Here is a 115,343-nt window from a genome sequence, read left to right on the forward strand (position 1 = left end):
CCCGATCGCGACCACGGCCTGACGCCGGCCTTTCTTCACATGGTGACCTTTGCGCACCGCGAAATAACCGATCCCGGCGGCGACAATCGCCAGTAAACCGAGGGTGCGCACCAACCCCAGCAACGGGATCAGCAAGAAGCCGCAAAGCATCACGCCGACAATCCCGCCGAGGGTGTTGAACGCCACCACCGCGCCGACATCCTGGCCCACCCGCTCACGGCCCACGCTCAGGCGCAAGGCCAACGGAAACGCCGCGCCCAGCAGCAGCGTCGGCACAAACACGATGCTCAACGCCGCCACCGCAAATCGCGTGCTCATGCCCACCAGTTCACTGGCGCCCAACGACAATACCCAAGCTTCGGCGACGCTTTGCGCGACGATCAACCAGCGCCCGAGCAGAGCGATTTCCAGCAGGGCGATCAACCCCGCACCGGCAATCAACAACCCGAATACGCCCCAGGGATCGCGAATGCGTTCGACCCGCCGGGCCAGCAGCGCACTGCCGAGAAACAGCCCGGTGAGGTACGTCGCCAGCACCACGGCAAAGGCGTAGGTGCGGGTGCTCATGAACTGCACGATGGATTGCGACCACACCACCTCATAACCCAGGGCCACGCCGCCGGCGATGGAATACAGCCACAGGGCGAGGCGATCCGGTGCTTTGACCGCCTGTTGTTTCACAGGCGCGTCAGCCGCCAAGGGACGGTGGCGTTGGAACCACAGCGCACCGGCAGCGGCCAGCAGATTGAGCATCGCAGCGGCCAAGGCACTGCCACGTACGCCAAGGGTAGCGATCAGCACGAACGCCGCGAGCAGGGTGCCGGCGATGGCCCCGGCGGTGTTGGCCGCATACAACTGGCCGCCAGCCTTGCCCAGTTGTTGCGGATCGGTGGCCAGGGAACGCACCAACACCGGCAGCGTGCCACCCATCAGCAACGCCGGAATTCCCACCAGTGCAAACGGCAACACCCAGGCCAACAGGCCGACGTGCTGTTCCAGCCAGGCGAAGGGACTGGCGGCCATACTCATGGCGAACGTCGCGCCGACGCCGATCACGGCGACTAAAACCTCCAGCCCGAGATACAGCAAAACCGGCTGCTGCAAACGGTCCGCCCAGCGACCGAACAGCAAACCACCCAACGCCAGCCCAGCAAAAAATGCACTGATGCCGGTGGTGATCGCATACACCTCGACGCCCACCACCAGTGACAGTTGCTTGATCCACAACACTTGATACACCAGCGCTGCGGCGCCGGAGACGAACAGCAGCAGGGCGGGGATCAACAGCGCCGGGGAGGCGACGTGGGGGGCGGGTATGGCCGACGACTTGCTGGCGACACGTGAGGACATTGCGAGGGTGCCTTGTACAAAATTCGGATTCAATACAAACCGGCGTAGGAGCTGCCGAAGGCTGCGATCTTTTGATCTTTGGGGGCGGCATGATCGCTAAGATCAAAAGATCGCAGCCTTCGGCAGCTCCTACGCAAAGCGGGTTCGCCTTTCAAAAAATAAGTCCGCCCGCCAATGAAGGCGGGCAGCGGTCAAACGGTCTTACTGCGCAGCCGGTGCCGTTTTCATTTTTTCGGCGATTTTCGCATCCACCGCCGCACGGATCTGGTCAACACTGAAGCTGGCCGGTTTCTGGCTTGGCGGGTATTCGATGAACGTTTGCAGGAACTGCGCAGACTTGGTCACGGCTTGTGCGACCAGGTAGACGTTTTTGGTGGTCCAATCGTAATACTGATCGGAAACCACGTCGGCGCGTTCATACGGGTCCATCCGCAGGTTGAAGATTTTCGGCACACGCAGGCACACGAACGGTTCGCTCCATACCTTGAAACCGCCCGGTGCACGTTGTTCGCAGAACACCGCTTTCCAGTTGTCGAAACGCATCGATACCAGCACGCCGTCATCGTTGAAGTAGTAGAACTCCTTGCGCTCGCCTTTAGGCTGTTGGCCGGTCAGATACGGCAGTTGGTTGTAGCCGTCCAGGTGCACCTTGAAGTTGGCGCCCCCGGAAACCGGCGCCCAGCCTTTGAGCAGCTTGTCTTTCACACCGGTATCACCGGCCGCGGCCAGCAGGGTCGGGAACCAGTCCATGCCCGAGAACATTTCGTTGGAAACTTCCCCCGGCTTGACCTTGCCTGGCCAGCGAATCATCGCCGGCACGCGATAGGCGCCTTCCCAGTTCGAGTTCTTCTCGTTACGGAACGGCGTGGTCGCCGCGTCCGGCCAGGAGAACTGGTTCGGCCCATTGTCGGTGGTGTAGACGACGATGGTGTTGTCGGTGATTTTCAGGTCGTCGAGGGTTTTCAGCAGTTTGCCGACATCGCCGTCGTGCTCAAGCATGCCATCGGCATAGTCGTTGCCAGGCATGCCACTCTGGCCTTTCATGGACTCGCGCACATGAGTGAACAAGTGCATGCGCGTGGTGTTCATCCAGACGAAGAACGGTTTGTCCGCCTTGGCCTGTTTCTCGATGAACGCTTGCGCGGCGGCGGTGGTTTCGTCGTCGATGGTTTCCATGCGCTTGGTGGTCAGCGCGCCGGTGTCTTCGATCTTGCCGTCGGCGAAGCTGTGGATCACCCCGCGCGGGGAGTTGGCCTTGACGAACTCAGGGTCATCCTTGGGCCAGTATGGGCGCTCGGGTTCTTCTTCGGCATTGAGGTGATACAAGTTGCCGAAGAACTCGTCGAAACCGTGGTTGGTCGGCAGGTACTCGTCCTTGTCGCCCAAGTGGTTCTTGCCGAACTGGCCGGTGGCGTAGCCCTGGGACTTGAGTGCCTGGGCAATGGTGATGTCGCGTTTTTGCAGCCCCACGGTGGCGCCGGGAGCGCCGACCTTCGACAAACCAGTACGCAGCGGCGTCTGGCCGGTAATGAAGGATGACCGTCCTGCGGTGCAACTGTTCTCCGCGTAGTAGTCGGTGAACATCATGCCTTCCTTGGCAATCCGGTCGATGTTCGGAGTCTTGTAACCGACCACGCCCATGGAATAGGCACTGATGTTGGTCTGGCCGATGTCGTCGCCGAAAATCACGAGGATGTTGGGTTTTTCAGCGGCTCCGGCAGTTGCCGAAATCGCCATGACCGAGGCTGCCACCAGGGCGAGTTTCGGTAGCCATTTGCGTATGCGAGTCATCTGACTTGCTCCTTTTGCTCACTTGCGCCGCCTCATGGCGACAAACGTTTTTTGCAGTCCTGCGTCACGCTTTTGTTATTGCACTTGCTCGGGAGTGGCGGCCTCGAAGGGGTAGACTTTGCGCCATTCGGCGGCCATGTCCACGATAGTCCAGCCACGGGATTTTGCTTCGTCGAGGGCCTTGTCCAGCTTGCCGACCGGGGATTGGCGGTCATAGGCCCACTCGCGTTTGGCGTCGGTGTGATGCACCAGGCCCATGAAACGTTTGCCGCTGCCGGCGGCGGTCCACTGCAGCATTTGCAGGTCGCCGTCGGAATTGCCGAAAGCCAGGATCGGACGCCGGCCAATCACTGCGTCGATGGTTTCCGGTTTGCCCGGGCCGTCATCGTTATGGGCCAGTTTGGCGGTGCGCAGGATCGACGGCTGGCCGTCCTTGAGCTGATACGCGGTGACGAACGTGGTGCCGATCACTTGCTCCGGCGGGATGCCGTAGACCTTCTCGGCAAAGGCGCGCATGAACGCGGTGTCGCCACCGGAAACGATGTAGGTCTTGAATTGCTGGCTGCGCAGGTAATCGAGCATTTCCAGCATCGGCTGGAAGATCATCTCGGTGTAGGGCTTGCCGGTTTTCGGATGTTTGGCCTGGCTCAGCCAGGTCTTGGCGTAATCATCGAAGGCTTCGGTGGTCATGCCGGTGTGGGTGGCGCCGAAGATTTTCAGAATGCCTTCCATGCCCGCCGCCGCCAGTGCCTGGTGGTCGTTTTCCAGCACCGCTTTGAACGGTTGGGTGGTCTTCCATTCCGGGTGCTGTGGCGCGGTGCGCTTGACTTCGTCGAAGGCGAACAGCAACTCGAAATACGCCGGTTGTTCGCTCCACAGCGTGCCGTCGTTGTCGAACACGGCAATGCGTTCGGCGGGTTTGACGAAGTCCTTGCTGCTTTGATCGGTCACGGCCTGGACGAATTCGATGATGTTTTTCTTCGCCGGGCCGTCGTTCCACGAGGGCAGGGGTTCGTTGGCCTGGGCGAACAACGGCAGGGCCAAGGTCAGCAGTAGAGTCAGCCCGTAGCGGTGGCGGGGCGATAGCGGGTTCGTCATGGGAGGTCCTTCTCGTGAACGGGGTTGAGTGGCCGTAGCGCGGGAGGCGTTGGGGCCTGGTGGTGTTGGGCCTGACTATGCAGCGTAGCCAAGGATTGCTGGAGTTGGCGCAGCGCCTGATCTTCGGTCGGATGGCGCCCGTAACAGGCGCGCAGCAGGGTTTGCAGGCGAGGGCCGAGGTTGGTCAGTTTCAAGCCTTTGCGGCTGCGTCTGACCCACAGGTACAGCGCGCTGAATTGCGCCGGCCGTCCTTCGATTTGCCCCGGAATCTGCCGCCAGGCGCAGTCCGCCGATTGCAGCCATGCGGCGTGCCGGGCTTGGCGCCGGGCCTGCCAGCCGAGCCAGGCGCGATGGATAAACGGGCGGGCGAAGTAGCCGGCCAACGCCACGAGCAACAGCAGCGCAATGAGTCCCAGCCAATGCCCGGAGAGGTGCAGACGGCCTTGCTGGCCGAGCTTCTTCAGGTCTTCGTTGATGGAAAACACCGGGCGATAAGCGCTGTTGGCCGTCGCTTTAAAGGTAATGGCCGGCACTTGAGCGGTTCGGGTCTGCTGGGTGCCGCTGTCCCACCACTTCACCTCGATGGCGGGCAGGGTGTGGCTGCCCTCGGTGTCGATCCGGTAGGTCACGGTGTCGATCCGTTGCCCTGCGTTGAAGTTGCCGCGACCGTCGTCCAGGGAGCTGACCTGCGGGGCTTTTGGGTAGCGACTGAGGCCCTCGACTTCAGTCAATGTTGGCACTGGCAGCGACATCGCCAGGGCGCCGTCGGCTTGCAGGGTCAGTTGCCGGGTGAGGCTGTCGCCGACCTTCAACGGTGTGGCGGAGTTGACGGTTTTTTGCGTAAAGCGCAATCCGCTGGCCACCAGGACGGCCTCCCCGGCGTTGAACCCCGGCGGTTGCGCGGCGCTGAAGTGCAGCGGCTGGCTCTGCGCGCTCAACTCGGTGCTGGCCTGCGCAGGCTTGGCGCGCACGGTCAACGCCGGGATGTCGAAGCCCTGGGCCAGGTTCGGAGTGATCAGGTAGCTGTAGCGCATGCCGCTGAAGGATTTGCCGTCGAGGGTCTGGTTCAGGTGCTGCGCCTGGCCGTTGGGCGGCATCACCAAGGCACCGTTGAGCTTGAGATCGGGCAGGGTCGGGGCGTCGGTGAACCATGTGTCGGTGAGGACGTCGAGTTGCAGCTCGACGACGCTGCCGACCATGATTGAGGTGGTGGGTTGCAGGTGGGTCTGGACGCGGAGGTCGGGTTCGGCGGCGAGGGTATGGGTGCTGAACAGACAGACGAGTAAGGAGCAAAGTTTTTTTGTGACTAATCTGGCCTCATCGCGAGCAAGCTCGCTCCCACAGGGGATTTGTGGCATATGCAGGTCCAGTGTGGGAGCGAGCTTGCTCGCGAAGGCCGCGACGCGGTTTCGAAGGGTCATGGTTGATCCTGCAAACTGAACTTCTGCTTCAAAAATCTGGCCGGCGATGTCGTCAGGTTCTGCAACCACAACGCATCCGACGCCGCCTGCTCGGTCTGCACCGCTTTGCTCTGGCCCTTGCCCGGGGCCTTGTCCTTTTTGATCTCGTCGGGCTTGACCTCGGGGGTGTTCTGCTCGGCGCTGTCGGTGTCTTTCTGCAAGGCAATGGCTAGCGCCAGATTGGCCGTGGCTTCGGGGAATTGCGGCTGCAACTTCAACGCCTGGGTGTACGCGGCGATGGCCTGATCGAACTTGAAACGCTTCACGTAAATATTGCCCAGGTAGAAATACGCCTGGGGCGTTTCCTGCCGCGCAAAACTCGCCAGTGCCAAGTCGTAATCGGCGGCGTGGTAGGCGGCGATGCCTTTCCAGTACGGGTCGACAAACAGCGCCGCTGCCTGGGGTAAATGCCCATGTTCGAAGGCCCAACGACCTTGTTGATCCTGGGTGAAAAACGCGTCGGTCAGGGCATTGGCTTCGGCCGTGGTCGGTTGCAGGCCAATGCCCAGCGCCAGCAGCAAACCGGCCATCCAGTTCAGGCTCCAACCTTTGCGCACACTGAAAAACGCGATCAGCAGCAACGGCCAGCACAGCCAGTAACCGGCGTCTTTCCAGTGCAGTTCCCGCTGTTCATCACTGGCGCTTTGGAAATGTTGCCGGGCATGCAATTCGACCCAGTCCAGATCGTCGTTATTCAGGGTCAGGCTGCCCAGTGGTGCATCGAGTGCCGAGGCCAGTTGTTTGAGTGCAGCCTGATCGAAACTGCCCAGTACTGGACGGCCGTTGCTGTCGGTGCGCGGCTGGCCATTGGCGTCGTGGATGATGCCGCCGTCGTCACTGCCCACGGCGAGGATCAGCACTTGTAACTGGCTGTCATCGAGTTGTTTGTCGAGGCCGCTCAGTTGGGTTGTGTCCGCGCCATCAGTGATCAGCAACAACGTGCCCGGGGTTTTCTCGGCGGCCAGCAGGTGTTTGGCTTGCCCGATCACCGCTCCGACGTTTTTCCCCGACTTGGCGATCAGGTCGGTGCTTAGCGCCTGGATAAAGGTGTCGAGCAGCGCCGGGTCGTCGGTGGGCGGCAACACCAAGTGCGCGCTTCCGGCATAGGCGATCAAACCGCTGCGGGCCCCGGCGCGGCGCTGAATCAGGTCGTGGAGCTTGTGCTTCGCCGCTTCCAGGCGACTCGGCGGTACGTCGCTGGCGTCCATCGACGGTGACAGGTCAATGGCGATGATGAGCGGCGCGCGGTTCTCCAGGAAGTCCGGGCGATCCTGTTCCCAGGTCGGGCCCGCCGCGGCGAGGGCGCCAAGGAACAACACGGCGCACACCAGATGCGCCGGGCGCAGGCGCTGCTGATCCTGTGGCGTGATCAACAGGTGTGGCAGCAAGTGCTCGGCGATATTGCCACGCAAACGCCGCTGCAAGTCACGACTGCGGCGCCACAGCAGTGGCAGCAACCCGCCGAACAGCGCGAGCAACAGCCACAACGGACGCAGGAAATGGAAGTCGCTGAGGTTGATCTCCATCTCAGGCCTCCTGCCGCTGGCGGGCGAACGACAGCCGGGGACGGAGCAGGGCGCCCAGGTGATACAACGCCAGCAACGCAATCGCTGCACCCAACGGCCACCAGAACAGATCCCGTTTCGGCTGATGACTGAGGGTTTTCACCTGATGTGGAGTGAGTTTGTCGAGGGTGCTGTAGACCCGGTCCAGCGCCGTGCGGTCTTCAGCGCGGAAGAACTGACCGCCCGTGGCCTCGGCGATTTGCTGCAAGCCTTGCAGGTTGACCTTGGCTTCGCCCTCGGCGGTCGGATCGCCAATGCCGATGGTGTGAATCACCACGCCTTTGGCCGCCGCCATGGCCGCCGCGTGGTCCGGGGTGATCGCGCTGCTGGTGTCGTTGCCATCGGTGAGCAGGATCAGCACTTTCTCTTGTTCGTGGGCCTGATCCAGCAGCTTCAGGCTCAAACCGATGGCATCGCCGATGGCGGTGTTGGGGCCGGCCATGCCGATGCCGGTGTCATCCAGCAACAGCGACAGGCTGGTGTGATCGAGGGTCAGCGGCGCTTGCGGGAAGGCACCGCTGCCGAACACGATCAGGCCCAGGCGATCCTCTTTGCGCTTGTCGATAAAGCCGTGGACCACCTCTTTGACGGCGGCCAGACGATTGATCTTCTGGCCATTGGCGTCGGTGAAATCGGTGGTTTCCATGGACTGGGAAATGTCGATGGCGAGCATCAGGTCGCGCACCGGTTGCTGGCGTTCGATGGGTTTTTCGACAAAAACCGGCCGCGCCACCGCGACCAGCAACAAAACCCAGACCAGCAGATTCAACAACAACTGCCAGCGATTGTTACGGCTCCCGGCCTGGCTCGGCGCCTGGCCCACCGCCCGGCTCATGGCATTGAAAAACGGTACGCGCACCGCGCTGCGGGCCTCGCGATACGCGGGCAGGTAGCGGTAACCGAACCACGGCAACGGCAGCAGCACTAACAGCCAGGGGTAATCAAGCTGCCACATGATGGTGCTCCACCCAGAGTTTGCAGGTGTCGAACAACTGCTGGCGGTGTTCGGCCGGCAGGGCGCGCAGTGTGGCGTCCGGGGCGTAGGCCAGTTGGGCGAGTTGTTGGCTGAAATCGGCGGGTAAAGGCTTCGAACTATGCCGCTGCAGAAAGGCCTGCCACTCCTTCCCGCCTAATGCACCAATCCCCTGTGGGAGCGGACTTGCTCGCGAAGCGGCCCGTACATTCAAAATCAGTGTTGGCTGAACTGGCGCCTTCGCGAGCAAGCCCGGTCCCACAGGTTTTGCATTCCAGGTTGGGGAGGGGATTGAGAGGGCTACGCGTTTCAGCAGCTCCGGCAATTCACGCAGGGCGTTCAGGTCATCACTGCGCCTCTGCAGTTCAGCCAACCGCACCAACGCCTCCCGCCGATACCGATCCCGCCGCCACTGCCAAACCCTGCGCGCACTCACCAGCAGCACCGCCACCACCAGCAACCCGAGCAACACCCACCAACCCCACGTCTGCGGCGCATAACTGACCGGCGCGGGCAGGCCCAACTCCTTGAGTTGATCGATACTCGGGATATTCGGGTTCATCGGCGGCCGCCGCTGAATTTGCCCAGTTCAACCCGCAGCTGTTCGCGGGCCTCGGTGGCAGTGCTGAACATCATCAGCGGCACTTGGCTGCGGCGTAGCAGCGTGGCGACGTCCTTGAGCCGGCCGCTGAGAAAATCCACCAACGGCTCATGCACCCGGCGCTGTTCCACCGCCAGTTCCACTTGCAACTGGCCTTGGGTCACCAACAAGCGGCCGTTTTTCGGCAGGTTCAGGGCCAACGGGTCGTAGACCTGCATCGCGATGACATCGTTGTGCGCCGCCAGTTGCCGCATCAGTTTCAACGTGCGTTCGCCGGCCCCGGCAAAGTCGCTGACGATGCAGATCAAATGATCGTGCCCGGCCACGGCGAGGCAATGTTGCAGGACCTTATCGAGCTGATCCTCATCTTCGGCGTCCGGGTTGCCGGCGTTGAGTGCCTGATTCTGCTGGGCGATGCGGCTACACAGCGCTTCAAGCCGTTTGCGACTGCGCAGCGGGGCGATGCTGTCGATGCGCTGGTCGTTGAACACCAAACCGCCGACCCGGTCGCCGGCATTGAACACCATCCAGGCCGCCAACGCGCCAAGCTCAGCGGCGATGGCGGACTTGAAACTGCGCTGCGAGCCGAAGAACATCGACATGCGCTGGTCCACCAGAATCAACGCCGGGCGGTCGCGCTCTTCGGTGAAGGTGCGCACCACGGGTTTGCCGGTGCGCAGGGACGCGCGCCAATCCAGGTGCCGCAGGTCATCGCCGGGCTGATAGCGACGCAGCTCATCGAAATTCAAGCCACGGCCACGCAAGCGCGAAGCATGGTTGCCGGCGAGGATGCTGCCCTGAGGCTGGCGCGCGAGGAAGCTCAGGTCACGGGCCTTGAACTCCAGTGCCATCAACTGCGCCAGAGAGACATAGACCCGACCGTCCGCGTTCATGCGGGAATCGCCACTTTGTCGAGCAAACGGTCGAGCACTTGATCCGCCGTCACGCCATCGGCTACCGCGTCGTAGCTCAGTTGCAGACGATGGCGCAGCACCGGGTGCACCACGGCGCGCACGTTGTCCGGTGACACGAAATCCTGCCCTTGCAACCAGGCGTCGGCGCGGGCGCAACGGTCCAGGCCGATGCCGCCGCGAGGACTGGCGCCAATGGCGATCCAGCGCCCGAGGTCGGCGTCGTAATCCTCCGGGTGGCGCGTGGCGTTGATCAGGTCGATCAAATAGGTGTCGATGGCCGGCGACACATGAATGCCGCTGACCTCCCGGCGTGCGGCAAAAATCACGTCTTGTGACAGCGCAAAACCCGGCACCGGCGCCGTCTTGGCGCCCAGCGCAAACTCTTCTTCACGCAGCAGTCGCAGCACCTGGCTTTCGTTTTCGGCGCTGGGGTAATCCAACAGCACTTTCATCAGGAAACGGTCCATCTGCGCTTCTGGCAACGGATAAGTGCCTTCCTGCTCGATCGGGTTCTGGGTTGCGACCACGATAAACAGCTCCGGCAACACATGGCTGTTGCCGGCCACGGTGATCTGCCGTTCTTCCATGGCTTCGAGCAATGCCGCCTGAACCTTGGCCGGGGCGCGGTTGATTTCATCGGCCAGGATCAAGTTGCCGAACAGAGGTCCGGGCTGGAAGCGGATTTCATTTTTGCCTTCGACCTGGTGCAGCACCTCGGCACCCGTGATGTCCGACGGCAGCAAGTCCGGGGTGAACTGGATGCGACTCATCTTCGCATCCAGGTGTTTGGCCAGGGCCTTGACCGTGCGGGTCTTGGCCAGGCCGGGCAGGCTTTCCAGGAGTAAATGGCCGTTGGCCAACAAACCGAGCAGGATCTGCCGGATGACTTGATCCTGGCCGAGCACCGATTCCGCGATGCTGGCTTGCAGGGCGTTGAGATCGTTGAGTGCGGTCATGTTTACGGTCCCTCGTTCACAACATGAAGGTCGGAATGAATGACAAACGGAAATTCCAGCGGCTGCTGATCAGGTCGTCGCGGTGGTTGGTCAATCTGGAACCGTTGGCCATCTCTGGTCACTCCTCAGAAAAACGCCAAAGTCAGGTTGACGCTGAAACCGTTACCCTCAGGGCGGTTCTTGGTGTCGAACTCCGGCACCCAGCGCGCACTGAGGCTGGCCTGGGTGTCGGCGAATTTCCCGGCCCAGCCCACCACCGGTCCGGCGCCCACGGAACGCCCGCGAAAGCCGTTGAGCGAGTCGGCTGTCTGGCCCTTGTCGTCGGTCACCTGTTGGATGTAACCCGCTGCCAGGCCTGCGTTCCAGCCATTGCCGAAACCGTGGGTCCAGAGCGCATCGAGGGTGAAGAGGTTGCCGTTGCGATAATCGGTGGCGGTGTTTTCGGTGTAGAACTCCAGCCCGCCGGACAGGGTGAATTCGCCGCCCTTGCCGTCCAGGTGAGTGAAGGCGACGGTGGGCATGAACGTGTAATTGTTCTGGCCCGGGTTGGCCAGGCGATCGTCGTTGTAGGCGCCGGTCGGGATGTAGATCGGAAGGGAAAACGAGATGTGGTTGAGCGCATCGAAGTGATAGCCGGCCGCGATCGGGGTCACCAGCATGTCGGCGAACTGGGTGCCGGTGTCTTCGGTGCCCAGCGTCCGGCCACGAGGCCCGGTGATGCTGATGCTGACGTCGGTGTATTGCACCGGCACGCCAATCGCCGAAGCGTAGTTCCACGCGCCTTTGCCGGTGTCCCAGACATGGGTGAAGTTGGCCATGGTGTAGGAGACTTTCATGTCCAGCCCGACACCCACCGCGCCGGACAGTGGCACCGGTTTACTGCCCTTGAGGCTGCCGTCGTACCAGATGCTGGTCAGGGACGTGACCCAACCCGGTTCCGGCGGCACGATCCCCGCGCTGTTGAACACTTGCTGGCCGGTGATTGGCCGGCCGACGCCGCCTTCAGCCGCCATTACCATCGGGCTGCAACCCACCACCAGCACGGCCAGCAATGGCCGAAAATCGTAATCCCTACCCATGAGAACGGCTCCGGTCATGGTCGTTTCGTTGTGTGTTTGTCGCGCGTGTAGCTATTGGCTGATCGGCGTCAGCAACGGAATCTGCCACTGGCCGTTGACCATTTCCGGCTTCGGCAGGTAGACCCGCAGTACGGCATAAAACGGTCCGTGGGGGGCTGGCAGCCAGTTGCTTTTCTGGTCGCCGACCGGCTCGGAATGCTGCACGTACAGCGTCAGCCCGCCGTCAGCGTCACGCTTGAGCTTGGGCAACATCCGCGAATTGATCAGGTAGCGCTTCATGTGATTGGCCACCAGCAACTTGGTCTTGCCGTCGTACATCGTCAGCGACCAGAAGGCGTCGGCCGGCGGCAGTTCGTCCTTGTTGAAGTGCAAGGTGTAACTGTGGCGGGCGCCGTTGACCGGTTTGCCCTGGTTGTCGACGAAGTAACCGATGTAATTCGCCTCTTCGGCGGAGTTGCCGAAGATCCCCATGTTGGCGCCGGCATAGCGGTACAGGTAGTTGCCGTTGAGGTGATCGCGGGTTCCGAAAAAGTCGCCGCTAGTGACTTGATGGGTGTCGACCTTGTCCTTCTTGAACTGGGCGAATTCAGCCTTGGCATCGCTGATGCCGTCCTCCAGCGCCTTGCGTTGCTCAGCGGTGAGGGCGACGAGTTTGAACGGCTGGCCGCCGACGATGCCGATCTTGGCGAAGCGTGCGAGCAGGTCTTTTTCCACGTCCTGGGGCGGGGCGAAACCGAGCATGAAACTCAGGTAGCGGAACAGGTCAGGGGTGTCGCTCATGTCGGCGGTCGGCTTCGGCCAATCGACCTTCGGCGGGTTGGGCGGCGCCTTTTGCTTGAGGTACTGACTCAAGGTTTGAACCTTGTAGGCGTTCTGTATCAGCTTGACCTTGGCCAGGTCGGCATTGTCGAACAACTGCGTGCGATACAACGCGTAGGCGATGTTGCTTTCGCTGCGCACCAGCCGATCGATGTTTACCGGTTGCTGACCTTGCCAGTCCGGGCCGGCCACCATGAAAGTGCCGCCCTTGTTGCCGGTGCTGCGGGTGCCCAGATACGCAAAGTTCTGCGTGTAGAGGTCGATCAGCTGCACCGAGTAGTAACGGTTTTCCGCGATGGGCGGGAGGGTCAGCACCACCGGTTCGGCGCGCAGGTCCATCCAGACGAAGGAGTAGGGCGTGTCGGAATTGGGCGTGACAAACGCGGTGTCCGCCGGGGTGAAGACCTTGGCGGTGTTGCCGATCCTGTTGAACGGCGCCTTGAAATTCGCCCCGGCCTTGTCCACCGCTTGGGTGTAGAGGGTCTTGTACATCTCCACCACCGGGAAACCGTACAGGTAGGCTTCCTTGGCGATGCCCCGGGCTTCTTCCGGGGTGGCGCTGAAATCGGCCCAGGCGCTGCAACTCAGCAGGAGAGAGAGGCTGGCGAGTATCAGACGTGGGGCGTTCTTGACGCGCATAAGGTGTCCTTTGTATTGAATGATGCTCAACTCCTGTGGGAGCGGGCTTGCTCGCGAAGGCGTCGTGTCAGTCGATATCTGTGTTGGCTGATACACCGCTTTCGCGAGCAAGCCCGCTCCCACAGGGGACCGAGTGATGTCAGGCATGAGCTGTCACTCCACACCCGCAAGGTCATCAAGCTTCCAGCTCTTGTCGAAATAAGCCTCAGTCGGCGCATACAAGCGGAAGTAGCTGAACCAGTGTTTACCCGGCACCGTTTGCACCCAGTTGCTCTCGAACCCCTTGGGCGCGGTTGGGCCGAAGTACAGGTCCACCGAGCCGTCGGCATTCTTTTTCAGGTCCTGGCGGGATGACAGGTCGGCCTTGCGCTGCGGGTTGTCGATCAAGGTGCGGGTGCCGATGTCATACACCGTCATCGACCAGAACTGCTTGGCCGGCGGGTTGGCACCGACGTGCAGGCGATAGTTCTTGCCGCCGTCGAGCCAGTTACCCTTGGCGTCGGTGTAGGCGCCAAGGTAGGTCTGGCCCAGGCCCGGCGTCTTTGAAACCATGCCTTTGGTGTTGGTCACCGCTTCGTAGAACCAGGCGCTGCGCTCCCATAACTGGTCGTAGTAAGCGACGCGTTGCGACGGCTCGGCGATGTTCAGCACGGTGTCCCACTGCCGGTCCTTCCAGTACTGCGCATCCGGGAAGCGCTTGGCGAAGGTGTTGGCCTTGGCGATCAACTCGCCGACCTGGGCACCTTGCTCCAGCGCCTTGCGCTGATTGTCGTTGGGGTTGAACGGCTTGTCTTTTTCAATGCCCAGGCTGGCAAGCATCGCCATGTAGAAACGGTCGCGCTCGTTGACCGGTTCTTTCTGGATAATCTGGTGCAGACGCTCCCAGTACGCCAAACCTCCCGGCTGGGTGCCGGACCAGGCCTTGCCGCCCGGGGACAGCAATTTGGTTTTTCCCGGCGAGGCGCGTTGGGCGTAGGGGTACATCTTGAATTGTTCGACCAGCGCCTTGCCCTTGGCCGGGTCGGGATCGAGCACGCGAAAGCCCACCAGCACGTTCATGGTTTCCGACTTGGCCAGGTAATACTTGCCGGCATCGGCCGGCGGTTCGGCGCCCGGTGGCAGCACCAGGTATTTGCCACCCTTGCCTTTGTCGGGGCCGGTCTGGCCCATGTCGATGATTGCCCGTTGCCAGAAATCACCGATGCCGCCAGCGGTCGGGCCGGGTGGCAACTCGATCACCAATGGGCCGGTTTCATTCAGGTCGACGAAGCCGAGAATGTACGGCGTGGTGGCATTGGCGGTGATCACGCCGAGCTTGTCTTCGTAACTGTTGAGCATCATCAAGTCGCCGCTGTGGGCGCCGAGTTTGTCGCGAAATTCTTCCTGCCATTGCGCGTAGGACACCAGCGGCAAGGCCCATAAATAACTCTGGGTTGCTTGCTGGAAATCCAGTTCGGCGTAGAGCGTGGCGATGGCGTCACGGGCCGGCAGATCGCCTTCCATGGCCACTTTGCCAATGCGCGTGTCGAGGTCCTGGGCTTGCGCTTGCGCGCCCACGCCGCAACTGACGAACGTCGCCATGATGCTGAAACCGGCGGCACGCAGTGCTATGTGCATATGAAAGTCCTCATTTGCCGAAGGTGACGTTGATCCCGGCGAACAACGTGAACTGCGGCAAACCATCGCCTTTGCGTTCCACGGTCCATTGGGGTTCAACGAAAGCGTTGAAAATGTTGGTCCCGGATTTCCAGACCTTGCCGCCCCCGAAGCCGATGGGGATGTAATGGGTGTTGTTTTTCAGGTCGAGGGTCCAGGTGCCGGTCGAGCGCAGGTACCAGCCTTTGGGCAGGTTATGCATGATGAACGGCTGCATCGTTGCGGTTTCGACATGGGCGCGATCATGGTCGCCAGCGAATGAACTCTGGTACTGCACCAGCGCACCCAGCAGGCCACGGGGGGAGGCGTCGATGGCGACAGCGGCCAGTCCGGCCTGCCATTTTCCGGTGCCCAACTCATCTTGTTCGGCGGTGGGCGCGGTGATCTGCGGGCCGATGCCCAACTGCACGCCTTCGGTCTTGATCAGGAAAATGTCGAACAGGTTCAGGTCGCCGATGCCGGTGCTGTAACCGTTATGCGGGTCGGGGCGGGTGCTGATCGGCAGGGTGGCACGCAGTAACTGCGGTACGCCGATGAAATCGTTGGCGGCTACCGGCAGGGTGCCACGCAGCAACGCGTCATTGGTGTGGACGTTGGTGTCGAAGAGTCTGGGTGTGTAGTAATCCTGCAGGTTGGCGCCCGGTGCGAGGTTCAGCGGGTTGTTACTTTTGTTGGCTTCCTCGGCATTATCGGCCTGAGCACAAAAGGCAGACGTCGTTAGCGCCGCCAGCAAACAGGCGTGCGCTCCCTGGTTTTTCGACATGATTCCCCCGGTTCCTTGGTGGCTCAGTGGACGAACTTGGCCATATTTTTGGCCTTTACTGCGTAGTCTTTTTCCGGTCAAGCCTGTAGGACGCGTGAGTTGAAGCTAGCAGCTAACCGCCAGTTATCCAGTCGAACGGATTAATTCTTCGGTTTTGTGCATGGGTTGGCGTTTTTTTCTATGTACTGGAAAGTTAATAAGAAACAGTAGGTTGCAGACGGGAAGTGAGGAAGGTTGTGAGGTTTTCGGCGGTTTTATTGGGTGAGCCGGGCACAAATGCTGGGGCCGCTGAAGATCCCTTGTGGGAGCGGGCTTGCTCGCGAAGGCGTCGTGTCAGGCAACAACTTTATTGACTGGACGGCCGCCTTCGCGAGCAAGCCCGCTCCCACAGGGAGTTAGCTGTTCAGGTGCATCGAGGCGATCCAGTATTCGGTTATTTCTAGTACTTTTTTTCATGACTGTTATCGAAAAAAAGTATGAATGACTGTCAACTCTGACAGTCGTTGAGCTTTAACGATATGTGTAACCTCGGCTCTGGCAGCTTGATAGGTAATAGGTATTTGTCAAGTTTCAGGGTGTTGATAAGGAGGTCATAGTCATGACCGATACAATGATTCTGGAAAATGAACTCGAGCCAAAGTCAGGTGGTTACAAAGATTTTGTGGTTGAGCGTTCAGAGTTTGAACAATATCATTTTCGAGGTGGGGCTCGGGTGGAGTGGACTATTAATGGTGGAAGTATCACCCTCTCTACTACAAGGTATGGAATCAGCATTTACACTGGCCGAGGCGGAAACAATGCCAATGTCATTGTTACTGCGGGGGGCAGACAGTTGTGGGAGAAAACGGATTGTCGTCAGGATGGTGTATGGCATAGTTGGGTCAATTCTACGACCTTCGCTTACTCCGGCTCTCTGACGGTGAAAGTGGAGATTATATTTGACAGAAGCGGTGCCGGTGATCCGCGAGGTAGCGAGTCATTTACAATTCAAGGTTAATAAAATCAATGCAAGGATGTGACGGCAAAATTGATAAAAAATCACTTGCGCCGAATGATGAGGTTTAAAAGAAGTATTTTACCTGGAGGGTTTCGAAGCTCACCCATTCCATGAGAGCGGGTGAGCTTCGACTATTTGAGGTGAGGAAAACTGTTCTTATTTAGAGGGTTCGAGATTCACAGCCTTCGATAACTTTCTGGCCCCCATTTAGACAATCCTTTAGCGAGAGCTGATCGCGCGCTGTTTCGGCCGATTCAGAGCTTCTTCGCCTGCGCCCGAATGCGTTCTTCCTGCTCGCGCAACTCAGGCGTGAACTCGGCGCCGAAATCCTCGGCCGCGTACACCGGGCGAATCTCGATCTCGGCCTCTGTCCCGGGCATCGGATTCGGGCAACGCTTGACCCATTCGATGGCTTCTTCTTTCGACTTCACGTCCCACAACCAATAGCCGGCAATCAACTCCTTGGTTTCGGCGAACGGGCCGTCGATCACCGTGCGTTTGTCGCCGGAGAAGCGCACCCGGGCGCCTTTGCTGCTAGGTTGCAGACCGTCGCACGAAAGAAGGATGCCGGCCTTGGCCAGTTCCTCGTTATAGTTGCCCATCGCGGTCAGCAGCTCCTCAGTGGGCATCACGCCGGCCTCGGAGTCCGGGCTGGCTTTCACAATGATCATGAATTGCATGGTGTTATCTCCGCTGGAGGTGAGTGATTCACTGCCTAGTCGAATGGCCGTTTGCGGAATCGACAAATTCTTCGACATTATTTTCGTTATTTAGTATTCCTGCGCTACGACGCCACTCGTCAATGGAATGCCCATGCCCGTTCTGGAACTCACCACCCTGATCCCCGACCGCGCCCCCGCGCAGGTCCTCGATTTCTGTCTGGAAGGCGTCAACTTCCCGAAAATCTTCCCCGAACGCATCACGCCACTGGGCGATATCGACATCAACAACCTGCGCATCGAAGCCGGTCGCCAGTTCCGTTTCCGGCACTGGATGCTCAATGTCATTCCGTCGAACTGGACGGTGGTGATTCGTGAAGTCAGCGACACGCATTTCATCGACGAAATGCTCAAGGGCCCGATGGCAGCCTTTCGTCATGAACACCGGGTGGCGGCGGGAGAGGGCGGTACGCTATACACCGACCGCGTGACCTATGCGGCCACCGGCGGCGCAGCGGTGGAGTGGTTGCTGGTCAATGCCTACATGCGGCGGATTTTCGAGGCGCGGCACCGCAATATGTTGCGGTTGCTGAAATAGTTCGGTGTACACGCAACCCTTGTGGGAGCGGGCTTGCTCGCGAAAGCGTCGTGTCAGGCAACATCTCAGTCACTGAAATACTGCCTTCGCGAGCACGCCCGCTCCCACAGGGGCGATTTGTGTCAGTTGTGCGAGTTGTATCCAATTTCAGGGATGACACTTCACAATTTGTATCTGACCATAGGTCGTCGGGCCATTTCGTGGTTAACTTCGGCCTCTTCAGATTTCCAACAACACCATCAGAAGGACTCCGTTCATGGCTCAAGTCACTCTTAAAGGCAACCCGGTTCAAGTCAACGGCCAACTGCCACAAGCCGGTTCCAAGGCGCCAGCCTTTTCCCTGGTTGCCGGCAATCTGTCGGACGTGACCCTGGCGAGCTTCGCCGGCAAGCGCAAAGTGCTGAACATCTTCCCAAGCGTCGACACCCCGACCTGCGCGACCTCGGTTCGCAAGTTCAACGCCCAGGCCAATGACGTCGCCAACACTGTCGTACTGTGCATCTCCGCTGACCTGCCATTCGCCCAGGCCCGTTTCTGCGGCGCCGAAGGCCTGGAAAACGTCCAGAACCTGTCGACCCTGCGTGGCGCCGAATTCATCGAGAACTACGGCGTGGCCATTGCTGACGGCCCGCTCAAAGGCCTGACCGCCCGTGCCGTCGTCGTGCTGGATGAAAACGACAACGTGCTGCACAGCGAACTGGTTAAAGAGATTGCAGAAGAGCCTAACTACGAAGCGGCACTCGCTGTTCTGAAGTAAGGCTTTACAATTGTTAACGGCCTGGCTCTGTCCAGGCCGTTTTCATTTGTGCTTCAGTGTCTTAGATAAATCTCCTGTTACGTAAGCCGAAGGTAAATTGCCGGTAAAGGCGCTTTGCTTAATGCGCGCCAGTGCTTATCGTTCAGCCTCCCGTAGAAGAAGCCCACGCGCCCAATGGTTGATCATTCAATGCAATCCTCCTCCCGTAGTCCCCGTCGCTGGCTGTTCGGCCTGCTTGTCCTGTTGGTCGTCGCTGCCGTTTGCTGGAAATTCTGGCCCGCCGGCACCGAGCATAAAGCGGGCGAAAAGCCAAAAGCTGTGGCGGGGCATACGGGCAAGGCCGGGGGCATGCGTCCGGGTTTTGGCGGCGCGACCGGGCCGATCCCGGTGCGGGTGGCTCCGGCGGTCAAGGGTGACTTCCCGCTGTATTACAAGGCGCTGGGCACGGTCACGGCGCTGAACACCATCAATGTGCGCAGCCGCGTGGCCGGCGAGTTGATGAAGATTGCCTTTGAGGAAGGGCAGATGGTCAAGGCCGGCGACCTGTTGGCCGAGATCGACCCGCGCCCTTACCAGAACGCCTTGCTCCAGGCTGAAGGTACCTTGCTGCAAAACCAGGCACAGCTGAAAAACGCCCAGGTCGATGTCGAGCGCTATCGCGGTCTGTATAAAGAAGACAGCATCGCCAAGCAGACCCTCGACACCGCCGAAGCACTGGTCGGCCAATACCTGGGCACGGTCAAGACCAACCAGGCGGCGGTCAACGACGCCAAACTCAATCTCGAATTCACCAAGATCCGCGCGCCGATTACCGGGCGCGTCGGTTTGCGTCAGCTCGACGTCGGCAACCTCGTCGCCGCCAACGACACCACCGCGCTGGCGATCATCACACAGACCCAACCGATCAGCGTCGTCTTCACCTTGCCGGAAAACAGCCTCGACACCGTGCTGGCCCGCTACCACACCGGCGCCAAATTGCCCGTCGAAGCCTGGGACCGTGGCGACATGAAGATGCAGGCCAGCGGCGTGCTGCAGAGCCTGGACAACCAGATCGACGTCACCACCGGCACCCTGAAATTCAAGGCGCGCTACGATAACCGCGACCTGATGCTGTTCCCCAACCAGTTCGTCAATGTGCACCTGCTGGCCGATACCCTCAAAGGCGTGGTGCTCGCGCCATCGGCGGCGATCCAGTTCGGCACCAACGGCACCTTCGTCTATGCCATGGACGGGGACAACAAGGTCAAGATCCGCCAATTGAAAGTCGGCGCGAGCGACGGCGACAACACTGTCATCACCGAAGGCCTGGCCGTGGGTGATCGCGTGGTCCTGGAAGGCACCGACCGCCTGAAGGAAGGCAGCGAAGTGGAAGTGGTCAACGACAGCCAGGATGTGCCGACCACCCCGACCGAACACCTGCAAGGCAAATCCGCGGCGAAAACCACTGAAGCGACCGCCAACGACAAGGTGAAGAAGGGCGCATGAACATCTCGCGGCTGTTCATCCTTCGCCCCGTCGCCACGACCCTGAGCATGCTGGCCATTATCCTGGCCGGCATCATCGCCTACCGCTTGTTGCCGGTGTCGGCCTTGCCCCAGGTCGATTACCCGACCATCCGTGTCATGACGCTCTATCCCGGCGCCAGCCCGGATGTGATGACCAGTGCGGTGACCGCGCCCCTTGAGCGCCAGTTCGGGCAAATGCCGGGCCTGACGCAAATGGCGTCCACCAGTTCGGGTGGCGCCTCGGTGCTGACCCTGCGGTTCAGCCTCGATATCAACATGGATGTCGCCGAGCAGCAGGTGCAAGCCGCGATCAACGCCGCGACCAATTTGCTGCCCAAGGATTTGCCGGCGCCGCCGGTGTACAACAAAGTCAACCCGGCGGACACCCCGGTGCTGACCCTGGCCATCACCTCCAAGACCATGCTGTTGCCCAAACTCAATGATTTGGTCGATACGCGCATGGCGCAGAAAATCGCCCAGATCAGCGGCGTCGGTATGGTCAGCATTGCCGGCGGTCAGCGTCAGGCGGTGCGGATCAAGGTCAACCCCGAGGCCCTGGCGGCCAATGGTTTGAACCTGTCGGACGTGCGCACCTTGATCGGCGCGTCCAACGTCAACCAGCCCAAGGGCAACTTCGACGGCCCGACCCGGGTCTCGATGCTGGATGCAAACGATCAACTGACTTCGCCCAAGGACTACGCCAACCTGATCCTCGCTTATGCCAACGGCGCACCATTGCGGCTCAAGGACGTGGCCGAGATTGTCGACGGTGCCGAGAACGAGCGACTGGCGGCATGGGCCAATGAAAACCAGGCGGTTTTGCTGAATATCCAGCGCCAGCCTGGGGCCAACGTCATCGAGGTAGTGGACCGGATCAAGGCTTTGTTGCCAAGCATCACCGACAACCTGCCGGCCGGTCTTGACGTCACCGTCCTCACCGACCGCACCCAGACCATTCGGGCCTCGGTCACCGACGTGCAACATGAACTGCTGATCGCCATCGCACTGGTGGTGATGGTGACGTTCCTGTTCCTGCGCCGGGCCAGCGCGACGATCATTCCGTCGGTCGCGGTACCGTTGTCGCTGATCGGTACTTTCGGCGTGATGTACCTCGCGGGGTTCTCGGTCAACAACCTGACCCTGATGGCCCTGACCATTGCCACCGGTTTTGTGGTGGACGATGCGATCGTAATGCTGGAGAACATCTCCCGGTTTATCGAGGAGGGCGACAGTCCATTGCAAGCGGCGCTCAAGGGCGCCAAGCAGATCGGCTTCACCCTGATTTCCCTGACCTTGTCGCTGATCGCGGTACTGATTCCGTTGCTGTTCATGGCCGACGTAGTGGGGCGCCTGTTCCGCGAATTCGCCATCACCCTGGCGGTGGCGATCCTGATTTCCCTGGTGGTGTCCCTGACCCTGACGCCGATGATGTGCGCGCGGCTGCTCAAGCGTGAACCCAAGGAAGAAGAGCAGGGCCGTTTCTACCGGGCCAGCGGCGCGACCATCGACTGGATGATCGCCGCCTACGGGCGCAAGTTGCAGTGGGTGCTCAAGCATCAGCCGCTGACCTTGCTGGTGGCCATTGCCACCCTGGGGCTGACGGTATTCCTTTACATGGTGGTGCCCAAAGGCTTCTTTCCGGTGCAGGACACCGGGGTGATCCAGGGCATTTCCGAGGCGCCGCAGTCGATTTCCTTCGCGGCGATGAGCGAGCGTCAGCAGGAACTGGCGAAAGTGATCCTCGCCGACCCGGCGGTGGAAAGCCTGTCGTCCTACATTGGCGTGGACGGTGACAACTCGACGCTCAACAGCGGTCGCATGCTGATTAACCTCAAGCCCCACAGTGCGCGGGACCTCAGCGCGACCAAGATCATCGCGCGTCTGCAACCGGAAGTGGACAAACTGGTCGGCATCCGCCTGTTCATGCAGCCGGTGCAGGACCTGACCATCGAAGATCGGGTCAGCCGCACGCAGTACCAATTCAGCATGTCGTCGCCGGACTCTGAGTTGCTCAGCCTGTGGAGCGGGCGACTGGTGGAAGCCTTGGCCCAACGGCCAGAACTGACCGACGTCGCCAGCGATTTGCAGGACAAGGGCTTGCAGGTGTACCTGGTGATCGACCGCGATGCGGCGTCACGGGTCGGTGTGTCGGTATCGAACATCACCGATGCGCTGTACGACGCCTTTGGCCAGCGGCAGATTTCCACCATTTACACCCAGGCCAGCCAGTACCGCGTGGTCCTGCAATCGCAGTCCGGCGAGAAAATCGGTCCGGATGCGCTGAACCAGATTCACGTCAAGACCACCGATGGCGGCCAGGTACGCTTGTCCAGCCTCGCGCATGTCGAGCAGCGCCAGACGCAATTGGCGATCACCCACATCGGCCAGTTCCCGGCGGTGATGATGTCGTTCAACCTGGCGCCTGGCGTGGCGCTGGGGCATGCGGTTGAAATCATCGATCAGGTGCAGAAAGACATCGGCATGCCGATTGGCGTGCAGACTCAGTTCCAGGGCGCGGCCGAAGCGTTCCAGGCATCGTTGTCGAGCACCTTGCTGCTGATCCTGGCGGCGGTGGTGACCATGTACATCGTGCTCGGCGTGCTCTACGAAAGTTACATTCACCCGATCACCATCCTCTCGACCTTGCCCTCGGCGGCGGTCGGTGCCTTGCTGGCGCTGTTGCTGACCGGCAACGACCTGGGGATGATCGCGATCATCGGCATCATTTTGCTGATCGGTATCGTGAAGAAGAACGCGATCATGATGATCGACTTCGCCCTTGACGCTGAACGCAATCAGGGCATGGACCCGGAGAAGGCGATTTATCAAGCGGCGCTGCTGCGCTTCCGCCCGATCCTGATGACCACCCTGGCGGCACTGTTCGGCGCGGTGCCGTTGATGCTGGCCACGGGCTCCGGCGCGGAGTTGCGTCAACCCTTGGGTCTGGTAATGGTGGGCGGGTTGTTGGTGAGTCAGGTACTGACGTTGTTCACCACGCCAGTGATCTACCTGTACTTCGACCGTCTCGGGCGGCGCTGGGGCCGCAAGTCTGACGCCGTGGAAGCGGTAGAGCAGCCATGAACCTGTCCGGACCTTTCATCAAGCGCCCGGTTGCGACCATGTTGCTGAGCCTGGCAATCATGTTGCTGGGCGGCGTGAGCTTCGGCCTGTTGCCGGTGTCGCCGCTGCCGCAGATGGATTTCCCGGTAATCGTGGTCCAGGCCAGTTTGCCGGGTGCGAGCCCGGAAGTAATGGCCTCGACCGTGGCCACGCCCCTGGAACGTTCCTTCGGTGCCATCGCCGGGGTCAACACCATGAGCAGCCGCTCCAGTCAGGGCTCGACCCGGGTGATTTTGCAGTTCGACATGGACCGCGACATCAACGGCGCGGCGCGGGAAGTGCAAGCTGCGATCAACGCCTCGCGCAACCTGCTGCCGAGCGGGATGCGCAGCATGCCGACCTACAAGAAGGTCAATCCGTCGCAAGCGCCGATCATGGTGCTGTCGCTGACCTCGGACGTGCTGGAGAAAGGTCAGCTCTACGATTTGGCCTCGACGATCCTGTCCCAGAGCCTGTCCCAGGTGCAGGGCGTGGGTGAAGTGCAGATCGGCGGCAGCTCCTTGCCGGCGGTGCGCATCGAACTCGAACCCCAGGCGCTGAACCAGTACGGCGTGGCCCTGGACGATGTGCGCAACACCATCGCCAACGCCAACGTGCGCCGGCCCAAAGGCTCGGTCGAGGACGACCAGCGTTTGTGGCAGGTCCAGGCCAACGATCAACTGGAAAAGGCCAAGGACTACGAGTCGCTGATCATCCACTACAACAACGGTGCGGCCCTGCGCCTGAAGGATGTGGCGACGGTCAGCGACGGCGTCGAGGACCGCTACAACAGCGGTTTCTTCAACGACGACGCGGCGGTGTTGCTGGTGATCAACCGTCAGGCCGGCGCCAACATCATCGAGACCGTCAACGAGATCAAGGCGCAGTTACCGGCGTTGCAAGCGGTGTTGCCGGCCAGCGTCAAACTGAACCTGGCCATGGACCGTTCGCCAGTGATCAAGGCCACATTGCACGAAGCGGAAATGACCTTGCTGATCGCCGTGGCCCTGGTGATTCTGGTGGTGTTCCTGTTTCTTGGTAACTTCCGTGCCTCGCTGATTCCGACGCTGGCGGTGCCGGTGTCGCTGGTCGGCACGTTCGCGGTGATGTACCTCTATGGTTTTTCCCTGAACAACCTGTCGCTGATGGCGCTGATCCTCGCCACCGGACTGGTGGTGGACGATGCCATCGTGGTGCTGGAGAACATTTCCCGGCACATCGACGAAGGCGTGCCACCGATGAAGGCCGCGTACCTCGGGGCCCAGGAAGTCGGGTTCACCTTGCTGTCGATGAACGTCTCGCTGGTGGCGGTGTTCCTGTCGATCCTGTTTATGGGCGGAATCATTGAAAGCCTGTTCCGCGAGTTTTCCATCACCCTGGCAGCGTCCATCGTCGTCTCGTTGATCGTGTCGTTGACCCTGACGCCGATGCTCTGCGCCCGTTGGCTCAAGCCGCACACGCCGGGGCAGGAAAACCGCCTGCAACGCTGGAGCCAGCGCGCCAATGAATGGATGGTCGGCAAGTACGCCACCAGCCTTGACTGGGTGCTGCGCCACCGCCGACTGACCTTGCTCAGTTTGCTCGTGACCATTGGCGTCAACGTCGCGCTGTACGTAGTGGTGCCGAAAACCTTTATGCCGCAGCAGGACACCGGCCAGTTGATCGGTTTCGTGCGCGGCGATGACGGTCTTTCGTTCAGCGTGATGCAGCCGAAGATGGAAATCTTCCGCCGCGCGGTGCTCAAGGACGACGCGGTGCAAAGCGTGGCCGGGTTTATCGGCGGCACTAACGGCACCAACAACGCCTTCATGCTGGTGCGTTTGAAGCCGATCAAGGAGCGCAATATTTCCGCGCAAAAGGTCATCGAACGCCTGCGCAAGGAAATGCCCAAGGTCGCCGGCGCACAACTGATGTTGATGGCGGATCAGGACCTGCAATTTGGCGGCGGTCGTGAGCAGACCACCTCGCAGTATTCCTACATCCTGCAAAGCGCCGACCTGGGCTCGTTGCGCGAGTGGTATCCGAAAGTCGTCACGGCGCTGCGGGCCTTGCCGGAACTGACCGCGATTGACGCCCGTGAAGGGCGTGGCGCGCAACAGGTGACGCTGATTGTCGACCGCGACCAGGCCAAACGCCTGGGTGTCGACATGGACATGGTCACCGCCGTGTTGAACAACGCCTACAGCCAGCGGCAGATTTCGACGATCTACGACAGCCTCAACCAGTATCAGGTGGTGATGGAGGTCAATCCGAAATACGCCCAGGATCCGATCACCCTCAAGCAGGTACAGGTAATCACCTCCACTGGCGCACGGATTCCCCTGTCGACCATCGCGCACTACGAAAACAGCCTGGAAGACGACCGGGTCAGCCATGAAGGCCAGTTCGCCTCCGAGAGTATTTCCTTCGATATGGCCGAAGGGGTGACGGTGGAGCAGGGCACGGCGGCCATCGAGCGCGCGATTGCCAAACTCGGCATGCCGGAAGACGTGATCGTGAAAATGGCCGGCACCGCCGACGCCTTTGCCGCGACCCAGAAGAGCCAGCCGTTCATGATTCTTGGCGCGCTGGTGGCGGTGTATCTGGTGTTGGGTGTGCTGTATGAAAGTTACATTCACCCGTTGACCATTCTCTCGACCTTGCCGTCGGCCGGGGTCGGCGCGTTGCTGTCGATCTATGCCTTGGGCGGAGAGTTCAGCCTGATTTCGCTGTTGGGGCTGTTCCTGTTGATTGGCGTGGTGAAGAAAAACGCCATTTTGATGATCGACCTGGCGTTGCAGCTGGAACGGCATCAGGGCATGACGCCGCTGGATTCGATTCGCAGCGCCTGTCTGCAACGTCTGCGGCCGATTCTGATGACCACCCTGGCGGCGATCCTTGGCGCATTGCCGCTGCTGCTCAGCCGTGCCGAAGGCGCGGAAATGCGCCAGCCGCTGGGCCTGACCATTATCGGTGGGCTGATTTTCAGCCAGGTGCTGACCCTCTACACCACTCCGGTGGTTTACCTCCATCTCGACAAACTGCGCCATCGCTTCAACAAATGGCGTGGGGTACGTACCGATGCAGCTCTGGAAACTCCGCTATGACTGACCGTTCGCTTATCACTCTGGCTGCACCGATTGCCACGGCCCGGGGCTCGCGCCTGTTGAGCCTGGCGCTGTGTGTGGCGATGCTCAGCGCCTGCGCCGTCGGCCCGGACTATCAGCGCCCATCTGCCGCAGAGCCGGCGCAGTACAAGGAAGCCGAGGGTTGGCGTCAGGCCAGTCCGAGCGATTCCCTGGCCCGTGGTGCCTGGTGGGAGTTGTACGGCGACCGCCAGCTCAACGGCCTGATCGAGCAACTCAACAGCGCCAACCAGACCGTGGCCCAGGCCGACGCCCGCTATCGCCAGTCCCAGGCCTTGGTGAAAAGCGCCCGCGCGGCGTTTTACCCCACGGTCGACTTGAGCGCGGGTAAAACCCGCTCCAGCCAGGGCGCCGGCAGCAGCAGTTCCAGCCTGAGCAGCTCCGCCAGCGGCATTCGCAATACCTACAGCACCGAGTTGGGCGTCAGTTGGGAAGCGGATATCTGGGGCAAGCTGCGTCGCGGCCTGGAGGCTGATACCGCCAGCGCCCAGGCAAGCTTCGCCGATCTGGCGGCCATGCGCCTGAGCCAGCAATCGGAGTTGGTGCAGAACTACTTGCAGTTGCGGGTGATCGATCAGCAGAAGCGCTTGCTGGAATCGACGGTCGTGGCGTACGAGCGCTCGCTGCAAATGACCCAGAACCAGTACCGCGCCGGCGTGTCCGGCCGTGACGCGGTGGCCCAGGCCCAGGCGCAATTGAAAAGCACCCAGGCCGATCTGGTGGACCTGATCTGGCAACGTGCGCAGTTCGAAAACGCAATTGCCGTGCTGATCGGCAAGGCACCGGCGGAGTTCAATCTGGCGGAAACCCAGGACATTCCGAAACTGCCGCAGATTCCCCTGAGCCTGCCGTCGCAACTGCTTGAGCGCCGACCGGACATTGCTTCCGCCGAACGCTCGGTGATTGCCGCCAACGCCAACATCGGCGTGGCCAAAGCCGCGTACTACCCGGACTTGAGCCTGAGCCTGAGTGGCGGCTACAGCAGCAGTACCTCCAGCAACCTGATCAGCTTGCCGAACCGCTTCTGGTCGGTGGGGCCGAAACTGGACTTGCCGTTATTCGACGGCGGCGCGCGCTCGGCGGAAGTCGATCGCAACGAAGCGCTTTACGACGAAACCGTGGCCAAGTACCGCCAGACCGTACTCGATGGTTTCCGCGAGGTGGAAAACTACCTGGTGCAACTCAAGGTGTATGAGAACGAAGCGGCGGTGCGTCAGGAAGCGCTGGACGCGGCCCGGGATTCCTTGCGCCTGACCGAAAACCAGTACAAGGCCGGGTTGATTGCCTACCTGGATGTTGTAGTGGTTCAAGCCACGGCATTGAGCAATGAACAAAGCGTATTGAACGTGTTGCAGAGCCGGTTGATTGCCAGCGTGCAGTTGATTGCGGCGCTGGGCGGTGGGTGGGATGGGCAGTTGCAGGTGAGTGATAAGGAGTAGGGTGGCTGGCTTTTGTGACCGACCTTTCGATCCACCCCTCACCCCAACCCTCTCCCCAAGGGGGAGCGGGGGAAAGGGAGCCGATCTCCATCGCCTTCAAAGCCTGAGTTCGACTCGATTTCGCAGGTCGAAAATTTTCTTTCGAACGCACCGGTCAGTCCCCTCACCCCTCTGGGGAGAGGGTTAGGGAGAGGGGTGTCTTGAATCGGAGTACTCAAACAAGCGTTTCATCGGCTTGATGGCCAATTGATAATTTTGTCAGTGCGTTCTTCCGCGCAATCAGTACAATCGCCGACTTTGCCCCCCGAGAACGGACGCAGTACGGTGGGCGGTCACGAGAAAGATCATGCTCATCGGCACCTATTCCCCCACGTTGGTTTTCATCTCGCTGTGCGTGGCGATTCTCGCTTCCTATACCGCCCTGGACCTGACTGGCCGGATCGCCACCACCAAGGGCCGAGCCGTTCACCTGTGGACCGCCGGTGGCGCGGTCGCCATGGGCATTGGCGTGTGGTCGATGCATTTCATCGGCATGCTCGCGTTCAAACTGCCGATCGACCTGGGCTACGACCTCAGCCTCACCGTGCTGTCGCTGGCGATCGCGATCCTGTCCTGCGGTTTTGCCTTGTGGCTGGTCAGCCAACCGAAGCTGCCGCTCTGGCAACTGGCGTTTGGCGCGCTGGTCATGGGCAGCGGCATCAGTGCCATGCATTACACCGGCATGGCCGCCATGTTGATGGTGCCGGGTATCGATTACGACCCTACGCTGTTCGGCGCGTCGTTGCTGATTGCCGTCGGTGCGTCGGCGGCGGCGTTATGGATCGCGTTCCGCCTGCGCCAGCACACGCCTTACGTGGGCCTGTTCCGTGGCGGCGCCGCGGTGATCATGGGCTTCGCCATCGTCGGCATGCATTACACCGGCATGGCCGCGGCGCGTTTCCCGGACGGCAGCGTCTGTGGTGCCGCCCTCAGCGGCTTGAGCGGCAAAGGCCTGGACAACCTGGTGTTGATCACCACGTTGGCGGTATTGAGCATCGCCTTGCTGACCTCGATTCTCGACGCGCGCCTGGAAGCCCGCACCGCCGACCTGGCGCAATCGCTGACCGAAGCCAATCGCGAACTCACCCAACTGGCCCTGCACGACACCCTGACCGGTCTGCCGAACCGTATGTTGCTGGCCGACCGCATCGAGTTGGCCATGTCCAAGGTGCAAGAGCAGGGCGGTTGTTTTGCGCTGATGTTCATCGATCTGGACGGCTTCAAACCGGTCAACGATGCCTTCGGCCACCACATGGGCGACCAGTTGTTGCGTGAGGTCGGCTTGCGATTGCGCGAGGACCTGCGCAGCCAGGACACCCTGGCGCGGATCGGCGGTGACGAATTTGTGTTGCTGGTGCGCTTGAATGAGCCCAACGATGCGTTGAACCTGGCGGCGCGTCAGGTCAGCCTGATCGCGCGTTCGTTCCGCGTGGCCGAACATGACCTGCAGATTTCCGCCAGCGTCGGCATCGCGCTCTACCCGGGCAATGGCCAGACCGCGCAAGAATTGCTGATGAACGCCGACGCCGCGATGTACCACGCCAAGGGCGCCGGGAAAAACGGCCACAGCTTCTTCGACGCTTCGATGAACAGCAACGCCCGCAAACAACTGCAATTGCTGCAAGACCTGCGCGCAGCGCTGGAACATCAACAGTTCAGCCTGTATTACCAACCCAAATTCGACGCCAGCAATGGCCGTCCGGTCGGTGCCGAGGCGTTGCTGCGCTGGGAGCACCCGACCCAGGGCATGTTACTGCCGGACAAGTTCATCGACCTCGCGGAAAAGACCGGGCTGATCATTCCGATCGGCGAGTGGGTGCTCAATGAAGCCTGCCGCCAGATGCGCGAATGGTATGTGCTCGGCTACACCGACTGGCGCATTGCGGTGAACCTGTCGGCCTTGCAGTTCTGTCATGTCGGCCTGGTCCAGAGCGTGGCCAAGGCGTTGGCCACGCACCATTTGCCGGCCAACAGCCTGACCCTGGAAATCACCGAAACCACCGCCATGAGCGACGCCGATGCGAGCATGACGGTGCTGCAAGAGCTGTCGGACATGGGCGTCGATTTGTCCATCGATGACTTCGGCACCGGCTATTCGAGCTTGATGTACCTCAAGCGCCTGCCCGCCAACGAACTGAAGATTGACCGTGGTTTTGTTCGTGATCTGGAACATGACAGCGATGACGCCGCCATCGTCTCGGCCATCGTCGCCCTCGGCCAGGCGTTGGGTTTGCGGATTGTGGCAGAAGGTGTCGAAACCGGTGTGCAACAGGACTTTTTGACGAAGTTGGGCTGTGATTCGTTGCAAGGTTACCTGTTGGGCCATCCGCTGCCGGCGGAACGCTTCATGATCGATATTCACCGTGGCGAGCAACAGGCGACGGGCTGACCTTGTAGCAGCTGCCGAGCAGCGCGAGGCAGCGTTCGGCGACGAAGTCGTCGTAAATCCTGCGCCCGCGGTTTGCCTGATACACCGCGCAGCCTGATTTTTGCGACGGCTGCGCCGCCGAACGCTGCCTCGCGCTGCTCGGCAGTTGCTACAGGGGCCCAGTTATGACAATTGATGTAGGCCCATGCAAATCCCGCCAATGACGGTTATTCTTGCCCCCGACCGCTAAAGCTTGAAACGGGGGAACGTCAGCATGGAAAAAGTCATCGTCATCACCGGGGGCAGCCGTGGCATCGGCGCCGCCACGGCATTGTTGGCCGCCGAACAGGGCTATCGGATCTGTATCAACTACCTGGCTGACGAAGTCGCCGCCCAGCGCGTGCTGGACCAAGTCCGCGCCCTCGGTGCCCAGGCCATTGCGGTGCGGGCCGACGTCAGCATCGAAGACGAAGTAGTCGCCATGTTCCACCGCGTCGACACCGAACTGGGCCGGGTCACTGCCCTGGTGAACAACGCCGGCACCGTGGGGCACAAGTCCCGGGTCGACGAAATGTCCGAATTCCGCATCCTCAAAATCCTCAAGACCAACGTTCTGGCGCCGATCCTCTGCGCCAAGCACGCGATCCTGCGCATGTCGCCCAAGCATGGCGGGCAGGGTGGCAGCATCGTCAATGTGTCGTCGGTGGCTTCGCGTCTGGGTTCGCCCAACGAATATGTCGACTACGCCGCATCCAAGGGCGCGCTGGACAGCTTCACCATCGGCCTGTCCAAGGAAGTCGCCGGCGAAGGCATTCGTGTCAACGCCGTGCGCCCCGGTTTTATCTACACCGATTTCCATGCGCTGAGCGGCGACCCGGATCGGGTCAGCAAACTGGAATCCGCGATCCCGATGGCCCGTGGTGGCCGGCCGGATGAAGTGGCCGAGGCGATTGTCTGGTTGTTGTCGGACAAGGCGTCTTATGCCACCGGGACATTTGTTGATTTGGGTGGTGGTCGTTAATCAGAAAAGGGCACGCCCGTTGCAGCAGCTGATTGAACAGTTTCTGCTCCCACCTGTTATTTCTGACAGTAGATCTGTTCAAAGGTGAGCCGTAGAGTGGATTTGGGCGAAGGTCGTGAAACGGTGTTTGCAGATCACGACGTTCGTACAATCTTCCAGCGCGGAGCATGCCGATGGGTAACGTCAACGATGATGATTTCGAAACAATTGCTTCTCTGAACATCCCGCGGGCCTCTCACTCGGTCACTGCGTTACCCGATGCTCGCGTCATGGTCGCGGGGGGCATCAACGGGGGTGTTGGAGATAAGTCGGGCGACGCTGGTCTCGACGTGTCACCCGCGAATCCAAGACCTGAAACGCGTTGGGAGCAGTTTTCAACCGGTGCATTGGCATCGATTGCCGATGTTGAAATCTACAATGTCGTCGAAAATCGCTGGTCTATGACGTCCCCCTTGATCGAACCCCGCTCTGGTCACCGCGCGCTGTATTTGAACGACAGCCAAGTCATGATCATCGCTGGTGAGGGATTACAGGGCACGCTCGGCAGTGTCGAGTTGTACAACGCAAAAGATGATCGCTGGACAGCGACGGCGGCGCTCCTTACTCCGCGTTTTGCACATACTGCGACACTTTTGAGCAATGGCCACGTTATGGTCTGTGGGGGCAATAACTTGCAGCAAGGTGTTGGGCAAGTACTCGACAGCGTAGAAATCTATGATCCGGTACGTGCTATATGGAGCCTTGCACCGTGGATTCCGTTAGCACGGATGTCTCACAGCGCTACGCTGTTGGCCTCCGGAGAGGTACTGGTATTGGGGGGCTATTCGTCAAGACTGGACGCGGCCATTGATGATGCTTCGTTGTTTGATCCAGTCAAGCGGACGTGGCGCACGCTCGAACCCCTACCTGAAAGGCGAATGCAGCACACGGCAACACTGCTGGATGATGGCCGGGTATTGGTCGCGGGTGGCACCGATACGCCGTTCATCTCCGGCGGGACAAATTCATACCTTTATGACCCGGAATCGAATAGCTGGAGCGCTCCCATACCCATGGCTTGTGGCCGAAGAGGGCACAGCGCGACAAAGCTGCATTCCGGGCGTGTGCTGGTGGTTGGCGATAGTGCGGATGCATCAGCAGCGTTTGCCTCCGAGGTATTCAATCCAGTCTTCAATCATTGGATCGTGTCCGCTGAACTGGACACAGGTCGTTTCTTGCATGCCGCCAGCCTGCTGACTTCAGGACAGGTACTGGTAGTCGCCGGGGCACGGGTGACCAGCCATCCGGCTTATCTCGCAAGCGCAGAGTTGTACACGGAGCAATAGGGGAGTGATCAGAACGACCGCACAATCCGCCCCAACGTTTCCATCGCTTTCTCCGCCGCTTCATCCCACGGGCTGCCATAGTTCAAGCGAATGCAATTCCTGAAACGCTGGGTCGGTGAAAAGATCGGCCCCGGCGCGATGCTGATGCCTTGGGCCAGCGCCATCTGAAACAACTTCAACGAATCCATTTGCGGCGGCAGTTCCAGCCACAGGAAGTAGCCGCCGGCCGGTTGGCTAACGCGGGTTTGGGCCGGGAAGTAGCGGGCGATGGCGGCGAGCATGGCGCTTTGCTGTTCTTCCAGGGCGTAGCGCAGTTTGCGCAGGTGCCGGTCGTAGCCGCCATGTTGCAGGTAGTCGGCAATCGCCGCCTGGGCCGGCATCGAGGCGCAGAGCGAGGTCATGAGTTTGAGGCGTTCGATCTTCTGCGCATAACGCCCGGCGGCGACCCAGCCGATGCGATAGCCCGGAGCCAGGCTCTTGGCGAACGAACCGCAATGCATCACCAAACCTTCGGTGTCGAATGCCTTGGCCGGTTTCGGCGCTTGCTGGCCGTAATAGAGTTCGGCGTAGACGTCGTCCTCGATCAGCGGCACCTGATGACTGCGCAACAACTCCACCAACTCCTGTTTCTTCGCCTCGGGCATGGTCGCGCCCATCGGGTTCTGGAAACTGGTCATGCACCAACAGGCTTTGATCGGGTGGCGTTCCAGGGTTTGCGCGAGCACGCCGAGGTCGATGCCGTCCCGCGGGTGCACCGGGATTTCCACGGCTTTGAGCTTCAGGCGCTCCAGCACTTGCAGGCTGGCGTAGAACGCCGGGGCTTCGATGGCCACCAGGTCGCCGGGCTCGGTGACGGCTTGCAGGCACAGGTTCAGCGCTTCGAGGGCACCGTTGGTGATCAGCAGTTCTTCCATCGGCAGCATCAGCCCGCCGACCATGTAGCGCAAGGCGATTTGCCGACGCAGTTGCGGGTTGCCCGGCGACATGTCGGTGACGACCATGCGCGGGTCCATTTCCCGGGCGGCGCTGGCCAGGGAGCGGGACAGGCGTTGCAACGGGAACAGGGTCGGGCTGGGGAACGCCGAGCCGAACGGCACGGTGGTCGGATCCTTGATGGAATCGAGGACCGAGAACACCAGTTCGCTGACATCGACTTCGGTGGATTCGTTGACCTGGCTGCTGATCACTGGTTCTGAAAACGGGCTCGGGGCGTGGGTGTTGACGAAGTAGCCGGAGCGGGGCCGGGCGCGGATCAGGCCGCGACGTTCCAGCAGGTAATAGGCCTGGAACACCGTGGACGGGCTGACCCCGTAGGTCTGGCTGGCGTAGCGCACCGACGGCACGCGCTGGCCGGGGCCGAGGACCCCGGAGCGGATCAGTTCAGCGATGTCATCGGCGAATTTTTCGTAGCGTTTCATCGAGTGCCTTGGTGCCGGGTTGTTGTGTGGGGTGTCAGGGATATTGGCCCCTCACCCTAACCCTCTCCCCAAAGGGGCGAGGGGACTGACCGTGGTGTTCTTTCGAGTGACATCGACCTGAAAAGTCGAGCCGAACTCAGGTTTGAAAAGCATGAAGATCGGCTCCCTTTCCCCGTCTCCCCCTTGGGGAGAGGGCTGGGGTGAGGGGTGGATTGTAAGGGCTCAACGATTCATCGGCGCAACAAACCGGCTCTGGGCCACGCTGTAGATGTCCGGCTCATCGCTGTCGACAATCTTGAAGCTGAGGGTCTGCGAGCTGCTGCTTGGCCGTTCCGTGGTCATGGCCACCGACACCGGCACGTCGACAATCTCGCCCGGCGCCAGGCTCAACTCCGTCTTGCCCTGTAGCTGGAAGCCCTCGCCATCCTCCAGGCTCAAGCGGTAATCCTGACGCTGCTGGGTTTTGTTGATGACCTTGAGGCTGTAGATGTTCTCGATCAGACCTTCGCTGTTTTCACGGAACATGCCACGGTCCTTGGTCACGTCCAGGGACACCATCGGCCGTTCCACCAGCGCCAGGGCCAGCGCGCCAATCATCACCAGCAACACCGCCGTGTAACCGATCAACCGTGGCCGCAGCAGGTGAGTCTTGCCACCCTGCAACTCATGCTCGGAGGTGTAGCTGATCAGGCCGCGAGCGTAGCCCATTTTGTCCATGATCGAATCGCAGGCGTCGATGCACGCCGCGCAGCCGATGCATTCCATCTGCAAACCGTCGCGGATGTCGATGCCGGTGGGGCAGACCTGCACGCACACCTGGCAGTCGATGCAATCGCCGAGGCCCACATCGGCGGGTTTCACCTCGCGTTTGCGCGGGCCACGGTTTTCGCCACGGGCCACGTCGTAGGAGATGGTCAGGGTGTCCTTGTCGAACATCACGCTCTGGAACCGCGCATACGGGCACATGTGCATGCACACCGCTTCGCGCAGCCAACCGGCATTGATGTAGGTGGCGCCGGTGAAGAAGATCACCCAGAACAGACTGACACCGGCCATTTGCAGGGTCAGCAGTTCTTCGGCCAGTGGCCGGATTGGCGTGAAGTAGCCGACAAAGGTCAGGCCGGTCAGCAGGCTGATGCCCAGCCACAGTGTGTGCTTGGCCGAGCGCCGTGCCAGTTTGTTCAGGCTCCAGGGTGCGGCTTGCAATTTGATGCGCTGGTTGCGTTCGCCTTCGGTGATTTTCTCGCACCACATGAAGATCCAGGTCCAGGAGCTTTGCGGGCAGGTGTAGCCGCACCAGACGCGACCGGCGAAGACCGTGATGGCGAACAGGCCGAACGCCGCAATGATCAGCAGCGCCGACAGCAGGATGAAATCCTGCGGCCAGAAGGTTGCGCCAAAAATGTGGAATTTGCTTTCGGACAAGTCCCAGAGCACTGCCTGGCGGCCGCCCCAGTTCAGCCACACGGTGCCGAAGAAGGCGAGGAACAGAAAACCGGCGCCGCTCATGCGCAAGGTGCGGTACAGACCGGTGAAGCTGCGGGTGTGGATCAGGTTGTCGCTGGATTTGGCCTTCGTCTTTGGACGCGAAGGCTCGTAGCGCTGGACTGCCGGGGCGCTTTCTACGGTTCGGACGGGGATTCTCTCGCTCATGGTCGTTCGCTCATCAGCCTCCATCAGGCCGGTGCACTATGAGCGGCGATCTGTTTGCATAACAGACTCAGGTATTGCAATAAAAAGCGGATCAGATGGGCTCTGAACGAATGCCTGCGACAACTTGATGCACCCGCCAACGCAGGCTGCGGGCGCCTATCCCAGACGCCCGCAGCGCTTGTTGATCCGGGTCAGTCAAATCACCGAATCACTGTCGGTGGCCTTCAAATGCTTACGACCGTCGACCGCACCTGCTACGGTCAATGCGTCGGCTTCTGCTTCGGTGATGTACACGCGCTGGCCGTTGAGCTCTACGGCCGACATGGCTTTTTCCGAGTCGGTGATGATGGTGACGTCGGAGCACAGACGAATTTCTTCGCCGTTCTCGGTGATGAAAAAGCAGGTCTGGTTTTCGATGCGCACGGTCATGGGACTGTCCTTTTTTCAGCGGAGACTGAAACGTTAGGTCACTCGGGACGGCCATCGTTCTGTGCAACCGATTAATGGTCAGCGCGGTCCACCTTCTATCAACCATTACAAGGACTGCGTCATGGACGCTTGGTGGCATGAGGTTTGGGTGACGTTGCAAGCGGAGTTCGCCGATGTTGGCGACGCTTCACAACTGACGCGCATTACCGTGCGTTTGCTGATGGCCGCGGTGCTGGGCGGTATTCTCGGTTTCGAGCGCGAGCACAAGGGCAAGGCTGCCGGGGTGCGTACGCACATGCTGGTGGCCTTGGGCGCGGCGCTGTTTGTGCTGGTGCCGCAGATGTCGGGCTCCCAGGCCGATGCCATGAGCCGGGTGGTGCAAGGGGTGATTGCGGGCATCGGCTTCCTCGGCGCCGGGACGATTTTGAAGAACACCGAGGGTGACGAAGGTCACGTGAAAGGACTGACCACCGCCGCCGGGTTGTGGATGACCGCGGCCATTGGCGTTTCCGCCGGGTTGGGCCGCGAAGCGACGGCGGTGCTCAGTACGTTGCTGGCCTTGGCGATATTTAGCGTGATGCCAGCGGTGGTGCGCATGCTCGACAAGGACCGCAACCCGTAAAGGCTCGCCAAATCCCTGTAGGAGCTGCCGAAGGCTGCGATCTTTTGATCTTAAAAACCAAAATCAAAAGATCGCAGCCTTCGGCAGCTCCTACGCAGGATTGTGCAAATGCCGCTCACGTGGGTGCGCAGGCGTTATGGATTAACGATCACCGGCGGCATGGTGCTTGGCGGATCTTCCATCGGCGGCGGGGTAGTGCCGGGCGGCTCTTGCTCGGGCACCGGGTCCGGTTCGGTCGGCGGGATCGTCGGGTTGTCGATGTTCGGATCGGGCGTCTCAGCGGGGATCGGTATGCTCATCGTGAAGCCTCCTTGTGGCACATGGCGTAACTCGTGCTTAAGTTTGTTGACCACCGCGCACAGGATTTGATTCCCACCAACACTCAGGCAAATCCCCGTGAACTTTTACCGGCGCCTGTCGCTCGGAACCTAAGTGAGTTCATTCCGGGACGGAACGCCCCATGTGGATGAATATCAAGCACAAGAGCGTCCTTGGGGCGTAAAGGAGAGATGCTCGATGATCGCTGAAAAACCGACCGAACTCAGTTACAACCCGCATATGCCGCTGTCGCAGGCGTTATTGCTGCCGCGCATTGCGATTGAAAACGTTATGCCGACCCTCGATGGCGGGCTGTTTGCCGTCAAAGCCGTGGTCGGGCAGGACGTGCTGGTCACCGGCAAGGTGTTTGCCGATGGCCACGACAAACTGGCCGTGCGCATTCGCTGGCGCGGCGAGGGTGAAGAGTCCTGGCACAGTGAAACCATGGTCGACCTGGGCAACAATGGCTGGCAGGGCCGGTTTCGCGTCGAGCGCCAGGGCCGTCATGTGTTTTGCATCGAAGCCTGGATCGATCAGTTCGCCAGCTTCTGCTATGAGCTGGAAAAGAAACACACTGCCCGCGTACCGGTGAGCCTGGAATTGCAGGAAGGCCGGACGATGGTCCTGCAAGCCGCCGAACGCAGTGACGGGCCGCTGAGCGAGCAACTGGCCGGGCTGCACCATGAATTGTCCGGGTTGCTCGAAACCGAGCAGGTCGCGCTGTTCCTGCACCAGCGCAGCGCCGACCTCATGGGGCAGGCCGATCACCGCGCCTACCTGAGCCTGAGCCAGGAATTCCCGCTGGACGTGGAACGGGACATCGCTCAGTTCGCCAGTTGGTACGAGTTGTTTCCACGCTCGATCACCGACGATCCGGCGCGCCACGGCACTTTCAACGACGTGCACTCGCGGCTGCCGATGATCCAGGACATGGGTTTCGACGTGCTGTACTTCCCGCCGATCCACCCGATCGGCCGCAGCTACCGCAAAGGCCCGAACAACTCCCTGACCGCCGGCCCCGACGATCCGGGCAGTCCATATGCCATCGGCAGCGCCGAAGGCGGGCACGAGGCGATTCACTCCGAACTCGGCACCCGCGAAGACTTCCGCAGGCTGGTGGTGGCGGCGGCGGAGCATGGGCTGGAAATCGCCCTCGACTTCGCGATCCAGTGTTCCCAGGACCACCCGTGGCTGCAACAGCATCCGGGCTGGTTCAACTGGCGCCCCGACGGCACGATCAAATACGCCGAGAACCCGCCGAAGAAATACCAGGACATCGTCAACGTCGACTTCTATGCCGCCGACGCGATCCCCAGCCTCTGGGTGGAATTGCGCGACATCGTGGTCGGATGGGTCGAGGAGGGCGTGAAGATCTTTCGCGTCGACAACCCGCACACCAAACCGCTGCCGTTCTGGCAATGGCTGATTGCCGATGTGCGCGCACTGCACCCGGAAGTGATCTTCCTCGCAGAAGCCTTTACCACCCCGGCGATGATGGCGCGCCTCGGCAAGGTCGGCTATTCGCAGAGCTATACCTACTTCACTTGGCGCAACACCAAGCACGAGTTGTCGACCTATTTCAGTGAACTGAACGAGTCGCCGTGGCGCGAATGCTATCGCCCGAACTTCTTCGTCAACACCCCGGACATCAACCCGGCGTTCTTGCACGAATCCGGACGCGCCGGTTTCCTGATTCGCGCGGCGCTGGCGACCATGGGTTCGGGCCTGTGGGGCATGTATTCGGGCTTCGAACTCTGCGAAGCCGCGCCGATTCCGGGCAAGGAGGAATACCTCAACTCCGAGAAGTACGAGATTCGCCCACGAGACTTCAACGCGCCGGGCAACATCATTGCCGAAATCGCCCAGCTCAACCGCATCCGCCGCCAGAACCCGGCACTGCACACGCACCTGGGGCTGAAGATCTACAACGCCTGGAACGACAACATCCTGTATTTCGGCAAGCGCAGCGCCGACGGCAGCAACTTCATTCTGGTGGCCGTCAGCCTGGACCCGCATAACGTCCAGGAAGCCAATTTCGAATTGCCGCTGTGGGAAATGGGCCTGCCCGACGACGCTCACACCCAGGGCGAGGACTTGATGAGCGGCCATCGCTGGACGTGGTACGGCAAGTACCAATTCATGCGCATCGACCCGGCTCACCAGCCGTTCGGGATTTGGCGAATTACCGTCTAGCAAGCCCGCTCCCACAGGGGATCTCGTTGCGTTTCGGCTTAGCGGCGTTTTCGAATTCAACAGGAGTTTCAAATGGCGAAGAAACCCAAGGCCACACCCTTCACCAAGGACCCGCTCTGGTACAAGGATGCGGTGATCTACCAGGTTCACGTTAAGTCTTTTTTCGACTCCAACAATGACGGGATCGGCGACTTTCCCGGTCTTATCGCCAAACTCGATTACATTGCCGACCTGGGCGTCAACACCATCTGGCTGTTGCCGTTCTATCCTTCGCCACGCCGGGACGACGGCTACGACATCGCCGAATACCGTGGCGTGCATTCCGACTACGGCACCATGGCCGACGCCAAGCGCTTTATCGCCGAAGCGCACAAACGCGGCCTGCGGGTGATCACCGAGCTGGTCATCAACCACACCTCCGACCAGCACGCCTGGTTCCAGCGCGCGCGCAAGGCCAAGAAAGGCTCGGCGGCGCGGGACTTTTATGTCTGGTCCGATGACGATCAAAAGTACGACGGCACCCGCATCATTTTCCTCGACACCGAAAAGTCCAACTGGACCTGGGACCCGGTTGCCGGCCAATACTTCTGGCACCGCTTCTATTCCCACCAGCCGGACCTGAACTTCGATAACCCGCAAGTCATGAAAGCGGTGCTGTCGGTGATGCGTTACTGGCTGGACATGGGCATCGACGGCCTGCGTCTGGACGCGATCCCGTACCTGATCGAGCGCGACGGCACCAACAACGAAAACCTGCCCGAGACCCACGACGTCCTCAAGCAGATCCGTGCCGAAATCGATGCCAATTACCCGGACCGCATGCTGCTGGCCGAGGCCAACCAATGGCCGGAAGACACACAGCTGTATTTCGGTGACACCGACAAAAAAGGCCTGAACGGCGACGAATGCCACATGGCGTTCCACTTCCCGCTGATGCCGCGCATGTACATGGCGCTGGCCCAGGAAGACCGTTTCCCGATCACCGACATCCTGCGCCAGACCCCGGAAATCCCGGCGAACTGCCAGTGGGCAATTTTCCTGCGCAACCACGATGAGCTGACCCTGGAAATGGTCACCGACAAGGAGCGCGATTACCTGTGGAATTACTACGCCGCCGACCGGCGGGCGCGGATCAACCTGGGGATTCGCCGGCGACTCGCGCCGCTGATGGAGCGCGACCGTCGCCGCGTGGAACTGCTCAACAGCCTGCTGCTGTCGATGCCGGGCACGCCGACGATGTATTACGGCGATGAAATCGGCATGGGCGACAACATCTACCTCGGCGACCGCGACGGTGTGCGCACGCCGATGCAATGGTCCATCGACCGTAACGGCGGCTTCTCCCGCGCCGACCCGGCCAGCCTGGTGCTGCCGCCGATCATGGACCCGCAATACGGTTACCTGTCGGTCAACGTCGAAACCCAGGCCGGCGACCCGCATTCGCTGCTGAACTGGACCCGCCGCATGCTCGCCGTGCGCAAGCAGTCCAAGGCCTTCGGGCGTGGCACGCTGAACATGCTGTCGCCGAGCAACCGGCGGATTCTGGCCTACACCCGTGAATTCACCGGCGCCGATGGCAAGCACGAAATCATCCTGTGCGTGGCCAACGTGTCCCGCAGCGCGCAAGCGGCGGAACTCGACTTGTCGGCCTACGTCGGCATGGTCCCGGTGGAGATGCTTGGCGGTAACGCCTTCCCACCCATCGGCCAGTTGAATTTCCTCCTGACCCTGGCGCCGTACGGCTTCTATTGGTTCGTACTGGCAGCGGAGAATCAAATGCCGAGCTGGCACGTGGAACCGGCGCAAAGCCTGCCGGACTTCACCACCCTGGTGCTGAAGAAACGCATGGAAGAACTGCTCGAAGCGCCGTCTCGCGGCACGCTGGAGCAGGGCATCCTGCCGAACTGGCTGCAAAACCGGCGCTGGTTCGCCGGCAAGGACGCGGCCATCGAGAAGGTCAACCTGGCCTATGGCGTGCGCTTCGGCGACCCGCAGCATCCGGTCTTGTTGAGCGAAATCGAAGTCACCAGCGGCGGCCAGACCAGCCGTTATCAATTGCCGTTCGGGTTTATTGCCGAAGATCAGGTTGGCGCGCCGTTGCCGCAACAATTGGCGTTGTCCCGGGTTCGACGCGGGCCGCAGGTCGGTTTGATCACCGATGCGTTTGCTCTGGAGAACTTTATCCGTGCCGTAGTGGAAGGCATGCACAGCAACACCGTGTTGCCGTCCGATGGCGGCGAAATCCGTTTCGAACCGACCGCGCAACTGGCGAAGCTTGGCCTGTCGGCGGAATCGGAAGTGCGTTACCTGTCTGCCGAGCAGTCCAACAGTTCGGTGGTGGTCGGCAAAAGCATGGTGCTCAAGCTGATCCGCAAAGTCGCCTCGGGCGTGCACCCGGAACTGGAGATGAGCGCTTACCTGACCAACGCCGGGTTCGCCAATATTTCCCCGCTGCTGGGCTCGGTTATCCGCCGCGATGCCCAGGGCGAAGACAACCTGCTGATGATCGCCCAAGGTTACTTGAGCAATCAGGGCGACGCCTGGGAATGGACCCAGAACAACCTCGAGCGCGCGCTGCGCGATGAGCTGGCGGATGCCATGTCCGAGCAGGAGCAGCACTACAACGCCTTGGGTGAATTGAAAGATTTCGCCGGCATGCTCGGCCAGCGCCTGGGGGAAATGCATCAGGTGCTGGCGGCAACCACCGACAACCCGGATTTCGCTCCGCACGTAACCACACAGAAAGAAGCCCTGGCCTCGGCCAAGGACGTGGCGGCGCAACTGGAACACGCGTTGACGTTGCTCAAGCAGCATCAAAACGAATTGAACCCGGCGGACAAAGCGCTGGTCAGTCGCTTGCTGGACAACAAAAAAACCATCCTCGGGCATGTCCAGGAACTGGGCAAAAAAGCCACGGGTGGTTTGCGGATTCGGGTCCATGGTGATTTGCATTTGGGCCAGGTGCTGGTGATCAAGGGCGATGCTTACCTGATCGACTTCGAAGGCGAGCCGGCACGGCCGCTGAGCGAACGTCGCGGCAAGCACAGTCCGTATAAAGATGTCAGCGGCGTGTTGCGTTCCTTCGACTACGCCGCCGCGATGGCGATCAACGTGCACAACGTTGACAACACCGCCGATGCCCAAGCGGCGCGGCAACGGGTCGCTGATCGCTATTTAAATGAAGCGCAACAGGCATTTATCGACGCTTATCGGCTGGCGGCAGCTAGTCTTGCTCATGCATGGCAAGATCCCGAGGGCGAAAACGCCGCGCTGGCGTTGTTCGGTTTGGAGAAGGCGGCCTATGAAGTGGCTTATGAGGCGGAAAACCGCCCCACTTGGCTGCCGGTGCCGTTGCACGGTTTGTATGGGTTATTGAGTGGGCTCAAACCCTTTTCCGATCTTGGTGGAGAGTAGTCATGAGTTTCTCGAACAAGGAACAGGGGCATCACAAAGAAGCGCTGTTGCCCAAGGCGCGGGACATTGACGCGCTGGTACGCGCAGAACACCATGATCCGTTTTCCATCCTCGGCCCCCACGGCGATGACCAGGGCGGGCAATTCATCCGGGCCTATCTGCCGGACGCACTGAGCGTCCAGGTGTTGGCCAAGGATTCCGGCGATGAGCTGGGCAGCCTTGAAGCCACCCAGACTCCGGGGCTGTTTGTCGGCCACTTCGACCGGGCGCAGCCGTATTTGCTGCGCACCCGTTGGGCCGGCGGCGAGCAAGTCGCCGAAGATCCTTACAGTTTCGGGCCGCTGCTCGGCGAGATGGACTTGTACCTGTTCGCCGAAGGCAATCACCGCGACCTCAGCGCCTGCCTTGGCGCGCAGCTGAAAAACGTCGATGGCGTGGACGGCGTGCGCTTTGCCGTGTGGGCGCCGAATGCGAAACGGGTTTCGGTGGTCGGCGATTTCAACGTCTGGGACGGTCGCCGGCACCCGATGCGCTTGCGTCATCCGACCGGGGTCTGGGAGTTGTTCATCCCGCGCCTGCAAGCGGGGGAGGCGTACAAGTACGAAGTCCTCGGTGCCCAAGGGATTCTGCCGCTCAAGGCTGACCCGATGGCCCTGGCCACGCAAATGCCGCCGGACACCGCGTCGAAAGTCGCTGCGCCGCTGAGCATCGATTGGCAGGACCACGAGTGGATGCAGGCGCGTGCTGACAAGCACAAGCCCAGTGCACCGCTGTCGATCTACGAATTACATGCCGGTTCGTGGCAATGTGAGCTGGATGATCTGGGTGAAGTGGCGCGTCAGTACACCTGGCACGAGTTGGGCGATCGACTGATTCCGTACGTGAAGGAACTCGGTTTTACCCACATCGAACTGATGCCGATCATGGAACACCCGTTCGGCGGTTCCTGGGGTTATCAGTTGCTCTCGCAATTTGCCCCGAGCGCACGCTACGGCTCGCCGGATGATTTCGCCGCGTTCGTCAACGCCTGCCACCAGGCGGATATCGGTGTGATCCTCGATTGGGTGCCGGCGCATTTCCCCACCGATACCCACGGCCTGGCGCAGTTCGACGGCACGGCGTTGTATGAATACGCCAACCCGATGGAAGGTTTTCACCAGGACTGGGACACGCTGATCTACAACCTGGGCCGCACCGAGGTGCACGGCTACATGCTCGCTTCAGCGCTGCACTGGCTCAAACATTTCCACGTCGATGGCCTGCGGGTTGATGCCGTGGCGTCGATGCTGTATCGCGACTACTCGCGCAAGGCCGGCGAGTGGGTGCCGAACCGCCATGGCGGTCGCGAGAACCTGGAAGCCATCGACTTCCTGCGTCACCTCAACGACGTGGTCGATCTGGAAGCGCCCGGTGCGCTGGTGATCGCCGAAGAATCCACCGCTTGGCCGGGTGTCAGCCAGAACACGCAACAGGGTGGCCTCGGTTTCGACTACAAGTGGAACATGGGCTGGATGCACGATTCGCTGCATTACATCCAGCAGGATCCGGTGTACCGCGCCCATCATCACAACGAGCTGAGTTTTGGCTTGGTGTATGCGTGGTCCGAGCGTTTTATCCTGCCGATTTCCCACGATGAAGTGGTTCATGGCAAGCATTCGCTGATCGACAAGATGCCCGGCGACCGTTGGCAAAAATTCGCGAACCTGCGGGCGTACCTGAGTTTCATGTGGGCGCATCCGGGCAAAAAGCTGTTGTTCATGGGCTGCGAGTTCGGCCAGTGGCGCGAGTGGAATCACGATCAGCAACTCGATTGGTACTTGTTGCAGTACTCGGAACACAAAGGCGTGCAGAAACTGGTGGGCGACCTGAACCGGTTGTACCGCGAAGAACCGGCGCTGCACGATCAGGACGATGCGCCGCAGGGCTTCCAGTGGTTGATCGGCGACGATGCGGTCAACAGCGTCTATGCCTTTATGCGCTGGAGCAAGGACGGCCGGCCGGCGCTGGTGGTGGCCAACTTCACCCCGGTGCCGCGTCAGGCCTATCGCATCGGCGTGCCGTTTGCCGGGCGTTGGACCGAGCTGATCAACAGCGATGCCGACACCTATGCCGGTTCCAACTATGGCAACGGTGGCGGGGCGTTTACCGAGGAAGAGCCGAGCCATGGCCAGGCGCTGTCACTGGTTTTGAATTTGCCGCCGTTGGCGGTGTTGATCTTGCGGCCGGAGGGTTGATCTAAAACCGCGTCGCTCCCTTCGCGAGCAAGCCCGCTCCCACATTGGAATGTATTTCAAATTGTGGGAGCGGGCTTGCTCGCGAAGGTGTCAGCCCAGGCACCTCAGTACTAACCCTCACCACCGCATCCGAATCCCCAGACTCCCGATCAACCCATTCAAATCATTGTCATCCACATCACTGCTGTAATCGGCGCTGACGTACAGGCTCACTGTGGGCGAAACCCTGGCCACCAATCCCAGACCCAGATCCACCGTCGACGAATTGCGGCTGCTGCTGATCTTGTCCACTTGGTCGAGGGTTACGGTATTGCCGGTGTACACCGTGTGCCACAAGTTGGTCCGCACATAGGGTTCGACCGGCAGGCCATTGATGTCGTAGCTACCTTTCAACCGCGCACCGACCCGGCCGCTCCAAGAGGTCAGGTCACTGGACGAAGCGTTGTTGGCGCCGGCATACGGTGTGTCCAGGGTGATGCGTTGATTGATCAACTGCGCCTGGGGTTCCACCACCCAGTTCTCGCCCAGGCCGATGGGGAAGCCACCTTCCACCGACACGGTCATCGCGCTGCCCTCGGCGGTTTGCCGCATGCCCTGGGCGTCACGGCTGTAGCCATTGACCCGGCCGCCGCTGGCGGTCAAATCCACGTGCCAGCCTTGGGGCCCGGTCAGGCTCCAGTAGGCGCCGAGGCTCTGGCCTTGAAGATTGAGGGTGTCATTGCCGGGGTCGACCATCGCGCGACTGGTCAACAGGCCGTTGCTGTTGCCTTGGTACTGGCTGGTGCCACCGACCAGCCCGACCCGTTGCACGTGACCGCTGCCGCTTTGCAGGGTCAGGATGGCCGGGCCTTTGAAATCGTCTGCGCCGGGGATCGCAAAACCCTCGGACTGAACATCGGTTTGTGCCTGGCGCGATGCGTGGCCATAGAGTTGATCCCAGGCAGCAGGGGCGGCGTCTTCGGTGGTGAGGCGGGAACTTCGCAAGTCCGGGCTGAAGGTGTAGCGTCCCGGGTAAGTGGCGGCGACATTGGGCAAGGTCAGTGTAGGCACCTCCTGGCGATACCAGGGGGCGGCTTCATCCTCGGCAGGACCGGCCTGCACGTCCATGGATGAGCACAGCAGTAGCGTGCTCGATACTGTGCAAAACGTGATTTTGATCTCTTGTGGGGTGAATGAGGTTTTCATGGAGGTCTACCTTGCACACGCATGCCGTTCTCGCTCTGGCGTCTCTCCTACCCCGAATGAGGGGCGACCGAATGGATTGGGGCAAGCCTGGGGCCGCCCGTTTTAACGGGTGTCTGTAGGTTTGTCCCGGGTGTATTTCCGGGGGTAGTAACGTGTAGCTAAGAAGACCTGTGACCTTGCGTCAAGAAAATGGCCGATAAATGGTAGGGCTATTTTAGCGATGATAACTGTCTGTTTTATGGCGCGTACCTAAGTGATTGTTTGTACAAAAAATCATCAAAAAACCGCCGGGCCAGAGGCTTTTGATAGTTGGCTAAACACCTACCAACTCATCCGGACCCCGATGTTTCCAACGACGCCGCGCAGCTGATTGCTGTCAATATTGCGGGTGTAATCGGCACTGGCGTACACACTGACGGCGGAGGCGAGGCTGAGCACTACCCCGATCCCGAGGTCGGCGCTGGAGGATTTCTGCTGGCTCTCGATTCGGTCGACGTGGTCGAACGTCACCGTGTCAGTACCCGAAAAGGTGTGCCACAGATTGGCTCGCAGATACGGTTCCATCGGCCGGCCACCGACTTCGTAACGACCCTTGAGGCGAGCACCGAGGCGACCGGTCCACGCGCCGTCGGAATCGAAGGACACCCGGGAAATCCCGTCATCCTGACGGTCGAGGGCAATCTTCTGATGGATCACTTGCGCCTGGGGTTCCACCACCCAGTTACCGGCCAGCGGAATCGGGTAACCGGCCTCGGCCGAGAGCGTCAGGGCATGCCCACGGTTATCGAGTTTGAGCCCGCGTTCGGAACGGTTATCGCCGTCAAATCGGGTGCCCATGACCACCGTATCGACGTACCAGCCCTTCGGATCGGTCAGCGTCCAGTACACGCCGTAGCTGTCGCCTTCCAGTTCGACGCTGCCGGCGCGTTTGCCTTCAAAGCCTTGGTTGAAACCATCGACATCACCTTGCAAACGGGTGTGGCCGACGAAGAATCCGGTGCGCTGGGTTTGCCCACCCGAGGTTTGCGCGCTGTACAGATCGTTGCCCACTTGAAAGCCGTTGAGTGAACCGTTGAGCTGTGGCGTCACGGTGCCGGCCCAGGTCTGGTCGAAATTCTTGCCATAGACCCGGCCCCAACCGGCGCCGAATGCGCCGGTTTCCGTCAGCAGACGCTGATCGCCTTGCCGGTCGTGGAAGGTGCCGAGGGCGCTCAGGGTCAACTGCGCCGCCGCCGGAGGGATTATCGACCAGGTCGGGACTTCAGGGCGGTACAAGGGAATTGGCGCCGCGCCCGTTACTGCGGCGGGTAACCTGGGGAGCGGCGGGCTGCCGGCCGGCGCCGCAGCCACCACCGGTGTTGTGACCACTGGTAAAACCACAACGGCAGGAGGGGGCTGCGCTGGATCAGGAGGGGGGCCGCTTGTGACGGGTGTAGCGATCACCGCCGAGCGCAGGTACCAACTGTTTTCGGAACCCACGGTCACGCCACCCTTGAACAGGTAGTAGTTGTAGGCACCCACCGATATCGGGCTCTTGAGGGTAAACGCTGTGTTGTCGCTGACGGCCGTGCCTTGAGCCTGGACCAACTGGATGCCGTTCTGCCGGGTCAGCCCCCCGATACCGCCCAAGTTACTGACGGTAATTTCGGTGTGTCCGGTCAGGGTTCCGTCCGCCACCACCAGTTTGTCACTGGGGGAACTGTCATCGCCGATCACACTTTGCAGCAGCAGTTGGCCGCCATTGCCGACGTAGTTGCCGTGCACGGTCAGAGTGTCGTCGGTGCGGGTGTTCCCGTGGCTGAGGTCGATCACGCCGGCGTTGTTCAGGGTTGCGAACTGGCCGGCCGTGAACGGCGTGATGCTGCCGTGCACCGAGGTCAGGGTGCTGCTGTTATCGATGTTGAACACCCCGGAGCCGCTGACGCTGTCGCCAAGGACGAAGTCGTCGATGAGATCGAGTTGCGAGCCGTTGCTCAGGTTGACCGTTTCCCAGTTGCTGTAGCGGGCGGGACTGCTGGTTGTGGTGTGGTCGAACGTCAGCACGTCATTGCCGGCGCCACCGTCAAGGCTCGGGGTGGCGGCGAGGGTGCTTTCATCCAGATTGCTCAAGGTCACGCGGTCATTGCCATCCCCCATCAGGATGGTCGAGCGGATGATGCCGCCGGCATTCCAGAGCAGGATGTCATCGCCTGCGCCCGCCAGGATTTGGCCGACGATTTCGCCGCCAGTCAAAGTGATGCTGTCATTGCCGCCGCTGACGCTGAGGTTGCCACCGATCTGCCCACCCGAAACCGTGATGGTATCGTCGTCGATCCCGGTGATCAGGTTGCCGAGAATCTGTCCGCCCGACAGGTCGAAAATATTGTCATCGATCTTCATGTCGACCCGACCGATAGTCCCGCCGGTCATCCTCGCCACATCACCGTCATCGAACGCGCCGGTGATCGTGCCGCCCGTCATCAGGAAGGTGTCGCTACCGCCTCCTTGGGCGAGGGACTGAAGGGTGCCGCCGCTCATAAAGAAATCATCGGTGCCGCTACCCTGGTTGACCGCGCCGGTGATTTGTCCTCCCGTGATGCGCAGGCTGTCGCTACGATTGCCCTGATCCAGCGCACCGGCGAGGGTGCCGGAGTTCATCTCCACCGTGTCGTTGCCGTTGCCGAATGTCACGTTGCCGTTGATGCGGCCGGTGCCGTTGACGGGAAAGATCAGGGTGTTGTTGCCCGACAGATCGGTCAACGCCCCGCTGGTGCCGCTGTCGCAGGTGAATACAGTGTTGCCGGGGCCGGCGGCCAGCGTGCAGGCACCAGAGGCAGAAGTGCTGACAAAAGTCAGCAGTGAAGCGGGCACAGCGAAAACCTGCGGCAACGTGCGCAGCAGTCTGGCGTAGCGAATCACGGCAAATCCCCGCTTTGATGGTCGGAGTGCCATCATGAACTACGCGAGGCGTCTGCCGTAAGGGTTTGGGGCGCTATTCCGTTACTTTTTAGGAGTGCTTCGCATTATTTTGCAAGAGGTTGCGTTGCCGACCTACAACTCGGTCAATAGAGCGCGGATCGCGTTGTAGTCATCGGCTTACCAGCTCATCCGGATACCGACGTTGCCAACGATCCCTCGCAGCTGATTGCCGTCGATATTGCTGCTGTAATCAGTACTGGCGTACACACTGACGGCGGAGGCGAGGCTGAGCACTACCCCGATCCCGAGGTCGGCGCTGGAGGATTTCTGCTGGCTCTCGATTCGGTCGATGTGGTCGAACGTCACCGCGTCAGTACCGGAAAAGGTGTGCCACAGATTGGCTCGCAGATACGGTTCCAGCGGCCGGCCACTGACTTCGTAACGACCCTTGAGGCGAGCACCGAGGCGACCGGTCCACGCGCCGTCGGAATCGAAGGACACCCGGGAAATCCCGTCATCCTGACTGTCGAGGGATATCTTCTGATGGATCACTTGCGCCTGGGGTTCCACCACCCAGTTACCGGCCAGCGGAATCGGGTAACCGGCCTCGGCCGAGAGCGTCAGGGCATGCCCACGGTTGTCGAGTTTGAGCCCGCGTTCGGAACGGTTATCGCCGTCAAATCGGGTGCCCATGACCACCGTATCGACGTACCAGCCCTTCGGATCGGTCAGTGTCCAATACACGCCGTAGCTGTCGCCTTCGAGTTCGACGCTGCCGGCGCGTTTGCCTTCAAAGCCTTCATTGAAACCATCGACATCGCCCTGCAAACGAGTGTGGCCGACGAAGAACCCGGTGCGCTGGGTATGTCCGCCAGAGGTTTGCGAACTGTACAGATCGTTGCCCACTTGAAAACCATTCAGCGAACCGTTGAGCCGTGGCGTCACGGTGCCGGCCCAGGTCTGGTCGAAGTTCTTGCCATAGACCCGGCCCCAACCGGCGCCGAATGCGCCGGTTTCCGTCAGCAGACGCTGATCACCTTGCCGGTCGTGGAAGGTGCCGAGGGCGCTCAGGGTCAACTGCGCCGCCGCCGGAGGGATTATCGACCAGGTCGGGACTTCAGGGCGGTACAAGGGAATTGGCGCCGCGCCCGGTATAGCGGCGGGCAATGCGGGCAGCGGCGAGCTGCCGGCCGGTGCCGCTGGCACCGTGACAAGCGTCGGCGGTAAGGTCGGATCGGCGTTGGGGATGCTGATGACCGTTGGCGTCGCCGCCGCTGCAACGAGAATCGGTGGCAAACTCGGGTCAGGATTGGGAATGCTCACGATCGTCGGCGTCTGCGCTGCCACGGGTGTCGCCACCACCGGGACGATGATCGGTGGCAAGGTTGGGTCGGGATTGGGAATGCTCAAGGTGGCTGGCGCCACCACCGCCGAGCGCAGGTACCAACTGTTCTCGGTGCCCGCGGTCACACCGCCCTTGAACAGACGGTAATCGTAGGCGCCCGCCGATATCGGGCCGCTGAGGACAAACGCGCTGTTATCGCTGACCGCCGTGCCTTGGGCCAGGACCAACGGGACACCGTTTTGCTGGGTCAAACCGCCGACGCCGCCGAGATTGCTGACGCTGATCACCGTGCTGCCGGTCAAGGTCCCGTCGTTCACCACCAGTTTGTCGCTGGGGGAACTGTCGTCGCCGATCACGCTTTGCAGCAGCAGTTGGCCGCCATTGCCTGCATAGTTGCCTTGCACGGTGAGAGTGTCGTCGGTGCGGGTGTTGCCGCGGGTGAGGTCGATCACCCCGGCGTTGTTCAGGGTCGCGAACTGTCCGGCGCTGAACGGTGTGAGGCTGCCTTGGGTGGACGTCACGGTACTGCTGCTATCAACGTTGAACACACCGGTGCCGCTGGTGCTGTCGCCCAGCACGAAGTTGCCGGCGAGGTCGAATTGCGCGCCGTTGCGCAGGTTGACCGTTTCCCAGTTGCTGTAGCGGGCGGGGCTGCTGGTGGTGGTGCGGTCGAATGTCAGCAGGTCGTTGCCGGCGCCGCCGTTGAGGCTAGGAGTGAGGGCGAGGATGCTTTCATCCAGATTGCTCAGGGTCGCGCGGTCATTGCCGTCGTCCATCAGGATCGCCGAGCGGATGATGCCACCGCCATTCCAGATCAGAGTGTCGTCGCCGACGCTGGCGCGAATCTCACCGACGATCTCGCCGCCGGTCACGGTGATGCTGTCGTTGCCACCGCTGACACTGAGGTTGCCGCCAATGCGTCCGCCCGAGACGATGATGGTGTCGGTGCCGAAACCGGTCACCAGGTTGCCGAGGATCTGCCCGCCGGACAGGTCGAAAATATTGTTATCGAGCTTCATGTCGACCCGGCCGATGGTGCCGCCGCTCATCCTCGCCACATCGCCGTCCTCGAACGCGCCGGTGATCGTGCCGCCGGTCATCAGGAAGGTGTCGCGGCCATCGCCCTGGGCGAGGGACTGGATCGTCCCGCCACTCATGACGAAATCATCGATGCCGTTGCCCTGGCTCACCGCACCGGTGATTTGCCCGGCCGTGATACGCAGGCTGTCGTTGCCGTTGCCTTGATCAAGTGCGCCGGCGAGGGTCCCCGAGTCCATCTGCACCGAGTCGCTACCGGCGCCGAACGTCACGTTGCCGTTGATCCGGCCGGTGCCGTTGGCCGGAAAGGTCAGGCTGTTGTTGCCCGCCAGGTCGGTTAATGCGCCGCTGGTGCCGCTGTCGCAGGTGAATGCATCGTTGCCGGGGCCGGCGATCAACGTGCAGGCGCCGGAGGCGGGAGGGCTGACCAGAATCAGCAGTGAAGCGGGGACAACGAAAACCTGCGGCATTGACCGCAGCAACCGGGCGTAACGACTCATGGCGAATCCCTTCCGAGTTTCGGGATGTCATCCTTGGTGGTTCGCCGGACGGTGAATCAACCCTAATTCATGAACTACGTGAGGCATGGGCCCTAACGAATTGAATGTGCTGCTCCTTAGCTTTTTAAGGTGTAGACGCATTTTTTGCTAGCAGGTAGCGCCGCTGACGAATGGCGCTATCAGAAGTGTGATTCACAGGTGCACTTCAACCGCCAACGGCAAATGATCCGACAGGTGCGTCCAGGGCCGGGTGCCGAGTATTTTCGGGTGATGGCTGCTGGCGTTGCGCAGGTAGATGCGGTCCAGGCGCAACAGGGGAAAGCGCGCCGGGTAGGTCTTCGCGGGGCGGCCATGATGGCGTTCGAAGGCTTCATGCAGGTCAGCACGCCGGGCGAGGGCGGCGTTACCTTGCAACTGCCAGTCGTTGAAATCACCGGCGATGATCACCGGCGCATCGTCGGGCAGGGATTCGAGCAGCAGGCAGAGCAATTGCAGTTGTAACTGGCGATGGCTTTCGAGCAGGCTCAAATGCACGCAAATCGCATGGACTTCGGCGTGGCCCGGCACGTCCAGCACGCAGTGCAACAAGCCGCGACGCTCGGGGCCGGTGATCGAAACGTCGAGGTTGCGGAATTCACGGATCGGGTATTTCGACAGCAGCGCGTTGCCGTGGTGGCCATCGGGGTAGACCGCGTTACGGCCATAAGCAAAATCACTCCACATGCTGTCGGCGAGGAACTCATATTGCGACATCTGCGGCCATTCGTTGTAACGGGAAGAATGCCGCTCGTGTTCGCCGACCACCTCCTGCAGGAACACCAGGTCCGCCGACGTACTGCGCACCGCCTCGCGCAGTTCCGGCAGGATGAAACGCCGGTTGAGCGCGGTGAAACCTTTGTGGGTGTTGACCGTGAGGACTCGCAGTCGGTGAATGGCTGTCGGGGTGCCCAAAGGCACCGATTCGAGTGTGCGGTGTTCTGAATCGCTGGTCACGTTGGCTCCTGTGAATCCGGGGCTGCATAACTATGCGACTGATGCGGGGCCGGGCAGTTCAGCGGGATTGGCGGATCGCCTTCGATATCAACAAAGATGTTGAATGAAAGGGCCCCATCGCGAGCAAGCTCGCTCCCACAGGTGATCTGTGGTGAACGCAAGTTTTACATACGACTTCGTCTTCATGTGGGAGCGAGCTTGCTCGCGATAGCAGTGGTTCATTCGCCACCTATATTGGCTGGCAGATTGTTTTCGCGAGCAGGCTCGCTCCCAAGTTGGGCCTGGGGTGTTTCAGACGAAGACGATTTCATACGGCAACCGAATCCGCTCCAGCAGTGCCTTGGGCAGCAGCGGGGCGATGCCGATGGCCGGTTCGCCGTCGAGTTGGCTGGCGTAGGCGTGGGTGGCGTGGCTTTTACGGGCTATGGTCCAGGTGTCGAGACGAACCTTGCGTGCTCGATGCCAGGGGATCAGCCCCTGGTCGCGCGTCGGCCAGTGCCAGGCCCAGAGCGGCATTTCGTTGAACGCCACACCGACGATTGCCGCCGCCCTGGAGGCCGCGCGGCCGACGGCGTCATGGTCATCGTTGCCGTCTTCGCGCCAGGTGCTGAACATCACATCCCCCGGGCGCAGGTAGCGCGCGATGTAGTGGGCCAATTGTTGTTCGCGCTCGGCCAGGGCGTTGTCAGTGAAGCCGCCGCGAATCCATTTCAGGCTGTGCATCGGCAAGCCGAGGCGGCGCAAGGCTTCGACACTTTCCTGGGGGCGGAACACGCTCAAGCGTTTCTCCGACCATTGCTGCGAACCCGGATGGCTGGCGCTGCCGTCGGTGATCGAGATCAATTGCAAGGGGTGGCCGAGGGTGGAGAGCAGTTGCAGCAAGCCGCCGCACATCACCACTTCGTCGCCGGGATGGGGCGCGATCACCACGGCGCGCGCGCCTTCGGGGACCAGGGTCTGGGTGTTGATGACCGGGATATTGTCGAGTTGCGGGGCGTTGTTCCAGATCTGTGAAGGCAGGGTGCTTTCGCTGATGTAAACCGATTTCATGGGTTACGTCCTTGTTCTGTCTCGCCCTCAGTCATGCGTTGCTTGATTTCAAGCCTGGCAGACCCGTGAAGGCTGGTTGATAGCAATGTGCCGCGCTCCAAACCCTGGATTGCAGCGAACAAGAGTATTGCTCATACAACCCTATTCGTCGCGTTGCTGTTGCATCTGATCCGGTTTTTTTTACTCGATTTGCACCATGTTCCGCAAAAAATCACCGAAGCCGCCCCGTGCCCGGCTGTCCAGACGCGCACTGGTCAGCACCTGTGGCTGGTGGCTCCAGGCGATGTTCGCGCCACAGCGTTCGAGCTGCCGCACCAGTTGCACATCTTCATCGCAGGCCAGCGGTTCGAAGCCGCCGGCACGCTGATAAGCCTCGGCGCTGATGCCCAGGTTAGCGCCGTGGATATGCCGGTGACCATCCCGGGCCTGGTAATGCTGGCGATAGCGAATCTGTGCTGACTCGTCGAAATCGGCGGTCCATTGATCGACCGTGACCGTGCCGCACACCGCGTCGGCGCCCAGGGCCAGTTGCGCCACCAGCCAGTCTTTGGCGACGATGCTGTCGGCATCGGAGCAGGAAATCCAGCGTGCGCCGAGTTCCAGTAGATAGCGCGCCCCGGCCGCCCGGGCTTCCCCGACATTCCGGGCTTCGATCGCCAGGCTGTGCACCGGGTATTGCGCGACGATCTGCGCCGAGCGATCGGTGCAACTGTCGAGCACCACCAGCACCAGCACCGGTTCACCCTCCAGCCGTTCATGGCACCCGGCACGCAACGCCGCGCGGATGCACGCTTCGAGCAAGTCTTCTTCATTGTGCGCAGGGATCAGAATTCCAATCATCGTAAGCCCTCCAGAGCCGCCACGGAGCGGGGTTCTCGGCTCCAGAGTTCCAACAGAAAATCCGCTTCCTGATGCAGGACCAGGCGCGGCAAATGCAAATGTTCGTGGAGCAGGTCATGCACCTGGCGGGCGTTCAGCGGACAGCCGTCGATAGGCGGGCGCCAATGGCAGGCGAGCAGTTGACCGTCGGCGGTTAAGGACTGTTCGGCCTGAACGATCAGGCGTTTCAGGTCGTCGGCATCCAGGTAATAGCCGATCTCGCTGATGACAATCAGGTCGAATTTTTCCTCGGGCCACTCGGCCGGCAAACGACTTTGCCGGACTTCGGCGTGGTCGAACAGGCTCAGGCGCGTGCGGGCCAACGCGACGGCGGCGGCTGCGGTGTCGCAACACAGCAGGCGGTCGCAGCGGCTGGCCAGTTCGGCGCTTAGCTCACCGTTGGCGCAGCCCGGTTCGAAGATCGCACGGTAATGGGGTCGGGGCAGGGCGGCGAGGGTCACTGCGCGCTTGCGTTGTTCGTACCAGCGTTGGCGAAACGCCCACGGGTCGTCGTTGCCCGAGAACAACCCGTCAAAATAGCGATCCTCGACGCTCATAGAAACACCACTTCAAAAGGTTGCAGTAATCGGTCCAGCACATAGGGCGCCAGCACCGGCGGTAAACCGACCTGCGGATCGCCCTCCAACTGGCTGGCGAAGGCGTAAATGGCGTGGCGCTTGCGGGCGACCAGATGTGGATCGAGCAGAATCTTCCGTGCGCGCTCCCACGGCACAAAACTGTCTTCCGGGGTTGCCCAGTGCCAGGTCCAGACCGGCAGTTCATGCAGGGTCGCGCCGACCCGTTTCGCCGCGTCGGCACTGGCCCGGCCCACGGCTTCGTGGTCGCAATGGCCGTCCTCGCGCCACGTGGTGAAGACCACGTCATTGGGCCGCAAGTGACGCTCGATGAATGCGCTCAACTCGGCTTCCCGCGCCGCCACCTGACTGTCCGCGAAGCCGCCACGCAGCCATTTCAGGCTATGCAGCGGCAGGCCGAGTCGGCGCAGGGCTTCGGCGGATTCCTGCGGACGCACGGCGCTCAAACGCTCCACGGACCAACGCCGGGAGCCGGGATGGCTGGCACTGCCATCGGTGACCGAAATCAACTGTAACGAGCGGCCGGCGTCGGCGAGCAGTTGCAGGAAGCCGCCGCAACCGAGCACTTCGTCATCCGGGTGCGGCGCGATGATCACGGCGCGCGCGCCTACAGGCACCAGCTCCAGAATGTCGATCACCGGCAACTGCGCCAACTGTCGGGAGGTTTGCCACAGGTGCAGCGGCGTGCCCTGGCCGACGATGGGGTTGGCTTTCATAGCGACCATGCCCCGTTGACGACCTGCTGGCCGAGGGCGGCCAGATCCCGTTCGGCATGGCTTTGGCGCAAGAACACCGGTAAATCGGCGATCAGCCGGGCGAATTGTCGATCCTTGCAATACGGGCCGGCACCGAGGGCATGCCCGACGTGCTGGATCACCTGTTCGGCGCTGTTTTCAACGACCGCACGGGCGCGCCGGGCGAGTAATTCGGCATCGTCCAGCGGTGTGGCGTCGAGGGTCAGGGCACTGACCCGCAGCACTTCAGCCGCCGCGTGCAAGGCACTGTCCACCGCGCCGAGATGCGCCAGGGCGTGGGGTTCCGGCCGTTGCGTGCAGTGACGGCGCAAGCGCTCGGCAATGCTCTGCGCCGCGCCGTACCAGCAGGCGGCAATCCCGATCCCGCCTTGCCAGAAACCCGGCCGCTGCAAATAGTCGCCGGGGTTGCCGATGGCTTGGGCTTCGGCCCCTTCGAACAGCACTTCGACGCTGCCGGTGGCGCCCATGCCCACGGCGTGCCAGCCCTGCGTCGTGACGTTCACTCCGGGCTGATCCAGTGCCACCGCCACCAATTGCTGGCGATCCTGATCATCCCACGCGGTGAGCAAGGCGTGGCTGAGCACCGCCGCGCCCGAGCACCAGGCCTTGCGGCCATTGAGCAACACCATGTGCCCCGAAGGGCTGACCCGAACCTTGGCCTGCGGCGGTTCGGCGGCCCACATGCCCCACGTGCTGGCAGGCGTCGGCGAGCCACCGAGTTGCTGGATGATCGCCAGCGCGTCGGTGTGGCCTTCGTACAATTTGCACAACCCGAGGTCGTGAGCGCCGACCTCGGCCAGGCGCTGGAACCGTTCCAGCGTCCGGCCACTGCCGGGCAGCGGAAGCTGATCGAGACCCGCCTCCACCAGCGCCCGCAGGCATCGGCCTAGCGCCTGAGTGTCGGCGTAGTCCGTGGGTTGCTGTTGCAGAAACGTCTGTAGGTCCATTTCACTCTTCTTCCTCATGCTGCAATTCGAACAGCAGCAGCGAGCGGCCGGTGACCGAATATTCGTGACCAAAATCGAAGCGTTCCTGACCGCGAATCGACGGTTGATTGGTGTCGATCATGCAGGTCCAGTGACCGCCGTCCGGGACTTCCGGCAAGGTGAAGTTGACGATGTCGTGGTGCGCATTGACCACCAGCAGCAACGTCGCGTCGCCACCCTTGCGGCGGATGCCGGTTTCCTGGGCGCGACCGTCGAGCAGCATGCCCAGGCAGCGACCGTGGGCGTCCTGCCATTGTTCGGTGCTCATCTCGCTGCCATCCGGGGCCAGCCAGGTGACGTCCTTGACGCCGATGTCCTCGTTGTAATTGCCCACCAGGAAGCGCCCGCGTCGCAGGATCGGATAGGTCAGGCGCAACTTGATCAGGCGTTTGACGAACTTGAGCAGGGCCTTGCCGTCATCGCTCAAATCCCAGTTGACCCAACCGATGTCACTGTCCTGGCAGTAGGCGTTGTTATTGCCGTCCTGGGTCCGGGCGAATTCGTCACCGGCCACCAGCATCGGCGTGCCTTGGGACAAAAGCAGCGTGGCGAAGAAATTGCGCATCTGCCGCTGGCGCAGTTCGTTGATCTCGGGATCGTCGGTCGGGCCTTCGACGCCATGGTTCCAGGACAGGTTGTTGTTGCTGCCGTCCTGGTTGTTCTCGTCGTTGGCTTCGTTGTGCTTGTCGTTGTACGACACCAAATCGTTGAGGGTGAAACCGTCGTGGGCAGTGATGAAATTCACCGATGCATACGGCCGGCGTCCACGCTGGTTGAACATCTCGCCGGAGGCGGTCATGCGGCTGGCGAAGTCCGCCAATTGGCCGTCATCGCCTTTCCAGAAGGCGCGTACGGTGTCGCGGAATTTGTCGTTCCACTCGACCCAGCCCGGCGGGAAGCCACCGACCTGATAACCACCGGGGCCGCAGTCCCAGGGTTCGGCAATCATTTTCACCTGGCGCAGCACCGGGTCCTGGCGACAGGCGACCAGGAAGCTGTGGCGTTCGTCGAAACCGTCGTGATAGCGCCCGAGAATGGTCGCCAGGTCGAAGCGGAAGCCGTCCACGTGCATTTCCGTGGCCCAGTAGCGCAACGAGTCGGTGACCATTTGCAGCACGCACGGGTGACTCAAATCCAGGGTGTTGCCGGTGCCGGAATCGTTGATGTAGAAGCGTTTGTCATCGGGCATCAAGCGGTAGTAAGAGGCGTTGTCGATACCGCGCATCGACAGGGTCGGGCCTTGTTCGTTGCCCTCGGCGGTGTGGTTGTAGACCACGTCGAGGATCACTTCCAGATTCGCTTCGTGCAGGTGCGCGACCATTTCCTTGAACTCGGCGATCTTGCCGCTGGCCAGGTAGCGCGGGTCCGGGGCGAAGAACGCGATGCTGTTGTAGCCCCAGTAATTGGTCATGCCTTTGTGCAACAGATGCTGGTCGTTGACGAAGGCGTGGATCGGCAGCAATTCCACGCTCGACACGCCCAATTTACGGATGTGTTCCAGCACGTCATCGACCATCAACCCGGCGAAGGTGCCACGCACGTTCTCGGGGACGGAAGGGTGACGCATGCTGATGCCGCGCACGTGAGTCTCATAAATGATCGTCTTGTCCCACGGCACGCTGACCCGATGGTCATGGCCCCAGGTGTGCGCCGGGTCGATGACTTTGCACTTGGGCACGAACGGCGCGCTGTCGCGCTCATCGAAACTGAGGTCGGCGTCGGGGTGGCCGATGGTGTAACCGAACAGCGCTTCGGACCATTTCAACTGACCGACCAATTGCTTGGCGTAGGGGTCGATCAGCAATTTGTTGTGGTTGAAACGATGGCCGTTGGCCGGGTCGTACGGGCCGTAGACGCGGTAGCCGTAGATCAGCCCCGGATGGGCGTCGGGCAGGTAGCCGTGGTAGATCTCGTCGGTGTATTCCGGCAGTTCGATGCGTTCCAGTTCCACTTCGCCGGCGTCGTCGAAGATGCACAGTTCAACCCGGGTGGCGTTGGCGGAAAACAAGGCAAAGTTGACCCCCAGACCATCCCAGGTCGCGCCCAGCGGGAAGGGCAGGCCTTCACGGATTCGCGAGGCCTCGGCTTGAGGTTCTGGCGCGGCTTTCTTTGGATTGGTCATAGATGCTCCTGCAAATGGGGTGCGGGTGTTGCTATCGGTAAGTATGCGCAATCCCCTGTGGGAGCGGGCTGGCTCGCGAAAGCGGTGTGTCAGTCAACAGAGATGTTGAATGTGCTGCCGCCTTCGCGAGCGAGCCCGCTCCCACAGGGATTGCAGTGTTTCAGTTCACAACGCTCTTTATTCCGGGCGAGTGCGCCCACAGTGGCGAGCGAACTCGCCACGAGATCAATCAGGACAAGGCGTGAAGCGTCAAACCGCTGGTGGTTTTTTCGCGGTGCGAGGCTTTTTCTCGGCGGCTTTTTCACCCGGCGGGGTTACTTTGGCCGCGGCGGCTGGTTTGGCTTTGGCCTTCGACGCCGGGGCTTTGCCTTCGGCTTGACCATTGAGCTTGCCAGCGGCTTTAGCAGCGGCCGGTTTGGCAGCGGAAGCCTTGCTGCCCGCTGCTTTAGGCGATTTCTTGGGCGCCAGGGCTTCAGCTTCGGCCAGCTTGCGTGCCATCTCCCAGTGGCGGGCATCCTGGCCTTCGGGTTTCCCTTCCGACTCCCAGATTTGATAGGCAAATTCGCGAACGCGTTTATCTTCGGTACTCATCGCAATGCTCCTGAACTGAACTCAAGTGTCGATAGTTTGGATAAAGAGATTGACCGGGAAGTCCCCCAGCGCGGCGCTGATTTCCAGCTCCATGTTTTTTGTGACTGCGGCGTTGGAAAAAAGTCCCTTCAGGTTTTCGTTCGGGGTGGTGAACGGTAATTTCACCCGCGTATCGCCCCATCGCAGCGCGTCCACCTGAGGCGTGGCACTGTTTTCCAGCAACCCGGCACAGCGTATCGGGACGATCACGATGGCGCGTTTACCTGCCAGCGAGCGGGTAAACGCCAACACGCGATGCGCCTCGCTGCCGACCACTTCAAGGGCCTCATAGGCCCCTTGGCGAAACAGCTCGGCGTGCTCGGCCCGACGGTTCAACGTGTGGGCGATCAGGCGTTGTTTGATGCGCCCGTCACGCCAGTTCGCCAACAGCCCGGACAGGTCAAGTGGCGCCTGCAAAGCCTGTTGTCGAGCGGCGTAATCCACCGGCCGGCGGTTGTCCGGATCGACCAGGGTAAAGTCCCAGAAGTCGTTGCCCTGATACAGGTCCGGCACCCCCGGCACAGTCATGCGCAGCAAGGTTTGCGCCAAGCCATTCAATGCGCCGGGCGCGGCAATCGACTGCGCTGCTTCACCCAGGGCCGAACGCAACGGCAGACCTTCTGGACTTAGCAGCAGGCGATTGAGAAAGGCTTCGGTGGCCTGTTCGTAAGCGTCGTTCGGCGCGCTCCAGCTGCTTTGCAACTTGGCTTCGCGCAGGGCTTTTTGCTGCCACTGCCAGAGGCGTTTGGCGTAGTCCTCCAGCGCCGCTTGATCATCGCTGCGCAGCTCCAGCGGCCAACTGCCGAGGATCGCCTGATAGAGAATCAACTCGTCACCGGCCGAGGGCGAACTGTCGTCAGTGCGCAGTTCCCGCGCCAGGGTTCGCCAGTGCTCCACCTGTTCGGCGTACCAGCCGCTGCGCTCGCTCAACACCGCGAGCCGCGCCCGGGTGTCTTCGCCGCGCTTGTGGTCGTGGGTCGCGGTGGCCAGCAGGTTGTGCGGAAAGGCTTCGAAACGCTGGATGCAGGCGTCGTGGAAATCGCTGACCGGCGCACTGAACTGTTCGGTGCTGAAGCCCACGTCATTGCGCGACAGCAACACCGCCGAGCGATAGAACGCCGTGTCTTCCACAGCCTTGGCTGCCGCTGGCGACGTCAATTGCTGGAAGCGCACGCAGGCATGCTTGAGGATCTTGCGCTGGCGGCCCACCGGGCGTTTGCGCCAAGGTTCGCCACCGAGCCAGCCGGCGAGGCAATCGAGCACTGGCCAGTCGGCCTCGCCCAGGGTCTGCCGCGCGCCGGCCATGGCTTGCTGGAAAAACACGTCGTCCTCGGCCGAACGCCCACGGGGGCTGATGTAGGTGCGGTACACCGGGAAGTGCACGATCAATTCCTGCAACGCCCGGCGGATCGCGCCGAGGGTCAGGTCGCGGGTCATCAGGTCATCCCGGGCCACTTGCAACAGGGCTTGGGCGACGCTTTCGAAATCCCCGGCCAGGGAACCGTTGAGGATCTGCTGCCGCGCCAATTGCGCTTCCTGGATGAACTCGGCGGGGCGTTCACTGTGGCGGTTCCACAATTCACCGAGGGTTTCGGCGCCGACGGGGTCGTGTTGCAGCAACGACAACTGGTTCATGAATTCGTAACCGGTGGTGCCATCCACCGACCAGTCCCGGTGCAGGGTTTCGCCTTCGCCGAGGATCTTCTCCACGTAGATCGGCAAGTGCCGCTGCGGCGACAGGCTATCCACCCGACGCCGCAGTTTGCGGCAGTAACCCCGCGGGTCAGCGAGGCCGTCGATATGGTCGATACGCAAGCCGTCCACCAAACCCTCGGCGATCAGCTCGAAGATTTTCGCGTGGGTGGCTTCGAACACCGCCGGGCGTTCAACCCGCAGGCCGCCGAGCTCGTTGACATCAAAAAAACGCCGCCAGTTGATGTCATCCGCCGCCGTGCGCCAACTGGCCAGGCGATAACTCTGGCGTTCCAGCAGGTTGTGCAGGTTTTGAAAACCTGCTGTTGTCAGCGAGTCATACGTGCTGATGTGCTGTTGGATGGCGTGCAGGATGGCCGGGTCGCCTGCCAACTCACGCAGTTCCTGTTGCAGGGGAATCGCCAGGCTGTGGGCGTCGGTCTGATAGCTCAGGGCGGCAAAACGATCGGCCAGGAACTTCAGTTGCTCGGTTTGTTCGGCGTTCAGTCGATCGTCAGGCTTGAGCAGTTCGCCGTAGCCGGTCGGGCAGATCGGAAAGTGATGGTCGTAGTGTTCGACATAAAACGCACCGCGCGCGGCATCGAAGTGCAGGGGCAGGGTGCCGTCCTGCAACGCCACGCCGTAGTCACTGCCCAAAAACGGCAGCAGCAACTGGCCTTCCATCAACGGGTCGGGAGAATGCCATTGGATGTCGAAAAACTCGCCGTAAGGGCTCAGGCGTCCCCATTCCAGCAAATCCAGCCACCACGGATTATCGCCACCGCCGACCGCCATATGGTTGGACACGATGTCGAGGATCAAACCCATCTTTTGTTGGCGCAACGCATCGACCAGTCGGCGCAATGCCGCTTCGCCGCCGAGTTCCGGGTTGACTGTGGTCGGGTCCACCACGTCGTAGCCGTGCATGGAACCGGCCCGGGCGCTGAGCAGCGGCGAGGCATAGACATGGCTGATGCCGAGGCTGGCGAAGTACGGCACCAGCGGCACCGCCTCGTCGAGGGTAAAACCTTTATGAAATTGCAGCCGCAGGGTCGCCCGCAGCGGTTGGATCAGCGCCTGATTCATTGGTCACGCTCGGCCGCCTGGAGTCGCGCGCAGGCGAGCAGTTCAAGGCGTCGGGCGGCGTCCGGGTCATCGAGCAAAGCTTCGCTGTCACCGGGCAAACGCCGTGACCAGTTGGGGTGCGTGTCGATGGTGCCGGGCAGGTTGGCTTGCTGTTCGATGCCCAAGGCATCTTCCAGCGGCAGCAGCACCAGCGGCGCACGGGTATGGCCGAGGAAACGGATCGCGGCGTCGAGCACTTGATCGGTTTCGTGGGACTCTTCGCGGAAGTTCTGCGGGTCTTCGCTCAGCACCCGACGCAGGCCTTCGCGCTCGCGTTCGCGGTGTTGGCGCCATTCGATTTCGCCGCTGGCATCCACCAGGCCGAGGCGGGCATTCCAGTCGATATCGTGGCCATGCCACCAGCCGTTGAGCGTGGGCAGGTCATGGGTGCTGGTGGTTGCCAGCGCGTTGTCCGGCCAGTCGAGGATCGGCTTGAAGTGGCTGTTGTCCTGTTCAAACAGCAGCACGCGCATGCCGAGGATCGAACGGGCGATCAGTTTTTCCCGCAGGCCGTCGGCCACGGTGCCCAGGTCTTCGCCGAGGACGATGGCCCGATGCCGATGGGATTCGAGGGCCAGCAAACGCAACATGTCGTCCACCGGGTAATACAGATAAGCGCCGTCGGCGGGCGGTGCATCGTTGGGGATGACCCACAGCCGTTGCAGGCCCATCACGTGGTCGATGCGCAAGCCACCGGCATGGGCGAAGTTGGCCCGCAGCATTTCGATGAACGCGCGGAAACCGTTGCGCACCAGACCTTCCGGGGAAAACGCGGAAATCCCCCAGCCCTGGCCGGAACGGTTGAGGATGTCCGGCGGCGCACCGACGGTCAGGGACGCGAGCAATTCGTCCTGGCGACTCCAGGCCTGGCTGCCACCGCCATCGGCGCCGACGGCCAGGTCAGCCACCAGGCCGATGCCCATGCCGGCGCTGATCGCGGCGGTTTGCGCCCGGGCCAGGCAACGGTCGATCAGCCACTGGCAGAAGGCGAAGAAGCCGATGCGTCCGGCGTTTTCTTCGGCGAAGTCGGCGAGGGCAGCGCTGCGCGGGTCTTGCCATTGTTCCGGCCAGTGGCGCCAGTCGAGGTGTTCGCCACGGGCGGCCCGGGCTTCCTGGATGGCTTCGAAGCGACAGTGGTTTTCCAGGGCTTCGCCGCCGGCATGGCGGAAACTGCTGAAGTCTTCATGCAACGGGTGTTCACCCTGGACAAAACCTTCGTAGAGCGCCTGCAACAGCCGATGCTTGGCTTCGGCGGCGACCGGCCAATTGATCAGAGGCAGGGCTTCCAGGGCTTGCAGTTGTTCGGCCAGCCCGGTGGCGTCAATCGCATCGCGCAAGGCGCGCTCGCCCAAAACGGCTCCCGGCGAGGCATAGAGGCTGTTGAGGAACAAACGGCTGGACGGCGAATACGGGCTGTAGCGGTGGGTGTCGCTGCTGAACATCGCGTGCATCGGGCTGATCGCCAGCGCCTCGGCACCGCGTTCACCGGCCACTCGGGCCAGGTCTTCCAGGGCTTGGGTATCGCCGAAGCCGCCGTCGCCGGAACGCCGCAGCGAATACAGCTGCACGCTCAAACCCCAGGTGCGCGGGATCGGGCTGTCCACGGCATCGCCGACGCTGTAGCAGCGCTCCGGGGCCACGGCCACCGTGAAGGATTGTCCGTCGATGCTGACGTGTTGATAGCCTACCGGGATCAGGCCCGGCAGGACCGCATTGGCATCGAGTTTCAGGTGCAGGCGCGAACCGTCTTCGAGGTGCACCTCGCACGGGGTTTCCGGTTCGAAATAACGGGCGAGGTCGAGGCCCTTGCCCACGTCGGCGGTGATCAGCGGCGGCAAGTGACGGGTCTGTTGCACTCGCTGCAATTGCAGCAGGCTGGCGTCGATTTCCTGAGTGGTGCTGGCCGGATGGCCGAGCCCGATCAGCACTGCGCGCAGCACGGCCGGGGCGACTTTCTGCGGGCGTCCGTTGGCGTCGATCCAATCGACGGCCAGGCCAGCACGGCTGGCCAATATTTCCAGTTGCGCATCGCTCATAGGCGCTCTCCATCGGGTAGCAAAGGGTTTGCAGCCGTGAGGCTGACGAGCACGCAAAACGGGGCGAGGCTGCTCTGGTTCAACAGGCCGGACGCGGGTGGATGTTCGAACAACAGCAATGCATCGGCCTGTGGAGGGTGGACCACGGGCGCGTCGCTGAGGTTCAGGTCAATACGCAGCAGGTTGCCATTGCCGAGGCGCCAGCTCGCTGAAACCGCGCCTTCGCCCAGCACCTCGGCACCCAGCGCCCGGGCACCGGGCAGGTGCGGGATGATGTGCTGGTGACGCAGTTGCAACAGTTGCCGATAAAGGTCATGCATGGCGTGCTGCGCCGGATCGCCAGCGGGTTTGGGCTGCGAGGCTTCGAAGGTTTGCGGCGCATTCGGGTCGGGGATCTTTTCGCGTTTGTGCGGATCCTTGAACGCGCTGAACGCCGCGAATTCGTTGCGTCGGCCTTCGCGCACCAGTTCCGCCAGTTCGCCGTGGTGGCTGGTGAAAAACAGGAACGGTTGCTCGGCGGCGAACTCGTCGCCCATGAACATCAGCGGAATCATCGGCGACAACAGCAGCAGCGCAGTCGCTGCTTTCAACGCATCGGTCGGGGCCAGTTGGTGCAGGCGCTCACCGAAGGCGCGATTGCCGATCTGGTCGTGGTTTTGCAGAAACAGCACGAACGCACTCGGCGGCAAGTGACCGCTGGGCTCGCCCCGGGACTCGCCGTGGCGATTGAGGTGGCCCTGAAACACGAAGCCTTCGCTCAGGCAGCGCGCCAGTTGTTCGGTGGGGTTCTCGGCATAGTCGGCGTAGTAGGCGTCGGTTTCGCCGGTCAGCAGCACGTGCAGGGCGTTGTGGCCGTCGTCGTTCCACTGCGCATCGAAACCTTGCTCCAGCAGGCTGGCCTGGTTGTGTTCGTTTTCCACGTTCAGCCACACGTGACGGCCCGGCGCGGTGTGTCGGCGGACCCGTTGAGCCAGTTCCTGGAGGAAGTCCGGGTCTTCGATGGCGTGCACGGCGTCCAGGCGCAAGCCGTCGAAGCGGTATTCCAGCAACCACATCAATGCGTTTTCGATAAAGAAGTCCCGCACCTCACGGCGGCGGAAGTCGATGGCCGCGCCCCATGGCGTGTGTTTGTCTTCGCGAAAGAAGCCTTTGGCGTAGCGATGCAGGTAATTGCCATCGGGGCCGAAGTGGTTGTAGACCACGTCGAGAATCACCGCCAGGCCATGGCCGTGGGCGGTGTCGATCAGGTGTTTGAGTTGGTCGGGCGAGCCGTAGGAGGCGTGGGGCGCGTAGGGCAGGACCCCGTCGTAGCCCCAATTGCGTTCACCGGGGAATTGCGCGAGGGGCATCAGTTCGATCGCGGTGATGCCCAGTTCGACCAGGCGTGCCAGGTGTTGCTCGACTTCACTGAAACCGCCGAGCGCGCCGACGTGCAATTCGTAGATCACCGCTTCGTTCCATGGCCGACCTTGCCAGTCGTTGTGTTGCCAGTGGTAGGCGAGGGGATCGACCACCACGCTGTGGCGGTCAAGGTCCCCGGCCTGGGCGCGGGAGGCCGGGTCCGGCACCTCCAGTTCGCCATCGATGTTGTAGCGGTATCGCGTGCCGGCCGGGCAGCGGGTCTTGATCACAAACCAGCCATCGGCCTGGGGCAGTAGTGGCAGGGATTGTCCATCATCCAGTTCGAGACTGACGTTTAACGCATCTGGCGCCCACAAGGCAAAACGCGTGTGTTCTGCGTCCAGCATGATTGCGCCGTGGGGCCAGGTCTCAAGGGTCCGTAACGGCATCGTTGAAAACCTCTAATTATTTGTGGCCCGATTTACCCAGGGCCTTTGCCACCAGTTTTTCGTAGAGTTCGGCGTAGGGTTCGACCGCTTTGCACCAATTGAACGGTGCGGCCATCGCGCGGCAACGCATGGCGTGCAGCAGATCGGGGAAAGCGAAAACCTTGAACGCACGGCTCACGGCTTCGCGGTAGCTTTCGACGGTGGATTCGTCGAACAGGAACCCGGTCACGCCGTTTTCAATGGTGTCGGCCAGGCCGCCGGTATTGCGCGCCACCGGCAACGAGCCGAAGCGCTGGGCGTACATCTGGCTCAGACCGCAAGGTTCGTAACGCGAAGGCATCAACAGGAAGTCACTGCCGGCGAACATGCGCCGGGCATCTGTTTCGTTGAAGCCGATGCGCACGCCGACCTGGCCGGGGAAGCGCAGGGCCAGTTCGCGCATGGCTTGTTCTTCTTCCGGTTCGCCACGGCCGATGATTGCAATCTGGCCGCCGTTTTCGACGATGAAGTCAGCCACGGCTTCGGTGAGGTCCAGGCCTTTCTGATAGACCAGTCGCGAGACCACGGCGAACAGCGGACCTTCGGAATCTTCGAGGCCGAACAGATCACGGACGTGGGCGGCGTTAACCGCTTTGCCATCCCAGTCGCCAATGGTGAACGGGCAGAACAGGTGCGGATCGGTGGCGGCGTCCCAGCTCTCGTCGATGCCATTGGGAATGCCACTGAGCAGGCCTTGCTGGGTCTTGGCGGCGAGAAAGCCGTCGAGGCCGCAGCCGAAGTCCGGCGTGGTGATTTCCTGGGCGTAGGTGGCGCTGACCGTGGTGATGTGGCTCGAATAGGCCATCCCGGCCTTGAGGAACGACATCTTGCCGTAGAACTCCATGCCTTCCTGTTGCAGCGCGTGCATCGGAATGCCCAGCTCCGGGCAAGAGCCGAGACTGGTCACGCCCTGATAGGCGAGGTTATGGATGGTGAACAGGGTTGGAGTGCGCTGCCCACGCCAGTGCATGTAGGCCGGAGCGAGGCCCGCTGGCCAGTCATGGGCGTGCACCAGGTCCGGGCACCAGTGGATTTGTGCGAGGTTGGCGGCGATATCGGCAGCGGCCAGGCCCAGGCGGGCGAAACGAATATGGTTGTCCGGCCAGTCGCGACCGTTGTTGGCGCCGTAGGGCGAACCTTCGCGCTCGTAGAGTTCGGGGCAGATCAACACGTAAATGACCAGGCCATCCGGCATGTCCATGCGCCCGATCTTGCACGGCGGCAATGCGGCATGACCGCCGAGTTCACCAATAATGTGGATCGGGTTTTCGCTGTGCAGCACTTGCGGATAACCGGGGATCAGCACACGCACGTCGTGCAGGTGCGCCATGGCCCGTGGCAGTGCCGCGGAGACGTCACCCAGACCGCCGGTCTTCACCAGGTCGGCGATTTCCGAGGTCACGAACAAAACCTTCTTCTTGTTAGGGTTCTGACTGGCGACCGGTGCCAGCGTCTTGGTGCTGGTGACGCTGATTGTCTTACTGCTCGGGGCATTCACGGCGCTCGATTCGCCGACCTGCTGATGAGCACGTTCTCCCTGAATATCTAAAGCCGCACTGATCATATGAATCTCCCGTGTTGTTGATCTAATTCTAGGCCTGGCACAAACGGTGTTCGTGGCCAAATCCTGTGGCCGGGCGCAAACGCGCTACGCATCGGTGAGCAAGGGCTGCCCGATACGCTAAAGCACAAAGGGTGACGCGGCTCATACAAGGGCTGTTGCAAGGATTGCACCAGTCGGAACGCACCTGTCTAAGAGAGGACTCTGCGCGACAGGTAAAAGTTTCGACTTTTTTTCCGCTTTGTGACCGACCGGTTTCGCCCCGCGAAAATCAGTCTAGGCCAGAACTTAGAGCGGCACAGACCAAATGGCAAAATTGTTCGACAATCGGTTTAAAGCGGTACGGACGTGCAAATACGGAGGGCAAACGCACCGACGAAGGGCATGTTTTTTTGTTGTGACGGGCCAAAATGTCACGGGGGAGTCACATGGATGTGCGAGGGGATTTGGGGTTTTGCACTGTTGTGGTGCGCTATGTTTGAAGGGATGTGGGGATTGTGAGGGCCTCTTCGCGAGCAAGCCCGCTCCCACATTGGATCTGTGGCGTACACAAATCCAATGTGGGAGCGGGCTTGCTCGCGAAGAACGATAACGCGGTCTTAGCCCAGAATTCGTATTGGAGCCCCCGCCGCCCAAGCCTGTATGTCTTCGATCATCTGAGAAAAGAACTGCTGATAATTCTGCCGGCTGACATACCCGACATGGGGCGTGGCCAGGACATTGGCCAGGGTGCGCAACGGATGAAGTTCGGGCAAAGGCTCCTCATCGAACACATCCAGTGCCGCGCCCGCCAGGCGGTTTTTCTGCAACGCCTTGATCAGCGCCGCTTCATCGACAATCGGCCCGCGTGCGGTGTTGACCAGCAGGGCCGTAGGTTTCATCCAGTCCAGCGCCTGGGCATCGACGATTCCGCGACTGCGGTCGCTGAGCACCAGGTGCACCGACAGCACGTCGGCCTGTTCGAACAGTTCCTGCTTGCTGACATGGGCCACGCCGACTTCGGCCGCGCGTTCGGCGGTGAGGTTTTCGCTCCAGGCGATCACCCGCATGCCGAACACCTGGCCAAACTGCGCAACCCGCTGGCCGATGCTGCCCAGGCCGAGGATCGCCAGGGTCTTGCCATGCAGGTCGCCGCCCAGGCCTTGTTGCCACTGGCCGGCACGCAGGGCGTTGGCTTCGGCCACGATGTTGCGGGTGGCGGCCATGATCAGCGCCCAGGTCAGTTCCGGGGCTGCGTGTTTGTAGCTGTCGGTGCCGCTGACCTGAATGCCCAGCGCGGCGGCGGCTTTCAGGTCCAGGGCGGCGTTGCGCATGCCGCCGGTCACCAGCAGTTTCAGGTTCGGCAAGCGGCGCAGCAGGTCTTCGTCGAACCGGGTGCGCTCGCGCATCACGCAAATCACTTCGAACCCGCCGAGGCGTTCGGCCAGGACGTCGTTGTCGGCCGGGTAGTCATGGAGAAAACTGACCTGGCCAATGCTTTCGAGCACCGACCAGTCCACCACGCCGCTGGCCACGTCCTGCCAGTCATCGATCACTGCAATCTGCACTGCCATCAGCCTTACCTCATCAACGAACGGGATTGGTTTTGTTCAGCCACGCGAGCAGGGCCTGATGGAATTGCGTCGGCTCTTCCATCTGTGGCGCGTGACCCATGCCGGGAAACTCCACCAGGGTCGCGTGGGGGATCAATTTCGCCACTTGCTTGCCGAGTACGTCGTAGTGACCGAGCGTTGCCTTCACCTCGGGGCTGGCAATGTCGCTGCCGATGGCCGTGGTGTCGGAGGTGCCGATCAGCAGCAACGTCGGCATTTGCAGGTCCTTGAACTCGTAGTACACCGGTTGGGTGAAGATCATGTCGTAGATCAGCGCCGAGTTCCATGCCACTTGTTTGTGCCCCGGGCCTTTGTTCAGGCCAGCGAGCATGTCGACCCAACGATCGAATTCCGGCTTCCAGCGCCCCCCGTAGTAGGTGTTGCGCTCATAGGTGCGGATGCCGTCGGCACTGAGCTTGAGTTCACGCTCATACCATTGATCGACGGTGCGATACGGCACGCCGAGAGCTTTCCAGTCTTCGAGGCCGATGGGATTGACCAGCGCCAGTTGTTCGACTTGTTCCGGGTATTGCAACGCGTAACGGGTGGCGAGCATGCCGCCGGTGGAGTGCCCGAGCACGCTGGCCTTCTGAATGCCCAGGGCCTTGAGCAACTGCTGGGTGTTGGTCGCCAGTTGCTGGAAGCTGTACTGGTAGTTGTCCGGTTTGCTGGAGGTGCAGAAACCGATCTGGTCCGGGGCGATCACCCGGTAGCCGGCCTCGCTCAGGGCCTTGATCGAACTGTCCCAGGTGGCGCCGCAGAAATTCTTGCCATGCATCAACACCACGCTGCGCCCGTTGGCCTTGCCATGGGCGGCGACGTCCATGTAACCCATTTGCAGGGATTTGCCCTGGGATTGGAAGGCGAAGTGCTTGACCGTGTAGGGATAGTCGAAACCCTGCAGCTCCGGACCGTACTCCGGACCTTCGGCGTGGGCCAGCAGGGGCAGGGCGGCGGTCAACAGCAGGCTGGGCAGCCAGCGGGGCGGGGACATAGGTGGACTCCATGGGAAATCGGCTGATGCTGGATCGGCACGATTACGGCGACATTAAACAAATGACCTTGTGGGAGCGAGCTTGCTCGCGATGGCGGTGTATCTGGCAGCATTGATTTCGACTGACACTCCCTCATCGCGAGCAAGCTCGCTCCCACAGGGTTCACGCCTCCCATCCCAATGTCGCGAGGGCCAACACCGCATAACGGGCACCTTTGGCGAGGGCCACAATCAGCAAGAATCGCCCCAGCGGCTCGCGCATCACGCCGGCCACGAGGGTCAGCGGATCACCGATTACCGGTACCCAACTGAACAACAACGACCAGTGACCATAGCGCTGATAATGTTTGCGCGCTGTTTCCAGATGCCGGGGCTTGACTGGAAACCAGCGCCGCTCGCGAAAACGTTCGATGCTGCGACCCAGCCACCAGTTCACCAGCGAGCCGAGGACATTGCCCACGGTCGCAACCGCCAGCAGCGCCCACAGCCAATCACGATCGCTGAGCAGCAGCCCCACCAGTACCGCTTCGGACTGCAACGGCAAGAGCGTCGCGGCGCCAAATGCCGCCAGAAACAGCCCGATGAATGCGCCGGACATCAATGGGCGGGGTAATCCGCCACCACCGTGTCAGTCCCGTCCTTTTTCAGGCCAATGATTTGATAAGCATCGCTCATGCCGTCCATTTCCATCCCCGGCGAACCCATCGGCATGCCCGGTGCGGCAACGCCGAGCAGGTCATCACGCTTGCTCAGCGCCAGAACTTGCTCGGCCGGCACATGGCCTTCGACGAATTTACCGTTGATCAGCGCCGTGTGGCAGGACGCCAGGCGCGGCGGTACGCCGTGCTGTTGCTTGAACTGGCTCATGTTGGCTTCGACATGGTCCTCGACCTTGAAGCCGTTGGTTTCGAGGTGACTGATCCACTTTTTGCAGCAACCGCAGTTGGCGTCGCGGTGGACTTCGATGGGGATCGGGGCGGCGGCCTGGGCCAGGGAGGAGATGAACAGGGCGCTCAGGGCGACCAGACGCAGGTGGGTTCGCATGGGAGGATCTCGACTCGGGTGGCGGTCAAAAAAGAGGCATTTTGACGACTTTAGCCGACGGCGCGGGGCGAGAGTGTTTCGAAGTAATGCAAGCCACCGGCTCATGTAGCAACTGCCGAGAGTTCGCTCGTAGCAGCTGCCGAGGTACGAGGCTGCGTTCGGCTGCGAAGCAGTCGTGAAATCAGGCGGCGCGGTGTTTCAGGAAAACCGCGCTCTCAGGTTTGACGACTGCTTCGCAGCCGAACGCAGCCTCGTACCTCGGCAGCTGCTACACGAGCCGAACGCAGCCTCGTGCCTCGGCAGCTGCTACACAGGTGCGAAGCGGCTAGGCGATCAACGGACTTTGAACCGCCCCATGATCGCGCTCACGCGGCTATTCGCTTCCAGCAACTGCTGGGTATTGAGTTCGCTGGCGTGACCGCTTTTCACCAGTTCATCCACCATGTGGCGGATCTGCACCATGCTGCGGTTGATTTCTTCGGTCACTGCGCTTTGCTGTTCAGCGGCGGTGGCGATCTGGGTGCTCAGGCTGTTGATGTGGCTGACGGAGCCGGCCATTTCATCCAGGCCGGAGTTCACCCGCGCCGTCGCATCGGCGGCGGACTGGCAACTGGCCTGGGTGTTTTCCATGGCCGCCACCGACGAACTCACGCCTTGGGTCAGGCGTTTGAGCATTTCGTTGATTTCCGAGGTACTGGCCTGGGTCCGGGCGGCGAGGGCGCGGACTTCATCGGCCACCACCGCAAAGCCACGGCCCTGTTCACCGGCACGCGCCGCTTCAATCGCTGCGTTGAGCGCCAACAGGTTGGTTTGCCCGGCAATCGCGCCGATCACCCCGAGAATCTCGGTGATCCGCTGCGCGTCCTGCTGCATGTTTTCGACTTTATGGGTGGCGCTGGCCACTTCTTCGATCAACGCCACCACACTGCTGGAGGCTTCGCCGACCACCACCCGCGAGCGATCCGCGTGTTCGCTGGCGCGCTGGGTGAACGACGCGGTTTCGGCGGCGTTGTGCGCCACGCTGTCGGCGGTGGAACTCATTTCGGTGATGGCGGTAACGGTCTGATCGGTTTCCGAGGCGTGACGCACCAGGATCTGACTGGTGTGCGCCGAGGTCCGTTGCAGGTTGTCCAGGCTCGACGCCATGGCGCCGGTGGCCTGGGTCACTTCGCCGATCATGTTCTGCAAGTAGATGATGAACGCGTTGACCGAGTGGCCGATGGCCCCCAACTCGTCCTCGGCGCGGATGGTGATGCGTTTGGTCAGGTCGGCATCGCCGGCAGACAACGCGTCAATGTTGGCCTTGAGGATTTTCATGCGGTGGATTAACTGGCGGATCGCGTAGATCTGCAGCAGCACCAGCAGGATCACCATCGGAATCTGCAGCAGGCTCAAGGTGTTCAGGACATCGTCACGCTGAGCGGTGATCAGTTTGGTCGGCAGGGCGGTGGCGAGGTACCACGGCGTGCCTTCGATCGGGCGCATGAAGAAGGTACTGGCTTCGCCATTGTTGTCGAATTCGACCCGTTGCGCCTTGTCGCGGTTTTGCAGGCCGGCCTTGACCTGGCTGGCGAATGGCGAGCCACCGGCCAGCTCACTGATGTTCTTCAGCACGACCGGCCCGCTGATACGCGAGCTGTTGCTGATGATTTTGCCGTCGGCCTCGACGATCAGCATTTCGGCGCCGAGGTCTTTCTCTTTGCGAGCGATCAGGTCGTTGAAGAAGCCCAGAGTCACGTCGATGGTCGACACGCCGTAAGCCGCGCCGTTTTTCTGGATGGCCATCGCGCAGTTGGTGCGTGGCTCGGCGCTGGCGTCATCTTTATAGGCCGCGGCCCAGGCGCACTGGCCGCGCGGGGTCGCCATGCCGCCCTTGTACCAGGTCTGGTCGTAGTAGTTGGGCGCGGCGTCGCTGTTCCAGAAGGTGTTCACCGCCAGTTTGCCGGAGCTGTCGCGGTGCCAGAAGGTGCTGAACTTGTTGCGTCCCGCTTCACGCTGGCCAGGCAATGGCCAGATCCCGCCGCCGAACACTTTCAGCTCGCCGTACTGGTCCACCAGGCCTGGCAGGACGGTATCGATGGCGGTGCTGTCGAGCAGGGGAATGGTCTGGGTGATGCTGCGTTGCTGGGCTTGCACCTTGTTCAACTCGCCCTGGATCTGCTCGGCGACTTCAGCAATGCGGTTGAGGGCCACCTGTTCTTCGGTGTGGCGCAGTTTCGGCGCGACCAACTGACTGATGCCCACCACCGTGAGCACCGAAAGCAGCAGGATGAACAGGACCAGAAACAGCGTGTAGCGAGCCTGAATGGTACGGAATGCGGGCATGGGACTGGTCCTTGTGCTGCGTTTTTATTGTTGGATGTCGTGTTTGAAAGTGGGGCTATCCAAGGCTTATCGGCCCGCCGGGGGCGACCTTTAGTACGGGCGTACAAGAAAGCGGCTGGGGGGACAGACGGTAAAAAGTGCGTGAGTATTGCCATCGATACAAACGGAGTGACTTTGTAAAAAATGACAATCCGTAGGGCGGCTATACCAAGATCAAAAAATTCATATAGGCCAATAAAACCGGGCACTTGGCGATTTGTATCGGAAATGTACGAAATTTGTAAAAAGTCGAAATATTTGTAGGTGGACCATCGTTTCGCGCCGATACTTCGCCGCAATCATCTCGCTCTACAAGGATTTTTTATGTCTCAGTCGAAAGGAGTACGGTCATGACTATTGGTTTGGTCGGCAACTGGGCTGCTAAATCGGGTCTGTTGGTTCGCCAGGGTTCGCCCAATGCCAAACCGGTGTCCCAGAGCGCCAAGGTGCGGGAAATCCTGACCATGGTCGGCACCAACCCGACGATTCTCGACCGGGCGAAAATGGATTCCATGCAGTTGTTCAAGCAGGTCAAGGGCTTCGATCCGACGAACATCTCGGCCAAGCAGCTCGGCAACATGAGCACCTACCTCAAGCAGAAGGGCATCATCGGCGATGTGACGGCGCTGACGCTGCTGAACGCCGGCGACAAGTTCGACAAGTTTGGCATTCCGAACGACCCCGAGGCCAAGTTCAACGCCCTGGACTACTTTGCCACGCAACTGGATTCGATCCAGAACAACAACCTCAAGGGCAACAAGTACGCCAACTACCTGGTCCCTGAGTTCAAGAAAGCGATCTACGTCTTGCAGAACCTCAAGACCTACGGCGAAGGCAATGGCTCGACGGTCAAGAAGAAGGACTGACGGGCCTGGCTTCTGACCCGATTCACTCGGGTCAGAAGACGTTCGATCAGCGGTCGAGCATGGCCATCACCGCTTCCGGATAACGCAATCCGGCCGTAGCGTCCGGCGGGAAGATCGCTTCCAGCGCCTGCAACTCGCCGGCGCTCAGCTTCACCTCCAGCGCCGCGACATTTTCCTCCAGGTATTTACGTTGCTTGGTCCCGGGAATCGGGATCAGGTAGTCGCCTTGCGCCAGCACCCAGGCCAACGCCAGTTGCCCGGCGGCCACGCCCTTGTCGGCGGCCAGCGTTTGCACTTGCTGCACCAGCCGCAGGTTTTTCGCGAAATTCTCCCCCTGAAAGCGCGGGCTGAAACGGCGGTAATCGTCCGCTGCAAAGTCGTCCGGACTTTTCAAGGCACCGGTCAAAAAGCCGCGACCCAATGGGCTGTAGGGCACAAAAGCGATGCCGAGGCGCTGACACGCGGCCAAACAACCGTTGTCTTCCTGATCGCGGCTCCACAGCGAATATTCACTTTGCAGTGCGCTGATCGGATGCACCTTGTTTGCCCGTTCCAGCGTGGCCACCGAGGCTTCGCTCAAGCCCAGGTAACGCACCTTGCCAGCCTTCACCAGTTCCGCCATGGCGCCGACGGTTTCTTCGATGGCAACCTGCGGGTCGATGCGGTGCTGGTAATACAAATCCAGGGTGTCCACGCCGAGGCGCTTGAGGGTGCCGTCGATGGACTGGCGAATGTATTCCGGGCGGCCATCGACGCCTCGTGCAGTCGGATTGGCCGGATCGCGCACGATGCCGAACTTGCTGGCCAGGAACACTTGGTCGCGCTTGCCGGCGATGGCTTTGCCGATCAGCTCTTCGTTGGTATGTGGGCCATACATGTCGGCGGTGTCGAGCAGGTTGATCCCCAGTTCCAACGCCCGGTGCAGGGTGGCGGTGGCTTCGCGGGTATCGGTGCCGGTGGTGTAGAAATCGGTCATGCCCATGCAGCCCAACCCGATGGCGCTCACCAGCGGTCCGTTCTTGCCCAGTTGACGTGTTTGCATGAGATCAGCTCCTTGTGAATGTGAGCCACCATTGTTGCCCTCGACAAAAACAAGTTAAACCGGCTAAAACTGCTATCAGTATTCGTAATATCTAAATAATCAGCAGGTGCGACAGAACCATGGACCGTCTCAACGCCATGCGCGTGTTTACCCGGATCGTCGAGTCGGGCGGCTTTGCCAAGGCTGCGGACAGCCTGCAAATGCCCCGCGCTTCGGTGACCATTCTGATCAAGCAACTGGAGGCGCACCTGGGTGTGCAGCTGTTGCAGCGCACCACGAGGCAAATCAGCCTGACTCTCGATGGCGCGGCCTATTACCCCCGTTGCGTGCGCTTGCTCGCAGACCTTGAAGAGACCGAAGCCGTATTTTCCGCTGCCCGACACAATCCCAAGGGCTTGCTGCGGGTGGACATGCCGGCAGGTATCGGGCGGTTGATCGTGATTCCGGCCTTGCCGCAGTTCACCGCCCGGTATCCGTTGATCGAACTGGAAATCAGCTTGAACGATCGCACCGTGGACCTGATCCGCGAAGGCGTGGATTGCGTGCTGCGCGGCGGCTCGCCGCTGGATGATTCACTGGTGGCGCGCCCGCTGGTGATGCTGGATCAGGTGACCTGCGCCAGCCCCGAGTATTTGCAGCGTCACGGCGTGCCCGAGTGTCCGTCGGATCTGCAGGGGCATCAGATGGTGGAGTATTTCTCTGCGACCACCGGCACGCGCTTCGGGCTTGAGTTCGTGGTCGACGGGCAGGTGCAAGCGGTCAATCTGCCCAAGCAGGTCTCGGTCAACAGCGCCGACGGCTACATGGCCGCGTGCGAGGCCGGGTATGGCTTGGTCCAGGCCCCGTACTATCACGTGGCCCGACAGTTGAGCGAAGGGCGACTGTGCGAGGTGCTTGCAGACGCGCCGCCACCGGGCATGCCGCTGACGGCCCTGTACCCGCCACACCGCCAGTTATCCCGACGGGTGCGGGTGTTTGTCGATTGGCTGGTGGAACTCTGCGCGCAACCGGGCCAGCACTTTTATAAAAGCCACTCAGGCGGCTGAGCGATCGGCCCCGGAGCCGTTGCGTATGGCGTGTTGCAGATCGTCATGCAGCCGCTGCATGTGCGCGCAGTTCAGGTCCAGATGGCGTGCTTTGGCGCCGCGATGGAACAGGGCGAACCATCGCCCCTGATCCGATGCAGGGATCAGCCCGGTAAAGACGAAGGCCTTGGCAGTCAAGCGCTGAAAATCCTCGGCAAAGCACGGCGACAGCGCCAGTTTGGCCGAAATCAGCCAATCCCTGGGCAATTGGGTCAGTTGATCTAGCAGGCTTTTGTCCAGACGCTCGATGACGACATCGACCCTTTGATAGTGCTGCTGCATGTGCAAGGGGCGAGAAGGGTAAACAGCCTGGCTTTTCGCGCTGCCGAATACGGAGCCCAAGTGCTGCATGAAGCCCCGGCATCTGTCGGGCCAGGCGATGTCCGGTAACGGATAGCTGTGCCCATCGAGTTGATGAACACCGACCACGATGGTTTCCGCCAACGGTTCGGTCAGGGGCGAAGGCACGTGATCCGGCAGCAACCCGGTGCAATGGAACCCCAGTGTTTTGGCCATGCGCTGAGTGTAAGGGTGGTGGGTGACTTGTTTGATCAAAACGCACTGGTAGCCCACGGCCCTCGACCGTTCCAGCAACTCAGTGTTCAGACGGGTCGCGATGCTCCGTCCACGGGTCGACGGATGCACGACGCTGAGCGCCAGTTCGGCGCTACCGGTAGGGTGCCTGTCGCGATACAACGCCGCGTGACCAAGGACCTGCGAACCCTCCACTGCCAGCATGGAGTGCCAGCAACCGTCGCCGTTGTTTTGCGTGATCAGTTTCGGCAAATAAACATCCGGCCGCGCGTAATGATCGCCGTAAACCAGGCGAAACAGGCGGCTGACGGCCTTGGCATCAGACGCTCTGAAGGGACGGAAAATCAATGGGCTCATGGTTTGCGCCCTGGCAAAGGGGCGTACACCCGCAAGTCCAAAACCCGCAATTGTTTGCCTGAGCGACGGTGCAACGGAAGATCGGTTGCGGCGCAAGGCACGACCTGGAAATCCAGCTGACCATCCAGGTTGATGCTGTCGATGGCGGGGTAGTGAGCCAGCAGTGCTTCGCGCAGTGACAGGTTCAACCGGGAGATGGTCTGCGCTCCGGACGCGGGGACCCAATTCACGCTCAGTCGGTCTTTGTACCCGGCGCGCTCAATGCGCAATTGCCACTGGTCACTCTGGGTCACGCGTTGGACGATGTGCTGGATTTCGTCGGTAAACAGCGACATCACCCCCACGCGCACCCGTTGGCTATGGACGCTGCGGCCCCTGAGTGCGAGCTTGCGCCTTGGCGTGGCAATCGGCTCAATCCAGCAGGCACGATCGCCTACCGGGTATCGCAACAGGGGCATCAACCGGCGACCGAGATGGGTCACCAACAACATTCCCACGCGGTTGCACTCATTAATGATTTCACCGCTGTGTTCATCAATGATCTCAAGCAAGGTCTGCTGGTCGAACACCCGATGCTCGCCCAATGCGCAATCTCGGTCGCTGCCGGCCATCAAACCGGCATCAACACTGGCATAACCGATGGAGCCGATACGGGCGTTGGGAAAGACGCGGGCAAGCCTCTCCAATTGGTCGGCAAACACGCTTTCACCTGCGTAGAGCAGGGTGTCTACCTCGCTCAATACGCGCTGGTGTTGAATCAGGTACGCCGCGAACTTCAGCAACTGCGCGGGTACACCCGCCAATACATTGATCCGATGCTCGCCAATCGCTGATGTCAGCTCCTGAAAATCAATACTGCCGGTGAAGGGGAACTCGCTGATCGAGACGCTGGTTTGGGCCAGCGAGTCATGCATAAACAGAAAACTGGCGCAGAGATCACCGGCAAAAAAAAGATTGGCGACCCGGTCTCCATCGCTCAGCAGCGACGAGAGGCTTTCACCGAAAGTCGTGACCATCGATTGCCATTCGTGGCGCGTGTAAACCGCCAGTTTGCCCTCGCTGGTCGATCCACCGGTTTTAAACACCAGCGCATTGTCGACAGGCGCGGTGAGCACCGGCCAATGCGCCAGGTCATGGCTGCCAGCCCAATAGTCGCGCCCATTGATGACGGGAATATCGTTTAACGATATTCCCTGTGAGGGTAGATGCTTGAGGTGCTCGTTATAGAAGCGCGAGTGTTCGCGTAGGTAATGCACAAACTGATCAAGCGAAAAATGATCTTTCAACGGAGTTTCCTTACAAATATCAAGCGTCTTGCAACACGGTTTAATGCCGATAAAAAGCTATTGTTTTTGGCGCCGATCAATCACTAACGGCGTCTTGCCGCTGTGCTTGTTACGTTCGAATTGAGCGGCGCTACAGCGTGTAACTTCCAGTATTAAAAGTGCGGCAGTCACGGTGATTTTCAGTGTGGGATCGGACAGCAGTTGGTCGTGAACCCACTGCACGTCGGCGTCGGTGCGGATCAACAGGCGCTCGGTCCCGTCGGGGACGTGGTCCAGCACCATCTGAATCGGCACGCCCACGCGTTCAGCCAGTTGGGTCGGCGAAATGAGCTCGGTACCGACCCGCAGCCATTGCCCGTGTCGCCCCAGCAGTTCGAACCGCGGTGAACTCAGTCCGCATGGGCAAGGCCCAGGGACCCAACGCCCGGTGTCACCCACGTCGTAGCGGCGAATGACTTGACTTTGGCTGGCGCGTGAAGTGAACAGCAGGCGCCCGGCCTCGCGCTCCCTGGCGGGCACATCGTGTTCGAACTGAACGATTTCCAGGTGCTGGGTTTCGCACATCAAATGAAACACGCCATCGGCGGTCGCCGCGCACGCATGCCCAAGCGGGCCCGCATCGACGGAGCCGTAAATCGCCGAGCGAATCGTTGCAACGCCGCAGCTCTCCATCAACTGCCGACTGGCCAGTCCCGGATGTTCACCACCCAGGAATACCTTGTGGATACCGCCGTACGCCCGCAGGGTGGTTTGCTCGTTGAGAAACAGACGATGCAAGGTGCTGGGCATGCCAATCAGCACGCTGACCCGCCGCTGCACAATCAGTCGGGCGATTTCGCTGAAGTCATCGTCGCCGGGAGCGCCCATGGGGAAATGGGTGGCCTCCATCTGTTGCAGGATCGAGGAAAAACTGTAAAAGCTGCCGTAAAGACCGCCGCTATAGAACAGGTTCATTACCCGGTCATGCGCCGGGTCCAGCCCGACGGCAAACAACCCGTCCGCCGCTGCGCGCATTTGTCGATGAAAGTCGCGGTAGCTGTAACCGGCCAACGCCGGGATGCCGCTGCTTCCTCCGGAGCGGAAGTACAGCTGTGCCGTTTCGGCAATGGGCTGAGCCTGCAACGCCTGTTTGTCCATGATCGGCGAGCCAGCCGTGTCCACGGCTGGGGGCAGTGCATCAAGCGTTGCCGGTTTGCCCGGCATGTCCGCAGGCAGGCTCACCGAGAGGCGGCGACTCAAGCGCGTCAGCGCGTACACGCCATCATGGGGCTCGCCGGCGTAGCCTTCATGGATCAACCGGGCCGGCGCGATGCGGCTGACGCCGGCACTGACCAGCGTGCGCGCCAGCGCCGGTGTTTGTGTCGGGGAGCAGATCAATACGCAGCTTTGCAAAACGGTGCGCCAGGGCAGCAGCGTTTCGGTAAGCAGGGGCTGCGGCACGGGTTTGAGCATCAGGGTGCGAAACAGCGGTGAGGGCGCGAGCGTCCGATGGTGTTCCCAGATCACTCGCCATTCTGTACCGGCCCAGACCTTGCCGGTGTGCCCGGCAAAACATTGATCCAGTTGCGCCATCGCACAGCGAGTGGTGATTTGCGCCGCTTCCTGATCGGTTGGAACCAGCGCCGGCCAGTGTGTGCTGCGACGTTCGAACGCCTCGGCCAGGCGTGCCCCCATCTCTTGCAGAACAGCCGGGTCATCGCTGTCCACCAATACCCACTGCGGGCTGGAACAAGCCTGCTGATCCAGACGACAGACTTCATCGACCAAGGCATCCAATGCCTGAGGTTGCGCCGAGTCGGGACTCAGGTAAGCGAAACTGATCCGGTGGCCCCAGTCGATCCAGCGACATCCGCCGGGCAACTGCTGACGAAGGGCGCTGAGCGCGGTTTGCCCACCCCACGCCGACACGCCATCAGCCCGGGTGCAGAGGCGTGCAATGTCCGAGGTGGCCACGGGCAACACCGCGATAAAATCGGCGAGCCTGCCGCTGCTGTCACAGCGGCCGAGGGCGTCCAGCAGGCGTGCGGTCAGCCCCTGATCGATGACGCTGGGGCGTAGCCAATTGATGTTGCCGGCGAGCAGGCCTTCCACCACCGCACAAAATGCCAGCATCGGTGCATTGCCCGGTGTGATGTGCACGACCAGCCCCAGTGGGTGCCAACTCTCGAAGCGCGAGTGCACGTAATCGATACGCCGCAGGGTACGCGGCTGCACGCCCAGTTCCCGTTCGAGTTTGCTGTTCAAGTGCTCGGGTTGGCAGAAGTCGATCAGCGCCAGGCGTTGATCATCTTCCAGGCTGATGTCCAGTTCGCGACGTTGCAGTTGCCTGGCAAATCGAGTGGCTGCATTAACGACAATGTCACTGTCGACGGGCGTCATCAGCAGTCGGGGCAGGACCTGGTGCAGGCTGTCGAGGGCGGCATCCAGGGACATGTCGGTGTGCAGTTGGCCATTGATCAGGAACATATCAAGCCCTCCCGATCAGTTCAGCAGCGGCCATCGCACAGCTTCGGCCGGCGCTGGTGCCGGCGCGACCGTGCAATTCGAACCAGTCGTTGGCGAGTCCACAGCCACACGTGGCGCCGGGGTACAAGGTGGCCAGGTCGCTCATGACCACGGCATGCGCCGGGCTCGACGAAATGTAAGGCGATACGAAGCCCAGCAGGCCGGGCTGGCCGTAGGGCTGCACGCTGAAGTCGGATGGATTGCGCACGAAAACCTTCGAGTAAACCGGTACATGAAAATGATGATGGGCGCATTCGACGTAGGGCACCGCGTGCTCGACCGCGCCGTAGCCGTCCCGGCAACGGGCTTGCTCGATGCCCAGTTGCCGCTCGATCCGCTCATAGAGTCGGGCCCGGGGGATCTCCTGCAACCTGTGGTTTTTCCAGCCTCCGCCGAGCGACACCAATGACCCGGCAGGTAAGGCAAGCGGTGCAATGCCGATCGCCTCCATCTGTTGCAGCGCCTGCCACAGAAAGGCCGGAAAACCGAAAATTCGCACCGGACGCGGTTCTTCGGCAAACGCCTGCAAGGCGCGAATTACACCGAACAGATCAAATTCGTAGCCGGTACCGGTGTGGCGCAGGGCATAGACGATCCGGTTGACCGGCGCATAGCGACACAGGAACTGGTCGGTATAGGACGTGCCCAGACGGTTGTCGGCCGCGGGTTCATAGCTCAGCAGCAGGTAGTTGCACGGCGTGCCTGGGGTATCCCAGCCGTAGTGCCGGAAAATCCGCGTGACCATGCCTTGGGCGGCGTCCATGCTGCGCGAGTCATAACGCATGCGGCTTTTCTGGCCGGTGGTGCCGGACGAAGTCAGCTCCAGCGCGTCTTCACCTGTGGAACTCAACAGCAGGTGCTGCTTGAAAAAATTGGCGAAGATCGGCGGCAGTCGCGACCAGTTATCCAACCCCTCGAGGGATTGTGCATCCAGGTCGTGGGCGCTGAGCCAACGTTCGTAGCCAGGCGTGTGATGGCAATGAAATTGGCTGATTTCAGCCATGGCGCGATCGAACAGCCCCGGCGGTACCGAATCGAGGTCGTAAGGCTGCGTCAACGCACACAGTGCGTCGGTGTAGGGAAGGTGAGTCATAAACAGTCCTTGGTTGAATCAGGCGGCGACCGTGTTGCGGCACCGATGCAGGAAGGGTTGCAGCGGCACGAGGCAAACAAGCCCCGCGATACCGGCAATGAGGGCGAATGACTCAAGGTTGTCACCGGCACCGAGCGCCGCGATCATCGACCCGACGCCGCCCATGATCGAGATCGAAATCATGCCGATCATGGCCGACACCAGCCCTTTGCTGTCCTCGCTGGAAAACAGTGCCAGCCGATACAACGCGGCGTTGCTCATGCCCAGCCCGACGGCGTAGATCGACAGGCAGGCAACCAGCATTTCGGTGGAGGCGCCGTAAAAACCGACCATCAGCAAGGCGATGAGTCCGCCGCAAAACGGCCAGAGTGCGTAGCGGATCAGTTGTCGCAGGGCTGTTCGGATGATCAGGCGGTCGAGCAGCAAATTGCCAAGAATCACCGCGCCGAATACCGGAATTTGCCAGAGCCCGTATTGCAACGACGACAGGCCCTGGCCGTGGATCAGCAAGAGTGGCGACATGCCGATCCACGCAATCAGCGGCAGGCTCATCACCCCCAGGGCGATGGACGACAGTACGAACGGCGGGTTGCGCAACAACCTGCCGTAGCGATGCAAGGTGCCGCGTAAGTCGAAGGGTTCGGCGGTGGGTCGGGTGCCGAGGGTTTGCGGTGTGAACACATACAGGCCGAGCCAGGCGGCGAGGGCGGCGATCCCCAGCGCCAGGAACAGCTCCCGCCACGAGAGCCATTGCAGTAGCAGGCTGCCGAGCAACGGTCCCAACAGCGGTGAAAGCAGGGCAATATTGCCCAGCCACGCCATGACCCGCACCGCCTCGGCCTCGCAGAACACCTCTTGCAAGGCGGGATAACTGACCGCGATGACAAATCCCAATCCCATGCCCTGGATCAGTCGCAAGCCGTTGAACGCTACGATACCCGGCGCCCAGTACGCTGCGAGGCACGCGAGGGCGAACAGTGCGCTACCGATGAGTAACAGCGGACGGCGCCCGTAATGATCGGACAGCGGCCCGACCAGCCATTGCAGGACAATCCCGCCCGTCAAATACAGGGTGAATGCATACGGGACATGCCCGGGATCGGCCTTCAGTTGTTCGGTCACGCTGAGCATGGCGGGCATGATCAAGTCACTGGCCATATAGGTCAGGAGTTCGAACGCTGCGATGGCCAGGCAAAAACCGATTAAAGGTAAGGGGCGGGTGTTGATTGATGAGGTGTGCATGACGTCCTTGTCGATACTTAAAGTTTGAGGAGGTAGCTCCTGTAACGGTGTACCGAAAGACTAATCATCGATGACGCGGCGCTCTAGAGCGCGATTGAGACTGGGGATTTCAATGGTTTACCACGTATTGCCAGTGGTCTGGACCGGCAAAAAAACCAGCTTGATGTGGATCCAAACTTACAAAAGTGCGAGCAATCCACTGTACGAAAAATGCCCGCGACGGGGCGGGCATTTGTTCAGGGTTTATTAGAAAAGTGACGATGTCTTACATGTAGTTTAAGTGTGGATTACCGATGTTGGTAATAACCCGGTCCGCCACGATCGTAATGGTGGTCACCGTGCCAGCCGCCGTGGGGGAAAATGATACAGCCGCTCAGGGAAAGCAGAGCGATCAGGGGAATCAGCAGTGTGATTCGACGGAGCATTTCAGAATCCTCATGGTTATCGCCGCAATGAAGCCAAAACTCTTCATCGGCTGTAACATGAGACTGCGTTTGCCAGCGTTTATCCCCGTCCGAAGGTAGGGGCTTAGCATGCAAACGGATACAAACCGGATACATTTCAAGATTCAGGAACCCGCAATGACCCAGTCGCAACGTTTGAAATACTCGATTCTGATCTCCCTGGTGGTCCTGGGGATCATGTTCGGCCTTTCGTATCTGCAAAACGCAGGGATCATCAGCGAGAAGCTGTTTCAGTACATCGCCATTGGCGTGGCCGTGATCGTCGTGGTCGTCAATGGGGTGATGCGCCGCAAGGTCAAGCCTTGAGCGAAGCATCCGAGGCTGAGTCGCTGTAGAGAATGGCAATGGCCTGCGGATGCAGGCTGTAGCTTTTGTCCGGATTGAGCGTGATCACGCCCTCACTGCATAACCGCTTCAACACTTCCCGCACGCTCAGGAAGGACAGGGGAATATCCAGGTCCAGCAAATACGTATGCACGCCGCGCACGCCCAGGTTGCGCTCGCTTTGGGCGGCGCTCAGCAGGGCGTCGATGACTTTCAGGCGAATCAGGCTGGTTCTCAGGCCAAAGCTCTTGAGCAGGACCCTGATTCGATCATTTCCGTGGCGTTCAGCCCTTTGTTCGAAGATCCCTGCACCCTGGTTCATGGAAATGCCTTTTGGCGCACGGCTACCGTCCGTTGGCAGTTGCGAGTTGTACATGCAAAAACTCCTTTTCAGAGCCTGATCAGGAAAATAGTGATGGTGCTCTCAATCATTAAGACGAACGAGCACGGCAAATCATGAACGGATTGATGTAGAAAATTTGTCGAGGTCATGTGATCGCTATGTGATGGAGATGCCGTCGATCGTTGCGCCGCCTAAATTTCCTGATGAATTTTTCGTTTCTAAGGCCAGGCACATTCCGCGTTGTCCGCAGGGTGTGATTTTCAAGGGCCATGTCCATCAGGAGCGAGCGTGAATATTAGCAGGCAGTTAACCCGGTTGAGTCTTGCAGGTGTGTTGCTGGGGCTGAGCGTTGCGGCCAGCGCCCGCAATGCGCCGGAATCGTCGACCGTGGATATTCGCCGCACCAGTTTCGGTGTGCCGCACATTCGCGCCGAGAACGAGCGCGGGCTCGGTTACGGCATCGGTTACGCCTACGCCCAGGACAATCTGTGCCTGATGGCCAACGAGATCGTCACCGTCAACGGCGAGCGCTCGCGGTATTTCGGCCCGGATCAGTTCACCGTCGAAGAACGCGCCAACCCGGCCAGCGATCTGTTTTTCAACTGGTTGAATACCCCGCAAGCGGTGGCCGGTTTCTGGCAGGCGCAAACCACTGAAGTGCGTGATCTGATCGACGGCTACGTGGCGGGTTACAACCGCTCGCTGGCCGAGCGTCAGGCCCAGGGCTTGCCAGCGCAGTGCCAGGGTGATTGGGTGCGTCCGATTGCCGCCGAGGACCTGGTGAAGCTGACGCGGCGCCTGTTGGTCGAAGGCGGGGTCGGGCAGTTCGCCGAAGCCCTGGCCGGCGCCACGCCACCGGCTGCCGTTGCTCAAATGGCGGAAGGGGCGCAGTCGTTCCAGCTGGTTGCCGAACGTCAACAACGCTTTGCACTGGACCGTGGCAGCAACGCCGTCGCAATCGGCAGCGAGCGTTCGTTCAATGGTCGTGGCATGCTCCTGGCCAACCCGCATTTCCCTTGGGTGGGCGGGATGCGCTTCTATCAGATGCACCTGACCATTCCCGGCAAGCTCGATGTGATGGGCGCTGCGTTGCCTGGTCTGCCGATGATCAACATCGGTTTCAACCAGCACCTGGCCTGGACCCACACGGTCGATTCATCCAAGCATTTCACCTTGTATCGCCTGCAATTGGACCCGAAGGACCCGACCCGCTACCTGCTCGATGGCAAGTCGTTGCCGCTGGATAAGCAGACCCTGACGGTGCAGGTGAAACAGCCCGATGGCCAGGTCAAACCGGTTGAACACGTGGTCTACAGCTCGGTGTTCGGCCCGATTGTGCAATGGCCCGGCAAGCTCGACTGGGACAACCAGTTCGCCTACAGCCTGCGCGATGCCAACCTGGAAAATGATCGTGTGTTGCAGCAGTGGTATGCGATGAATCGCGCCACCAGCCTCAAGGAGTTGCAGGCCTCGGTGCACAAGATCCAGGGCATTCCGTGGGTCAACACCCTGGCGGCGGATGATCAGGGACAGACGCTGTACATGAACCTGTCGGTGGTGCCGAACGTGAATGCTGACAAGCTCGCCAAGTGCAGCGATCCACGCGCCGGGCTGAAGATGATCGTGCTCGACGGCTCCAACAGCGCCTGTGCCTGGGACGTCGATCCTAACGCCGCGCAAAAGGGCATTTATGCTGCTGATCAGTTGCCGCAGTTGCTGCGCAACGACTTTGTGCAGCACTCCAACGACTCCGCGTGGCTGGCCAACCCGGCGCAACCGCTCACCGGCTTCTCGCCGTTGATCAGTCAGGACAGCCAGCCGTTGGGGCTGCGTTCGCGTTTTGCCCTGGATCGCCTGGGCTCGCTGGCCAAGACCGGGAAACTGGCCGCCGTGGACCTGCAACGCATGGTAATGGACGATCAGGTGTACCTGGCGGCGCAAGTGCTCCCGGACTTGTTGAAGTTCTGTAGCGTCGACGCAGCAGCGCAGGCATCGGTGTGCGCCAGCCTGAAAGCGTGGGATGGCCGGGCGAATCTGGACAGCGGCCTGGGTCTGGTGCATTTCCAGAATGTCATGCAGACGCTGCAGCAATCACCTGAGATCTGGCGTGTGGCCTTCGATCCGAAAGACGCGCAACACACCCCGCGCGGGCTGGCGCTCGAACGGCCGGAAGTGGCCAAGGCCATCCACGCAGCGATGCTCGCATCGATGGAATTGACCACGAAAATGGGACTCAAGCCGGACAGCCGCTGGGGCGACATTCAGGTGGTCAGCAGCGGCGGACAGCAAACGTCGATCCATGGCGGGCCGGGCACATTGGGGATCTACAACGCCATCCAGAGCGTCCCGAGAACCGACGGCAAACTGGAAGTGGTCAGCGGCACCAGCTACCTGCAAATCGTGACCTTCGATGACAAAGGTCCGCACGCCCAAGGCTTGCTGGCGTTCTCGTTGTCCAGTGATCCGGCGTCGAAGTACGCCCGGGATCAGACGCAGGCCTTCTCGAAGAAGCAACTGAGCGTGTTGCCGTTCACCGAGCAGCAGATCAAAACCGATCCGCAGTATCAGGTGCAGACGATTCGCGAGTCAGATGAAAAAGCCGGGAAGGTGGTGGCACAGTAAACGCCGCGCTATCTGCTACAAACAGGAAGGCCGCTCCCCTCAGGGGGCGCGGCCTTCAGCTTTTTGGCGCTTGCTTGGGAATCGAATTGAGCACCGGGTTGCCGTTCTCGTTGCGAGTCAGGTAGACCGGCAACACCCGGGGCAGGTTGGCCACCAGGCTGTTGAGTTCCTTGATGTTGTAGACGCCGCCGAGGCGGATCAAAGCGGTGTTGTTATCGGCCAGCATTATCGGCTTGGCCAGGTAGCGATTGATCAGGGGCAAGGCATCGCTCAGCGGCAGGTCATCGAGTACCAGTTTGCCGTTGCGCCAGGCCAATGAGCTGTCGTTGGCATAGGTCTCGCTGATCTGCGGCATAAAGTCGCCGTGGCGAAAGCGTGCCTGCATCGACGGGCCGAGGCGCAAGCCGTCGCCGTCGAGGGCGTCGTTGCTGGTGACCAGCACGGAACCTTCGATCAGGTTCACCCGCACCTGATCTTCATACAGCCAGACGTTGAATTTGGTTCCGGTCACCCGGATCCGGCCTTCGGCGGCCTTGACGATGAAGGGGTGTTTCATGTCGTGGCTGACGCTGAAGAAGGCTTCACCTTTTTTCAGGGTGACCCGACGTTCATTCTTGTAATTGCTGAAGGTCAGCTCACTGCTCAGGTTCAGCTCCACCTGGCTGCCATCGCTCAGGGTGACCTGGCGCACATTGTCAGTGGTTTCGAAATGCTGATAAGCATTGGGCACCCAGCCGAGGTTCCAGCCGGCGTACGCCGCCAGCGGCAGCGCCAGGGCACAGACCGCGGCGCTGATGCCGAAGGTGCGCCAGGACGTCGAAGGTTTGGTCGGCAGGGGCGGTACGGCGGACTCAGGTCGCGGCAAGTCCCCGGCGACGTCCCAGATCTCCAGCATGGCTTCGTATTCGAACGCATGCAGCGGATGAGCATCACGCCATTGTTCGAACGCCTGGCGTTCTTCGGCGGTGCAGTCGATGGCGTGCAGACGCATGCACCAGTGCGCAGCGGCATCGGTGACGGCGTCGTATTCGGCTTCCGAGAGGGTGTGTTCGGTCATTGACTCATCCTGATTTGCTGCATTCTAACCTTGAGGGCGAGCTGTCGAGAACATCCGTCATGGCAATTACCCATCAAAGTGGAACTTATTTTCCCCACTGACGCCCAAAAAACAGGACGCACGACGCCTACTATCCACAAATGGAGTGAAAAAATGATCAAAAGAACCTTCGCAGCCCTGATTGCCACCGCCAGCTTGCTCAGCGCTGGCGCTGCTATGGCTGATCGCCCGGGTGCAGGCTGGATCACGATTGAGAAAGCCATCGAAACGGCCAAGACCAAGGCCGGTTATGTCGAGGTCTATGAAGTGGAAGCCGATAACAACGGCTACTGGAAAGGCGAGGGCCGCAAGGCTGACGGCGTGGTCTACGAGTTCCGCATCGACGGCGCTTCGGGCAACATCCTGCGCGATCAGAAAGACTAAAGAAGATCCATGTGGGAGCGGGCTTGCTCGCGAAGACGGCGGTACAGTCAACTTTGATACTGACTGAGCCACCGCTTTCGCGAGCAAGCCCGCTCCCACCTTAATTACATGGGCTTTCAGGGGGTGGTGGTGTGAAGCTGCCGTCCCAATTGGGTGATCAGCCACGTCACCGAGTCGGCGTTGCCCAACAGAACCGCCAACCTGACCATGGCATCAGCCTTAAAGATTGTCCGGGCTTCGTCCAGGGTTTCTTTTTCGGTCAGATTCAAGACGTGGGCCAGTGCCCGGTCGGTGTACTCGAAAGTGGTGTCGCCGAAATCTTCCCAGATCTCGTCTTCGGCGTTGTAGACAGCGAACAGTTCCTCCAGAGGTGTTTGAGTTGACAGCACTTTGCGCTGAATGCCGGTCAGCGCGTCCTTCAACTCGATCGCTCGCAGGGTGGTGGTTTCTATCAAGTCGGGAAAGGGGCGCAACGCGTCCAGATACGCAATGTCCTCAGTCTTGCAGGTGATATGCGACAACTCATGGATCAGCGTGCTCGCTCGGGCATGGGTGCTGATCGGGAAAGAGGCGTCTTTGATGTAATTGCGGTAGTGATCGAGTTTGGGGAAAAAGAACTTCTCCAAGAGGTAGATCTTGTTTCTCTCATCCGCCGGGATCGCAAATGCCAGGACGTGCTCCGGTTCTTCCTTGGACCTGCCGATGACAAATCGCGTGGATTTTTCGTGCCTGAGCGTTGGGTCGAGTACGGCCCCCAGAATCTCCTGCACAACTTTTTCGATCATCGTCACGTGCTCGGGCAGCACCTGCGGCACATCCAGAAAATCCCTGACCAGTAACTCGACGGGCGTCGTTCGAGAGGACGAGGTCTTCAATAATTGCAGATTTCGAAAGCTGTTCCAGGCGTAGGTGGTGGCCAGGTCGAGCCCTTCATCGATCAGTCGGGCCCTGACCGGAAAGAGCTGGCGAATCGCCGACATGCCGTCCGCCTCGACGTTCATGCCATGACTGACTGTATCCCAGGTCTTCAGCCGTCGGAGCAGGCTATAGCGCGGTGTCGGTGCCTCGGCGTCCAGCACCCATTTTTTCTCGGCATCTTGCAACGCATAGGGACCGTCTACCTTGTCGCGGCGGATGATCCAGCGGTTTCCGCGTTTCTGGATCGGGTAGACCTTGCCGTCGATCGGCGTGTAATGCTGCTGGGTGGTAGCGTTCTTGTAGAGCCCCAGTTTGCTGTCCAGCGTCAGGGCGCCGAGATCGATGTCAGCACTTTCGTGACGCTGCAAGCGTGTGCGTTCGGGGGCCGTGATGTCGATCCGTTCACAGTCTGTGGCGGTGGTGTTGCCCGCGGGTGGTGAAGGTTCGCGACTGTCCATCGATTCGCGCAACATCGCCAGTTGCGCCATGCCGTGGATGAACGCCTGCACCGCGGCCCCCCATTTGTGGAGTTGCAGGTCTTCGGCCGATTCCTTGATGTCGCGGTAGCTGCGCCACACGGTCATCGGGTAGGCCAGCTTGCCCGACACAAAGGTAAAAGCCTGATCCAGATCTTCGCCCACGACGCGCTTGATGGTTGCCCATTCGCCTTGGCCGTCCTTGTCCGATTGGCAACCCAGCAATCGCGCCAACAGCTTAGCGTTGTCATCGAACAGTTTTTTGAACAGCGAGCCTTTGATCGGTGTGGACGCCAGGCCCGCGTTGGCAGCCAGGCGGGTTTTGCAGGTTGCCCGCTCGGACGGCGACAGACCATTGAGCACCCAGCGCTGCAACGCCCCGGCTGTTTTCAACTCGGTCAGCAGCGCGCTTTCACTTTCATACTCCTTGACCCCGTGATCCTGGCTGTAGGGCGCCAGCAGGACGTGAGGTCCGGACGCGTCTTTTTTCGGGCCGATCAAATACACCCCCGGCACGGTGATGGCCGAGTCGTTGGGGGCGCCCGTCAGCTCCAGCGGGCGGATGATCGCATTGCTGCCCTCCACGGCATCACGAGCGATCGCGTCGGGCATGTCGATGACTTGCCGAATAAGGTCAAATCCGGTTTCGCTCAGGCGCTCCTGAAGTTTCTCCGAATGGGCGTAATGCAGCAGTTGCCAGGGCAGTTGGGCGGTGAAGCGTTTTCTGCGCGTGGCGGAATCGGCATGGGATTGGGCGAATGCCTTGCTCAATTCAGTACGTTGGTGCTCCCCGGGTTTGAGGTTGCGGACCAGACTCTTGATATAGGTTTCGTCGAGCCCGGCAGGAAGCGCCTTGTTGATCAGCGATTCCGGTTTGAAGCTGAGGGTGTCCAGCTCATTCAGGTGAGTCAGGGCGAAGGCCGGCAGGCTCAGCGTTCGGGCCTCGGACGTTGCGCGAGGGCTGATGCGGATCTGCACAACGTCCGGATCGACGTCGTGCTTGTCGGCCTTGAGTTGTTTGTGCAACTCGTGATGCGCCGTGCGTTCCAGGGAACGGATACCGCTCAGGTAATCCTTGTCGTCCGTGACGTTGTTCCGGTACTGCGCCAGCAGTTCGGTGTGCAGGATCTGATCCTCCAGCGACGCATTGGTCAGCCAGGCCGGCAGTTTTTGCCGGGTGATCAGGGTCTGGGCAAACTCCGTCGCCCGTTGCAGACCGGTCTTCGGAACGGCCAGCGCGGTCAGGCCCAGCAGATCAGTGCGATGCTGAGTGGGCAGGCCGGACGCCAGTGCGCGTGCGACCAGGGTTTTATCCAGCCCGACATGGGTTTTTTGCAGGTGTTCAAGAAAGTCCCCATGAATCAGCTGCAGCGGTGCGAGGATAAAGTCCCGGCCGGGAACGCGCTCGCTGCGTTGCAGATTCTCCAGCAGCCCGTGGCGTTCGAACTCACTGAGCAGGCGCCGATTGAGTTCGGTTAGCATCGGTGTCAGCGACGGGAAGCTTTCCAATCCCAGGGCCGGTGTCCACAGCACGGTTTTGCCTGAATGCTCCGGGTCGAGGCCGCCGCGTTCGGTCACCACAAAACAACTGGCCAGTTTCAGTAGCGTGTCGGCGCCGTCGGCCTTCAACGCCAAGCCAAAAACATCTGGCAGAAAGCCGTTCAAGGCATTGCGCTTGAGCCGTACCGGCGTATCCAGCACGGTTTGCACCATCACCTGCTCTACGCTGCCGAGTGTGCGGCTCAAGCTTCTGAGCTTCAGCTCGCTACGCAACGCCGTCGCCAGCGTGTGGGCAAACTTGGGCTTGAGTAACTCCACAGAGGCGCGTACGCCTTCTTCGGCTTGCCCGACCGTGGTGACGGACGTGGAAATGGCCGGATGCTGTTTGAGTTGTTGTTCCTGGGAGTCGGCCACGCTGGCCAGCAGCGCCAACTGTTGTTTGGCCGAATCCGCGCGCACGGTGGCCGGTTGCGCGCTCCAGCGTTGATCGGCGCGGGTACTCCAGCGGCCGTTGGCCTCGACGGGCAGCAGCCGCTTATCGATCAAGGCGCGCACATCCAGTGCATTGTCGATCAAGGCATGCGGGTCAAGTACGCCGGCGCTTTCACGGTAGCGGCCCAAGGCGTAGCTCAGGTTCTGCGCTTGTTTGGCTACGACATCCGTCATCAACCCGGCGAACACCGGGCCGCTGATCGGCACGCCGACAAGAGTCCGTTGCTGTGGCTCAAGTGACAGAAACAGGCCGCGTTCTTCGAGGGCCAGAAAGTTGAACAGGTTGTCGTCGTGACCCTCACTTTTCATCATGTCCAGCAAGGTGCTTTTGATCTTGCCGAGGTTGCCGCTGGTTTCGACGCCTCGTCCCTGGGTGTAGAGAAACGCTTTGGTCTTGTCGGTGCCGATCATCAACGTGGCGGCGGGTTCGACGTAATGTTTGAGGGGGGCCGTAATCCGTACTTTTTCGATCCGCACCGGATCGTTGGAAGTCGGCAAATCATCGGTGCCCGCCAGGCTGACGTCCAGCAGCCGTAAGTATTCCGGGGTGGTCAAGGTGCCTTGCTGGCGTTTGAGCAGCAGGTCCACGCAATAGGTGTCCCGCAGGCTTTGTGCGAAAAACTCCGAACGGGCCAGGCCATTGTCCATGGGGCTGTTCCAGAAAGTGTCGAGCAGGCTGCGCAGGTGCGGCGTCAGGCTTTGCGCAATCTCCTTGATCGCCATTTCCCAGGCCTGGTTGTCGGCGTCGCCGCTGGTATCCCGCGCAGGATGGACGAAAACCCGAGTGTCGCCCTCCGGCCACTGGTTGTTCAGGTAGTAGTGCAGCACGGCGTCGCTTAACGACAGCGAAGACAGTTGGCGTTTTGGGGTATGGCCGGCAAAGCTGTCCAGTCGGGTGCGACGCTGGTCCAACCCTGGAAAACGTCTGTCCAGGGCGTTTTTGAGCACGTCGTCGAGCAGGGGGCGCAGGGTCGGGCACTTGATCAGCTCCGCCAGCATCGTCGTGACGTTGTGCTGCTGATTGAGCTCGATCAGCGTCTGCTGATCCTGGAACACTGCGCCGTCAATCGATTGGGTGGAGACGCTCAGGGTTTTGGCGGCCAGCACGGTGCAACGCTGTTCGATGGACAGATAGCGCAGCAACTCGCGTTTGCCGGCCGGTTCGCCGAGCCAGCGTTTCACGGTGCTTTTGAGATCGTCGATGTCTGCGTATTTGATCAGGCCTTTCCACGGGGTGTAGAGCGTGGCCTCGCCATTGTTGGGCCGGGCCATGGAAAACGCCCCGGCCAGGGGGATCGCTGTTCCGTTATCCGGGGTCAGCAACAGCCGATGGACCTGCATGCCAGGTTTGTGGGCCACGCGGGCCGTATCGGTGGCCAGGTAAACCGCCTTCAGCCACTTGAGGTCATCCATGCTGATGTTCAGGGCTTTTTCGCGATCACCGGGCTGGCGGGCAATGGCCGCCGTTTCGGCTTCGTCAAAAAAATAGGGGAGTGGGGGTGTTGTCATGGTTTTTCCTCGGTTAGGTTGAGGAAAAACAGTAAGGCCGGCGCAAAGCCTTGGTGCGGTACATATTGCTTGAATCGATCCGGCTGCCGAGGCTTGACAGGACACCTCTAGAACAGCGCTTAATCGCCGATGTATGACTGGGTTGCCGCACAACCCCGTTTCAGCCTGTAGCCCGAACTCAATAATAAAACTGGAGCCTCAGATGACCGCAACACCCGTCAGTTCGAACACCGAACCTCTCGATTTCGATTCACTCGTTGTGTTGCTCGAGCAAGTCTTCCTGCGCCATGGCACCTCGGCCGATGTCGCCCGGACCCTGGCCCTCAACTGCGCCGGTGCCGAACGCGACGGCGCCCACAGCCACGGGGTGTTCCGCATTCCCGGTTATGTGTCGACGCTGAAAAGTGGCTGGGTCAATGGTCAGGCAGTGCCGGTGGTCGAGGACGTGGCTTCAGGCTTCGTGCGGGTCGACGCGGCGAATGGTTTTGCCCAACCGGCGCTGGCCGCCGCCCGGCCGCTGTTGATAGAGAAGGCGCGCAGCGCCGGGATTGCCGTGCTGGCGATCCGCAACTCCCATCACTTCGCCGCGCTCTGGCCGGATGTCGAACCCTTCGCCTATGAAGGCCTGGTGGCCCTGAGCGTGGTCAACAGCATGACCTGCGTGGTGCCCCACGGCGCCGATCGTCCGCTGTTCGGCACCAACCCGATTGCCTTCGCCGCGCCCCGGGCGGACGGTGAGCCAATTGTCTTCGACCTCGCCACCAGCGCCATCGCCCATGGCGACGTGCAAATTGCCGCGCGCAAGGGCGAGCGCCTGGCGCCGGGCATGGGCGTGGACAGCCTCGGCCAGCCGACCCAGGACCCGAAAGCGATTCTGGAAGGCGGCGCGTTGCTGCCGTTTGGCGGGCACAAGGGTTCGGCGTTGTCGATGATGGTGGAGTTGCTGGCGGCGGCGTTGACCGGCGGTAATTTCTCCTTTGAGTTCGATTGGTCGAACCATCCGGGTGCCAAGACGCCGTGGACCGGGCAATTGCTGATCGTGATCGACCCGAGCAAAGCCGCCGGGCAAAGCTTCGCCGAGCGCAGCCAGGAACTGGTGCGGCAGATGCACGGGGTTGGGTTGAAGCGCTTGCCGGGGGATCGGCGGCATCATCAGCGCGCTAAATCGGCGGTTGAAGGGATTCGGTTGGAGGCTGATGTGTTGGCGAGTTTGCGGGAGTTGGCTGCGCTCTGACTGTCGCCTCAAAACCCCTGTGGGAGCGAGCTTGCTCGCGATGGCGGCTGACTGGACTACCGCTATCGCGAGCGAGCTCGCTCCCACAGGGGAATGTGTCTAGCTCAAAGGTTTAACGACGACCGAGCAACAACCCCACCACCAGGCCAAACCCGGCGGAAATCGCTACGGTTTGCCACGGATGGCCACCGATGTAAGTTTCCGTGGCGTCGACCGCAGGCTTGGTGCGTTCGCGCACACTGGTCACGGAGTCCAGCGCCTGTTGGAGCTTCTGGGCGACTTGCCCGCGCAGGGTTTCGGCTTCTTCTCCCACCAGTGACGCGCTGCTTTTGAGCAGTTTGTCCGACTCTTCGATCAGCGCCTGAAGTTCACTGAATGCCTGGTCCTTGATTTGGTCTGCGGCGGTTTGTACGGCGGTTTTGCGGGCCATTGAGTAACTCCTTGCGGGTAAGTGGGCAGTGAACAATGGAGTCTGCGGCGGTTGAAAAAGTTGCAGTCAATTTACGTACAACCTCAACCCGGGAGAAAAATCCAGGGTCGGAGGATTCCTCCTACAGTGTAAGATGTCGCCTATTTACGCAGCAGGTAATTCCCATGAGCTTCAATCTGGCCGACAAACCCCTTGCCGAGCGCGCTGCGCTTGAAGACGAAAAATCCCGTCTGTTCGACCTCTGGCAAAGCAACCTGGGCAAGTCCAAGGGCGAAGCCGCACGGTTGTTTGGCGAACGGGCCAAGCGCAAAGGCAAATGGGCCGAATGGGTCCGCTCCGAACTCGATCTGCTGTCGCCGCCCGAATACGCCAACATGGTGCGCAGTGAAGTCAATCGCCTGATGGCCGCCAAGTAACCCCATAGACAACACCGGCCCCTGTAGGAGCGAGGCTTGCCCGCGAAGACGGTGTGGCATTCGACATTGATGTTGGATGATACGACGCCTTCGCGGGCAAGCCTCGCTCCTACAAGGGCACGTCGTTTACAGGGTGGCGCCATCGTCGGCAAAAATCGCGACAATCGCCTCGCGCACTTTCAACACCACCGGATCGAGCTGGGTGCTGGTGCGCCAGCCCAGTTCGATCGGGTAGCGCGGCAACGCCAGCGGGCAGGGCAGCAGCGCCAGGCCCGTGAGCGCCGCGATGCTTTGCGCGGCGTGGGCCGGAATGGTCGCCACCTCCTGACTGCCGTTGAGCAAGTGCGGCAACGCCGCAAAATGCGAAGTCGAGGCGCACACCCGCCGACTCAGCCCCAGCGCCGCCAGCCCTTCATCAGTGATCCCGATAAAGCCGCCGGACGACACCAGAATGTGCTCCCGCGCGACGAACGCCTCCAGACTGAGGGTCTGCTGTCCCTCAGCCAGACTGGTCTGATCCACCAGGCACAAATAACCCCCTTCGCCCAACACCTGACGACTGAGCAGGCGTTCGGCAAACCCGCCAGCGGTAATGGCCAGATCGATGCTGCGATCCAGCAACGCATGGGCGACGATCTGGCTGTGAGTCTGGCGGAAAATCAGGCGCAGTTTCGGCGCACGGCGGGCGATTTCCTCGATCAGTCGCCGCCCGTAGGCAATCTCGAAATCATCCGACAGGCCCACGGTGACCGAACGTCCCTCATAGTGCTGAGCCGCCGGATCGATCATTGCCAGGCTCTGCCGGCATTTGTTCAGGGCATCGCTAACCACCGGTTTCAATTGATTGGCCCTGAGCGTTGGCGCCAAACCTCGGCCGGTGCGCACAAACAACTGATCGCCGTACAACTCCCGCAACCGGCGTAACGCGGCGCTGACCGCCGATTGCGTGACGCCCAGGCGCAGGGCGGCGCGGCTAGCGCTGGACTCTTCGTGCAGGGCTTCGAAGACTTTGAGCAGATTGAGGTCGACGGTAGCGATATTCATGGTGTTCATATCATTCAGCAGCGAACGGGGCTTTATTCATGATCCTGCGGCGGCTGACAATCAGCAACACCTCATTGCCGTCGGAGTTACCGCCATGCCCAAGTCAATCGTTGCTGCCCTGCAAATCGGCGCCTTGCCCGGTGGCAAGGGCGAAACACTGGAACAGATCCTGTCCTGGGAACACGCGATCATCGAGTCCGGCGCCGCACTGGTGGTGATGCCGGAAGCGCTGCTGGGCGGCTATCCCAAGGGTGAGGGGTTTGGCACGCAATTGGGTTACCGCTTGCCGGAAGGGCGCGAGGCGTTTGCGCGGTACTTCGCCAATGCCATCGATGTGCCGGGCGTCGAAACGGAAGCGTTGGCCGGGTTGTCGGCGCGGACCGGGGCGAACCTGGTGATTGGCGTGATCGAGCGCGCGGGCAGCACGTTGTATTGCACGGCGCTGTATTTCGACCCTGTGGCCGGCCTGATCGCCAAGCACCGTAAGCTGATGCCCACCGGCACCGAACGGCTGATCTGGGGCAAGGGCGACGGTTCAACGTTGCCGGTAATCGACAGCCAGGTCGGGCGTCTCGCGGCGGTGGTGTGCTGGGAAAATATGATGCCGCTGCTGCGCACCGCGATGTACGCCAAAGGCGTGGAAGTCTGGTGCGCGCCGACGGTGGACGAGCGCGAGATGTGGCAAGTCAGCATGCGCCACATCGCCCATGAAGGCCGTTGCTTTGTGGTCAGCGCGTGCCAGGTGCAGGACTCGCCGCAAGCCTTGGGCGTCGAGATCGCCAACTGGCCGACGGATCGGCCGTTGATTGCGGGCGGCAGTGTGATTGTCGGGCCGATGGGGGATGTTTTGGCTGGGCCGTTGCGGGGTGGGCCGGGTTTATTGACGGCTGAAATCGATACCGACGAATTGATCCGCGCTCGCTACGACTTTGATGTGGTCGGGCACTATGCGCGGCCGGATGTGTTTGAGTTGAGCGTGGACGAGAAGGCCAAACCGGGCGTGCGCTTCACCGCATAACCCCCTGTCGGAGCGGGCTTGCTCGCGAAAGCGGTGTGTCAGTCAGCATTTACATTGACTGACACGACGCCTTCGCGAGCAAGCTCGCTCCCACAGTTGATCGAGGCTGACCGGGATGGTGTGATCGACACCAGTCCCCTGTGGGAGCGGGCTTGCTCGCGATAGCGGAATGTCAGCCACATCAATTTCGACTGATACCCCGCCTTCGCGAGCAAGCCCGCTTCCACATTTTCGATCAGGGAGGGTCTACCAGGTCGCGGCACTCGGCCCCGGCAGCCGGAGTTTGCCGGTATCCACAAAGCGCATCGCGCCAAACAACCCGCCCGCCAGTTTGCCGCGCAGTACGTAGGGCAGGTTGTCGAGGGTTTGGGTCTGGCTCAGGCCGAGGGTCTGGCGCAGTACCGAGAACGCGGAGACGCTCACCGGCACGGTCAGCACGGTTTCGGAAAAGCGCGGGATTGTCCCTGACTGATCGCTGACGCCAGACGCCAATGGCTGACCGTTGACTTCCAGGTCCAGCGCCACGCCGTTGTAGTCGATCGCGGTTTCATTCGGGTTTTGCACGCGGATTTTCACCGCGAAGCGCACTTCCAGGTCCTGGCTTTGCAGCGGTTCAATGCCGACCACGTTGATGTTCAGCGGATCGCGATTCGGGAACAGCGCGCAGGCGCTCAGGGAGAGCAACAGCAAGGAAAGGGACAGGGCAAGAAGTCTGCGCATGAAGGGCTCTCGACAGAAGAAGGGACTGAACCGCCCTTGAGAAAAATGGGCGGTTCACCTGTGCGACCACGCTCACTGTGAGGGGTTCGCCCGAGGCTGTCACTTGTTCATGCTTGCCGGTGGTTTCAGTTGCCCTTGATCGGCGTTGGCAAGGTTACGAGGTTCACATAGCCGTCCCAGAATTTCTGCTGATCGATGGCGAACACCACCTTGGCTTTTTGCGTGCCCACCGGCGGGCTTTTCTTGTAGCCCAGTGCGCGGCCGTAATCGGCGCCAAATTGCGCATCCACGTCCACCCACAAATTGCGAGACTCGGTGACGATGTCCGGTTGCACCAGGAACAGCGCCGGCAGGCTGTCCCAGGTGAAGCTGTGATACGCCGGGTCCTTGTCGAACAACGGGCCGAATTCGTGTTTGTACAGGTCGGCAATCGGCCCCGGTTTCGCGATCACCCGTTTGTACACCGAAGCATCGAACGTGACCTTTTCGCAGACGTCGTTGGGGAAAATCACATGTTCGATGGGCGAGCGCAGGACGATCTTCGCCGCCTCGGGGTCGAACCACCAGTTGAATTCGGCGGCCGGAGTGGTGTTGCCCGGAATCTCCAGGGCGCCGCCCATGTACACGATGCGTTTGATCAGCGGCACGATGTCTGGCGCGGAGCGGATCGCCAGCGCAATGTTGGTCAGCGGCCCGACCGCCAGCAGCGTCACTTCATGGGGATTGGCGCGCACGCTGTCGACGATGAACTGCGCGGCGGTTTCCTTGCGCAGCTTCGTGTGGGTAGCGAGGCCATCCGGTGGCGCGACCAGTTGCGTGGCGGAGGTCGGACGCGGCGCCTTGAACGCCCCCGGCCACCCGGCGCCGAAGAAGGCTTGTTCCTGCGGGTAGGTGGCGAAGTCATGCAGCAACGGGTACGCCGCACCGGAATACACGCCGACCTGTTTTTCCACGCCCATGCGTTCCACGGCTTTGAGCGCATCGACCTGTTCCTGATCGACCCAGGCGTTGCCGCTGACCAGGGTCATGCCCAGCAAATCGATACGCTTTTGCGCGTGCAACTGGGCCAGCATGATGAAGGCCTGGCCGTCATCGTTGAGGACGTTGAAGTCAGTATCGAAGATGACTTTTTCAGCGGCTTGCAAAGAACCGGCGCACAGGCCGGCGGCGACAAGCAGGGCACAGCGTTTGATCAAACCTTGCATGGAGACTCACCTGGATAATGGGAATGAACACCTGCCAAAAGAACAACACAAATCCCCTGTGGGAGCGGGCTTGCTCGCGAAGGCGTCGTGTCAGTCAGCATTTATGTCAACTGACACACCGCCTTCGCGAGCAAGCCCGCTCCCACAGGGATAGTGGGGTGTCAGCGGTTAACCAGCTTGGCCGGCAGCGCAATCACCAGGAAACTGCTGAGAATCAAGCACCCGGCAAAGAACCACAATGCCCCGGCGCTGCTGCCGGTGACATCAATCGCCACGCCCATCAACGAGTTACTCACCAACCCGGCAATATTCGCCAATGAGCAAGCGAGGGCAAACCCGGTCGCCGCCGCCGTGCCTTTGAGAAACGTCGCCGGCAAGCTGAAGAACACCGGCACCGCGCCGATGATTGCCGCCGAAGCAATGGCGAACAGCGCCACGGTCGCCACCACGTTGTGCACGAAGAATGGCGCAGTGGCCATGGCGGCCGCGCCGACCAGGAGCGGCACGATGATGTGCCAGCGGCGTTCGCGGTGTTTGTCTGAACTGGCGCCGATCAGCAGCATGCCCAGCAGCGCGGCGACACTCGGCAACGCGGTAAGGATGCCGATGTGGAAGGTGTCGACGATCCCGGCGTTGCGGATGAAGGTCGGCATCCAGAACCCCATGGCGTAGGCGCTGAGCAGGATCGAGAAATCGATGCCGCCGAGCATCCACACTTTGAGGTTGAAGAACCCGTCGCGAAAGCTGTGTTTGCTGTCGCCGGCACTCGCTTCGTCGGCGCGCAGTTCCTGTTCCAGCAGGGCTTTCTCTTCATCGTTGAGCCACTTGGCTTGCTGGTAGCTGTTCGGCAACGCCCAGAAGGTCAGCACACCGAGCAACACACTCGGCACCGCTTCGATCAGGAACAGCCACTGCCAGCCGCGCAAACCGCCGAGGCTGTCGAAATGACTCATCACCCAACCGGACAGCGGCCCGCCAATCACGCTGGACAGCGGCAAACCGATCATGAACAGCGCAATGATGCGGCCTCGGCGATAGGTCGGGAACCAGGTGGTCAGGTAATACAGCACGCCCGGCAGGAAGCCCGCTTCGGCGGCGCCGAGCAGGAAACGCAAGACGTAGAACTGGGTGGTGGAGGTCACCAGCATGGTGCAGGCCGAGAGCAGGCCCCAGGTGATCATGATCCGGGCGATCCAGATCTTCGCGCCGACCTTTTCCAGCACCAGGTTGCTTGGCACTTCGAACAGGATGTAGCCGACAAAGAACAGCCCGGCGCCGAGGCCGAACGCGGTTTCGCTGAAGTGCAGTTGATCGAGCATCTGCAGTTTGGCGAAGCCGATGTTGATCCGGTCGAGGTACGCGGCCAGGTAGCAGAAGCACAGGAACGGAATCAGCTTCCAGGTGATCTTGTGGTAAAGCGCTTGAATCGGGTCGGCGACCGTGGTCGCGGGTGCTGCGTTCGCAATGGGCATCGGATGTCTCCTGGCGGTGACTTATGGTTTTTATACAGCCGCTTTTTCCAGCGCTCTGGCGCGCTGCAAAAGCGACGTCCAAAGGCAGTGTCAGAAGACTGGGCGCTCGCTCGTGGGCGAGTTGGGCTCAGTTTTTTTCGTTTGGGTTTGGCCCGGTGTCGCCCAAGGGAGCGCTTCGCGCTCATCGCGAGCAAGCTCGCTCCCACATTCGACCGCGATCTACTGTGGGAGCGAGCTTGCTCGCGATAAGGTCTGCAAGACCTTCCGATCAGACAAGCTCCAGGCTCAAACCCGACAAGACCAACGCTCTAAATGGCGCGGTTCCTGTGGCACGCATTACATTTTTTCGAAGTGGGCAATGGCCTCCTGCTTACTGATCACATCGCCGTACTTACTGTCGATGTCGAACAGGTTGGCCTCGTGGGGCGCCGGATGCCGGTCGCCGACGCACTCGCGCACGACGATGGTGCGAAAACCGTGTTGCACCGCGTCCACCGCCGTCGCCCGGATGCAGCCGCTGGTCGAGCAACCGGCGAGCACCACGGTATCGATGCCCTGGGCGTGCAGCATCGAGGCCAGGCTGCTGCCGAAAAATGCACTGGCGTATTGTTTGCTGATCACCACTTCATCTTCCGTCGGCAGCACCTCTTCGCAGAACGCCGCCAAGGGATTGCCCTCGACCATGTCCTTCATCACCGGGGCTTTTTTCACCCAGATACCGCCGTCGGCGAAATGGCCGGGATGGTAGCGGATATTGGTGTGCACCACCGGGATGCCCTGACGCCGGGCGCAGGCCAACAACTCGACGCTTTCAGCCACCGCGCTGACCACGCCGGGGGCAAACAGCGGCGCGCCTTCGGTGGTGTAGCCGCGCATGAAATCGATCATCAGCAACGCAGCCTTCTGGCCGAACCCGATACGCTGGCCCCACACGCCCTGGTAGTTGTCATTGGCGGTTTGTTCGCTCATGTCGCGCACCTCTTAATAAGCGCCAGAGAGCAGGGCGCCGGCGCCGGGAACGATCGGTTCCAGGTCCAGGGCCTTGAGCATGGCGTAGGTGGTGGCGATGGCCGCGGTCAGCACCGGTTTGCCGGTTTGCGCTTCGACTTGCGCCACCACCGGCAACGACTGCATCTGCACGCAGGCCGAGAGCACGATCACATCAACCCCTTCCAGATTCATGCCAGCCACGATGCCAGGCAGGTTCGCCGGGTCGTGCCGGGCCACGGCGAGGTTGTCGGGAATCTCCAGGGCACGCCAGTCCACCACTTCAAAACCTTCTTCGCGAATGTAATCCACCACCAGTTCGGTCAGCGGTTTCATGTACGGCGCGACAATCGCGATGCGCTTGGCGCCCATGACTTTCAGGCCCTCGATCAAGGCGCCGGCACTGGTGATCACCGGGGCATTCGCATCGTTATCGGCAGTGGCCTTGCGCAGCCGCTGTTCGGACTGGCGATGATAACCGAGCCCCATGGCCATGATCGCCACCAGGCAGGCATAACCCAGCACATCGACCTTGGCGTCGGACAATTCCACGGCGCAACGGTCGGACTCGCCGTCCATCGCCGCCAGTTCCTCTTTGCGCACTTGCTTCATGCGCATGCGGCTGGAGTGAAAAGTGAAACGTTCCGGACGGATCAACTGACGCGCGGTGAGCATCGCCGGGATCTCGGTTTCCATGGTGGTGTTGGAGCTCGGCACAATCTGGCCGATGCGGTAAGGCTTGAGCATAAAAGTCTCCGAATTCGATTAGTTCAGGCGTGGGCCAAGGAAGTCGCCAAACGCGGCGAAGAAGCCGTCGAGGTCATCCCACGGAATCATGTGCCCGGCGTTGGCGACGTGGACGCTGCGAATGTTCGGTTGCAAATCGAGGATTTCCGCTTCGTCCTCGGGCTGAATCACACCGCCACGGCCAGCAATCATCAGCAACGCGGGTGGCTGGAGCTTTGGCAGGTCCTGATGGAAATCCACGTCATGGAAATCATTGAATGCACGCACGATCGCCGGTTCGTAGCAGGTGTGCAGCCATTCGGCGCGCAGCTGCAATTGCTCGTCGGTCCAGGTGGCGCAGAAGGCGCGCATCGCCTCGGCATCCATCCCGAGTAGCGACTGGCGGATCGAATCGACGTACCACGGCAGTTTGCTCGGGTATTCGCGGCGACCGGGGCCGGAAACCGGCGGGTCGATCAGCACCAGGCGATTTACGCCCGCCGGATGCTTCACGGCACTGCGCACCGCAAACCGCGCGCCCATGGAATGGCCGACCAAGTGGTAGCTGTCGAGGTTCAAGGCTTGGGCGAACGCACCGATGTCATCGGCGCAAGCGTCGGCGCTGTAATCCAGATCCGGGCCGGTGGAGGAGAGGCCGCGACCGCGCACGTCGAGCACATAGGTGTCGAAATGCTCGCCGAGACGTTCCGCGACAAACCCCCAGGTGATCGCCGGGCTGGTAATCCCGGGAATCAGCACCAGCGCCGGGCCTTTGCCGCCGTAGCGCAAGTAATGCTGGCGGATGCCGTTGGCCTGGACGTTGCCGCCGTGGACGAAAGTACTCACGCGGCCACCCCCGATTTCAGCGCTTGGGCGTACAGGTCATAACCGTAGACCCAGGCCGGATCTTCCTGAGTGCGCAACCAAGTGTTGGCGTTGGACACCGATTGCACGCGGGAGGCGCGTTCCTTGCGGTTGGCTTCATACAGTTCGAACGCGGTGCGGTAGTCGCCAAGGCCGGTTTCCTGCAAGCAGCGGGTCAGCATGGCGGCGTCTTCGATGGCCATGCCGGCACCCTGGGCCATGTGCGGTTTCATCGGGTGGCAGGCGTCGCCGAGCAACACCAGGCGACCGCGGCTCCACAGCGGCAACGGGTTGCGGTTGCGCAGCGGCCATTTGGTCACGCTTTCGGTGGACTCGATCAGCGCCTGCACGGTGGGGTGATAACCCTGGAACGCCTCGAACATCTCTTCGCGGCTGCTATCGACAAACGCACCCTGGAAATCCCACTCCGGGTGCGGCACGCCGGTGACGTAGTAGTACTCGTCGCGCTTGCCGGTGGTGTAGTAGACCATCATGTGCCGATCCTCGGTCCACCACTTGATGCAGTCTTCGAACTTCAAATCGTACTTGGCCAGTTGATCGCCACGGATCAATGCCCGGTGCGCGACCCAGCCGCTGTACAGCGGTTTTTCCGCGCCGAGCAGTTCTTCACGGATCTTCGAATTGATGCCGTCGGCGCCGATCACGATGTCGGCGTAAGTGACTTCGCCGTCGCTGAAGGTCAGACGCACCTGGGTGTCGGTTTCTTCGAGGGTTTCCAGGCGTTTGTTGAAGTGCACGGTGCCCGGTTTGATGGTCGACATCTGCAAGGCGTGCAGGTCGCCGCGGTGCACGGTGATGTAGGACGCGCCGTATTCCTTGCGTGCGAAATCTCCCAGCGGGATGCGCGACAGGTAGTCGCCGCTCAAGCCGTCACGGCTGAACCAGTGATCCGGGTGCGAGCCCATCAGGTCGAGCTGCTGCTCGATGCCCATGCGCCGGAAAATTTTCATGATGTTCGGACCCATGTGGATCCCGGCGCCGAGGCGGGAGAACTCCGGGGCTTGTTCGTAGATGTCCACCTGGAACCCGGCTTGTTGCAGCAACGTCGCAGCGGCTGCACCGCCAAGACCTGCACCGACGATGGCGATTTTTTGTGTGTGGGCCATGGGGCTTTGTTCCTCTTCTTCGAATGGTCGCTGGCTGGGTCGCCGCAAGGTTTTTAAAGTGTATACGCTGTATTTTTCAAAAAGAAAGAGCCGTTTGTAAAAATTAATTTTCAGCGGTTTTTGGCAGGTGGCACCGAATGTAACCATTGTTTGTTGGGTTTGTGTGAGTTGGTAACGTTATGGTCTGGCTCTTGCAGTCCGCTCTCATTTGATGTCTTATCGATAACAAATGGCGTACACGCTATAAAAATGCACTAGGGTGAGGCGGGGTGCCTCGACTTGGTGCGCAGCAGAAGATTGAGGAGACAGGAAAATGCCGGTAAGCGATTGCGAACTGACCCAGATGTTCGAACACGTGTTGAAGCTGTCGAAGGTCGACCCGACCCAGAGCGTCGCCGTGCTCAAGAGCCACTATTCCGACCCGCGCACCGTGCGGGCCGCGATGGACGCGGGGCAGCGCCTGGGGGCCAAGGTCTACGCGGTGGAGCTACCGTCGTTCAACCACCCGACGGCCATGGGCAATGACATGACCGCCTACTGCGGCGACACCGCGCTGACCGGCAATCACGCGGCACAGCGGGCGCTGGAAGCGGCGGACCTGATCGTCGACACGATGATGCTGCTGCATTCGCCGGAACAGGAGCAGATCCTCAAGACCGGCACCCGCATCCTGTTGGCCGTCGAGCCCCCGGAAGTGCTGGCGCGCATGCTGCCGACCGAAGAGGACAAGGTGCGGGTGATGGCGGCGGAAAAGCTGCTGACGCAGGCGCGGTCGATCCACGTCACCTCCCGCGCCGGCAGCGACTTCCGCGCGGCGCTGGGGCAATATCCGGCGGTCACCGAATACGGTTTCGCCGATGAACCGGGGCGTTGGGACCACTGGCCCAGCGGTTTTCTGTTCTCCTGGCCCAACGAAGAAACCGCCGAAGGCGTGCTGGTGCTGGACATCGGCGACATCCTGTTGCCATTCAAGACTTACACCCGGGAGAAGATCACCCTGGAGATCGAGAAAGGCTTTATCACCTCGATCCACGGCGGTTTCGAGGCCGAATACCTGCGCGACTACATGAAGTATTTCAACGATCCCGAGGTGTACGGCATCTCCCACATCGGCTGGGGTTTGCAGCCAAAAGCCCAGTGGACCGCCATGGGCCTGCACGACAAGAACGATGGCATGTGCATGGACGCCCGGGCGTTCTACGGCAATTTCCTGTTCTCCACCGGGCCGAACACCGAAGTCGGCGGCAAACGCAAAACCCCGTGCCACTTGGACATTCCGCTGCGCAATTGCGATGTGTACCTGGATGATGTGGCGGTGGTGATGGGCGGGGATGTAGTGGCGCCCGAAGCTTCCCGAGTACACCGAATCAACTGACGAATACACAAAACCTGTGGGAGCGGGCTTGCTCGCGAAGGCGGTTTGTCAGTCAACGATAATGTTGAATGTGATGGCCCCTTCGCGAGCAAGCCCGCTCCCACAAGGGGTTGTGCAGCTTCTTAAGACCAATGTCACCCTTGAGTCCGCCCCCCAACCTGTCCATCATGCTTCCCCACCACTCATCGCTTTTCGAGTCCGCCGTGCCTGAAACTCCTGATTCTTCCTACGTTTTCTCCGAACAAGTCGGGCATTTGCTGCGCAAGGCCTATCAGCGACACATGGCGATTTTTCAGCAGAATGTCGGCGATTCGCAGCTGACGGCGGTGCAATTCGTCACCCTGTGCGCCGTGCGCGATCACGGTCCCAGCTCTCTCACAGAACTGGTCAAGGCCACCGCCGTGGACCAGGCAACCATTCGCGGCATTGTCGAACGGCTCAAGGCCCGGGAACTGATTACCCTCGAACCCGACCCGCAAGACCGGCGCAAAGTCATCGTCGGGCTGTCCGAAGCGGGCGATCGTTTGGTGCAGCAAACCGTGCCCTGTGCCGGGAAAATCACCGAACTGACCCTGAGTAACCTCAACCCGGCAGAGCGGGTGGCTGTGCTGTTTCTGCTGCGCAAAATGATCGACGATCCGCAGGATTGATCCCAGGCTAAACGCGCTCTGTGTAGCAGCGGCCGAGGCACGGAGCTACGCACAGCTCATGTAGCAGCTGCCGAGGCACGGAGCTACGCACAGCTCATGTAGCAGCTGCCGAGGCACGGAGCTGCGCACAGCTCATGTAGCAGCTGCCGAGGCACGGAGCTACGCACGGCTCATGTAGCAGCTGCCGAGGCACGAGGCTGCGTTCGGCTGCGAAGCAGTCGTAAAATCAGCCAACGCGGTGTTTCAGTAAGACCGTGCGCTCAGATTTCACGACTGCTTCGCAGCCGAACGCAGGCTTCGACAGCTGCTACATGAGCCGTGCGTAGCTCCGTGCCTCGGCAGCTGCTCCAGACCTTGCATTTGCCTTTGGCATCGTTTTTGCTCTTGTTTCATGTAGTAGCCACTTCACCAGTCGAGTGTGTCGCGACGCCACAACCCAATCGTGCCCGCGACGTTTTTTTTGACCTTTTGGTGTAGTAGCCACTTCATCAAACGAAGCGGGGCGACGTGCATGAACAGCCAGGAAATCACCGTAGCGCTTGAGGTCAACGGCCTCACCACCACCGTCACCGCCATGGCGGATACGCCGTTATTGCTGATCTTGCGCAATGACCTGCAACTTAATGGCCCCAAGTACGGCTGCGGCCTGGGCGAGTGCGGGGCGTGCACGGTGATCATCGACGGCGTGGCGGCGCGCTCTTGCGTGTTTCCGCTGGCCGGTGCGGTGGACCGGCAGATCGTCACCCTCGAAGGCCTCGGCACCCGCGCCGATCCGCACCCGGTGCAACAAGCCTTTATCGACGAGCAAGCGGCGCAATGCGGCTACTGCCTCAACGGCATGATCATGACCACCAAGGCCTTGCTCGACCGCATCCCGCACCCCAGCGAAACCCAGATCCGCAACGAACTCTCGGCCAACCTCTGCCGTTGCGGCACCCACATCGAAATCCTCCGCGCGGTGCTGCGTGCCGCCCGCCAAATGCCTTGAAGGTGGATCAATGACCATGACTGACTCCATCCCGTCCGCCATCCCGACCCGCGACCAATTGTTGGCCAAAACCGGCGTGCTGCTGATCGTCGACGACATCCTGCCGCCGTCCGGCCCAGTGGCGAAGGGCGGCACGCCACTGATCAAACCCAAGGAATTGGGGTTGTTCATTGCCATCAGCGACGATGGGCGCGTGTATGCGTTCAACGGGCACGTCGACCTCGGCACCGGCATCCGCACCTCATTGGCGCAGATCGTCGCCGAAGAGCTCGATTTGCACATGGAGCAAGTGTGCATGGTGCTCGGCGACACCGAGCGCGCGCCGAATCAGGGCGCGACCATTGCCAGTGCGACGTTGCAGATTTCGGCGATTCCATTGCGCAATGCCGCCGCTGAGGCCCGGCGCTATCTGCTGGAAACGGCAGCTGAGCGTTGGGCTCTGGAGCCAGGTGTTTTAAAGATCGAAGCCGGGGTGATCCGCACTGAAGACGGTCGCACCGTGACTTACGCCGAACTGGTCAGCGGCGTACACATCGAGCTGCGCATCTCCGGCACCGCACCTTTGAAACCCGCCGCAGACTATCGACTGGTGGGCAAGGGCGCCGCCCGGGTGGACATTCCGGGCAAAGCCACTGGCGAGCTGACCTACATCCACGACATGCGCGTGCCGGACATGCTCCATGGCCGGGTGATTCGGCCGCCGTATGCCGGGCTCGATTGCGGTGACTTTGTCGGCAACAGCCTGCTGGAAGTCGACGAATCCTCCATCGCGCACATCGCCGGGATCGTTGCCGTGGTGGTGATCCGCGATTTCGTTGGCGTCGTCGCGTTGCGCGAAGAACAGGCGATCAAGGCTGCCCAGGCGTTGAAAATCACCTGGAAAGCCTGGAACCAAGGGTTGCCGGATTTAAACAATGTCGAGCAAGCCATCCGCGACAACCCGCGCGTGCAACGTGTGGTGCTCGACCAGGGCAATGTCGACGAAGCCCTGGCCAACGCCAGTCAGCGCATGCCGCGCACCTATATGTGGCCGTATCAGATGCACGGTTCGATCGGCCCGTCCTGCGGGGTCGCTGATTTTCAGTCGTCTGGCAGTCGCGTGTGGTCCGGCAGCCAGAATCCGCATTTGCTGCGCGCCGACCTGGCCTGGTTATTGGAGTGCGAAGAGGCATCCATCGAGATCATTCGCATGGAAGCGTCCGGCTGTTATGGGCGCAATTGTGCCGATGACGTGTGCGCCGATGCCTTGCTGCTGTCCCGCGCCGTGGGCAAACCGGTGCGGGTGCAATTGACCCGCGAGCAAGAGCATCTGTGGGAACCCAAAGGCACCGCGCAATTGATGGACGTCGACGGCGGCTTGAACGCCGATGGCAGCGTCGCCGCCTATGACTTCCAGACCAGCTACCCGTCCAACGGCGCGCCGACCCTGGCGTTGCTGCTGACCGGACGGGTCGAACCGGTGGCGGCGATGTTCGAAATGGGCGACCGCACCTCGATCCCGCCGTACGACTACGAACACATGCGCGTGACCATCAACGACATGGCGCCGATTGTCCGTGCCTCGTGGATGCGCGGGGTTTCAGCGCTGCCGAACACCTTCGCCCACGAGTCGTATATCGATGAACTGGCCTTCGCCGCTGGCGTCGATCCGGTGGAATACCGCTTGCGCTATCTGCACGACGAGCGCGCCATCGACCTGGTGAAATCCACCGCCGAGCGTGCAGCCTGGACGCCACGCACGGCACCGATGCAAACCCCCAACGAGGATCAACTGTTGCGTGGTCGCGGCTTTGCCTACGCGCGTTACATCCACAGCAAGTTCCCCGGTTTCGGCGCGGCGTGGGCGGCATGGGTGGCGGACGTGGCGATTGATCGCCAGACCGGCGATGTCTCGGTCACCCGCGTGGTGATCGGCCATGATTCGGGGATGATGATCAACCCGGCGGGGGTGCAGCATCAGATCCACGGCAACGTGATCCAGTCCACCAGCCGCGTGCTCAAGGAACGGGTGACGTTCGAAGAATCGACGGTGGCGAGCAAGGAGTGGGGCGGTTATCCGATTCTGACCTTTCCGGAAGTGCCGCAGATCGACGTGCTGATGATGCCGCGTCAGGATCAACCGCCAATGGGCGCCGGTGAATCCGCCTCGGTGCCCAGCGCGGCGGCGATTGCCAATGCGATTTATGACGCCACCGGGATTCGTTTTCGCGAATTGCCGATCACTCCGGAGCGGGTGTTGGCCGCGTTGAATGCCGGCACTTGCGACGAACCGCCGAAGTCGCCGACCAAACGTTCGAAATGGTTGTTCGGATCACTGTTTGCCGCGTTCGGCGCGGTGCTCGGCATGGCCGCGACCGCGTGGCCATTCCACGCTGAAATTGCGCCGATTGCGCCGCCGAATGCCGGCACCTGGTCGGCCGCAACACTTGAGCGCGGACGCTTGCTGGCGGCGGTCGGCGATTGCGCGGTGTGCCACACCGCGCCCGGCGGAGCGACCAATGCCGGTGGGCTGGCGATGGCGACGCCGTTCGGCACGCTGTACAGCAGCAACATCACCCCGGACGTGAAAACCGGGATCGGCAGTTGGTCCTATCCCGCGTTCGAACGGGCGATGCGCGATGGCATTGGCCGCGACGGGCGCAATTTGTATCCGGCGTTTCCCTACACGGCATTTCGCAACATCAACGATGCAGACATGCAGGCGTTGTATGCGTACTTGATGTCGCAAACCCCGGTCAGCCAGCCGGCGAAGGCCAACGACATGCGCTTTCCATTCAACCTGCGGCCGTTGATGGCGGGGTGGAATGCGCTGTTTCTGCGCAAGGGTGAAATCAGCGTGCAACCGGAGCGCAGCGAGCAATGGAATCGCGGTGCGTATCTGGTCAACGGTTTGGGGCACTGCGCGGCGTGCCATTCGCCGCGCAATTTGATGGGAGCGGAGAAGGGCGGTGCTTCGTTTCTAGCGGGCGGGATGGTTGATGGCTGGGAAGCGCCGGCGCTGAACGGGTTGTCCAAGTCGCCGACGCCGTGGACCGAGGAGCAGTTGTTCGGTTACCTGAGCACCGGTTATTCCGCTGAACATGGCGTGGCAACCGGGCCGATGGGGCCAGTGGTCACGGAACTGGCGAAGCTGCCCACGGCGGATGTCCGCGCGATGGCGGTGTACCTGGCGTCACTCAATGGCGCGCAGGCTGAGGCGCAAGTGATAGAGAAAGCCACGCGACCGCTGCCAAGTCTTTCGTTGAGCAATGGCCAACGGGTGTTCGAAGGCTCGTGCAAGGCCTGTCATGCCGATGGCCTGGGGCCGAAGCTGTTTGGCGTGAGCCCGTCGCTGGCCACCAACACCAATGTGCACAGTGATCTGCCGGACAATTTGATCAAGGTGATCCTGCAAGGCATCGATACACCAGCGACCAAGGACCTGGGGTATATGCCGGCGTTCAAGGACAGTTTGTCGAATACTCAGGTGGCGGAATTGGCGGCGTATCTGAGGAGTCGCTTTGCCGGGAATGCGCCGGGGTGGGAAGGGTTGGAGTCGAAGGTTGCGTATCTTCGGGCGAATCCGGGGAGCCATTAAAAGCTTCGCGGGCAAGCCTCGCTCCTACAGGTTCAGCGCGGTCCTTGTAGGAGCGAGGCTTGCCCGCGAAGAGGCCGGTCCTGTCACCCGAGAACTGGCTCGGGCAACCTCGTCACCCCCCGCACCACCAAATCCTGAATAAACCCCAACCAATCTTGTTGCTGCCCCTTGTCCGCCAAATCCTCCCCCAGAAACGAACTCAAGGTATGCCGGTTGGAGTTATAGAAATAACAAAGCGAGGCAATCATCAAATACACGTGCTTGATGTCCAGCACCTCACGAAACAATCCCTGGGCCTGACCCGCTTCGATAATCGGGCGCAACACCCCGACCGCTTCCCCCGACAGCCGACGCAACTCGCTGGACTGCCGCGCATGCTTGCCGTTGTGCAGGTTTTCATTGCTCAGGATCGCGACAAATTCCGGGTGCTTGACGTAGTAATGCCAGACGAACGCGACCAAATCCTGCAAGGCCACCAACGGCTGGCTCAGATCCAGTTTCAATCGGCTTTCGGCTTTGTTGAACTGCTCGTAGGTGTGTTCCAGCACGCAGATAAACAGCTGCTCTTTACTGCCGAAGTAGTAATAGAGCATGCGGTCGTTGGACTCGGCTTCCCGGGAAATGCTTTCGACCCGCCCCCCGGAATAACCGTCGCGGGTGAAGACTTTCACCGCGGCTTCGAGAATCCGTGTGCGGGTCTGTTGGGCCTGGGCGGCCCGGATGCCGGTTTTCTTGTTCAACGTGCGGTCAACCTTGTGCCAGACAGAGTCGTAGCGAATGTAGCACGGTCCTTTCAGCGGTTCAGGCTTGGCGCCGATTCGGTGGCCGGCGGGTTTTCCATGACCTGCAGGATCGAGGCTTCCGGGTCGAAATCATCTTCTTCCAGTTCCATGAATTCTTCTGGCAGGAACACGTTGAGCAGGATCGCGCACAGCGCGCCGACGGTGATCGGCGATTCGAAGATGTTGTGCAGCGCCAGCGGCAATTCGCGCAACACTTCCGGCACCGCCGCGATCCCGAGGCCCATGCCTAGGGAAATCGACACGATCAGCATGTTGCGCCGATGCAGGCCGGCTTCGGCGAGGATCTTGATCCCGGCCACGGCCACGGTGCCGAACATCACCAGCTCCGCGCCGCCCAGCACCGGTTTCGGCATCAGTTGCAGCACCGCGCCGATCATCGGGAACAACCCCAGCAGCACCAGCAACCCGGCAATGAAAAACGCCACGTAACGACTGGCCACGCCGGTGAGCTGGATCACGCCGTTGTTCTGGGCGAAGGTCACCATCGGCATGCTGTTGAATACGGCGGCCATGGCCGAGTTGAGGCCATCGGCGAGCAGGCCGGACTTGATCCGGCGAATGTAGATCGGGCCTTTGACCGGTTGTTTGGAAATCATCGAGTTGGCTGTCAGGTCGCCTGCGGCTTCCAGTGGCGAAACGAGGAAAATCACCGCCACCGGCACAAACGCCACCCAGTCGAAGTTGAAACCGTACTTGAACGGTACCGGCACGCTCATCAGCGGCACGGCGGGCAGGCTGGCGAAATCGACATCGCCCATGAGCCAGGCGACGACGTAGCCGAGGGTCAGGCCAATGACGATCGCGCCCAGGCGCAGGAACGGCACATCGACCCGGTTCAATACCACGATGGTCCCCAGTACCAACGCGGCCAGGAGCAAATGATGACTGGCGCCAAGGTCCGCCACGCCGAAGCCGCCGGCGATGTCGGTCATCGCAACTTTGATCAGCGACAGGCCCATCAGCGTGATGATCGTTCCGGTCACGACAGGCGTAATCAGCATCCGCAGCTTGCCGATGAACTGGCTCAACACCACTTCGATAAACGCGGCGAAAAAACACACGCCGAAGATCGTCGACAGAATCTCATCGGTGCCGCCGCCCCGGGCCTTGACCATGAAACCGGCACTGAGGATCACGCTGATAAAGGAAAAACTGGTGCCTTGCAGGCACAGCAGACCGGAACCCACCGGACCAAAGCGCCGCGCCTGAACGAACGTGCCCAGCCCGGAAACGAACAGCGCCATGCTGATCAGGTAGGGGATTTCGCTTTGCAGGCCCAGCGCGCCGCCCATGATCAGGGTCGGGGTGATGATGCCGACGAAACTGGCCAATACGTGTTGCAGGGCGGCGAACACGGTGGCGGTGAGGTGAGGGCGGTCGTTGAGGCCGTAGATCAGGTCGGAGCGGGGCTGGGGTTTTGCGTGTTCGGATGGGGTCACGAGGAAAGCGCCAGGGGCCAGGTCAGAAAAATGGAGGCGCAGGATGCCAGAAAGAGCGCATGAGCGGCAAAAGATCGCAGCCTTCGGCAGCTCCTACATTTGAACCGCGATCCCATGCAGGAGCTGCCGAAGGCTGCGATCTTTTGATCTTCGTTGTTAAACCATTGCAAACGCCGCCAGTAAATCCTCTTCAAACGCTTTCTGCGCATCCCCCGGCACTTGCGCCCGATGCCGCGCCAGGTGAAATCCCACATCAAAACTCATTTCCCCTACACGCACCGCCCGCAGCAAGCCCTTGTCCTCCCAACTACGGGCAAAGTGGCTGGGCAGATAACCGACATGCTTGCCGGAAAGAATAAACGCCAGGGTACCTTCAACCTGCTCCGAGCGCGCCGAACACAACTTGCCTTGAAACGGCTCATCACTGCGCAGGAAACGGTAGGGATGATCCACCCGGTCACACGCCTGTAGCGCTTCATCATCCGGCGCCGCATTGCTGAACAACGGATGCCCCGGCGCGCAGTACAAATGCTGGGTTTCGCTGAACAACTCGCGGTAGTCAAAAGCACTTTGCACCTGTGAGAAATAACCGATCGCCAGGTCCAGCCGCTGTTGCAGCATCAGCCGCTCCATTTCCCCGGGCATGGCGCTGATCAACTCGATGCGCACCGACTCATCCCGCTCGCGAAAGCGCCGGATCGCGTCCGCCACCCGTTGCAGCACCGATTGATCAAGGGCTTCGGACAGCCCCAAGCGCACCTCGCCAATCAAGCGCCCGGCGACGCCATTAGATTGATGACGGAAGGCTTCGATGGATTCGAACAGCCCACGGATGGCGATCAGCAGTTGTTCGCCCTTGGGCGTGATGCGGAAACCACCCTTGCCACGGCTGCACAGGCGATAGCCGAGGCGGGTTTCCAGTTTGGCCATTTGCTGGCTGATGCTCGACTGGCTCAGCCCCAGTTCACCCTGGGCGGCGCTGAAGCCGCCGCACTCGACCACACTGACAAACAGCCGTAACAGTTGCAGGTCCAGATCG

86 protein-coding genes and 1 pseudogene (2 of these 87 cut by a window edge) are annotated in these 115,343 nt (G+C 61.0%); 27 read left to right on the forward strand and 60 right to left on the reverse strand.

Annotated elements, in window-relative coordinates; genetic code table 11:
- From HB680_RS11915 to HB680_RS11965, 11 genes are all read right to left on the reverse strand, one after another.
- Positions 1-1,350 carry the 5' portion of a fused MFS/spermidine synthase gene (locus HB680_RS11915; RefSeq protein WP_213938778.1) on the reverse strand. The gene continues 1,164 nt to the left of window position 1, outside the view, so 1,350 of the gene's 2,514 nt are visible here — the first part of the coding sequence; it begins with the start codon at positions 1,348-1,350; its stop codon lies off the left edge, out of view.
- 201 nt (positions 1,351-1,551) lie between these two features.
- The gene (locus tag HB680_RS11920) at positions 1,552-3,141 is read right to left on the reverse strand and encodes an arylsulfatase (RefSeq protein WP_213938780.1); all 1,590 of its coding nucleotides are present in this window, start codon (positions 3,139-3,141) and stop codon (positions 1,552-1,554) included.
- Between the two features lie 75 nt (positions 3,142-3,216).
- Positions 3,217-4,239: an HAD family hydrolase gene (locus HB680_RS11925; protein ID WP_213938782.1), complete on the reverse strand. Its 1,023-nt coding sequence runs from the start codon at positions 4,237-4,239 to the stop codon at positions 3,217-3,219.
- Positions 4,236-5,660: a BatD family protein gene (locus HB680_RS11930; protein WP_213938784.1), complete on the reverse strand. Its 1,425-nt coding sequence runs from the start codon at positions 5,658-5,660 to the stop codon at positions 4,236-4,238. The genes HB680_RS11925 and HB680_RS11930 overlap by 4 nt, the downstream gene beginning before the upstream one ends.
- A complete protein-coding gene (locus HB680_RS11935) occupies positions 5,657-7,225 on the reverse strand; it encodes a VWA domain-containing protein (RefSeq protein ID WP_213938786.1) in 1,569 nt (522 codons plus the stop codon). The genes HB680_RS11930 and HB680_RS11935 overlap by 4 nt, the downstream gene beginning before the upstream one ends.
- A gap of 1 nt (position 7,226) precedes the next feature.
- Positions 7,227-8,219, reverse strand: coding sequence for a VWA domain-containing protein (locus HB680_RS11940; protein WP_213938787.1), 993 nt, complete (start codon positions 8,217-8,219; stop codon positions 7,227-7,229).
- The gene (locus HB680_RS11945) at positions 8,206-8,799 is read right to left on the reverse strand and encodes a DUF4381 domain-containing protein (RefSeq protein ID WP_213938789.1); all 594 of its coding nucleotides are present in this window, start codon (positions 8,797-8,799) and stop codon (positions 8,206-8,208) included. The genes HB680_RS11940 and HB680_RS11945 overlap by 14 nt, the downstream gene beginning before the upstream one ends.
- Positions 8,796-9,731: a DUF58 domain-containing protein gene (locus tag HB680_RS11950; protein ID WP_213938791.1), complete on the reverse strand. Its 936-nt coding sequence runs from the start codon at positions 9,729-9,731 to the stop codon at positions 8,796-8,798. The genes HB680_RS11945 and HB680_RS11950 overlap by 4 nt, the downstream gene beginning before the upstream one ends.
- A complete protein-coding gene (locus HB680_RS11955; protein ID WP_213938793.1) occupies positions 9,728-10,708 on the reverse strand; it encodes a MoxR family ATPase in 981 nt (326 codons plus the stop codon). The genes HB680_RS11950 and HB680_RS11955 overlap by 4 nt, the downstream gene beginning before the upstream one ends.
- Before the next feature lie 125 nt (positions 10,709-10,833).
- A complete protein-coding gene (locus tag HB680_RS11960) occupies positions 10,834-11,805 on the reverse strand; it encodes a transporter (RefSeq protein WP_256735517.1) in 972 nt (323 codons plus the stop codon).
- 33 nt (positions 11,806-11,838) lie between these two features.
- A complete protein-coding gene (locus tag HB680_RS11965; protein ID WP_213938795.1) occupies positions 11,839-13,245 on the reverse strand; it encodes a DUF1254 domain-containing protein in 1,407 nt (468 codons plus the stop codon).
- A 35-nt stretch (positions 13,246-13,280) separates the two neighbouring features.
- On the opposite strand from HB680_RS11965, the pseudogene HB680_RS32745 reads away from it, so the two are divergent.
- Positions 13,281-13,370: pseudogene (locus HB680_RS32745) on the forward strand (metal ABC transporter ATP-binding protein); the annotation flags it as partial.
- 28 nt (positions 13,371-13,398) lie between these two features.
- Here HB680_RS32745 and HB680_RS11970 read toward each other — a convergent pair.
- Both HB680_RS11970 and HB680_RS11975 read right to left on the reverse strand, forming a co-directional pair.
- Positions 13,399-14,862, reverse strand: coding sequence for a DUF1254 domain-containing protein (locus tag HB680_RS11970; RefSeq protein ID WP_213938797.1), 1,464 nt, complete (start codon positions 14,860-14,862; stop codon positions 13,399-13,401).
- Positions 14,863-14,872: 10 nt separating this feature from the next.
- The gene (locus HB680_RS11975) at positions 14,873-15,664 is read right to left on the reverse strand and encodes a hypothetical protein (RefSeq protein ID WP_213938799.1); all 792 of its coding nucleotides are present in this window, start codon (positions 15,662-15,664) and stop codon (positions 14,873-14,875) included.
- A gap of 598 nt (positions 15,665-16,262) precedes the next feature.
- On the opposite strand from HB680_RS11975, the gene HB680_RS11980 reads away from it, so the two are divergent.
- The gene (locus HB680_RS11980; RefSeq protein ID WP_213938801.1) at positions 16,263-16,661 is read left to right on the forward strand and encodes a hypothetical protein; all 399 of its coding nucleotides are present in this window, start codon (positions 16,263-16,265) and stop codon (positions 16,659-16,661) included.
- Between the two features lie 254 nt (positions 16,662-16,915).
- Here the strand turns inward: HB680_RS11980 and HB680_RS11985 are convergent, their stop codons facing one another.
- Positions 16,916-17,341 (reverse strand): YciI family protein, encoded by a 426-nt coding sequence (locus HB680_RS11985; protein ID WP_213938803.1) that lies wholly within the window; start codon positions 17,339-17,341, stop codon positions 16,916-16,918.
- 133 nt (positions 17,342-17,474) lie between these two features.
- Here HB680_RS11985 and HB680_RS11990 point away from each other — a divergent pair, with 133 nt between their 5' ends.
- The 9 genes from HB680_RS11990 to HB680_RS12030 all read left to right on the forward strand — a co-directional run bounded on the left by HB680_RS11990 (position 17,475) and on the right by HB680_RS12030 (position 32,596).
- Positions 17,475-17,918: a polyketide cyclase gene (locus HB680_RS11990; RefSeq protein WP_213938805.1), complete on the forward strand. Its 444-nt coding sequence runs from the start codon at positions 17,475-17,477 to the stop codon at positions 17,916-17,918.
- A 256-nt stretch (positions 17,919-18,174) separates the two neighbouring features.
- Positions 18,175-18,675: a thiol peroxidase gene (gene tpx, locus HB680_RS11995; RefSeq protein ID WP_008030203.1), complete on the forward strand. Its 501-nt coding sequence runs from the start codon at positions 18,175-18,177 to the stop codon at positions 18,673-18,675.
- A 174-nt stretch (positions 18,676-18,849) separates the two neighbouring features.
- A complete protein-coding gene (locus tag HB680_RS12000) occupies positions 18,850-20,160 on the forward strand; it encodes an MdtA/MuxA family multidrug efflux RND transporter periplasmic adaptor subunit (protein WP_213938807.1) in 1,311 nt (436 codons plus the stop codon).
- On the forward strand, positions 20,157-23,261 hold the full coding sequence (locus HB680_RS12005) for an MdtB/MuxB family multidrug efflux RND transporter permease subunit (protein WP_213938809.1): 3,105 nt from the start codon (positions 20,157-20,159) through the stop codon (positions 23,259-23,261). Before HB680_RS12000 ends, HB680_RS12005 begins: the two co-directional genes overlap by 4 nt.
- Complete coding sequence (locus HB680_RS12010; RefSeq protein ID WP_213938811.1) at positions 23,258-26,365, forward strand: efflux RND transporter permease subunit; 3,108 nt, start codon at positions 23,258-23,260, stop codon at positions 26,363-26,365. Before HB680_RS12005 ends, HB680_RS12010 begins: the two co-directional genes overlap by 4 nt.
- A complete protein-coding gene (locus HB680_RS12015) occupies positions 26,362-27,843 on the forward strand; it encodes an efflux transporter outer membrane subunit (RefSeq protein WP_213938813.1) in 1,482 nt (493 codons plus the stop codon). Before HB680_RS12010 ends, HB680_RS12015 begins: the two co-directional genes overlap by 4 nt.
- Positions 27,844-28,189: 346 nt before the next feature.
- Positions 28,190-30,271 carry an EAL domain-containing protein gene (locus HB680_RS12020; protein WP_213938815.1) on the forward strand — a complete coding sequence of 694 codons (2,082 nt, stop codon included), beginning with the start codon at positions 28,190-28,192 and terminating at the stop codon, positions 30,269-30,271.
- Between the two features lie 253 nt (positions 30,272-30,524).
- Positions 30,525-31,271, forward strand: coding sequence for an SDR family oxidoreductase (locus HB680_RS12025; RefSeq protein ID WP_213938816.1), 747 nt, complete (start codon positions 30,525-30,527; stop codon positions 31,269-31,271).
- A 173-nt stretch (positions 31,272-31,444) separates the two neighbouring features.
- On the forward strand, positions 31,445-32,596 hold the full coding sequence (locus HB680_RS12030; protein ID WP_213938817.1) for a kelch repeat-containing protein: 1,152 nt from the start codon (positions 31,445-31,447) through the stop codon (positions 32,594-32,596).
- A gap of 8 nt (positions 32,597-32,604) precedes the next feature.
- Here HB680_RS12030 and mapR read toward each other — a convergent pair whose 3' ends face one another.
- The 3 genes from mapR to HB680_RS12045 form a co-directional block, all read right to left on the reverse strand.
- A complete protein-coding gene (gene mapR, locus HB680_RS12035; protein ID WP_054046464.1) occupies positions 32,605-34,014 on the reverse strand; it encodes a GntR family transcriptional regulator MpaR in 1,410 nt (469 codons plus the stop codon).
- A gap of 222 nt (positions 34,015-34,236) precedes the next feature.
- A complete protein-coding gene (gene ccoG, locus HB680_RS12040; protein ID WP_213938818.1) occupies positions 34,237-35,667 on the reverse strand; it encodes a cytochrome c oxidase accessory protein CcoG in 1,431 nt (476 codons plus the stop codon).
- A 195-nt stretch (positions 35,668-35,862) separates the two neighbouring features.
- The gene (locus HB680_RS12045; RefSeq protein WP_213938820.1) at positions 35,863-36,096 is read right to left on the reverse strand and encodes a DUF3203 family protein; all 234 of its coding nucleotides are present in this window, start codon (positions 36,094-36,096) and stop codon (positions 35,863-35,865) included.
- Between the two features lie 121 nt (positions 36,097-36,217).
- On the opposite strand from HB680_RS12045, the gene HB680_RS12050 reads away from it, so the two are divergent.
- Positions 36,218-36,718 (forward strand): MgtC/SapB family protein, encoded by a 501-nt coding sequence (locus HB680_RS12050; RefSeq protein WP_213938822.1) that lies wholly within the window; start codon positions 36,218-36,220, stop codon positions 36,716-36,718.
- Positions 36,719-36,852: 134 nt separating this feature from the next.
- Here HB680_RS12050 and HB680_RS12055 read toward each other — a convergent pair whose 3' ends face one another.
- Positions 36,853-37,017 carry a hypothetical protein gene (locus HB680_RS12055; protein ID WP_213938824.1) on the reverse strand — a complete coding sequence of 55 codons (165 nt, stop codon included), beginning with the start codon at positions 37,015-37,017 and terminating at the stop codon, positions 36,853-36,855.
- A 217-nt stretch (positions 37,018-37,234) separates the two neighbouring features.
- Here HB680_RS12055 and HB680_RS12060 point away from each other — a divergent pair, with 217 nt between their 5' ends.
- The 3 genes from HB680_RS12060 to glgB all read left to right on the forward strand — a co-directional run bounded on the left by HB680_RS12060 (position 37,235) and on the right by glgB (position 44,877).
- Complete coding sequence (locus HB680_RS12060) at positions 37,235-39,229, forward strand: alpha-1,4-glucan--maltose-1-phosphate maltosyltransferase (RefSeq protein WP_213938826.1); 1,995 nt, start codon at positions 37,235-37,237, stop codon at positions 39,227-39,229.
- A gap of 72 nt (positions 39,230-39,301) precedes the next feature.
- Entirely contained in the window at positions 39,302-42,643 is a 3,342-nt protein-coding gene (treS, locus tag HB680_RS12065) for a maltose alpha-D-glucosyltransferase (RefSeq protein WP_213938831.1), read from the forward strand.
- A gap of 2 nt (positions 42,644-42,645) precedes the next feature.
- Positions 42,646-44,877, forward strand: a complete 2,232-nt coding sequence (gene glgB / locus HB680_RS12070; RefSeq protein WP_213938832.1) for a 1,4-alpha-glucan branching protein GlgB — start codon at positions 42,646-42,648, stop codon at positions 44,875-44,877.
- A gap of 117 nt (positions 44,878-44,994) precedes the next feature.
- On the opposite strand, the gene HB680_RS12075 is transcribed toward glgB, so the two are convergent.
- From HB680_RS12075 to HB680_RS12170, 20 genes are all read right to left on the reverse strand, one after another.
- Positions 44,995-46,062, reverse strand: a complete 1,068-nt coding sequence (locus HB680_RS12075; RefSeq protein WP_213938833.1) for an autotransporter outer membrane beta-barrel domain-containing protein — start codon at positions 46,060-46,062, stop codon at positions 44,995-44,997.
- A 321-nt stretch (positions 46,063-46,383) separates the two neighbouring features.
- Entirely contained in the window at positions 46,384-48,993 is a 2,610-nt protein-coding gene (locus tag HB680_RS12080; RefSeq protein WP_213939014.1) for an autotransporter outer membrane beta-barrel domain-containing protein, read from the reverse strand.
- 144 nt (positions 48,994-49,137) lie between these two features.
- A complete protein-coding gene (locus HB680_RS12085; protein WP_213938834.1) occupies positions 49,138-51,843 on the reverse strand; it encodes an autotransporter outer membrane beta-barrel domain-containing protein in 2,706 nt (901 codons plus the stop codon).
- Between the two features lie 192 nt (positions 51,844-52,035).
- The gene (locus HB680_RS12090; RefSeq protein WP_213938835.1) at positions 52,036-52,836 is read right to left on the reverse strand and encodes an endonuclease/exonuclease/phosphatase family protein; all 801 of its coding nucleotides are present in this window, start codon (positions 52,834-52,836) and stop codon (positions 52,036-52,038) included.
- A gap of 291 nt (positions 52,837-53,127) precedes the next feature.
- Positions 53,128-53,886: a PIG-L family deacetylase gene (locus HB680_RS12095; RefSeq protein WP_213938838.1), complete on the reverse strand. Its 759-nt coding sequence runs from the start codon at positions 53,884-53,886 to the stop codon at positions 53,128-53,130.
- A 180-nt stretch (positions 53,887-54,066) separates the two neighbouring features.
- On the reverse strand, positions 54,067-54,726 hold the full coding sequence (locus HB680_RS12100; protein ID WP_213938839.1) for a glycosyltransferase: 660 nt from the start codon (positions 54,724-54,726) through the stop codon (positions 54,067-54,069).
- On the reverse strand, positions 54,723-55,322 hold the full coding sequence (locus HB680_RS12105) for an SAM-dependent methyltransferase (RefSeq protein WP_213938841.1): 600 nt from the start codon (positions 55,320-55,322) through the stop codon (positions 54,723-54,725). Before HB680_RS12105 ends, HB680_RS12100 begins: the two co-directional genes overlap by 4 nt.
- The gene (locus HB680_RS12110; protein WP_213938843.1) at positions 55,319-56,077 is read right to left on the reverse strand and encodes a PIG-L family deacetylase; all 759 of its coding nucleotides are present in this window, start codon (positions 56,075-56,077) and stop codon (positions 55,319-55,321) included. The genes HB680_RS12105 and HB680_RS12110 overlap by 4 nt, the downstream gene beginning before the upstream one ends.
- Positions 56,074-57,063 carry an acyl-CoA dehydrogenase family protein gene (locus HB680_RS12115; protein WP_213938845.1) on the reverse strand — a complete coding sequence of 330 codons (990 nt, stop codon included), beginning with the start codon at positions 57,061-57,063 and terminating at the stop codon, positions 56,074-56,076. The genes HB680_RS12110 and HB680_RS12115 overlap by 4 nt, the downstream gene beginning before the upstream one ends.
- A 1-nt stretch (position 57,064) precedes the next feature.
- On the reverse strand, positions 57,065-59,224 hold the full coding sequence (glgX, locus tag HB680_RS12120) for a glycogen debranching protein GlgX (protein WP_213938847.1): 2,160 nt from the start codon (positions 59,222-59,224) through the stop codon (positions 57,065-57,067).
- A 249-nt stretch (positions 59,225-59,473) separates the two neighbouring features.
- Positions 59,474-59,815, reverse strand: a complete 342-nt coding sequence (locus tag HB680_RS12125; RefSeq protein WP_213938848.1) for a DUF2934 domain-containing protein — start codon at positions 59,813-59,815, stop codon at positions 59,474-59,476.
- A 21-nt stretch (positions 59,816-59,836) separates the two neighbouring features.
- Positions 59,837-62,632: a malto-oligosyltrehalose synthase gene (locus tag HB680_RS12130; RefSeq protein WP_213938851.1), complete on the reverse strand. Its 2,796-nt coding sequence runs from the start codon at positions 62,630-62,632 to the stop codon at positions 59,837-59,839.
- Entirely contained in the window at positions 62,629-64,707 is a 2,079-nt protein-coding gene (malQ, locus tag HB680_RS12135; RefSeq protein ID WP_213938853.1) for a 4-alpha-glucanotransferase, read from the reverse strand. The genes HB680_RS12130 and malQ overlap by 4 nt, the downstream gene beginning before the upstream one ends.
- Entirely contained in the window at positions 64,704-66,497 is a 1,794-nt protein-coding gene (gene treZ / locus HB680_RS12140; protein WP_213938855.1) for a malto-oligosyltrehalose trehalohydrolase, read from the reverse strand. The genes malQ and treZ overlap by 4 nt, the downstream gene beginning before the upstream one ends.
- A gap of 16 nt (positions 66,498-66,513) precedes the next feature.
- Complete coding sequence (gene glgA, locus HB680_RS12145) at positions 66,514-68,100, reverse strand: glycogen synthase GlgA (protein WP_213938857.1); 1,587 nt, start codon at positions 68,098-68,100, stop codon at positions 66,514-66,516.
- A 596-nt stretch (positions 68,101-68,696) separates the two neighbouring features.
- Positions 68,697-69,650 carry a D-2-hydroxyacid dehydrogenase family protein gene (locus HB680_RS12150; protein WP_213938858.1) on the reverse strand — a complete coding sequence of 318 codons (954 nt, stop codon included), beginning with the start codon at positions 69,648-69,650 and terminating at the stop codon, positions 68,697-68,699.
- Positions 69,651-69,663: 13 nt separating this feature from the next.
- Entirely contained in the window at positions 69,664-70,683 is a 1,020-nt protein-coding gene (locus HB680_RS12155) for an alpha/beta hydrolase (RefSeq protein WP_213938860.1), read from the reverse strand.
- A 163-nt stretch (positions 70,684-70,846) separates the two neighbouring features.
- On the reverse strand, positions 70,847-71,281 hold the full coding sequence (locus HB680_RS12160) for a YqaA family protein (RefSeq protein ID WP_213938861.1): 435 nt from the start codon (positions 71,279-71,281) through the stop codon (positions 70,847-70,849).
- Entirely contained in the window at positions 71,281-71,727 is a 447-nt protein-coding gene (locus tag HB680_RS12165; RefSeq protein ID WP_213938862.1) for a DUF411 domain-containing protein, read from the reverse strand. The genes HB680_RS12160 and HB680_RS12165 overlap by 1 nt, the downstream gene beginning before the upstream one ends.
- Before the next feature lie 333 nt (positions 71,728-72,060).
- A complete protein-coding gene (locus HB680_RS12170; protein WP_213938863.1) occupies positions 72,061-74,052 on the reverse strand; it encodes a methyl-accepting chemotaxis protein in 1,992 nt (663 codons plus the stop codon).
- 389 nt (positions 74,053-74,441) lie between these two features.
- On the opposite strand from HB680_RS12170, the gene HB680_RS12175 reads away from it, so the two are divergent.
- The gene (locus tag HB680_RS12175) at positions 74,442-74,957 is read left to right on the forward strand and encodes a hypothetical protein (RefSeq protein ID WP_213938864.1); all 516 of its coding nucleotides are present in this window, start codon (positions 74,442-74,444) and stop codon (positions 74,955-74,957) included.
- Between the two features lie 46 nt (positions 74,958-75,003).
- On the opposite strand, the gene HB680_RS12180 is transcribed toward HB680_RS12175, so the two are convergent.
- Complete coding sequence (locus tag HB680_RS12180; protein WP_213938865.1) at positions 75,004-75,999, reverse strand: aldo/keto reductase; 996 nt, start codon at positions 75,997-75,999, stop codon at positions 75,004-75,006.
- Positions 76,000-76,118: 119 nt separating this feature from the next.
- Between HB680_RS12180 and HB680_RS12185 the strand changes: the two genes are divergently transcribed.
- Positions 76,119-77,045: a LysR family transcriptional regulator gene (locus HB680_RS12185; protein ID WP_213938866.1), complete on the forward strand. Its 927-nt coding sequence runs from the start codon at positions 76,119-76,121 to the stop codon at positions 77,043-77,045.
- Here HB680_RS12185 and HB680_RS12190 read toward each other — a convergent pair.
- From HB680_RS12190 to HB680_RS12215, 6 genes are all read right to left on the reverse strand, one after another.
- Entirely contained in the window at positions 77,034-77,975 is a 942-nt protein-coding gene (locus HB680_RS12190) for a GNAT family N-acetyltransferase (RefSeq protein ID WP_213938867.1), read from the reverse strand. The two genes, HB680_RS12185 and HB680_RS12190, sit on opposite strands and share 12 nt — an antisense overlap.
- The gene (locus tag HB680_RS12195; protein ID WP_213938869.1) at positions 77,972-79,261 is read right to left on the reverse strand and encodes an AMP-binding protein; all 1,290 of its coding nucleotides are present in this window, start codon (positions 79,259-79,261) and stop codon (positions 77,972-77,974) included. Before HB680_RS12195 ends, HB680_RS12190 begins: the two co-directional genes overlap by 4 nt.
- Positions 79,262-79,318: 57 nt before the next feature.
- Positions 79,319-81,727: an acyl-CoA reductase gene (locus HB680_RS12200; protein ID WP_213938870.1), complete on the reverse strand. Its 2,409-nt coding sequence runs from the start codon at positions 81,725-81,727 to the stop codon at positions 79,319-79,321.
- Between the two features lies 1 nt (position 81,728).
- Complete coding sequence (locus HB680_RS12205) at positions 81,729-82,859, reverse strand: acyl-protein synthase (RefSeq protein ID WP_213938871.1); 1,131 nt, start codon at positions 82,857-82,859, stop codon at positions 81,729-81,731.
- Positions 82,860-82,877: 18 nt separating this feature from the next.
- A complete protein-coding gene (locus HB680_RS12210) occupies positions 82,878-84,101 on the reverse strand; it encodes an MFS transporter (RefSeq protein ID WP_213938873.1) in 1,224 nt (407 codons plus the stop codon).
- Between the two features lie 287 nt (positions 84,102-84,388).
- A complete protein-coding gene (locus tag HB680_RS12215; RefSeq protein ID WP_213938875.1) occupies positions 84,389-84,526 on the reverse strand; it encodes a hypothetical protein in 138 nt (45 codons plus the stop codon).
- Positions 84,527-84,682: 156 nt separating this feature from the next.
- Here HB680_RS12215 and HB680_RS12220 point away from each other — a divergent pair, with 156 nt between their 5' ends.
- Positions 84,683-84,871 (forward strand): hypothetical protein, encoded by a 189-nt coding sequence (locus HB680_RS12220; RefSeq protein WP_054046397.1) that lies wholly within the window; start codon positions 84,683-84,685, stop codon positions 84,869-84,871.
- Here HB680_RS12220 and HB680_RS12225 read toward each other — a convergent pair.
- A complete protein-coding gene (locus HB680_RS12225; RefSeq protein ID WP_213938877.1) occupies positions 84,861-85,265 on the reverse strand; it encodes a fe2+ zn2+ uptake regulation protein in 405 nt (134 codons plus the stop codon). The genes HB680_RS12220 and HB680_RS12225 overlap by 11 nt on opposite strands.
- A 255-nt stretch (positions 85,266-85,520) precedes the next feature.
- Here HB680_RS12225 and HB680_RS12230 point away from each other — a divergent pair, with 255 nt between their 5' ends.
- A complete protein-coding gene (locus tag HB680_RS12230; protein WP_213938879.1) occupies positions 85,521-87,854 on the forward strand; it encodes a penicillin acylase family protein in 2,334 nt (777 codons plus the stop codon).
- Between the two features lie 55 nt (positions 87,855-87,909).
- Here HB680_RS12230 and HB680_RS12235 read toward each other — a convergent pair whose 3' ends face one another.
- Entirely contained in the window at positions 87,910-88,911 is a 1,002-nt protein-coding gene (locus HB680_RS12235) for a FecR family protein (protein WP_213938880.1), read from the reverse strand.
- Positions 88,912-89,064: 153 nt separating this feature from the next.
- On the opposite strand from HB680_RS12235, the gene HB680_RS12240 reads away from it, so the two are divergent.
- Complete coding sequence (locus HB680_RS12240; protein WP_213938881.1) at positions 89,065-89,334, forward strand: PepSY domain-containing protein; 270 nt, start codon at positions 89,065-89,067, stop codon at positions 89,332-89,334.
- Between the two features lie 116 nt (positions 89,335-89,450).
- Here HB680_RS12240 and HB680_RS12245 read toward each other — a convergent pair whose 3' ends face one another.
- Complete coding sequence (locus HB680_RS12245; RefSeq protein ID WP_213938882.1) at positions 89,451-94,229, reverse strand: DUF6543 domain-containing protein; 4,779 nt, start codon at positions 94,227-94,229, stop codon at positions 89,451-89,453.
- Between the two features lie 202 nt (positions 94,230-94,431).
- Here HB680_RS12245 and HB680_RS12250 point away from each other — a divergent pair, with 202 nt between their 5' ends.
- Positions 94,432-95,463, forward strand: a complete 1,032-nt coding sequence (locus tag HB680_RS12250; RefSeq protein ID WP_213938884.1) for an Ldh family oxidoreductase — start codon at positions 94,432-94,434, stop codon at positions 95,461-95,463.
- 112 nt (positions 95,464-95,575) lie between these two features.
- Here HB680_RS12250 and HB680_RS12255 read toward each other — a convergent pair whose 3' ends face one another.
- Complete coding sequence (locus HB680_RS12255) at positions 95,576-95,893, reverse strand: DUF883 family protein (RefSeq protein ID WP_213938886.1); 318 nt, start codon at positions 95,891-95,893, stop codon at positions 95,576-95,578.
- Positions 95,894-96,057: 164 nt separating this feature from the next.
- On the opposite strand from HB680_RS12255, the gene HB680_RS12260 reads away from it, so the two are divergent.
- Positions 96,058-96,309, forward strand: a complete 252-nt coding sequence (locus HB680_RS12260; RefSeq protein ID WP_054046380.1) for a hypothetical protein — start codon at positions 96,058-96,060, stop codon at positions 96,307-96,309.
- 126 nt (positions 96,310-96,435) lie between these two features.
- Here HB680_RS12260 and HB680_RS12265 read toward each other — a convergent pair whose 3' ends face one another.
- On the reverse strand, positions 96,436-97,362 hold the full coding sequence (locus HB680_RS12265; protein ID WP_213938887.1) for a LysR substrate-binding domain-containing protein: 927 nt from the start codon (positions 97,360-97,362) through the stop codon (positions 96,436-96,438).
- Positions 97,363-97,447: 85 nt separating this feature from the next.
- Here HB680_RS12265 and HB680_RS12270 point away from each other — a divergent pair, with 85 nt between their 5' ends.
- The gene (locus HB680_RS12270) at positions 97,448-98,371 is read left to right on the forward strand and encodes a carbon-nitrogen hydrolase family protein (protein WP_213938889.1); all 924 of its coding nucleotides are present in this window, start codon (positions 97,448-97,450) and stop codon (positions 98,369-98,371) included.
- Positions 98,372-98,617: 246 nt separating this feature from the next.
- Here HB680_RS12270 and HB680_RS12275 read toward each other — a convergent pair whose 3' ends face one another.
- From HB680_RS12275 to HB680_RS12305, 7 genes are all read right to left on the reverse strand, one after another.
- Positions 98,618-99,091, reverse strand: coding sequence for an LEA type 2 family protein (locus HB680_RS12275; protein WP_213938890.1), 474 nt, complete (start codon positions 99,089-99,091; stop codon positions 98,618-98,620).
- Between the two features lie 125 nt (positions 99,092-99,216).
- Positions 99,217-100,296, reverse strand: a complete 1,080-nt coding sequence (locus HB680_RS12280) for a nucleoside hydrolase (RefSeq protein ID WP_213938891.1) — start codon at positions 100,294-100,296, stop codon at positions 99,217-99,219.
- Positions 100,297-100,457: 161 nt separating this feature from the next.
- Positions 100,458-101,768: an MFS transporter gene (locus HB680_RS12285; protein ID WP_213938892.1), complete on the reverse strand. Its 1,311-nt coding sequence runs from the start codon at positions 101,766-101,768 to the stop codon at positions 100,458-100,460.
- A 336-nt stretch (positions 101,769-102,104) separates the two neighbouring features.
- Positions 102,105-102,737: an N-carbamoylsarcosine amidohydrolase gene (locus HB680_RS12290; RefSeq protein WP_213938893.1), complete on the reverse strand. Its 633-nt coding sequence runs from the start codon at positions 102,735-102,737 to the stop codon at positions 102,105-102,107.
- 12 nt (positions 102,738-102,749) lie between these two features.
- On the reverse strand, positions 102,750-103,502 hold the full coding sequence (locus HB680_RS12295; protein ID WP_213938894.1) for an Asp/Glu racemase: 753 nt from the start codon (positions 103,500-103,502) through the stop codon (positions 102,750-102,752).
- Positions 103,503-103,520: 18 nt separating this feature from the next.
- Positions 103,521-104,327 carry an alpha/beta fold hydrolase gene (locus HB680_RS12300; RefSeq protein WP_213938895.1) on the reverse strand — a complete coding sequence of 269 codons (807 nt, stop codon included), beginning with the start codon at positions 104,325-104,327 and terminating at the stop codon, positions 103,521-103,523.
- Positions 104,324-105,472, reverse strand: coding sequence for an FAD-dependent monooxygenase (locus HB680_RS12305; protein ID WP_213938896.1), 1,149 nt, complete (start codon positions 105,470-105,472; stop codon positions 104,324-104,326). Before HB680_RS12305 ends, HB680_RS12300 begins: the two co-directional genes overlap by 4 nt.
- A 313-nt stretch (positions 105,473-105,785) precedes the next feature.
- Here HB680_RS12305 and HB680_RS12310 point away from each other — a divergent pair, with 313 nt between their 5' ends.
- The 4 genes from HB680_RS12310 to HB680_RS12325 all read left to right on the forward strand — a co-directional run bounded on the left by HB680_RS12310 (position 105,786) and on the right by HB680_RS12325 (position 112,062).
- Positions 105,786-106,847, forward strand: a complete 1,062-nt coding sequence (locus HB680_RS12310; RefSeq protein WP_213938897.1) for a 2,5-dihydroxypyridine 5,6-dioxygenase — start codon at positions 105,786-105,788, stop codon at positions 106,845-106,847.
- 167 nt (positions 106,848-107,014) lie between these two features.
- A complete protein-coding gene (locus tag HB680_RS12315) occupies positions 107,015-107,497 on the forward strand; it encodes a MarR family winged helix-turn-helix transcriptional regulator (RefSeq protein WP_213939015.1) in 483 nt (160 codons plus the stop codon).
- Positions 107,498-108,008: 511 nt separating this feature from the next.
- Positions 108,009-108,485, forward strand: a complete 477-nt coding sequence (locus HB680_RS12320; RefSeq protein ID WP_213938898.1) for a (2Fe-2S)-binding protein — start codon at positions 108,009-108,011, stop codon at positions 108,483-108,485.
- 16 nt (positions 108,486-108,501) lie between these two features.
- The gene (locus HB680_RS12325; RefSeq protein ID WP_213938899.1) at positions 108,502-112,062 is read left to right on the forward strand and encodes a molybdopterin cofactor-binding domain-containing protein; all 3,561 of its coding nucleotides are present in this window, start codon (positions 108,502-108,504) and stop codon (positions 112,060-112,062) included.
- A gap of 83 nt (positions 112,063-112,145) precedes the next feature.
- Here HB680_RS12325 and HB680_RS12330 read toward each other — a convergent pair whose 3' ends face one another.
- The 3 genes from HB680_RS12330 to HB680_RS12340 all read right to left on the reverse strand — a co-directional run.
- The gene (locus tag HB680_RS12330; protein ID WP_213938900.1) at positions 112,146-112,802 is read right to left on the reverse strand and encodes a TetR/AcrR family transcriptional regulator; all 657 of its coding nucleotides are present in this window, start codon (positions 112,800-112,802) and stop codon (positions 112,146-112,148) included.
- A gap of 53 nt (positions 112,803-112,855) precedes the next feature.
- A complete protein-coding gene (locus HB680_RS12335; protein WP_213938901.1) occupies positions 112,856-114,304 on the reverse strand; it encodes a solute carrier family 23 protein in 1,449 nt (482 codons plus the stop codon).
- 156 nt (positions 114,305-114,460) lie between these two features.
- Positions 114,461-115,343 carry the 3' portion of a LysR family transcriptional regulator gene (locus HB680_RS12340; RefSeq protein WP_213938902.1) on the reverse strand. The gene runs 17 nt beyond the window's last position, so 883 of the gene's 900 nt are visible here — the last part of the coding sequence; its start codon lies off the right edge, out of view; it ends in the stop codon at positions 114,461-114,463.

Source organism: Pseudomonas sp. dw_612, from assembly GCF_018449725.1.
Classification (GTDB): domain Bacteria; phylum Pseudomonadota; class Gammaproteobacteria; order Pseudomonadales; family Pseudomonadaceae; genus Aquipseudomonas.

Bases quoted from the DNA above. Each gene is read 5' to 3' on its own strand.
- HB680_RS11920 (WP_213938780.1), bottom strand. From the start codon at position 3,141: ATGACTCGCATACGCAAATGGCTACCGAAACTCGCCCTGGTGGCAGCC.
- HB680_RS11925 (WP_213938782.1), bottom strand. From the start codon at position 4,239: ATGACGAACCCGCTATCGCCCCGCCACCGCTACGGGCTGACTCTACTG.
- HB680_RS11930 (WP_213938784.1), bottom strand. From the start codon at position 5,660: ATGACCCTTCGAAACCGCGTCGCGGCCTTCGCGAGCAAGCTCGCTCCC.
- HB680_RS11935 (WP_213938786.1), bottom strand. From the start codon at position 7,225: ATGGAGATCAACCTCAGCGACTTCCATTTCCTGCGTCCGTTGTGGCTG.
- HB680_RS11940 (WP_213938787.1), bottom strand. From the start codon at position 8,219: ATGTGGCAGCTTGATTACCCCTGGCTGTTAGTGCTGCTGCCGTTGCCG.
- HB680_RS11945 (WP_213938789.1), bottom strand. From the start codon at position 8,799: ATGAACCCGAATATCCCGAGTATCGATCAACTCAAGGAGTTGGGCCTG.
- HB680_RS11950 (WP_213938791.1), bottom strand. From the start codon at position 9,731: ATGAACGCGGACGGTCGGGTCTATGTCTCTCTGGCGCAGTTGATGGCA.
- HB680_RS11955 (WP_213938793.1), bottom strand. From the start codon at position 10,708: ATGACCGCACTCAACGATCTCAACGCCCTGCAAGCCAGCATCGCGGAA.
- HB680_RS11960 (WP_256735517.1), bottom strand. From the start codon at position 11,805: ATGACCGGAGCCGTTCTCATGGGTAGGGATTACGATTTTCGGCCATTG.
- HB680_RS11965 (WP_213938795.1), bottom strand. From the start codon at position 13,245: ATGCGCGTCAAGAACGCCCCACGTCTGATACTCGCCAGCCTCTCTCTC.
- HB680_RS11970 (WP_213938797.1), bottom strand. From the start codon at position 14,862: ATGCACATAGCACTGCGTGCCGCCGGTTTCAGCATCATGGCGACGTTC.
- HB680_RS11975 (WP_213938799.1), bottom strand. From the start codon at position 15,664: ATGTCGAAAAACCAGGGAGCGCACGCCTGTTTGCTGGCGGCGCTAACG.
- HB680_RS11980 (WP_213938801.1), top strand. From the start codon at position 16,263: ATGACCGATACAATGATTCTGGAAAATGAACTCGAGCCAAAGTCAGGT.
- HB680_RS11985 (WP_213938803.1), bottom strand. From the start codon at position 17,341: ATGCAATTCATGATCATTGTGAAAGCCAGCCCGGACTCCGAGGCCGGC.
- HB680_RS11990 (WP_213938805.1), top strand. From the start codon at position 17,475: ATGCCCGTTCTGGAACTCACCACCCTGATCCCCGACCGCGCCCCCGCG.
- tpx (WP_008030203.1), top strand. From the start codon at position 18,175: ATGGCTCAAGTCACTCTTAAAGGCAACCCGGTTCAAGTCAACGGCCAA.
- HB680_RS12000 (WP_213938807.1), top strand. From the start codon at position 18,850: ATGGTTGATCATTCAATGCAATCCTCCTCCCGTAGTCCCCGTCGCTGG.
- HB680_RS12005 (WP_213938809.1), top strand. From the start codon at position 20,157: ATGAACATCTCGCGGCTGTTCATCCTTCGCCCCGTCGCCACGACCCTG.
- HB680_RS12010 (WP_213938811.1), top strand. From the start codon at position 23,258: ATGAACCTGTCCGGACCTTTCATCAAGCGCCCGGTTGCGACCATGTTG.
- HB680_RS12015 (WP_213938813.1), top strand. From the start codon at position 26,362: ATGACTGACCGTTCGCTTATCACTCTGGCTGCACCGATTGCCACGGCC.
- HB680_RS12020 (WP_213938815.1), top strand. From the start codon at position 28,190: ATGCTCATCGGCACCTATTCCCCCACGTTGGTTTTCATCTCGCTGTGC.
- HB680_RS12025 (WP_213938816.1), top strand. From the start codon at position 30,525: ATGGAAAAAGTCATCGTCATCACCGGGGGCAGCCGTGGCATCGGCGCC.
- HB680_RS12030 (WP_213938817.1), top strand. From the start codon at position 31,445: ATGGGTAACGTCAACGATGATGATTTCGAAACAATTGCTTCTCTGAAC.
- mapR (WP_054046464.1), bottom strand. From the start codon at position 34,014: ATGAAACGCTACGAAAAATTCGCCGATGACATCGCTGAACTGATCCGC.
- ccoG (WP_213938818.1), bottom strand. From the start codon at position 35,667: ATGAGCGAGAGAATCCCCGTCCGAACCGTAGAAAGCGCCCCGGCAGTC.
- HB680_RS12045 (WP_213938820.1), bottom strand. From the start codon at position 36,096: ATGACCGTGCGCATCGAAAACCAGACCTGCTTTTTCATCACCGAGAAC.
- HB680_RS12050 (WP_213938822.1), top strand. From the start codon at position 36,218: ATGGACGCTTGGTGGCATGAGGTTTGGGTGACGTTGCAAGCGGAGTTC.
- HB680_RS12055 (WP_213938824.1), bottom strand. From the start codon at position 37,017: ATGAGCATACCGATCCCCGCTGAGACGCCCGATCCGAACATCGACAAC.
- HB680_RS12060 (WP_213938826.1), top strand. From the start codon at position 37,235: ATGATCGCTGAAAAACCGACCGAACTCAGTTACAACCCGCATATGCCG.
- treS (WP_213938831.1), top strand. From the start codon at position 39,302: ATGGCGAAGAAACCCAAGGCCACACCCTTCACCAAGGACCCGCTCTGG.
- glgB (WP_213938832.1), top strand. From the start codon at position 42,646: ATGAGTTTCTCGAACAAGGAACAGGGGCATCACAAAGAAGCGCTGTTG.
- HB680_RS12075 (WP_213938833.1), bottom strand. From the start codon at position 46,062: ATGAAAACCTCATTCACCCCACAAGAGATCAAAATCACGTTTTGCACA.
- HB680_RS12080 (WP_213939014.1), bottom strand. From the start codon at position 48,993: ATGGCACTCCGACCATCAAAGCGGGGATTTGCCGTGATTCGCTACGCC.
- HB680_RS12085 (WP_213938834.1), bottom strand. From the start codon at position 51,843: ATGAGTCGTTACGCCCGGTTGCTGCGGTCAATGCCGCAGGTTTTCGTT.
- HB680_RS12095 (WP_213938838.1), bottom strand. From the start codon at position 53,886: ATGAAATCGGTTTACATCAGCGAAAGCACCCTGCCTTCACAGATCTGG.
- HB680_RS12100 (WP_213938839.1), bottom strand. From the start codon at position 54,726: ATGATTGGAATTCTGATCCCTGCGCACAATGAAGAAGACTTGCTCGAA.
- HB680_RS12105 (WP_213938841.1), bottom strand. From the start codon at position 55,322: ATGAGCGTCGAGGATCGCTATTTTGACGGGTTGTTCTCGGGCAACGAC.
- HB680_RS12110 (WP_213938843.1), bottom strand. From the start codon at position 56,077: ATGAAAGCCAACCCCATCGTCGGCCAGGGCACGCCGCTGCACCTGTGG.
- HB680_RS12115 (WP_213938845.1), bottom strand. From the start codon at position 57,063: ATGGACCTACAGACGTTTCTGCAACAGCAACCCACGGACTACGCCGAC.
- glgX (WP_213938847.1), bottom strand. From the start codon at position 59,224: ATGACCAATCCAAAGAAAGCCGCGCCAGAACCTCAAGCCGAGGCCTCG.
- HB680_RS12125 (WP_213938848.1), bottom strand. From the start codon at position 59,815: ATGAGTACCGAAGATAAACGCGTTCGCGAATTTGCCTATCAAATCTGG.
- HB680_RS12130 (WP_213938851.1), bottom strand. From the start codon at position 62,632: ATGAATCAGGCGCTGATCCAACCGCTGCGGGCGACCCTGCGGCTGCAA.
- malQ (WP_213938853.1), bottom strand. From the start codon at position 64,707: ATGAGCGATGCGCAACTGGAAATATTGGCCAGCCGTGCTGGCCTGGCC.
- treZ (WP_213938855.1), bottom strand. From the start codon at position 66,497: ATGCCGTTACGGACCCTTGAGACCTGGCCCCACGGCGCAATCATGCTG.
- glgA (WP_213938857.1), bottom strand. From the start codon at position 68,100: ATGATCAGTGCGGCTTTAGATATTCAGGGAGAACGTGCTCATCAGCAG.
- HB680_RS12150 (WP_213938858.1), bottom strand. From the start codon at position 69,650: ATGGCAGTGCAGATTGCAGTGATCGATGACTGGCAGGACGTGGCCAGC.
- HB680_RS12155 (WP_213938860.1), bottom strand. From the start codon at position 70,683: ATGTCCCCGCCCCGCTGGCTGCCCAGCCTGCTGTTGACCGCCGCCCTG.
- HB680_RS12160 (WP_213938861.1), bottom strand. From the start codon at position 71,281: ATGTCCGGCGCATTCATCGGGCTGTTTCTGGCGGCATTTGGCGCCGCG.
- HB680_RS12165 (WP_213938862.1), bottom strand. From the start codon at position 71,727: ATGCGAACCCACCTGCGTCTGGTCGCCCTGAGCGCCCTGTTCATCTCC.
- HB680_RS12170 (WP_213938863.1), bottom strand. From the start codon at position 74,052: ATGCCCGCATTCCGTACCATTCAGGCTCGCTACACGCTGTTTCTGGTC.
- HB680_RS12175 (WP_213938864.1), top strand. From the start codon at position 74,442: ATGACTATTGGTTTGGTCGGCAACTGGGCTGCTAAATCGGGTCTGTTG.
- HB680_RS12180 (WP_213938865.1), bottom strand. From the start codon at position 75,999: ATGCAAACACGTCAACTGGGCAAGAACGGACCGCTGGTGAGCGCCATC.
- HB680_RS12185 (WP_213938866.1), top strand. From the start codon at position 76,119: ATGGACCGTCTCAACGCCATGCGCGTGTTTACCCGGATCGTCGAGTCG.
- HB680_RS12190 (WP_213938867.1), bottom strand. From the start codon at position 77,975: ATGAGCCCATTGATTTTCCGTCCCTTCAGAGCGTCTGATGCCAAGGCC.
- HB680_RS12200 (WP_213938870.1), bottom strand. From the start codon at position 81,727: ATGTTCCTGATCAATGGCCAACTGCACACCGACATGTCCCTGGATGCC.
- HB680_RS12205 (WP_213938871.1), bottom strand. From the start codon at position 82,859: ATGACTCACCTTCCCTACACCGACGCACTGTGTGCGTTGACGCAGCCT.
- HB680_RS12210 (WP_213938873.1), bottom strand. From the start codon at position 84,101: ATGCACACCTCATCAATCAACACCCGCCCCTTACCTTTAATCGGTTTT.
- HB680_RS12215 (WP_213938875.1), bottom strand. From the start codon at position 84,526: ATGCTCCGTCGAATCACACTGCTGATTCCCCTGATCGCTCTGCTTTCC.
- HB680_RS12220 (WP_054046397.1), top strand. From the start codon at position 84,683: ATGACCCAGTCGCAACGTTTGAAATACTCGATTCTGATCTCCCTGGTG.
- HB680_RS12225 (WP_213938877.1), bottom strand. From the start codon at position 85,265: ATGTACAACTCGCAACTGCCAACGGACGGTAGCCGTGCGCCAAAAGGC.
- HB680_RS12235 (WP_213938880.1), bottom strand. From the start codon at position 88,911: ATGACCGAACACACCCTCTCGGAAGCCGAATACGACGCCGTCACCGAT.
- HB680_RS12240 (WP_213938881.1), top strand. From the start codon at position 89,065: ATGATCAAAAGAACCTTCGCAGCCCTGATTGCCACCGCCAGCTTGCTC.
- HB680_RS12245 (WP_213938882.1), bottom strand. From the start codon at position 94,229: ATGACAACACCCCCACTCCCCTATTTTTTTGACGAAGCCGAAACGGCG.
- HB680_RS12250 (WP_213938884.1), top strand. From the start codon at position 94,432: ATGACCGCAACACCCGTCAGTTCGAACACCGAACCTCTCGATTTCGAT.
- HB680_RS12255 (WP_213938886.1), bottom strand. From the start codon at position 95,893: ATGGCCCGCAAAACCGCCGTACAAACCGCCGCAGACCAAATCAAGGAC.
- HB680_RS12260 (WP_054046380.1), top strand. From the start codon at position 96,058: ATGAGCTTCAATCTGGCCGACAAACCCCTTGCCGAGCGCGCTGCGCTT.
- HB680_RS12265 (WP_213938887.1), bottom strand. From the start codon at position 97,362: ATGAACACCATGAATATCGCTACCGTCGACCTCAATCTGCTCAAAGTC.
- HB680_RS12270 (WP_213938889.1), top strand. From the start codon at position 97,448: ATGCCCAAGTCAATCGTTGCTGCCCTGCAAATCGGCGCCTTGCCCGGT.
- HB680_RS12275 (WP_213938890.1), bottom strand. From the start codon at position 99,091: ATGCGCAGACTTCTTGCCCTGTCCCTTTCCTTGCTGTTGCTCTCCCTG.
- HB680_RS12280 (WP_213938891.1), bottom strand. From the start codon at position 100,296: ATGCAAGGTTTGATCAAACGCTGTGCCCTGCTTGTCGCCGCCGGCCTG.
- HB680_RS12285 (WP_213938892.1), bottom strand. From the start codon at position 101,768: ATGCCCATTGCGAACGCAGCACCCGCGACCACGGTCGCCGACCCGATT.
- HB680_RS12290 (WP_213938893.1), bottom strand. From the start codon at position 102,737: ATGAGCGAACAAACCGCCAATGACAACTACCAGGGCGTGTGGGGCCAG.
- HB680_RS12295 (WP_213938894.1), bottom strand. From the start codon at position 103,502: ATGCTCAAGCCTTACCGCATCGGCCAGATTGTGCCGAGCTCCAACACC.
- HB680_RS12305 (WP_213938896.1), bottom strand. From the start codon at position 105,472: ATGGCCCACACACAAAAAATCGCCATCGTCGGTGCAGGTCTTGGCGGT.
- HB680_RS12310 (WP_213938897.1), top strand. From the start codon at position 105,786: ATGCCGGTAAGCGATTGCGAACTGACCCAGATGTTCGAACACGTGTTG.
- HB680_RS12315 (WP_213939015.1), top strand. From the start codon at position 107,015: ATGCTTCCCCACCACTCATCGCTTTTCGAGTCCGCCGTGCCTGAAACT.
- HB680_RS12320 (WP_213938898.1), top strand. From the start codon at position 108,009: ATGAACAGCCAGGAAATCACCGTAGCGCTTGAGGTCAACGGCCTCACC.
- HB680_RS12325 (WP_213938899.1), top strand. From the start codon at position 108,502: ATGACTGACTCCATCCCGTCCGCCATCCCGACCCGCGACCAATTGTTG.